106 protein-coding genes and 1 tRNA gene (2 of these 107 running past the window's edge) are annotated in these 112,739 nt (G+C 57.1%); 54 read left to right on the top strand and 53 right to left on the bottom strand.

Going from position 1 to position 112,739, the window contains the following annotated elements; genetic code table 11:
* The 7 genes from glyS to glmM form a co-directional block, all read left to right on the top strand.
* Window positions 1-1,721, top strand: the 3' portion of a protein-coding gene (gene glyS, locus ACR0AJ_RS02505; protein WP_480662184.1) for a glycine--tRNA ligase subunit beta. The gene continues 541 nt to the left of window position 1, outside the view; 1,721 of the gene's 2,262 nt are visible here — the last part of the coding sequence; its start codon lies beyond the left edge, outside the window; its stop codon occupies window positions 1,719-1,721.
* 43 nt (window positions 1,722-1,764) lie between these two features.
* Complete coding sequence (locus ACR0AJ_RS02500) at window positions 1,765-4,326, top strand: putative PEP-binding protein (RefSeq protein ID WP_480740006.1); 2,562 nt, start codon at window positions 1,765-1,767, stop codon at window positions 4,324-4,326.
* Between the two features lie 186 nt (window positions 4,327-4,512).
* Window positions 4,513-5,154 carry a cell wall hydrolase gene (locus ACR0AJ_RS02495; RefSeq protein ID WP_170348333.1) on the top strand — a complete coding sequence of 214 codons (642 nt, stop codon included), beginning with the start codon at window positions 4,513-4,515 and terminating at the stop codon, window positions 5,152-5,154.
* Between the two features lie 73 nt (window positions 5,155-5,227).
* A complete protein-coding gene (locus tag ACR0AJ_RS02490) occupies window positions 5,228-6,601 on the top strand; it encodes a multicopper oxidase family protein (RefSeq protein WP_480740004.1) in 1,374 nt (457 codons plus the stop codon).
* A gap of 102 nt (window positions 6,602-6,703) precedes the next feature.
* Entirely contained in the window at window positions 6,704-7,624 is a 921-nt protein-coding gene (locus tag ACR0AJ_RS02485) for a dihydroneopterin aldolase (RefSeq protein WP_170357874.1), read from the top strand.
* Window positions 7,621-8,619, top strand: a complete 999-nt coding sequence (folP, locus tag ACR0AJ_RS02480; RefSeq protein ID WP_480740002.1) for a dihydropteroate synthase — start codon at window positions 7,621-7,623, stop codon at window positions 8,617-8,619. Before ACR0AJ_RS02485 ends, folP begins: the two co-directional genes overlap by 4 nt.
* Window positions 8,620-8,653: 34 nt before the next feature.
* Complete coding sequence (gene glmM / locus ACR0AJ_RS02475) at window positions 8,654-9,997, top strand: phosphoglucosamine mutase (protein WP_170348337.1); 1,344 nt, start codon at window positions 8,654-8,656, stop codon at window positions 9,995-9,997.
* On the opposite strand, the gene ACR0AJ_RS02470 is transcribed toward glmM, so the two are convergent.
* Together ACR0AJ_RS02470 and ilvC are read right to left on the bottom strand one after the other, a co-directional pair.
* Window positions 9,994-10,896: a DMT family transporter gene (locus ACR0AJ_RS02470; RefSeq protein ID WP_170548284.1), complete on the bottom strand. Its 903-nt coding sequence runs from the start codon at window positions 10,894-10,896 to the stop codon at window positions 9,994-9,996. The genes glmM and ACR0AJ_RS02470 overlap by 4 nt on opposite strands.
* Before the next feature lie 78 nt (window positions 10,897-10,974).
* On the bottom strand, window positions 10,975-11,997 hold the full coding sequence (ilvC, locus tag ACR0AJ_RS02465) for a ketol-acid reductoisomerase (RefSeq protein ID WP_170357880.1): 1,023 nt from the start codon (window positions 11,995-11,997) through the stop codon (window positions 10,975-10,977).
* Window positions 11,998-12,128: 131 nt separating this feature from the next.
* Between ilvC and ACR0AJ_RS02460 the strand changes: the two genes are divergently transcribed.
* Entirely contained in the window at window positions 12,129-12,584 is a 456-nt protein-coding gene (locus tag ACR0AJ_RS02460) for an Lrp/AsnC family transcriptional regulator (protein ID WP_425080834.1), read from the top strand.
* Complete coding sequence (locus ACR0AJ_RS02455) at window positions 12,581-13,039, top strand: Lrp/AsnC family transcriptional regulator (RefSeq protein WP_170374819.1); 459 nt, start codon at window positions 12,581-12,583, stop codon at window positions 13,037-13,039. Before ACR0AJ_RS02460 ends, ACR0AJ_RS02455 begins: the two co-directional genes overlap by 4 nt.
* A 6-nt stretch (window positions 13,040-13,045) precedes the next feature.
* On the opposite strand, the gene ACR0AJ_RS02450 is transcribed toward ACR0AJ_RS02455, so the two are convergent.
* Window positions 13,046-13,747, bottom strand: coding sequence for a GntR family transcriptional regulator (locus tag ACR0AJ_RS02450; protein ID WP_170357886.1), 702 nt, complete (start codon window positions 13,745-13,747; stop codon window positions 13,046-13,048).
* Between the two features lie 233 nt (window positions 13,748-13,980).
* On the opposite strand from ACR0AJ_RS02450, the gene ACR0AJ_RS02445 reads away from it, so the two are divergent.
* Window positions 13,981-15,108, top strand: coding sequence for an aminotransferase class V-fold PLP-dependent enzyme (locus tag ACR0AJ_RS02445; RefSeq protein ID WP_170357888.1), 1,128 nt, complete (start codon window positions 13,981-13,983; stop codon window positions 15,106-15,108).
* Between the two features lie 10 nt (window positions 15,109-15,118).
* Here ACR0AJ_RS02445 and ACR0AJ_RS02440 read toward each other — a convergent pair whose 3' ends face one another.
* The 3 genes from ACR0AJ_RS02440 to ACR0AJ_RS02430 form a co-directional block, all read right to left on the bottom strand.
* Window positions 15,119-16,315: a UbiH/UbiF family hydroxylase gene (locus ACR0AJ_RS02440; protein ID WP_480740000.1), complete on the bottom strand. Its 1,197-nt coding sequence runs from the start codon at window positions 16,313-16,315 to the stop codon at window positions 15,119-15,121.
* A gap of 76 nt (window positions 16,316-16,391) precedes the next feature.
* Window positions 16,392-16,640, bottom strand: coding sequence for a hypothetical protein (locus tag ACR0AJ_RS02435; RefSeq protein ID WP_170348344.1), 249 nt, complete (start codon window positions 16,638-16,640; stop codon window positions 16,392-16,394).
* Between the two features lie 86 nt (window positions 16,641-16,726).
* Complete coding sequence (locus ACR0AJ_RS02430) at window positions 16,727-17,371, bottom strand: pyrimidine 5'-nucleotidase (protein ID WP_170348345.1); 645 nt, start codon at window positions 17,369-17,371, stop codon at window positions 16,727-16,729.
* A gap of 100 nt (window positions 17,372-17,471) precedes the next feature.
* Here ACR0AJ_RS02430 and ACR0AJ_RS02425 point away from each other — a divergent pair, with 100 nt between their 5' ends.
* Complete coding sequence (locus ACR0AJ_RS02425; RefSeq protein WP_170348346.1) at window positions 17,472-18,119, top strand: GntR family transcriptional regulator; 648 nt, start codon at window positions 17,472-17,474, stop codon at window positions 18,117-18,119.
* Here the strand turns inward: ACR0AJ_RS02425 and ACR0AJ_RS02420 are convergent, their stop codons facing one another.
* A complete protein-coding gene (locus tag ACR0AJ_RS02420; protein WP_480739998.1) occupies window positions 18,120-19,997 on the bottom strand; it encodes a glycosyltransferase in 1,878 nt (625 codons plus the stop codon).
* Window positions 19,998-20,081: 84 nt separating this feature from the next.
* Complete coding sequence (gene carA, locus ACR0AJ_RS02415) at window positions 20,082-21,248, bottom strand: glutamine-hydrolyzing carbamoyl-phosphate synthase small subunit (protein WP_170348348.1); 1,167 nt, start codon at window positions 21,246-21,248, stop codon at window positions 20,082-20,084.
* A 183-nt stretch (window positions 21,249-21,431) separates the two neighbouring features.
* Here carA and ACR0AJ_RS02410 point away from each other — a divergent pair, with 183 nt between their 5' ends.
* The gene (locus ACR0AJ_RS02410) at window positions 21,432-21,917 is read left to right on the top strand and encodes a GatB/YqeY domain-containing protein (RefSeq protein ID WP_170348349.1); all 486 of its coding nucleotides are present in this window, start codon (window positions 21,432-21,434) and stop codon (window positions 21,915-21,917) included.
* A gap of 25 nt (window positions 21,918-21,942) precedes the next feature.
* Here the strand turns inward: ACR0AJ_RS02410 and ACR0AJ_RS02405 are convergent, their stop codons facing one another.
* The 4 genes from ACR0AJ_RS02405 to ctaD all read right to left on the bottom strand — a co-directional run bounded on the left by ACR0AJ_RS02405 (window position 21,943) and on the right by ctaD (window position 26,032).
* The gene (locus ACR0AJ_RS02405; protein WP_170348350.1) at window positions 21,943-22,434 is read right to left on the bottom strand and encodes a DUF2244 domain-containing protein; all 492 of its coding nucleotides are present in this window, start codon (window positions 22,432-22,434) and stop codon (window positions 21,943-21,945) included.
* Between the two features lie 44 nt (window positions 22,435-22,478).
* Window positions 22,479-23,078: a 2-hydroxychromene-2-carboxylate isomerase gene (locus ACR0AJ_RS02400; protein ID WP_170348351.1), complete on the bottom strand. Its 600-nt coding sequence runs from the start codon at window positions 23,076-23,078 to the stop codon at window positions 22,479-22,481.
* Window positions 23,079-23,183: 105 nt separating this feature from the next.
* The gene (locus tag ACR0AJ_RS02395) at window positions 23,184-24,212 is read right to left on the bottom strand and encodes a bestrophin family protein (RefSeq protein ID WP_480739996.1); all 1,029 of its coding nucleotides are present in this window, start codon (window positions 24,210-24,212) and stop codon (window positions 23,184-23,186) included.
* 161 nt (window positions 24,213-24,373) lie between these two features.
* Complete coding sequence (gene ctaD / locus ACR0AJ_RS02390; RefSeq protein WP_170348353.1) at window positions 24,374-26,032, bottom strand: cytochrome c oxidase subunit I; 1,659 nt, start codon at window positions 26,030-26,032, stop codon at window positions 24,374-24,376.
* 304 nt (window positions 26,033-26,336) lie between these two features.
* Between ctaD and ACR0AJ_RS02385 the strand changes: the two genes are divergently transcribed.
* Window positions 26,337-26,756, top strand: a complete 420-nt coding sequence (locus tag ACR0AJ_RS02385; RefSeq protein ID WP_170348354.1) for an HIT family protein — start codon at window positions 26,337-26,339, stop codon at window positions 26,754-26,756.
* Here the strand turns inward: ACR0AJ_RS02385 and ACR0AJ_RS02380 are convergent, their stop codons facing one another.
* Entirely contained in the window at window positions 26,757-27,182 is a 426-nt protein-coding gene (locus tag ACR0AJ_RS02380; RefSeq protein WP_170348355.1) for a MerR family transcriptional regulator, read from the bottom strand.
* An 81-nt stretch (window positions 27,183-27,263) separates the two neighbouring features.
* Between ACR0AJ_RS02380 and ACR0AJ_RS02375 the strand changes: the two genes are divergently transcribed.
* On the top strand, window positions 27,264-28,208 hold the full coding sequence (locus ACR0AJ_RS02375) for a cation diffusion facilitator family transporter (protein ID WP_480739995.1): 945 nt from the start codon (window positions 27,264-27,266) through the stop codon (window positions 28,206-28,208).
* A gap of 289 nt (window positions 28,209-28,497) precedes the next feature.
* On the opposite strand, the gene lipB is transcribed toward ACR0AJ_RS02375, so the two are convergent.
* Entirely contained in the window at window positions 28,498-29,154 is a 657-nt protein-coding gene (gene lipB / locus ACR0AJ_RS02370) for a lipoyl(octanoyl) transferase LipB (protein ID WP_170348357.1), read from the bottom strand.
* A 39-nt stretch (window positions 29,155-29,193) separates the two neighbouring features.
* A complete protein-coding gene (locus tag ACR0AJ_RS02365) occupies window positions 29,194-29,853 on the bottom strand; it encodes a DsbA family oxidoreductase (protein ID WP_170348358.1) in 660 nt (219 codons plus the stop codon).
* A 142-nt stretch (window positions 29,854-29,995) separates the two neighbouring features.
* On the opposite strand from ACR0AJ_RS02365, the gene ACR0AJ_RS02360 reads away from it, so the two are divergent.
* Window positions 29,996-30,082: transfer RNA gene (locus ACR0AJ_RS02360), tRNA-Leu, on the top strand.
* Window positions 30,083-30,917: 835 nt separating this feature from the next.
* Here the strand turns inward: ACR0AJ_RS02360 and ACR0AJ_RS02355 are convergent.
* Complete coding sequence (locus ACR0AJ_RS02355) at window positions 30,918-32,351, bottom strand: sensor histidine kinase (protein WP_170348359.1); 1,434 nt, start codon at window positions 32,349-32,351, stop codon at window positions 30,918-30,920.
* 385 nt (window positions 32,352-32,736) lie between these two features.
* Here ACR0AJ_RS02355 and ACR0AJ_RS02350 point away from each other — a divergent pair, with 385 nt between their 5' ends.
* The gene (locus ACR0AJ_RS02350; RefSeq protein WP_480739993.1) at window positions 32,737-33,987 is read left to right on the top strand and encodes a cytochrome P450; all 1,251 of its coding nucleotides are present in this window, start codon (window positions 32,737-32,739) and stop codon (window positions 33,985-33,987) included.
* Between the two features lie 63 nt (window positions 33,988-34,050).
* Here ACR0AJ_RS02350 and ACR0AJ_RS02345 read toward each other — a convergent pair whose 3' ends face one another.
* Both ACR0AJ_RS02345 and ACR0AJ_RS02340 read right to left on the bottom strand, forming a co-directional pair.
* Window positions 34,051-35,187, bottom strand: coding sequence for a response regulator (locus ACR0AJ_RS02345; RefSeq protein ID WP_480739991.1), 1,137 nt, complete (start codon window positions 35,185-35,187; stop codon window positions 34,051-34,053).
* 403 nt (window positions 35,188-35,590) lie between these two features.
* Window positions 35,591-36,331, bottom strand: a complete 741-nt coding sequence (locus ACR0AJ_RS02340) for an acyl-homoserine-lactone synthase (protein WP_480646341.1) — start codon at window positions 36,329-36,331, stop codon at window positions 35,591-35,593.
* Between the two features lie 558 nt (window positions 36,332-36,889).
* Here ACR0AJ_RS02340 and ACR0AJ_RS02335 point away from each other — a divergent pair.
* The 6 genes from ACR0AJ_RS02335 (at window position 36,890) to ACR0AJ_RS02310 (ending at window position 44,771) form a co-directional block, all read left to right on the top strand.
* On the top strand, window positions 36,890-37,831 hold the full coding sequence (locus ACR0AJ_RS02335; protein WP_480739989.1) for a response regulator: 942 nt from the start codon (window positions 36,890-36,892) through the stop codon (window positions 37,829-37,831).
* 891 nt (window positions 37,832-38,722) lie between these two features.
* Entirely contained in the window at window positions 38,723-39,706 is a 984-nt protein-coding gene (locus tag ACR0AJ_RS02330) for a glycosyltransferase family 2 protein (RefSeq protein ID WP_170348363.1), read from the top strand.
* A 5-nt stretch (window positions 39,707-39,711) separates the two neighbouring features.
* On the top strand, window positions 39,712-40,653 hold the full coding sequence (locus ACR0AJ_RS02325) for a hypothetical protein (RefSeq protein ID WP_170348364.1): 942 nt from the start codon (window positions 39,712-39,714) through the stop codon (window positions 40,651-40,653).
* Window positions 40,650-42,647 carry a hypothetical protein gene (locus ACR0AJ_RS02320; RefSeq protein ID WP_480646345.1) on the top strand — a complete coding sequence of 666 codons (1,998 nt, stop codon included), beginning with the start codon at window positions 40,650-40,652 and terminating at the stop codon, window positions 42,645-42,647. Before ACR0AJ_RS02325 ends, ACR0AJ_RS02320 begins: the two co-directional genes overlap by 4 nt.
* A gap of 110 nt (window positions 42,648-42,757) precedes the next feature.
* On the top strand, window positions 42,758-43,756 hold the full coding sequence (locus ACR0AJ_RS02315; protein WP_170348366.1) for a glycosyltransferase family 2 protein: 999 nt from the start codon (window positions 42,758-42,760) through the stop codon (window positions 43,754-43,756).
* A 31-nt stretch (window positions 43,757-43,787) separates the two neighbouring features.
* On the top strand, window positions 43,788-44,771 hold the full coding sequence (locus ACR0AJ_RS02310) for a hypothetical protein (RefSeq protein WP_170348367.1): 984 nt from the start codon (window positions 43,788-43,790) through the stop codon (window positions 44,769-44,771).
* Between the two features lie 3 nt (window positions 44,772-44,774).
* Here the strand turns inward: ACR0AJ_RS02310 and ACR0AJ_RS02305 are convergent, their stop codons facing one another.
* Complete coding sequence (locus tag ACR0AJ_RS02305) at window positions 44,775-45,080, bottom strand: DUF6476 family protein (RefSeq protein WP_170348368.1); 306 nt, start codon at window positions 45,078-45,080, stop codon at window positions 44,775-44,777.
* Between ACR0AJ_RS02305 and ACR0AJ_RS02300 the strand changes: the two genes are divergently transcribed.
* Together ACR0AJ_RS02300 and rpoH are read left to right on the top strand one after the other, a co-directional pair.
* Window positions 45,079-46,113, top strand: a complete 1,035-nt coding sequence (locus ACR0AJ_RS02300) for an RluA family pseudouridine synthase (RefSeq protein WP_170348369.1) — start codon at window positions 45,079-45,081, stop codon at window positions 46,111-46,113. The two genes, ACR0AJ_RS02305 and ACR0AJ_RS02300, sit on opposite strands and share 2 nt — an antisense overlap.
* A gap of 146 nt (window positions 46,114-46,259) precedes the next feature.
* Window positions 46,260-47,156, top strand: a complete 897-nt coding sequence (gene rpoH, locus ACR0AJ_RS02295) for an RNA polymerase sigma factor RpoH (RefSeq protein ID WP_170348370.1) — start codon at window positions 46,260-46,262, stop codon at window positions 47,154-47,156.
* Window positions 47,157-47,204: 48 nt separating this feature from the next.
* Here rpoH and ACR0AJ_RS02290 read toward each other — a convergent pair whose 3' ends face one another.
* Complete coding sequence (locus ACR0AJ_RS02290; protein WP_170348371.1) at window positions 47,205-48,284, bottom strand: fasciclin domain-containing protein; 1,080 nt, start codon at window positions 48,282-48,284, stop codon at window positions 47,205-47,207.
* A gap of 207 nt (window positions 48,285-48,491) precedes the next feature.
* Window positions 48,492-49,670 carry a dipeptidase gene (locus ACR0AJ_RS02285; RefSeq protein WP_480739986.1) on the bottom strand — a complete coding sequence of 393 codons (1,179 nt, stop codon included), beginning with the start codon at window positions 49,668-49,670 and terminating at the stop codon, window positions 48,492-48,494.
* A gap of 152 nt (window positions 49,671-49,822) precedes the next feature.
* On the opposite strand from ACR0AJ_RS02285, the gene ACR0AJ_RS02280 reads away from it, so the two are divergent.
* The 3 genes from ACR0AJ_RS02280 to ACR0AJ_RS02270 are packed head-to-tail and all read left to right on the top strand — an operon-like array spanning window position 49,823 to window position 52,013.
* Complete coding sequence (locus ACR0AJ_RS02280) at window positions 49,823-50,797, top strand: Gfo/Idh/MocA family protein (RefSeq protein WP_480739985.1); 975 nt, start codon at window positions 49,823-49,825, stop codon at window positions 50,795-50,797.
* Between the two features lie 57 nt (window positions 50,798-50,854).
* The gene (locus ACR0AJ_RS02275) at window positions 50,855-51,124 is read left to right on the top strand and encodes a DksA/TraR family C4-type zinc finger protein (protein WP_170348374.1); all 270 of its coding nucleotides are present in this window, start codon (window positions 50,855-50,857) and stop codon (window positions 51,122-51,124) included.
* A 13-nt stretch (window positions 51,125-51,137) separates the two neighbouring features.
* Entirely contained in the window at window positions 51,138-52,013 is an 876-nt protein-coding gene (locus ACR0AJ_RS02270) for a DMT family transporter (protein WP_170348375.1), read from the top strand.
* On the opposite strand, the gene ACR0AJ_RS02265 is transcribed toward ACR0AJ_RS02270, so the two are convergent.
* The 3 genes from ACR0AJ_RS02265 to ACR0AJ_RS02255 all read right to left on the bottom strand — a co-directional run bounded on the left by ACR0AJ_RS02265 (window position 52,014) and on the right by ACR0AJ_RS02255 (window position 55,184).
* Complete coding sequence (locus tag ACR0AJ_RS02265) at window positions 52,014-53,834, bottom strand: M3 family oligoendopeptidase (protein ID WP_480739983.1); 1,821 nt, start codon at window positions 53,832-53,834, stop codon at window positions 52,014-52,016.
* 82 nt (window positions 53,835-53,916) lie between these two features.
* The gene (locus tag ACR0AJ_RS02260) at window positions 53,917-54,894 is read right to left on the bottom strand and encodes an alpha/beta fold hydrolase (RefSeq protein ID WP_480739982.1); all 978 of its coding nucleotides are present in this window, start codon (window positions 54,892-54,894) and stop codon (window positions 53,917-53,919) included.
* Window positions 54,894-55,184 (bottom strand): SCP2 sterol-binding domain-containing protein, encoded by a 291-nt coding sequence (locus ACR0AJ_RS02255; protein WP_058280950.1) that lies wholly within the window; start codon window positions 55,182-55,184, stop codon window positions 54,894-54,896. Before ACR0AJ_RS02255 ends, ACR0AJ_RS02260 begins: the two co-directional genes overlap by 1 nt.
* A 30-nt stretch (window positions 55,185-55,214) precedes the next feature.
* On the opposite strand from ACR0AJ_RS02255, the gene ACR0AJ_RS02250 reads away from it, so the two are divergent.
* The 6 genes from ACR0AJ_RS02250 (at window position 55,215) to ACR0AJ_RS02225 (ending at window position 61,112) form a co-directional block, all read left to right on the top strand.
* Window positions 55,215-55,823: a tetratricopeptide repeat protein gene (locus tag ACR0AJ_RS02250; protein WP_170357947.1), complete on the top strand. Its 609-nt coding sequence runs from the start codon at window positions 55,215-55,217 to the stop codon at window positions 55,821-55,823.
* Window positions 55,824-55,845: 22 nt separating this feature from the next.
* Entirely contained in the window at window positions 55,846-58,653 is a 2,808-nt protein-coding gene (locus ACR0AJ_RS02245) for a helicase-related protein (protein ID WP_480739981.1), read from the top strand.
* Window positions 58,654-58,659: 6 nt separating this feature from the next.
* Window positions 58,660-59,025 carry an RNA-binding S4 domain-containing protein gene (locus tag ACR0AJ_RS02240; RefSeq protein ID WP_170348380.1) on the top strand — a complete coding sequence of 122 codons (366 nt, stop codon included), beginning with the start codon at window positions 58,660-58,662 and terminating at the stop codon, window positions 59,023-59,025.
* 66 nt (window positions 59,026-59,091) lie between these two features.
* Window positions 59,092-59,430, top strand: coding sequence for a ferredoxin FdxA (fdxA, locus tag ACR0AJ_RS02235; RefSeq protein ID WP_170348381.1), 339 nt, complete (start codon window positions 59,092-59,094; stop codon window positions 59,428-59,430).
* 281 nt (window positions 59,431-59,711) lie between these two features.
* Window positions 59,712-60,227 carry a CarD family transcriptional regulator gene (locus ACR0AJ_RS02230; protein ID WP_170348382.1) on the top strand — a complete coding sequence of 172 codons (516 nt, stop codon included), beginning with the start codon at window positions 59,712-59,714 and terminating at the stop codon, window positions 60,225-60,227.
* Window positions 60,228-60,341: 114 nt separating this feature from the next.
* Window positions 60,342-61,112, top strand: a complete 771-nt coding sequence (locus ACR0AJ_RS02225; protein WP_170409453.1) for a potassium channel family protein — start codon at window positions 60,342-60,344, stop codon at window positions 61,110-61,112.
* On the opposite strand, the gene cobS is transcribed toward ACR0AJ_RS02225, so the two are convergent.
* A complete protein-coding gene (cobS, locus tag ACR0AJ_RS02220) occupies window positions 61,109-61,873 on the bottom strand; it encodes an adenosylcobinamide-GDP ribazoletransferase (RefSeq protein WP_480739979.1) in 765 nt (254 codons plus the stop codon). The genes ACR0AJ_RS02225 and cobS overlap by 4 nt on opposite strands.
* Before the next feature lie 79 nt (window positions 61,874-61,952).
* On the opposite strand from cobS, the gene cobT reads away from it, so the two are divergent.
* Entirely contained in the window at window positions 61,953-62,966 is a 1,014-nt protein-coding gene (gene cobT / locus ACR0AJ_RS02215; RefSeq protein ID WP_480739978.1) for a nicotinate-nucleotide--dimethylbenzimidazole phosphoribosyltransferase, read from the top strand.
* 28 nt (window positions 62,967-62,994) lie between these two features.
* Here cobT and ACR0AJ_RS02210 read toward each other — a convergent pair whose 3' ends face one another.
* Window positions 62,995-64,875 (bottom strand): monovalent cation:proton antiporter-2 (CPA2) family protein, encoded by a 1,881-nt coding sequence (locus ACR0AJ_RS02210; RefSeq protein ID WP_480739977.1) that lies wholly within the window; start codon window positions 64,873-64,875, stop codon window positions 62,995-62,997.
* A 19-nt stretch (window positions 64,876-64,894) separates the two neighbouring features.
* Window positions 64,895-65,350: an Lrp/AsnC family transcriptional regulator gene (locus ACR0AJ_RS02205; RefSeq protein ID WP_058281113.1), complete on the bottom strand. Its 456-nt coding sequence runs from the start codon at window positions 65,348-65,350 to the stop codon at window positions 64,895-64,897.
* Window positions 65,351-65,495: 145 nt separating this feature from the next.
* On the opposite strand from ACR0AJ_RS02205, the gene hppD reads away from it, so the two are divergent.
* Window positions 65,496-66,593 carry a 4-hydroxyphenylpyruvate dioxygenase gene (gene hppD / locus ACR0AJ_RS02200; RefSeq protein WP_170348387.1) on the top strand — a complete coding sequence of 366 codons (1,098 nt, stop codon included), beginning with the start codon at window positions 65,496-65,498 and terminating at the stop codon, window positions 66,591-66,593.
* 40 nt (window positions 66,594-66,633) lie between these two features.
* On the opposite strand, the gene ACR0AJ_RS02195 is transcribed toward hppD, so the two are convergent.
* A complete protein-coding gene (locus ACR0AJ_RS02195; RefSeq protein ID WP_480739976.1) occupies window positions 66,634-68,481 on the bottom strand; it encodes a hypothetical protein in 1,848 nt (615 codons plus the stop codon).
* 209 nt (window positions 68,482-68,690) lie between these two features.
* Between ACR0AJ_RS02195 and ACR0AJ_RS02190 the strand changes: the two genes are divergently transcribed.
* The gene (locus tag ACR0AJ_RS02190) at window positions 68,691-69,386 is read left to right on the top strand and encodes an SIMPL domain-containing protein (protein ID WP_480739974.1); all 696 of its coding nucleotides are present in this window, start codon (window positions 68,691-68,693) and stop codon (window positions 69,384-69,386) included.
* Here the strand turns inward: ACR0AJ_RS02190 and ACR0AJ_RS02185 are convergent.
* From ACR0AJ_RS02185 to ACR0AJ_RS02175, 3 genes are all read right to left on the bottom strand, one after another.
* Window positions 69,342-70,100, bottom strand: a complete 759-nt coding sequence (locus tag ACR0AJ_RS02185) for a GNAT family N-acetyltransferase (protein ID WP_170348390.1) — start codon at window positions 70,098-70,100, stop codon at window positions 69,342-69,344. The genes ACR0AJ_RS02190 and ACR0AJ_RS02185 overlap by 45 nt on opposite strands.
* A 3-nt stretch (window positions 70,101-70,103) precedes the next feature.
* Window positions 70,104-71,396 (bottom strand): O-acetylhomoserine aminocarboxypropyltransferase/cysteine synthase family protein, encoded by a 1,293-nt coding sequence (locus tag ACR0AJ_RS02180; protein ID WP_170357970.1) that lies wholly within the window; start codon window positions 71,394-71,396, stop codon window positions 70,104-70,106.
* A 72-nt stretch (window positions 71,397-71,468) separates the two neighbouring features.
* The gene (locus tag ACR0AJ_RS02175; protein ID WP_480739972.1) at window positions 71,469-72,464 is read right to left on the bottom strand and encodes a hypothetical protein; all 996 of its coding nucleotides are present in this window, start codon (window positions 72,462-72,464) and stop codon (window positions 71,469-71,471) included.
* Window positions 72,465-72,776: 312 nt separating this feature from the next.
* Here ACR0AJ_RS02175 and ACR0AJ_RS02170 point away from each other — a divergent pair, with 312 nt between their 5' ends.
* From ACR0AJ_RS02170 to preA, 3 genes are read left to right on the top strand one after another with little or no spacing between them, the layout of a single operon-like run.
* Window positions 72,777-74,111: an NAD(P)-dependent oxidoreductase gene (locus tag ACR0AJ_RS02170; protein ID WP_170348393.1), complete on the top strand. Its 1,335-nt coding sequence runs from the start codon at window positions 72,777-72,779 to the stop codon at window positions 74,109-74,111.
* Window positions 74,112-74,157: 46 nt separating this feature from the next.
* Window positions 74,158-74,994 carry a methyltransferase domain-containing protein gene (locus ACR0AJ_RS02165; RefSeq protein WP_480687533.1) on the top strand — a complete coding sequence of 279 codons (837 nt, stop codon included), beginning with the start codon at window positions 74,158-74,160 and terminating at the stop codon, window positions 74,992-74,994.
* A gap of 18 nt (window positions 74,995-75,012) precedes the next feature.
* On the top strand, window positions 75,013-76,317 hold the full coding sequence (gene preA / locus ACR0AJ_RS02160) for an NAD-dependent dihydropyrimidine dehydrogenase subunit PreA (protein WP_480646372.1): 1,305 nt from the start codon (window positions 75,013-75,015) through the stop codon (window positions 76,315-76,317).
* A gap of 213 nt (window positions 76,318-76,530) precedes the next feature.
* Here the strand turns inward: preA and ACR0AJ_RS02155 are convergent, their stop codons facing one another.
* Together ACR0AJ_RS02155 and ACR0AJ_RS02150 are read right to left on the bottom strand one after the other, a co-directional pair.
* On the bottom strand, window positions 76,531-76,827 hold the full coding sequence (locus tag ACR0AJ_RS02155) for a putative quinol monooxygenase (protein WP_170348396.1): 297 nt from the start codon (window positions 76,825-76,827) through the stop codon (window positions 76,531-76,533).
* Between the two features lie 108 nt (window positions 76,828-76,935).
* Complete coding sequence (locus ACR0AJ_RS02150; protein ID WP_170348397.1) at window positions 76,936-77,544, bottom strand: TetR family transcriptional regulator C-terminal domain-containing protein; 609 nt, start codon at window positions 77,542-77,544, stop codon at window positions 76,936-76,938.
* Window positions 77,545-77,715: 171 nt separating this feature from the next.
* On the opposite strand from ACR0AJ_RS02150, the gene ACR0AJ_RS02145 reads away from it, so the two are divergent.
* From ACR0AJ_RS02145 to ACR0AJ_RS02105, 9 genes are all read left to right on the top strand, one after another.
* Complete coding sequence (locus tag ACR0AJ_RS02145; RefSeq protein WP_170374898.1) at window positions 77,716-78,966, top strand: Zn-dependent hydrolase; 1,251 nt, start codon at window positions 77,716-77,718, stop codon at window positions 78,964-78,966.
* A 91-nt stretch (window positions 78,967-79,057) separates the two neighbouring features.
* Window positions 79,058-80,512 carry a dihydropyrimidinase gene (gene hydA, locus ACR0AJ_RS02140; protein WP_170357995.1) on the top strand — a complete coding sequence of 485 codons (1,455 nt, stop codon included), beginning with the start codon at window positions 79,058-79,060 and terminating at the stop codon, window positions 80,510-80,512.
* Between the two features lie 56 nt (window positions 80,513-80,568).
* Entirely contained in the window at window positions 80,569-81,363 is a 795-nt protein-coding gene (locus ACR0AJ_RS02135; protein WP_480739970.1) for an ABC transporter ATP-binding protein, read from the top strand.
* 7 nt (window positions 81,364-81,370) lie between these two features.
* Complete coding sequence (locus ACR0AJ_RS02130; RefSeq protein WP_170376093.1) at window positions 81,371-82,288, top strand: ABC transporter permease; 918 nt, start codon at window positions 81,371-81,373, stop codon at window positions 82,286-82,288.
* Entirely contained in the window at window positions 82,285-83,130 is an 846-nt protein-coding gene (locus tag ACR0AJ_RS02125; protein ID WP_170409473.1) for an ABC transporter permease, read from the top strand. The genes ACR0AJ_RS02130 and ACR0AJ_RS02125 overlap by 4 nt, the downstream gene beginning before the upstream one ends.
* 56 nt (window positions 83,131-83,186) lie before the next feature.
* Complete coding sequence (locus ACR0AJ_RS02120; RefSeq protein WP_170374904.1) at window positions 83,187-84,176, top strand: ABC transporter substrate-binding protein; 990 nt, start codon at window positions 83,187-83,189, stop codon at window positions 84,174-84,176.
* Window positions 84,177-84,330: 154 nt separating this feature from the next.
* Window positions 84,331-85,044, top strand: coding sequence for an ABC transporter permease (locus tag ACR0AJ_RS02115; protein ID WP_170374906.1), 714 nt, complete (start codon window positions 84,331-84,333; stop codon window positions 85,042-85,044).
* The gene (locus ACR0AJ_RS02110; RefSeq protein ID WP_480739968.1) at window positions 85,037-85,771 is read left to right on the top strand and encodes an ATP-binding cassette domain-containing protein; all 735 of its coding nucleotides are present in this window, start codon (window positions 85,037-85,039) and stop codon (window positions 85,769-85,771) included. Before ACR0AJ_RS02115 ends, ACR0AJ_RS02110 begins: the two co-directional genes overlap by 8 nt.
* Before the next feature lie 18 nt (window positions 85,772-85,789).
* A complete protein-coding gene (locus ACR0AJ_RS02105; protein WP_480739966.1) occupies window positions 85,790-86,605 on the top strand; it encodes an ABC transporter substrate-binding protein in 816 nt (271 codons plus the stop codon).
* Window positions 86,606-86,611: 6 nt separating this feature from the next.
* Here ACR0AJ_RS02105 and ACR0AJ_RS02100 read toward each other — a convergent pair whose 3' ends face one another.
* From ACR0AJ_RS02100 to ACR0AJ_RS02050, 11 genes are all read right to left on the bottom strand, one after another.
* The gene (locus ACR0AJ_RS02100) at window positions 86,612-87,484 is read right to left on the bottom strand and encodes a substrate-binding domain-containing protein (RefSeq protein WP_480646382.1); all 873 of its coding nucleotides are present in this window, start codon (window positions 87,482-87,484) and stop codon (window positions 86,612-86,614) included.
* Window positions 87,485-87,610 carry a hypothetical protein gene (locus tag ACR0AJ_RS02095; protein WP_480646384.1) on the bottom strand — a complete coding sequence of 42 codons (126 nt, stop codon included), beginning with the start codon at window positions 87,608-87,610 and terminating at the stop codon, window positions 87,485-87,487.
* Window positions 87,607-88,884 carry a c-type cytochrome gene (locus ACR0AJ_RS02090; protein WP_480739965.1) on the bottom strand — a complete coding sequence of 426 codons (1,278 nt, stop codon included), beginning with the start codon at window positions 88,882-88,884 and terminating at the stop codon, window positions 87,607-87,609. Before ACR0AJ_RS02090 ends, ACR0AJ_RS02095 begins: the two co-directional genes overlap by 4 nt.
* Complete coding sequence (locus ACR0AJ_RS02085) at window positions 88,885-90,084, bottom strand: formate dehydrogenase subunit gamma (protein WP_170348408.1); 1,200 nt, start codon at window positions 90,082-90,084, stop codon at window positions 88,885-88,887.
* Window positions 90,085-90,111: 27 nt separating this feature from the next.
* The gene (locus ACR0AJ_RS02080; RefSeq protein WP_170348409.1) at window positions 90,112-90,462 is read right to left on the bottom strand and encodes a putative quinol monooxygenase; all 351 of its coding nucleotides are present in this window, start codon (window positions 90,460-90,462) and stop codon (window positions 90,112-90,114) included.
* A gap of 110 nt (window positions 90,463-90,572) precedes the next feature.
* Entirely contained in the window at window positions 90,573-91,166 is a 594-nt protein-coding gene (fdh3B, locus tag ACR0AJ_RS02075) for a formate dehydrogenase FDH3 subunit beta (RefSeq protein ID WP_037307340.1), read from the bottom strand.
* Between the two features lie 12 nt (window positions 91,167-91,178).
* Window positions 91,179-94,073 carry a formate dehydrogenase subunit alpha gene (locus ACR0AJ_RS02070; RefSeq protein ID WP_170348410.1) on the bottom strand — a complete coding sequence of 965 codons (2,895 nt, stop codon included), beginning with the start codon at window positions 94,071-94,073 and terminating at the stop codon, window positions 91,179-91,181.
* A gap of 132 nt (window positions 94,074-94,205) precedes the next feature.
* Window positions 94,206-94,394: a twin-arginine translocation signal domain-containing protein gene (locus ACR0AJ_RS02065; RefSeq protein WP_170348411.1), complete on the bottom strand. Its 189-nt coding sequence runs from the start codon at window positions 94,392-94,394 to the stop codon at window positions 94,206-94,208.
* A 61-nt stretch (window positions 94,395-94,455) separates the two neighbouring features.
* Window positions 94,456-95,067 carry a TorD/DmsD family molecular chaperone gene (locus ACR0AJ_RS02060; protein ID WP_480739962.1) on the bottom strand — a complete coding sequence of 204 codons (612 nt, stop codon included), beginning with the start codon at window positions 95,065-95,067 and terminating at the stop codon, window positions 94,456-94,458.
* Between the two features lie 4 nt (window positions 95,068-95,071).
* Complete coding sequence (locus ACR0AJ_RS02055) at window positions 95,072-95,659, bottom strand: DUF3306 domain-containing protein (RefSeq protein ID WP_480739961.1); 588 nt, start codon at window positions 95,657-95,659, stop codon at window positions 95,072-95,074.
* Window positions 95,656-96,210 (bottom strand): DUF3305 domain-containing protein, encoded by a 555-nt coding sequence (locus ACR0AJ_RS02050; protein ID WP_480739959.1) that lies wholly within the window; start codon window positions 96,208-96,210, stop codon window positions 95,656-95,658. The genes ACR0AJ_RS02055 and ACR0AJ_RS02050 overlap by 4 nt, the downstream gene beginning before the upstream one ends.
* 221 nt (window positions 96,211-96,431) lie before the next feature.
* On the opposite strand from ACR0AJ_RS02050, the gene ACR0AJ_RS02045 reads away from it, so the two are divergent.
* On the top strand, window positions 96,432-98,384 hold the full coding sequence (locus ACR0AJ_RS02045) for a 4Fe-4S binding protein (protein WP_170374918.1): 1,953 nt from the start codon (window positions 96,432-96,434) through the stop codon (window positions 98,382-98,384).
* Here the strand turns inward: ACR0AJ_RS02045 and ACR0AJ_RS02040 are convergent.
* A complete protein-coding gene (locus tag ACR0AJ_RS02040) occupies window positions 98,378-99,106 on the bottom strand; it encodes a c-type cytochrome (protein WP_480739958.1) in 729 nt (242 codons plus the stop codon). The two genes, ACR0AJ_RS02045 and ACR0AJ_RS02040, sit on opposite strands and share 7 nt — an antisense overlap.
* A gap of 108 nt (window positions 99,107-99,214) precedes the next feature.
* On the opposite strand from ACR0AJ_RS02040, the gene ACR0AJ_RS02035 reads away from it, so the two are divergent.
* From ACR0AJ_RS02035 to ACR0AJ_RS02025, 3 genes are read left to right on the top strand one after another with little or no spacing between them, the layout of a single operon-like run.
* The gene (locus tag ACR0AJ_RS02035; protein WP_480739957.1) at window positions 99,215-100,276 is read left to right on the top strand and encodes an Mrp/NBP35 family ATP-binding protein; all 1,062 of its coding nucleotides are present in this window, start codon (window positions 99,215-99,217) and stop codon (window positions 100,274-100,276) included.
* Window positions 100,273-100,968: a biotin/lipoate--protein ligase family protein gene (locus tag ACR0AJ_RS02030; RefSeq protein ID WP_480739956.1), complete on the top strand. Its 696-nt coding sequence runs from the start codon at window positions 100,273-100,275 to the stop codon at window positions 100,966-100,968. Before ACR0AJ_RS02035 ends, ACR0AJ_RS02030 begins: the two co-directional genes overlap by 4 nt.
* Window positions 100,968-101,447: a DUF6505 family protein gene (locus tag ACR0AJ_RS02025; protein ID WP_170359302.1), complete on the top strand. Its 480-nt coding sequence runs from the start codon at window positions 100,968-100,970 to the stop codon at window positions 101,445-101,447. Before ACR0AJ_RS02030 ends, ACR0AJ_RS02025 begins: the two co-directional genes overlap by 1 nt.
* 3 nt (window positions 101,448-101,450) lie before the next feature.
* Here the strand turns inward: ACR0AJ_RS02025 and ACR0AJ_RS02020 are convergent, their stop codons facing one another.
* The 8 genes from ACR0AJ_RS02020 to acs form a co-directional block, all read right to left on the bottom strand.
* Window positions 101,451-101,951, bottom strand: coding sequence for a flavin reductase family protein (locus ACR0AJ_RS02020; protein WP_170548406.1), 501 nt, complete (start codon window positions 101,949-101,951; stop codon window positions 101,451-101,453).
* 89 nt (window positions 101,952-102,040) lie between these two features.
* A complete protein-coding gene (locus ACR0AJ_RS02015) occupies window positions 102,041-103,453 on the bottom strand; it encodes a 3'-5' exonuclease (protein WP_170348420.1) in 1,413 nt (470 codons plus the stop codon).
* Window position 103,454: 1 nt separating this feature from the next.
* On the bottom strand, window positions 103,455-103,973 hold the full coding sequence (locus ACR0AJ_RS02010; RefSeq protein ID WP_170348421.1) for a hypothetical protein: 519 nt from the start codon (window positions 103,971-103,973) through the stop codon (window positions 103,455-103,457).
* A 43-nt stretch (window positions 103,974-104,016) separates the two neighbouring features.
* Window positions 104,017-105,840: a DUF294 nucleotidyltransferase-like domain-containing protein gene (locus ACR0AJ_RS02005; protein ID WP_480739955.1), complete on the bottom strand. Its 1,824-nt coding sequence runs from the start codon at window positions 105,838-105,840 to the stop codon at window positions 104,017-104,019.
* 109 nt (window positions 105,841-105,949) lie between these two features.
* On the bottom strand, window positions 105,950-107,734 hold the full coding sequence (locus tag ACR0AJ_RS02000) for a sodium:solute symporter family protein (protein WP_170358045.1): 1,785 nt from the start codon (window positions 107,732-107,734) through the stop codon (window positions 105,950-105,952).
* Window positions 107,735-107,739: 5 nt separating this feature from the next.
* The gene (locus ACR0AJ_RS01995) at window positions 107,740-108,024 is read right to left on the bottom strand and encodes a DUF4212 domain-containing protein (protein WP_170348424.1); all 285 of its coding nucleotides are present in this window, start codon (window positions 108,022-108,024) and stop codon (window positions 107,740-107,742) included.
* A gap of 184 nt (window positions 108,025-108,208) precedes the next feature.
* On the bottom strand, window positions 108,209-108,892 hold the full coding sequence (locus tag ACR0AJ_RS01990; protein WP_480739953.1) for an adenylate kinase: 684 nt from the start codon (window positions 108,890-108,892) through the stop codon (window positions 108,209-108,211).
* A 7-nt stretch (window positions 108,893-108,899) separates the two neighbouring features.
* Window positions 108,900-110,864 (bottom strand): acetate--CoA ligase, encoded by a 1,965-nt coding sequence (gene acs / locus ACR0AJ_RS01985; RefSeq protein ID WP_170348426.1) that lies wholly within the window; start codon window positions 110,862-110,864, stop codon window positions 108,900-108,902.
* A gap of 418 nt (window positions 110,865-111,282) precedes the next feature.
* On the opposite strand from acs, the gene ACR0AJ_RS01980 reads away from it, so the two are divergent.
* Window positions 111,283-112,299 (top strand): C4-dicarboxylate TRAP transporter substrate-binding protein, encoded by a 1,017-nt coding sequence (locus tag ACR0AJ_RS01980; protein WP_170349382.1) that lies wholly within the window; start codon window positions 111,283-111,285, stop codon window positions 112,297-112,299.
* 63 nt (window positions 112,300-112,362) lie between these two features.
* A protein-coding gene (locus ACR0AJ_RS01975) for a TRAP transporter small permease (protein WP_170358049.1) crosses the window boundary here: on the top strand, window positions 112,363-112,739 show its 5' portion. The gene runs 253 nt beyond the window's last position; 377 of the gene's 630 nt are visible here — the first part of the coding sequence; its start codon is at window positions 112,363-112,365; the stop codon falls past the right edge of the window.

Raw genomic sequence — 112,739 nt, 5'->3', positions numbered from 1 at the left:
CTGCGGGTCACCGCTTTATGGCGCCAGATCGCTTCGCGGTCACGTCGTTCGATGACTATGCTGCCAAACTGAAACGCGCCTTTGTGGTGCTGAACCCCTCTGACCGCGCTGAACATATCTGGAACGACGCCCAGAACATGGCCTTTGCTGCCGGTCTGGAAGTGGTCGATGACAAGGGCCTGCTGGCTGAGGTTGCCGGTCTGGTCGAATGGCCCGTAGTGCTGATGGGGCAGATTGACGAAGAGTTTTTGGAACTGCCTCCTGAGGTGCTACAGACCTCGATGAAAGAGCATCAGAAATTTTTCTCGGTCCGCAATCCAAAGACCGGTCGGATAGAGCGGTTCGTTACCGTCGCCAACCGCGAAACTGCCGACAATGGCGCGACCATTCTGGCCGGGAACCAAAAGGTGCTGTCGGCCCGTCTGGCGGATGCCAAGTTCTTCTGGGAAAACGACTTGCGCGTCGCCAAATCGGACATCGCCCAATGGACCCGCGCGCTGGAGAATGTGACCTTCCACAACAAGTTGGGCACACAGGCCGAGCGGATCGACCGCATCGCGGTATTGGCTCGCGAACTGTCCCCGGTGACGGGCGCGGATGCGGATCAGGCCGAGAAAGCCGCGCGTCTGGCCAAGGCTGATCTGAACTCGGAAATGGTTTATGAATTCCCCGAACTTCAGGGGCTTATGGGGCGGTATTATATTGAAGCCGCAGGCGAAGACGCCACCGTGGCCGCCGTTGCGCAGGAGCATTACTCACCGCTTGGTCCGTCAGATGACGTGCCGACAGCGCCGCTGTCGGTGGCCGTGGCACTGGCCGACAAGCTGGACACGCTGACCGGGTTCTGGGCGATTGATGAGAAGCCGACCGGGTCGAAAGATCCGTTTGCCCTGCGCCGTGCGGCGTTGGGGGTTATTCGGTTGGTCTTGGAGAATGATCTGCGTTTGCCGATTAACGGTGTCGTAGACCGCCAATTGCTGTCATATGAACTTGAGGGTCTTCGGGTATCCGGCGATGAACAAGACCTATTCACACTTGAAAGTACGCTTCAGGAGATCGCTAAGTACGGGGTATTTCAGGCGGCGTTCAAATCAGTGATTGGGCAAATTCCTGAAAGCGCCGATAATCCATTTGAACCGGATGTGAGTGATGGTTCCATCCTTCAAGGAATCTCGAAGAAGATTAGCAACGCGTCGTCGTCCATCCTCTCCTTCTTCCACGACCGCCTCAAAGTCTTCCTGCGCGACGAGGGTATCCGTCACGACATCATCGACGCCTGTATCGCAATGGACGGCAATGATGACCTGAACCTGCTGGTCAAACGCGCCCGTGCGCTGAATGCGGTGATTGCGACCGAGGATGGCGAGAACCTTGTCCAAGGATTCAAACGCGCCAACAACATTCTGACGCAGGCCGAGGAGAAGGATGGCGTCGAATACTCTTATGGCGCGGACGTGAAATTCGCTGAGACGGACAGCGAAAGGGCCTTGTTCGCCGCCTTGGATCAGGCGCGGGGCAAGATCGGGACGGCGCTGAAGTCAGAGGATTTCCCCAAGGCGATGACCATTATGGCGGCGCTGCGCGGTCCGGTCGATGCGTTTTTTGATGAGGTTCAGGTGAATACGGACAACGACATTCTGCGCCGCAACCGTCTGAACCTGCTGAGCCAAATCCGTCAGGTCTGCTCCTCCGTGGCGGACCTCAGCAAGATCGAAGGTTAATCCAGAACACCCTTGCGCCATTGGTGCAAGGGCTTATGCTGCGGTGAAACCAAAAGGTGCTGCAGTGCAGAATAATCCGCATACCACTCTGATAACGACCGAAGCGCCCGTGGCCGCCAATACACACGGCGGGCGAGCGAAATGTCTGCAACGTCTAGTCCGTTTGGACCTTCCGGTGCCGCGAACGGTGGCGCTGTCCTTTGACGCGGTACATCGGATTGCCGAAGGGCAGGTACCGGATATCGCCGCAGTTCTGGAGCAGTTTGAACAGACGGCGTTGCTGTGCGTCCGGCCTAGTTCCGAAGACCCCGATTGGGGTGGCCCCGGTGCGATCTTGAACATCGGTATGAACGACGCGCGCTATGTGGACCTGTCGGATTCGATGGGCGCCGAGGCCGCCGCCGCGCTGTACCTGCGCTTTGTTCAAAGCTACGCAATTCATGTGGCCCGTTTGGACGCGGATGTTTTCGACGATATCAGCGCGGATGGCAGCGAAGGGCTGAGCCAATCCTTGCGCGCTTATGAGGATGAAACGGACGAGGCATTTCCCCAAGACCGGGGCGAGCAGCTGATTGCCGTCCTTCGGTCGATGGCGCGGGCGTGGGATGGAACCTCGGCCCGGTTGCTGCGACAGGCCAAGGGGGCGCCGGCGGATGCCGGGTTGGGCTTGGTCATTCAGGAAATGATCCCCGGCGTGGGGCAGGGTGAGTGCGGCTCGGGTGTGTTGCAACTGATTGATCCTGCAACTGGGTTGCCGCAAATCACCGGTCGTTATCTCAGTCAAAGCCAAGGCCGCGATGCGCTGGGTGCGGATGTGGCAGCGCTGTATCTGGAAAAGGACCCGCGCGGGAAATCACTGGAAGAGGTTGCACCCAAGGCATTTGCCGAACTCAAGGCCCACGCAGCCTTGATGCGCGCCAAGCTGCGCGAGGAAATGCAGGTCGAGTTCGTGATCGAGAATGGCCACGTGCATATTCTGGACGGCGTCCGCGTACAGCGTAGCGCACGGGCGGCGATGCGGATCGCGGTTCGATTGGCCGAAGATGGCATCATTCCGCCGCAAGAAGCGGTGATGCGGGTCGATCCGCATTCCCTGAATGAGATGCTGCACCGGCAGGTTCACCCCGAAGCAGAGCGGGATGTTCTGACCACCGGAATTGCCGCCAGCCCGGGGGCTGCGACCGGCAAAATCGTGTTCACCGCCGCCGAGGCTCAGGCCAGCGCTGCGCGGGGTGAGCCGTGTATTCTGGTGCGCCGCGAAACCTCGCCCGAAGATGTGCGCGGGATGCATGCGGCGGTTGCCGTACTGACCGAAAAGGGCGGTATGACGAGCCACGCCGCCGTGATTGGCCGCGGGTTGGGTTTGCCCTGCATCGTCGGCGCGTCCGAGATGCGGTTTCAGACCAAGAAACGGCTGCTGTCTGCCCCTGATGGGCGGGTGTTCAAGACGGGCGACGTTTTAACGATCGACGGATCCTCGGGGCAGGTTCTGGCCGGACAGCCCGCGATGCTTGAGGCGGCTTTGGACGATTGTTTTCAAACGCTTATGGGCTGGGCGGATGATGAACGCGACATCGCCATCCGCGCCAACGCGGATACACCGGCCGACGCACAGACTGCGCGGAACTTTTTGGCGCAGGGGATCGGCCTGTGTCGGACCGAGCATATGTTCTTTGATCCCGGTCGTCTGATCGTGATGCGCGAGATGATCTTTGCGCAAACTTCATCGGGTCGCGCGGCGGTTCTGGAGCGTCTGCTGCCCATGCAGCGCGAGGATTTCGTTCAGCTGTTCCGTATCATGGAAGGTCAGCCCGTCTGTATCCGCCTGTTCGACCCACCTTTGCACGAATTTTTGCCGACCACGCGCAGTGGACAGCGCGAGCTGGCCGAGGCGCTGGATTTGCCTGTGTCGGATGTCGAACGGCGTGTTGCGGCGATGACTGAATACAACCCGATGCTGGGTCTGCGCGGTGTGCGTTTGGGGGTGACAGTGCCCGAAATCTACGACATGCAGGCCCGCGCTATCTTTGAAGCGACGCTTGAGGCCAGCAAGGACGGCGCCCCCGTCGTGCCCGAGGTGATGATCCCGTTGGTTTCAGCCAAGCGCGAAGTTGAGCTGGTCAAATCCCGCATCGATACGGTCGCGGCCTCGGTTGCAACCGAACAAGGGCAAGAGTTCGAATACCGCCTGGGTGTCATGGTAGAAACGCCTCGGGCTTGTTTGCGAGCGGATGAAATTGCACCTCAGACCGCGTTCTTGAGTTTTGGTACCAACGACCTGACGCAAATGACCTATGGCCTGTCCCGCGACGATGCCGGCCGGTTCATGTCTGACTATGTTCGTCAGGGCGTTTTTGTCGAAGACCCGTTCCATGTGCTTGACCCCGACGGGGTCGGAGAATTGCTGAAACTCGGCGCGGAACGTGGACGTGAGGCCCAGCCGGATGTCACCCTTTCTGTATGCGGTGAGCATGGCGGAAACCCCGAATCAATCGCCATCTGCCGCGATCTGGGGTTTGACTATGTGTCATGCTCTCCGTTCCGGGTGCCTGTCGCTCGGCTGGCTTCCGCTCAGCTGGCGATTTCGTCCAGACTTGGGGGTTGACACAGGCTGATTGCCCTAGGATTAGTGGTTTTCAAGCAACCTTGTGGCAGAATTAATTTTCGCCACGGGCGATTTTCCACTTGCGTTTTCTTCTGATCTGGACGTCTGCGCCGGACTGCGCTAAATGCCTCGTCGCGCCCGCCGGGGGAGGGTACGGCGCGATATGTGCCTGTGCGAGGTTATCTGATGCTACGATACATACTGGCTGCTGCCACGTTGGCGGCAACCATGCTGCCAAGTGTGTCTTTCGCTGAAAAGAAAGCCACCGATACTGCCGAACGCGAACTTGTCACCCGGACCGAAGTGCCCGGGCAAAATTTTCGCGACTATCTGACTCTGTTCAAGCCCCGAAAAGAGCTTGAGCCTGAAAAAATGTCGTATTCGAAGGATTGGCTGGACCAACAGCCCAAGGCCACCGGGGACGAAAATTTTAAATGTCTAGCTGAGGCGCTGTACTTTGAAGCACGTGGTGAAAGCGTGCGCGGACAGTTTGCTGTGGCCGAGGTTATCCTGAATCGCGTGGACAGTGGCCGGTTTCCGGACTCGCTGTGCGGCGTGATCAAGCAGGGAACCGGTAAGAAATACCAGTGCCAGTTCACTTACACCTGTGATGGCCAAAAGGAAGTGATCCGCGAAAAGAAGGCGTATGAGCGCGTAGCTAAAGTTGCGCGTGCGGCCATCGACGGTGTCACCAAAGAACTGACCGAAGGTGCCACACACTATCACACCACGGCGGTTCGTCCGTCTTGGTCGCGCGTGTATAAAGAAACCGCGCGGATCGGAGTTCATATTTTCTACAGGCATAATTATCGAACAGCGAGCAACTGATTGACGCACCCGCGCTGGAACCTTGCTGGCGCGGGGCGTTTTATAACCTATGTTGCGGGCCAGGAGGCCCGCAATGACGTTTACACGCAGACAATTTCTGCAATCAGCAGCCGCACTGGCGGTACTGCCACACTCGGCCCACGCATCAAGCTCTGATCTGATCGCACAGACCGCGATGCAGCAGATCGCCCCGAATGGTTTTCCCCAAACGCCTGTTTGGTCCTATGGCGGTGGTGTACCTGGTGCCGAAATCCGTTTGCCTCAGGGCGCGCGGGTTCAGCGCAGGTTGGTGAACGAGCTGCCTCAGCCAACAACAGTGCACTGGCATGGCATCCGGATCGACAACGCGATGGACGGTGTGCCGGGCCTGACGCAAGATGTGATCGCACCGGGCGAGGGGTTCGATTATGACTTTGTCGTCCCGGACGCGGGAACCTATTGGTATCACGCGCATAACCGCTCGGTCGAGCAGGTGGCGCGCGGCTTATACGGCCCGCTGATCGTTGAAGAGGCTACAGGGCCAGATGTCGACCAAGACCTGACACTGATGCTGGACGATTGGCGACTGGACCCAGACACCGGACATATCGTTGAGGATTTCGACAACGGTCATGATCAAAGCCATGCCGGGCGGTTGGGGAACTTGATCTCGGTCAACGGCCAGTTTGATCCTGTTTTTCCCGCGCGCCGCCACGAGCGTTTGCGCCTGCGGCTGATCAATGCCTCTAACGCGCGAATCTACGATCTGGCTCTGGATGGGGTGGCAGGATGGATCGTTGCGCTGGACGGAATGCCGCTTGAAAGCCCGTTAGAGGTTGAGGAAGGTTTTCCACTCGCCCCGGCTCAACGCGCGGACTTGATTGTGGACGTAACAGCGGAATCTGACACCGTCGCCGGGCTGATCAGTCGCGAGCGGGACGGGGGCTTTGGTCTGGTGCGGTTCCCGGTTTCCGGTACTTCGGCAACGACTGCCCGGTCAGGCGTTGTGCCCTTGCCCGCGAATCCATTGGCGCAGGTGGTATTGGACGGCGCGCCGGTTCATCGGATGACGTTGCAGGGTGGTGCGATGCGGTGGCTGGAATCCGCGCAGCTTGGCGATACGCAGCTTTCTGGCCGCGAATTGGCGCAATTGGGCCGGTTCTGGGCTTTGAACGGGTATGCTGAACGCCCGTTGGACCCTTTTCTGGATGCGCAGCGCGGTAGTACCCACCGGATCGAGTTCGTCAACGAAACCGCTTTTCCGCATGCTATGCACCTACATGGGCACCATTTTCGGCTAATCCTGCCCGACGGCAGCCTTGGCCCATGGCGCGATACGGTGCTGGTGGAGCGCGGACAAACCCGTGAAATCGCCCTTGTGGCCGACAATCCGGGCAACTGGTTGCTGCATTGCCATATGCTGGGGCACGCCGCATCCGGGATGATGAGCTGGTTTCGCGTAACCTGACGCCGCAATCAACGACTAGAATGGCGTTTGTTGCGATGCTATATGCGCGCGCATCCTATAAATTTGGTAGATTAGTTTACCAAGCCCGAAAAGGTTCGCCGAATGAGCTCTGAAATCCGCCTTGCCTTTGCGCACCCGTCTGAACGGTCAGAAGCGACCGCGACGCGCGGCCCGCTGGATCGCATCTCGCTCAGGGATCATACCGTTGAAGTTGAGATCGGTGCCTTTCAGGCCGAACGTGGCACCACACAGCGTATCTGCTTCAACATTGTTGTAGAGGTTCGGCCGCTGACCGATCCGATTGACGATGATGTTGATCGCATTCTGTCATACGACCGAGTGACCGAGGCGATTGCCCATGAACTGGCCGCTGAACGTCTGAACCTGCTTGAGACGTTGGCGGATCGCGTGGCAGAGCGCATTTTGCTTGAGCCTCAGGCTGTAAGAGCTTTTGTTCGCATCGAAAAACTTGATCGTGGACCGGGCGCGCTGGGTGTCGAAATCGTGCGCGGCAAAGACACGCTCCACCACGATGTGGTCGAAGAAGAACGCCCCCATCCGCGGTTGGTATTCCTGTCGAACGAGGCCATTTCATCCGCCAATCTGACAGGTTGGATTGATCAGTTGGAGAACCGTCAGCGCCCGCTGATCCTGTGTGTTGGCGCGTCGGAACTGACGCTGCCACAGACTGGTCACGCGATGACCCAACGCCGGATTGATCTGCTGGCGATCGAGCAAAACGCCTGGGTTCTGGCCGCACGGGATCATCGCTGTGTGGTGGTGTCGACGCGGACGGAATTGGATTGGGCAATGAAGAATGGGCAGATTTGTGTCTGGGCTCCGTCCAAGATTGTGCTGGATGCGGTTGATGGCCCTTCGGCGGCGCCTTCGGACGCTGTAGCCTTGGCAGCCTGGTTTGCGGCCACTTTTGAAGCCAGCGAAATGATGGTGATCGGCGGTGCCTTGCCGAACGCCCCAAAGACGCCTCTGCGCGCTATTCCAGTGGATCAGGCGCAACTGTGACTGCGTATTTTCGACCGCTGGTGCAGCACGGGTCTGTACGACCGGACGGGGCGGTTTCTCTTGCCGGGCAGGAATTGTGGTTCACACATGCAGAACGGCTGTCCCGCACGGATGCGCCGACGATTGTCACGGCGCGGGATATTCCAGCTGATGCACTGAACCGTCTGACGCGCCCACGCGCAGAGATTGCTGGTGTGGCGATGGATCGCCCGCAGATCATGGGAATTCTCAACGCCACGCCCGACAGCTTCTCGGACGGCGGGGTGCACAACTCGGTTGAAACGGCAGTGTCCGCTGCTGAGCAGATGGTGGAGCATGGTGCTAGCATTCTGGATATCGGCGGTGAATCGACCCGACCGGGGGCTACCTATGTGCCCGAGGATGAGGAAATCGCCCGGACGCAACCCCTGATCGAAGCCATTCGCGCCAAGACGAGCGTCCTGATTTCCATCGATACCCGCAAGGCCAGCGTGGCGCGGGCTGCGTGGACGGCGGGCGCGGGGCTGATCAATGACGTATCGGGCTTTACCTTTGATCCGCAGCTCGCGCCGTTCTGCGCCGAGGTTAACGCGCCTGTCTGTGTGATGCATATGCAGGGCGATCCAACTGTGATGCAGGACGATCCGCAATATGATGACGTGTCGCTGGACGTTTATGATTTCCTTGAAGGTCAGGTTGAAAAGCTGGAGCAGATTGGGCTGAGCCGCGATCAGATCTTGGTCGATCCGGGTATCGGGTTCGGTAAAACCCAGGCGCATAATTTGACATTGTTGAAAAATCTTAGCCTTTTCCATGGCTTGGGATGCCCGATTCTGCTGGGCGTCTCGCGCAAGGGCTTTATCGGGCAAATCGGGCAAGAGCCGCGCAAGGATGCCCGTGCGCCGGGATCAATCGCTGTAGCGCTGGCCGGATTGTCGCAAGGCATGCAGATCGTGCGTGTTCATGACGTGGCTCAAACCGCTCAGGCCTTGCGTCTGTGGGCCGCCGTCCGGTAATCCCGTCCTAGACGAGTAACTACGGAGTTAGACAATGCGCAAGCTGTTCGGAACCGATGGGGTGCGGGGCACCGCCAATACTCATCCGATTACGGCCGAAATGGCCCTGCGCATTGGGGCTGCCGTGGGGCGGTATTTCCGTCGCGATCGATCCGGTGCGCACCGGGTGGTGATCGGCAAGGATACGCGCTTGTCCGGGTATATGCTGGAAAACGCGCTGACTGCTGGGTTGACCTCGACAGGGATGAACGTGCTGCTGTTGGGTCCTGTACCGACACCGGCGGTAGGGTTGATGACCCGCTCGATGCGCGCGGATCTGGGGGTGATGATCTCGGCCAGCCACAACCCGGCTGAGGATAACGGTATCAAGTTCTTTGGCCCCGACGGGTACAAGCTGTCCGATCAGGCTGAGCTGGAGATTGAACGTCTGATCGAAGAGGGTGTCAAACCGGCGCAAGCACAGAACATTGGCCGTGCCCGGCGGGTGGATGATGCGCGGTTCCGATATGGTGAGCGGGTAAAATCCTCGCTGTCCCGCGATCTGCGTCTGGACGGGCTGAAAGTAGTGGTCGATTGCGCCAACGGCGCGGCCCACCGCACGGCGCCCGAGGTTTTGTGGGAGCTTGGCGCAGATGTCATTCCGGTCGGAATCGCGCCGAACGGTAAGAATATCAACCTGAATTGCGGCTCGACCAAACCTCAGCTGGCGGCCGAGACGGTTGTCGCGCACGGCGCGGATGTGGGTATCTGTCTGGACGGTGACGCCGACCGCGTGGTGATGGTTGACGAAAACGGGCAGGTGGCTGACGGAGATCAGCTAATGGCGTTGCTGGCGACCTGTTGGGCCAAGGCGGATCGTCTTGAAGGCGGCGCGCTGGTTGCGACGGTCATGTCGAACCTTGGGTTGGAACGGCACCTTGCTGCGCAAGGGCTGCGTCTGGAACGAACGGCCGTTGGTGACCGCTATGTCGTCGAAAGGATGCGCGAAGGCGGGTTCAACTTGGGCGGTGAGCAGTCGGGCCACATCGTCATGAGCGATTATGCCACCACCGGTGACGGCCTGATGGCCGGTCTGCATTTCCTGGCCGAGATGGTGCATTCAGGTCGCAAGGCGTCCGAGCTGTCGGTGCAATTCGAAACCGTTCCACAACTGCTTAAAAACGTGCGTTACGGCGAGGGGCAAACCCCACTGGAAACCAGCGCCGTGAAAGCGGCCATTGCGGATGCCGAGGCGCGCCTGAACGGGCAAGGCCGGCTGCTGATCCGCAAGTCAGGGACGGAACCCCTGATCCGCGTGATGGCAGAATGCGAGGATGATGCCCTGTTGACACAAGTCGTCGACGGTATCGTGGCCGAGGTCGAGGCGGTCGCCGGTTAACGCCCGATCAGCATCTTTCGCAGGCTGAACCACTGACTGATGGCCAGCCCGGTCAAAATCATGGTCAGCGCGATGTAAAAGCGCAGGGGCAGGGCCTCGGACAAGATCCAGGCGCCGAAAACCATCGACCAGATTGGCACCTGATAATTGACCAGCGTCAGAAAGACGGACCCGGCGCTGCGAATGATCGATACGCGCAGCAAGGTGGCAAAGGCGGTCGGCACCAGCCCCAGCGCTACAATGGCTAGACCGGGGCGCGTTCCTTCCCAACGTGGAAGGCCTTCGGTCACCAGCATGATGGGTAACAAAAGAACGGCGCCCACCACCAAGGACAGCGCCGCCAGCACCACAGGATCAATCGGTGGGCAACGCCGTGTGAAGATAGACGCGCAGGAGTAACACAAAGCCGCGCCGATGCAGGCCAGCTGCGCCAACGGCTCAGCCCCTTGTCCGATCTGCGCCAAACCCGGCCCGATCAACACCAAAGCACCGCAAAATCCCAGTGAGACTCCAAGGAACCTGCGGGCGTTCAGCGGCTCGTCTGAAAAGAAATGGGCCAATGGCAGAACCATCAGCGGAATTGCCGCCATCGACAGCCCGGCAAAGGCCGAGGCCACATATTGTTGCCCCCAACTGAGCAACATGAAGGGCAGGGCGGTAGACAGCAGACCGATAATGGCGATGAACCCCCACAAGTTCAGATCGCCCGTCGGCAGCTTGCGACCGGTCAACGCCATCATCCCAAGTAATGTCACGGCACCCAGCGTCGTGCGCGCCGTAGCGACTGTCACTGGCCCGTATCCCTCAAGCGCCATTGCGACGACCATAAACGTGCCGCCCCATATGAGGCCTAAAGCGATCACGCCGCTCCAATCGCGGGACGTGGGTTGGTCAATCATATAGCGCCTTGGGGTCAAAAGCGGTTGTGACGAAAAAGGGCGGCCACTTGGCCGCCCCTTCGATTAGAACAGTCAGGATCAGTTCTTTTCCTGATCTACCAGCTTGCCAGCAGAAATCCACGGCATCATGTCGCGCAGTTTCTTACCAACCTGCTCGATCTGATGTTCGTCATTGTGGCGGCGTGCCGCTTTGATGGTTGGCTGACCAACCGCGTTTTCCAGCATGAAGTCACGCACAAACTTACCGGTTTGGATGTCCGACAGGGTCTCTTTCATCGCCTTCTTGGTCTGCTCATAGGGCAGAATGCGCGGGCCGGTGACGTACTGGCCGTATTCGGCAGTGTTCGAGATCGAGTAATCCATATTGGCGATGCCGCCTTCATAGATCAGGTCAACGATTAGCTTGGTCTCGTGCAGACATTCGAAATAAGCCATTTCAGGCGCATAGCCCGCTTCGACCAGAGTCTCAAAACCGCAGCGGATCAGCTCAACGATACCGCCGCACAGAACGGCCTGCTCGCCGAACAGGTCGGTTTCGCACTCTTCGCGGAAGTTGGTCTCAATGATACCCGAACGGCCGCCACCGATGGCCGAGCAATAGGACAGGCCGATTTCCAGCGCCTTGCCGGTTGCGTCGCTATCCACGGCCACCAGGCAGGGTACGCCGCCGCCTTTGACGTATTCGCCACGCACGGTGTGGCCGGGGCCTTTGGGGGCCATCATGATGACGTCGACACCTTCTTTCGGCTCGATCAGGCCGAAGTGGACGTTCAGGCCGTGGGCAAAGGCAATGGCCGAGCCCGGCTTGATGTTGTCATGCACGTATTTCTTGTAGGTTTCGGCCTGCAGTTCGTCGGGCATGGTGAACATGATGACGTCACACCAGGCCGCCGCTTCGGCGATGCCCATGACGGTCAGGCCTTCGGCTTCTGCTTTCTTGGCGGATGCCGACCCTTCGCGCAGAGCGACAACCAGGTTCTTGGCGCCCGAGTCGCGCAGGTTCAGCGCATGAGCGTGACCTTGCGAGCCATAGCCCAGGATCGCTACTTTTTTGTCTTTGATCAGGTTGATGTCGCAATCGCGATCGTAATAGACGCGCATGTTTTAGGTCCTTTCATATGCGGTTGCTGCGGTTCTAATAGGGTCCAAAGCTATTGGCGAGCGCTTTACAATCGACTATTGAAGCGAAATGCGAAAATTTATGCGCGATATCTGACTTAATCGGAAAAATCATGCTGGATGATATGGACAGGCGCATTCTGCGTCACTTACAGGCCGAACCGACCCTGACCATGGCCGAATTGGCCGAGCGTTGCGGGATCAGTCAGGGAGTGTGCTGGCGCCGGGTTGAAAAGATGCAGGCCTCGGGTGTCATTCTGGGGCAAGAGGTTGTTATTGATTGGACGGCGATGGGATATGCGGTCGAGGTTTCACTGCGCGTGACGCTGGATAAAACCCAGCCGCGCGCGTTTGACGAATTCACTGTTGCCGCGCGGAGTGTTTCGGAAGTTATTGAAATTCAGACGTTTTTGGGGCGTGTGGACGTGAGGCTGTCGGTGATTGCACGCGACATGACGCACTATCAGCAAATCTATCGCGATCGTATTCTTACCCTGCCGCACATAGCCGATATCGAAGCGCTGATGCATATCGCGCGGGTCAAGCGGAACGAGGTGTTGCCGGTATGATCGAACTGGACGAAACCGACCGAACCATCCTGCGTGCGCTGGTACAGGATGCCACGCAAAGTGCCGGGGCGTTGGGGCGCAAGCTGGGGTTGTCCCAACCGGCAACCTGGCGGCGCATCCGCCGGCTGGAATCAGCAGGGGTCATCAAGGGCCGTCGCCTGCGTCTGAATGCCGAGGCGTTGGGGTTCGGCGTGACCGTGTTTCTGGGCGTCAAACTGGCGCGCAAGGGACAAGTCAGCCTTGAAGACTTTGAGCGCGCCGTCAGCGCCATCCCCGAGGTGCAGACGGTCGAACATGTGTTGGGTCTTTACGACTATCGCCTGAGGGTAGTTGCACGTGATCTGTCCGATTTCGAACGGGTGCTGCGACGGCGGATCATGACCTTACCCGGCGCGGGTGAGGTCGAGGCAAACGTATTGCTGAGCGAAGAGCGCTTGCCCGGCCCAATCGGCTAAACCGGGTCAATATTTGGTGCGGATGCAATAGCCGGGGTGATGCGTCATCCGGGCAAAGGTCATCGGAACACCATCTTTCCAAGTAGTGCGTTCCAATTGAATCATCGACGTTCCGGCAGTGGTGCCCATGAATTCTGCCAGCCTTCCGTCGGCGGAAATTGCGCAGAATGCAACCTCAGCCTCGGTAAAGGGGGCAACGTTCAGCAACCACTCGTGGGGACCCCGCGTGTTGAGATCCGCATGCTCAACGTCAGGTACTGTGTCGATGTTGATCCAGCGCTCCTCTAGCTGAAAGGGGCGGTTGTCCGCATAGTGCATGCAGATCACATGCAGCACCCGCGCGTCGGGCGAAACGCTGAGTTGCGAGGCCAGCCAACCGGGGCTGGATACGACATTCCGTTCAACAAGTGCATAGCGATAGATTGAGTTTTGATTCTCAACTGATTGACGGGCCAGAGAAAACTCCAGCTTGGCGTGTTTGCTGGGCTCCTTTTTTACCCGCGTGCCGCTTTTGCGTTTGCGCTCCACGAACCCTTGCTCGGCAAGCTCGCGCAGGGCGCGGTTTACCGTTGCACGCGCGCAATTGAATTCTTCAGCAAGCTGCGTTTCTGTCGGCAGCAGAGATCCTTGTGGCCAAATCCGGCTTTCAATTCGCCGCTTAACTTCGTCACGTACGACCTGAAAACTGATCCGCTTTTGAGCAGTCACGAGAAGCAATACCTTTCTTGTACAAAGTGTATGTATCTGTTCAGAAACACCTCTGGGTGTAAAGGGGTGGTGACCCTATTTGGCGTCAACGAGTTGTTCAATTAGAGCTTTTCGTGGTTAATTTTTTGTTAGGATTTTGACTTCCGTTGCGTCAATTATCAGCACGAGACTGGGGCTGTACCATTCTCGAAAAAGGCCTCAAAATTCTGAAGGACAGTTTGAAAGGACATATCATGCCCGCGCTTTTGGAAAGTATCGACCCGAACGGGCTCGAAGAGTTTTCGGTTGTTTTTACGGATCGGTCGCTGAACCACATGTCAGCCCGGTTTCAGACTGTCATGCGCGATGTTTCGTCCATCTTGTGTGATGTTTACAACGCCGATGGCGTTGCGGTGATCCCTGGTGGCGGTACTTATGGGATGGAAGCTGTGGCGCGCCAATTCGCGCGTAACGCCAACGTTCTGGTCGTGCGCAACGGGTGGTTTTCTTATCGTTGGAGCCAGATAATCGAATCTGCGGATTTGACGGCATCGGCGACCGTACTCAAGGCGCGGCAAACCGGCAACTCCAGCCCATCCCCATTTGCGCCGGCACCGATTGAAGAGGTGGTGTCAACAATTCGCGAGCAACGCCCCGATGTCGTATTTGCACCGCATGTGGAAACATCCGCAGGCCTCATATTGCCGAATGATTACGTGACTGCCATGGCGGAGGCCGCGCATGAGGTTGGCGCATTGATGGTGCTGGATTGCATCGCTTCGGGCTGTGCCTGGATTGATATGAAGGCCACCGGCGTGGATGTCCTGATTTCGGCCCCTCAGAAAGGGTGGAGCGCCTCGCCTTGCGCCGGTCTGGTCATGCTGTCCGAACGAGCCGAAGCGCGGCTGGAGGAGACAACGTCTGACAGTTTCGCTGTAGATCTGAAGAAATGGCGACAGATTATGCAGGCGTATGAGAACGGGGGGCACGCGTATCACGCGACCATGCCAACCGACGCGCTGCAAGCGTTCCGGGATACCATGGTTGAAACCCGTGATTACGGTTTTGAAAAGTTGCGGGACGCTCAGTGGGCCTTGGGCAACGGGGTGCGAGTGATGCTGAAAGACAAAGGGCTGATCTCGGTCGCGGCCGACGGGTTCGGCGCGCCGGGGGTTGTGGTCACTTACACGTCGGACCCCGAAGTTCAGAATGGCAAGAAATTCGCCGCTTTGGGTATGCAGATCGCGGCAGGTGTTCCGCTGCAATGTGATGAGCCCGAAGGGTTCAGCACGTTCCGGTTGGGTCTGTTCGGGTTGGACAAGCTTTATGACGTTGATGGCACAATCGCGCGGCTCAAGCGTGTGCTGGATCAGGTTCTTTGATTGCAGAGCCTCAGCGTACGCCGAGGCCCATCTGCATCAATGTCTTTCGTACGGGCGGTAGGGAATAGAGAGCGCTCAACCCCATCGCCCGTGCATCCCGCAGTGGACGCGCCTCGATCATTGAGGCGCGGTTCAGCAGGTCGATACCTTTGACGCGCATCTCGATTTCGGTGTGGCGGGCCTTGTGATAAGCGTCCAACATCTGAGCATCGCCCAGACCTTCGGGTCGTGCTTGTGCCAGATCCAGCAAGGTACGCAGATCACCCAGCGACATGTTCAACCCCTGCGCGCCGATGGGGGGCACTACATGGGCGGCCTCGGCCATCAAGGCGACCCTTTCGCCCGACAAACGTTCCACCGACTGGCTGATGATGGGCCAGATCGTCCTGCGCGAGGCCAATTTCAGCGGCCCGAACAACCCGCAAGAGCGTTCGGTCATCAGCGCCTCGAACGCCTCGGGGTCGGTGTTCAGCAACTCGACCGCCCGTGGGCCGCGCTCCATCCACACAATCGCCGATGAGGGCTGCCCTTGCCAGTCGGGCAGGGGAACCAGAGTGAACGGCCCGCCGGAACGGTGAATCTCGGTCGAGACATTGTCGTGCGGAATCGGATGTGTGACCGCAAAGGCCAGTGCTTTTTGGCCATACCGGGTGGTGTGGACGTTGATTCCCGCGGCCTCGCGCATCGGGGAATTGCGCCCGTCTGCGGCGATCACCAGCTTGCAGCGTATACGGCTGCCATCGCTCAGCCCCACACGGGCTTCGGCGGTGCGCGTAAACAGGCTGACGGTACCGGTGCCGGGGCGGAAATCGACATTGGGAAGTTCGGCCAGGCGGGTCACCATCTCGCGCCGCAGCAACCAGTTGGGCAGGTTCCAACCAAAGGGTTGGTCCGAAATATCGGCAGCGTTGAAATCGCGCACTACGCGGGGTTCGGGAACGTCGCCTCCTGCATCCACGATTCGCATGATCTGAAGGGGTGCCGCGTATTCGTCCAGCCGTTGCCACAGCCCGCATTGCGCCAACAACCCATGCGCAGGTTGCAAAAAGGCGGTGGTCCGCAGGTCGGATCCGTCCACATCTCGTTCGGTAATCGGTGGTGCGGGGTCGACGCAAACCACGTCGAACCCGGCAGTTCCAAAGACCGCCGCAGCGGTCAGTCCGGCGATTCCTCCGCCAGAAATCAGGATATCACAGCTGTCAGTCATGGCCTTGGTCTCCGAGTCTTGGGCAGAACCTAGTTCGGTTCCAAGGCCGGTGCCAAGTGACATCCTGTCCCGTGTGTCAGCCGCGCGAGATCAGGATGAGCAGGATGAACATCATCGGCACCATCATGACGGCCGGGATGTAAAGCCCAGGCAGGCCGAAGAGCAGCGCCGAACATCCCCACATGCTGAAAATGGCGGCTGCCGTGTAATACCAATCTTCGGCCGTTCCATTGGCGGCATCGCGGGCCAGCCAGCCGAAAACGGGGATTGCAAACAACAGGCGCTGCCAGATGGGCAGGCGCCGAGGCATCTCGATCGCGCTCATGGGGTCTCCGATTCTGTTCGTCGCTGAGGCGCATATAGGATCGATTTCGCACCTGCAGAATGTGCGGATCGTCGCAGTGTGACAGCCTATCGCAGGCGAGCCAGAAAGGCGGTCAAATCGTCGGTGTGATGGTGGATATGGTCCGCCTCGTGCGGCTCGGGCGCGACGTGGACGGTGCGCATTCCCATTGCATGCGGGGCGGCCAGATTGCGCGGGTCATCCTCGAACATGGCGGCCTGCGCAGCATCGATTCCGTCTTGCGCAAAGATCGCCTCAAACGCTGCCTGTTCGGGCTTGGGGCGATAACCGGCGTGTTCGACCCCGTAGATCGCATCGAACAGACCGTTGAGGCCGCGCGCCTCAAGTACACGTTCCGCATAGGGCGCGCTGCCGTTGGTATACACGATCCGACGACCGGGCAGGGATTGGATGTGATCGGCCAGTTCGGCATCGGGGTCCATGTGGCTCATGTCGACCTGATGGACGGCGTGCAGATAGGGATCGGGGTCCAGATCATGCTCGGCCATCAGCCCAGCCAGCGTAGTTCCGTATTGCCGCCAGTAATGTGAGCGCAGCCGATCCGCTTCGGCCCGGTCAACGCCGATAGCCTGCACCACGTAATCCGTCATCAACACCTCGATCTGATCGAACAGGCGCATATGCGGCGGGTAGAGCGTGTTGTCGAGGTCGAACACCCATTGGGTGACGTGAGCAAAAGCTGGTTTGACCATGGGGTTTGTTTAGGCCGCAAAGGCACGGTTTTCAATGCTGCTCTTGATCCAAAGGGCAAGTGACGGATAGACATATCCGAACGAGGAGACAAATCACCATATGCCCCAGTCCAGACAGCCGTCCAAAGACGCCTATAGCCTAATTCTCGAAGCGATCGACGTAGGCGTTTACAAGCCTGGCGACCGTCTGGTCGAAAGCGAGCTTGCCGAACGGTTCGGTGTATCGCGCACACCTATTCGCGAAGCTCTGCAGCGACTTGAAACGCAATCCCTCTTGGAGCGGGACGGGCGGTCACTGATCGTGGCCTCGCTGAACCACAACCAGATGGCCGAGTTGTACGTCGTACGACGCGAGTTGGAAGGGTTAGCGGCCAAGCTAGCCGCAAAGCACGCCACCGAAGAAGAAATCAAAGTGCTGCAGGAAATGGTGACCGAGGATGACGCGCTAGTCGACGACCCTCAGGCTTTGTCTCGGGCGAACCGCCGGTTTCACGAGCAGATACATCTGGCCTCGCACAACCGCTATCTAGTGCAGCAGCTGGATCTTGTGCATCGCACCATGGCGCTGATGGCCACGACGTCGCTGGCGGTGCAAGGGCGCGGTGAGATTGCGCAGAGCGAACATAAGGGAATTGTCGAAGCCATCGCTGCGCGCGACGAAGAGGCCGCGGCACGCGCGCTCAAGGATCACATTTCTGTGGCATTCATGACGCGGCTGAAACAGGACGCGGTTCTGCGCGAGAACTGATCACGCGGGCGGCAGGCTTTCTTCACTGGCCTGCCCATGTTGCGTTTTGTCCCAGAAGAACGGGTTCAGCACCAATTCCCATAAGGCTTTATAGGCCGCCAGAACACCCAATGGGAAATACAGCGGCATGGTCGGCACCCATGGCAACAGAAACCGTCTTTCACGCGCTGAAACGGCGATGGCGCCAACTGCGATATTGATGATCTCGGCGCTTAGAAAAAGGCCGATCAGTGCTGCCAGAATGGCGTCAGAGAGAATGAGGTCTAGTGGGCTGGCCAAGCCAAAGCTTGTCAGCCAGAACAGCCACAGAACCGGTGCCAGCAGGAATTGCCCGACAGTTCCCAGGAAAAAGGCCTGCACGCCTAAAACCCGAAATAGCCCCAGATCTTGAAGCAGCCGCGTGGGGGCCCGCATGTGAACCAGGTAGGTCACCATGAACCCTTTTAGCCACCGTGATCTTTGTCGTACCCAGGGCCAGGCGCGGAAATTGGCCTCTTCATAGGTAGCGGTGTCCACCATTTCGGTGCGATAGCCCGCGCGCGAAAGGCGCACACCAAGATCGGCGTCCTCGGTGACGTTGTGGGCGTCCCAGCCGCCCAACTCCAACAGCTTGTCGCGGCGGAAAAAGAACGTGGTTCCGCCCAAGGGCACAACAAGCCCAAGCCGCGCGACGCCCTGAAGGACGACCCGAAACCAGCTGTTGTATTCAATGGTAAAACAGCGGGACCGCCAATTGGTGCGAGGGTTGTAGTAGTCCAATACGCCCTGCAAGCAGACAACATCTTCGTCCGCCTGCGCGAAATGGCGGACGACACGTTCGATCTGATCAGGCTGCGGCGCGTCCTCGGCATCCCAGACACCCAGAATATCGCCGCGGCAGAAATCCAGCGCATAGTTCATGGCGCGGGGTTTGGTGGTCAGACCGTTCAGCTCGGGCACTTCGACGATTCTGATCCAACTGGGCAGAGCAACCTGGGCAAGAGTGGCGCGTGTTACCTCGTCGGTTTCCTCAAGCACCAGAATAATGTCCAGTAGTGCCTTGGGGTAAGTAAGCCGTTGCAACCGATGAATGAGCGCATCGGCGATTTCACGTTCCTTATAAAGCGGCACCATGATCGACACACAAGGCAACGCTTGTGGCGGGGCTGCTGGGTTTGCCTTGGGCCGGTGTTTTACCGAATGCCAGACAAAGGCCAGCAGCCCGGCAAGACGCAGGCACAAAAACAAGACCAGGCTGATCACGGCGGCGGCGACCAGAACGGTCAGCCCTGTCTTGGGGAAAGCAGCAAACAGCCCCGTAAGCCCTGTTAGGGCAAGGGCGGGTCCTATACGAGATTTCGGGGTCCATGATCGGCAGCTTTGATCCAGCTCCACGCGCGTTTCGGCCGATTGGGCAAGCGAAGAGGCGTAAATGCGCGCGATGGTGTTGTCGATCTGATCGGCACCGGCGAGTACCGGCATGACGGTGTAACCGGCATCCTCAAACCCGCTGCGCACGGCGGGGAACAGATCGGGTCGCGCAGTTGCCACAAGTAGGATTGGACCCAGGCGGCGCCAGGGAATGACGTTATGTTTCAGCCAGAATTCAACTGGTTTAAATTGACACAGTTCCAGGGGCGGGGGCGAACTGTTGATATCGGCAATCTGTAGACCGGTTTGTTCGGACAGCGCGCAGAGAATATCCTGACGGGTGACCCAATCTTCGGCCACCAGAATTTCGCCCAGCGGTGCCTGTTGCCAGGATTGCAGAAACAACGCCTCGTCCAGTTGTGACCGGGTGATCAGACCTCGATCAATCAGACACGCCCCCAATGGCTTACGGTCTTGCGCAGGGATCGGTGCGGCACGCGCGAAATGCTGCAGGTTTAATTCGACCATAATGAAACAACCCTGACGCGGTTACCAGACGTCAGGGTTGCGCAATTTAGGTTAACACCAGGTTAACTATGATCGAACTGGCTATTATGCCTGTGCTTTCTGGGCTGCCATTGCCTCAGCAAAGCGTTCAAACAGATAATAACTGTCCTGTGGGCCGGGCGAGGCCTCGGGGTGGTGCTGTACCGAATAAACCGGACGGTCGGTCATGCGGATACCGCAGTTTGACCCGTCAAACAGCGAGCGGTGCGTTTCCACCACGCCGTCGGGCAAGGATTGTGCATCAACCGCAAAGCCATGGTTCATCGAGGTGATCTCGACCTTGCCAGTGTCCATATCCTTGACCGGGTGGTTGGCGCCGTGGTGGCCGTGGTTCATCTTGACGGTCTGACCGCCAAGCGCCAGCGCCAGCATTTGGTGGCCAAGGCAGATGCCAAAGACCGGCAGTTCGGTGGTGTCCAGAACCTCTTTGATCATCGGCACGGCGTATTCGCCCGTTGCGGCCGGGTCGCCGGGGCCGTTGGAGAGGAACACTCCGTCAGGATTGTGGGCCAGTACCTCGGCCGCTGTCGCGGTGGCGGGCAATACGGTTACATCGCATCCAGCCGACGCCAGGCAACGCAAGATGTTGCGCTTGGCACCGTAATCGATGGCGACAACCTTGTGCACGGGGGCTTCCTGACGGGTGTATCCGTCGGGCCAGGCCCAACGCATCTCATCCCAGCGATAGCTTTGGGCGCAGGTGACCTCTTTGGCCAAATCCATGCCTTCAAGCCCAGCAAAACCCCGCGCAGCGGCAATCAGCGCAGCGATGTCGAAATTGCCCTCGGGGTCATGGGCCAGCGCCACATGCGGCGCGCCTTGCTGCCGGATGGCGCGCGTCAGACGGCGGGTGTCCACACCGCCGATAGCGATGCGGCCACGGCTGGCCAGCCAGGTCTTCAACTCTTCAGTTGCGCGCCAGTTGGACGCATCGGTCGGGTCCCATTTTACCACCATCCCGGCAGCAACCGGATCGCCGGTTTCGTCATCCTCGGGGTTTACACCGACATTGCCGATATGGGGGAAAGTAAAGGTCACGATCTGACCGGCATAAGAGGGATCGGTCATGATCTCCTGATATCCGGTCATGGCAGTGTTAAAGCACAACTCGGCCACGGTTTGGCCGGTGGCACCGAAGCCCATCCCGTAGAACAATGTTCCGTCGGCCAAAGCCAGACATGCGGTGGGCTTGGACGGGGCGTTCTGGGCCATGGGGCGACTCTCCTGCTGGGTAAATCGGCGCATACCTAAGGGGGTTGTGGCGCTGGGTCAAGTCTGTTCAAAATTTGGGCTATTGTGAAAAATCAATTACTTAGCGATATTCACCCCCTGTTGTATCACGCTTTTTGTTTCGATATGGTCAGGGTTCCTTTTCCATGGGGATGGACAGAACATATGGATATGCGATCACGGGTGAACTCAGCCCTGAAGCAAGCAATGAAAGACAAGAATGCCGAGCGTCTGTCGACGCTGCGCTTGATCAATGCCGCAATCAAGGACCGCGATATTGCCTCGCGGGCTGCAGAAAACGAAGAGGCCAAGGGCTGCGGCGATACCGAGGTCCTTGAAATTCTTGGTAAAATGACCAAACAGCGCAAGGAAAGCGCGCGCGCCTATGAAGAAGGCGGACGGCTGGACTTGGCCGAGCGCGAGTTGCGTGAGGTTGAAGTCATCGAGGAGTTTCTGCCCAAGCAATTGGACGATGACGAGGTTTCCAAGGCCATTCAAACGGCAATCACTGCGACAGGTGCGGGTTCGATCCGCGACATGGGCAAAGTGATGGGAGAACTTAAGACCCGGTACACCGGCCAGATGGATTTTGGCAAAGTCGGGCCGATGGTCAAAGATCAGCTTTGCGCGGCAACAGGCGGCGGTTGCTGATCCTTCTTTCAGTCTGAAACGGCTTTTACTGCGCGACCGGTTCGCGCAGTTTTTGTATCAGGTCGTCGTATAGCGCGATGCGTTCTTCCTCGGACAGAAATGACCCTATTTCAACTTCGCGCCCATCTCCGGTCAGCGTCACGTAATTCGGGACAGGTCCACCGCGTTTATGCATTTCGGGGCGGGCCCAATAGCGGTTGCAGGTCCATTCTTGCTGACCGCTGCGCGGGTCATGGTGGACGAGGTGCGCCCGCGTGCCAGTCAGTGTCAGAATCTCGAACACGCTGCGCGCGCGATAGTTGGTCTGGATCGCCAGCCACAGTCCCAGAACGGTTACTAGCAGGAAAGGCAAAAGCCCCCAAAGGATGATCGACCCAAGCACTGCCAACAGCGGGATCAGTCCAAACAGAAACACGGACAGAATCACGATCATCGCCCCGCGTGGAGGCAGTGAATTATGCGGCCAGAGGCGCAATTCCTGTTCAGTTTCAGACGTTTTTGTCCATCGGTAGGGCATGGCTGATATGTAGCGCAATGCTGTGGCGTTTCGAAGGGAAATGATTACGCAACGTGGCCAACACGCACCCAGGATAGCGCGTCGTCCAGTCGGTCATCTCCCCAGAAAACCTCGCCGCGGACGACAAGGCTGGGGGCGCCGAAAACACCCAGCTTGGCGGCCCGTTCGGTTTCCGCTTCAAGTGCGGCCACGGTATCAGGGCTGCGAGCGCGGGACAGTACCAGGCGCGGGTCCTGCTGGCATCTGTGCAGCGCTTCTGAGATCGCGGTTTCGCTGCCGGCTTCGATATTTTCTTCGAACCAAATGCGATACAGGGCCAACGTGAAATTCTTACCCCAGCCATCGCCCATACCCAGCAAGGCAACCTGATTGGCAAGCGCCAGGTCCGAGATCGGGTAGGGTACAGGCAGCTTGGCGTGGATGTGATATTTTGCGGCCCGACGTTCGATATCGCGCCACATATATGCGGACTTCACCGGTTTACCTGCAAAGGGAATATTCTTCTGATCCGCCATGACCGTGCGTACGTTGAAGGGCCGCCAAGTTACGGCAACGTCATGTTCGTCGCACCAATCATCCAGCCGCATGATCGTCAGGAAGCTGTAGGTGCTGCCAATGGAATACCAAAAATCAATTTCGGGCATGTAATCACTCCGATCTCAGAGTTCCTTCACCTATCATACCCTAAAATGGTCGGATTTTCGAATTTTGCCTGAAACACGCGGTTCACCAGCGTGGTGGCACGTTGTTCAAAACAGGGCTTTTTCGACAGGTTGCGCGGGTTGGGGCGCAACACCGCAGCCGGTCATCTGACGCATATCAATCTCGATTGTTCGGCACAGCGCCGAGATTGGCACGTCGGTGACATCCCCTTCGAACGGATCCTCCATCGAGGCACTGACGCGCTCGGTCACAAAGAAGATCCAGCAAACCAGCGCGCCGACAGGGGCAAAGGTCATCCAGTCGAACAGCACTGTTCTTATCATCGAGGCATCGGTGCCCACCATGATGGAACGTTCGTCGTTGAAGGCCAGAGGCAACAGGAAAATGAATATCCAGCTGAACAGGCGGCCGACCTCGGCAACCTGACGCGGGAATGGAGTGTTTTTGATCCGCTCGCACTGGCCTTGCGCCGTCGTAAACCGGGATAAGCGATCCATCAGCGCCACGTGCCAGAAGGGGTCGATCTTTCCCTGTTGCGCCATATCTGACAAACGACGGGCCTGCAGGTTGATAAGACAGGCCGCGCGATTGGTCTTGTCCTCCAACAGCGGCAAATCCGCCTCAAGTTGACTGTTCCGCCAGCTTTCGGGATTTTGATGCAGGTCTTCGTGGCCTGATACGGGCTTGTGGCCGAACATCCATGGCCTGCGTTTGCGACCGGTAATTGCAGGTTGACGCAGCTGATAGGCCAGCATGTTTATCCAGGCGATGTGCCGCTCGATCAGTTCATCGCACAGGTCTTCTTCAATCACTGAGCCATTTGGTTGGACCAGGGTACTGATCGTATTGCCCCAGTCCCGGCTTGTATTGGCGATATCACCCCAAACCCCGCGGGCTTCGGTCCAGCGCCCATAGGTGGAAGTGTTCTTGAAGCCCAGAAAAAACGCCACTGCCAAACCCAACATCGCTACTGGTGGGCTGGGATTCGAAATCAGATCAATCGGCGTCAGTTCATCGACCACCTGAACCAGTAAAATCCAGGCCAGAACGATACCGATAAAACCGACCGAACCTTTGAGCAGTTTTCTGATCGAAATGCCATCATGAAGTATCATGGTTTGCGTGTCTTCCGCCGGGGCGCCCAGAATTCCTGTTTTTGAATACTATTCCCATGGTGCTGGATGTGTCTATGCACGTGCCGGACAGGGTGCAGAGACCGGACACAAAAAAAGCCCCGCTCAAGGCGGGGCTTTAATGGGTTTATCGGACTGCGGGATCAGTGCGCGTGGCCTTTGTCCCAGTCTTCCTGCTTTGGCAGCTGCTCGAACGTATGCTCAGGCGGCGGCGAGGGCAGGGTCCATTCCAGCGTGTCCGCGTATTCGTTCCATGGGTTCGGACGGGTCTCTTTCGCGCCACGCAGCAGGGCATAGATCACGATGCCGAAGAACAGCAGGAACGAAGCGAAGGAAATGAACGCACCGATCGACGATACAAAGTTCCACTGGGCGAAAGCCTCAGGATAGTCGATGTAGCGGCGGGGCATGCCCTGACGGCCCAGGAAGTGCTGTGGGAAGAAGGTCAGGTTGGCGCCGATGAAGAACAGCCAGAAGTGAACCTTGCCCCAGAACTCTGAGTACTGACGACCAGTCATCTTTGAGAAGTAGAAGTAGACACCGGCAAAGATTGCAAAAACAGCACCCAGCGACATCACATAGTGGAAGTGCGCAACGACATAGTAGGTGTCATGATAGGCGCGGTCGATACCTGCCTGCGACAGTACAACGCCGGTCACACCACCAACGGTGAACAGGAACAGGAAGCCGAAGGCAAACAGCATCGGCGTCTTGAACTCGATGGAACCGCCCCACATTGTGGCAATCCACGAGAAGACCTTGACGCCTGTCGGCACCGCGATGACCATTGTGGCCAACATGAAGTACGCCTGCTGACGCAGCGACATGCCAACGGTGTACATGTGGTGCGCCCATACGACGAAGCCCAGAACGCCAATTGCGATAATCGCCCAGACCATTGGCAGGTAACCGAAGATCGGCTTGCGTGCGAAGGTCGCAATCACGTGGCTGATGATGCCGAAGCCGGGCAGGATCACGATGTACACTTCCGGGTGGCCAAAGAACCACAGGATGTGCTGATACAGGATCGGGTCACCGCCACCTGCCGGGTCAAAGAAGGTGAAGCCAAAGTTGCGGTCCATCAGCAACATGGTGATCGCGCCGGCCAGAACCGGCAGCGACAGAAGAATCAGCCACGAAGTGACGAAGATCGACCAACTGAATAGCGGCACCTTAAACAGCGTCATGCCAGGGGCACGCATGTTCAGGAAGGTGGTGATCATGTTGATCGCGCCGAGGATCGAGGAGGCGCCCGATACGTGTACGGCGAAGATCGCAAGGTCCATGGACATGCCGCCCTCGGTCGTGGACAGCGGCGGGTATAGAACCCATCCGACACCCGAACCAAGCTGGTCGTTCCCACCGGGGCTCAGCAACGAAGCCACGCCCAGCGAGGTACCGGCGACGTACAGCCAGAAGGACAGGTTGTTCATCCGCGGGAACGCCATATCCGGCGCACCGATCTGCAACGGCATGAAATAGTTGCCAAATCCGCCGAAAAGAGCCGGGATGACAACGAAGAACATCATCAGAACACCATGGTAGGTGATCATCACGTTCCACAGGTGTCCGTTCGGGGTACACGGGTCGGCCATGAAGCCTTCCAGGCACATGAACTGCACACCGGGGTGCATCAGCTCGAGCCGCATGTAAACGGTCATCAGAACCGAGATCAGACCGGCAAGTGCCGAGACGATCAGGTACAGAATCCCAATGTCCTTGTGGTTGGTCGACATGAACCAGCGGGTAAAGAATCCGCGATTATCTTCATGCTCGTGACCATGAATGGCTGCGTCTGCCATTTAGGTGCCTCCTGTTGCAACTGCACCGCGCAGCCAGACCTCTCTGGCGCGCGGGATTCCTGCTGGTTTTAGAGGGCGAAGGGGGCACCTTCAATGGCCGAGTTTGATCTGGATCAAGAATAATTGTCGCGGGTGGGAGGAAATCCCGCGAATTCTTGGTCTCAGTCAGGCCCTATCTGGCGATGGCTGTCAAAATTTCAAGGGTCCGCTTCTGCCCATTCGTGCGGCGTGGCAGAGTTCCGCCTTGACCCCCTGTTGTGTGGGTCGCAGAACTATCCCCAATTCCCGAAACCGGAGACAAGATATGGCCGCTTACGATCCCGACAACATCTTTGCCAAGATCCTGCGCGGGGAAATTCCCGCGACCCGCGTGTACGAGGATGACGAAACGCTGGCCTTTATGGATATCATGCCGCGGTCCGACGGGCATCTGTTGGTGATCCCCAAAACACCCTGCCGGAACCTGCTGGACGCATCTCCTGCGCAACTGGCCGCCGTGACGGCAACCGTGCAGAAGCTGGCGAACGCTGTGGTCAAGGCGTTTGACGCGGACGGGGTCACCGTTCAGCAATTTAACGAGGCCGCAGGCGGACAAGAGGTGTTTCACCTGCATGTTCACATCCTGCCGCGTCAGGAAGGTGTTGCCATGCGGCCTCCGGGCAAGATGGGTGACTTCGACCTGATCGCCCAGCATGCGGACAAGATCAAAGCAGCGCTGGTCTGATCACCCCTTGCCGTCGTGCGGCCCAAGGCACGCGCTGTGGTCGCCGAACGTGTGGAGCACGGCGCAAACATGGTCGTGCCCACCGTCACAAGCCGAGGCGATACGGGTCAGTTCCGCCTCAAGCCTGACCAATTGAGCGATACGCTCGCGTACATCTGCCAATTGACGTTCGGCGATTTCATGTGCCCGGTTCAAATCATCGCCATGCGCGCCTTCCAAGGATAACAGTGCCTCAATATCGCTCAAAGGCAGGCCAAGGTCTCGCCCGTGGCGAATGAACTGCAACCGATTTAATACGGCAGTGTCATACCGGCGCTGATTTCCAGCCGTTCTTTCCGGCTTTGGCAGCAACCCTTTGTCTTCGTAGAACCGGATTGTGGGCACTTTGACGCCGGTTCGCCGGGAAAGCTCTCCGATCGAGTACATTTTTCGGCTTTCCTCTCTTGAACCTCTAGTGACTAGAGGAATTACATGTGCTGTGCAGCCAAAACAAGGAACACCGGCACCATGGCACATCATCACGGCCAGGAGGGACATAACCATCACCATATCGACCCGGACGCAGGCGATAAGCGCGTCGCAGGGGCGATAGGAGTGAACATGCTGCTGACCCTGGCGCAAGTCATCGGCGGCATCCTTTCCGGGTCTCTGGCACTGATTGCAGACGCATTGCACAATTTTTCGGACGCTATCGCGCTGATCATCGCTTTTTTCGCGCGTAAGATTGCCCGTCGACCCGCCGATCCGCGTATGAGCTTTGGGTATGGTCGCGCCGAGGTGGTCGCGGCGCTGGTCAATTACACCACACTGATCGTGTTGTCGGTGTATCTGTTGTACGAAGGTGTCATGCGGTTTTTCCAGCCCGAGCCTGTCAACGGCTGGATGGTTGTCTGGATCGCCGCGCTTGCTTTGGTCGTCGACCTTATCACCGCTGCGCTGACCTATTCGATGTCGAAGGACAGCATGAACATCCGTGCGGCCTTTATCCACAATGTCGCTGACGCCCTTGGATCGGTTGCCGTCATTGTCGCAGGTGCGGCCGTCATACTGTTTGGCTGGACCTGGGTAGACCCTGCGGTGACGATCCTGATCTCGGTCTACATCCTGTGGCACGTGAAATCTGAGATTGGAGAAACGATCCGGGTGCTGATGCTGGGCGCGCCGCCCAATCTGTCGCCCGAGGATGTGGCCACCGCGATCGAAGCCACTGAAGGAGTGGCCGGTGTCCACCATATCCACCTTTGGAGCATGCAGGAGCAGGAACCAGCCCTGACCGCGCATCTTGAGATCGACGCCCAAAGCTGGACAGACGCGGAAACCATAAGATTGTTGGTGAAAGAAACCCTGAGGTCGCGGTTCGCAATCGGGCATGTCACATTGGAGTTTGAGCGCGCGGACAAAACGCATGCAGCATTGCCCCGGTTTGGACATGACAATTTGCAAGGGTCCTGAAAAGGAATTGCCGTTCCGATTTTGGGGTCGGAACGGCAGACTCGTAAACAAACACTTTTTCCGACACCCAGGTCTTCAGGGATCACCGGTTTAACACACCACTCACTCTAGAACGGTAAAGTTAGACTACCCGTTAACGCGCAATTTGTATCGTTCTGAGTGAGCTTTCCGCCAAATAAACTCAAAATTAACGGGCTAAATGGCAGATTGCATACGGGTTCGGAAACAAAGGGAATTCTTAGGGGGAATTGTCAATTCGCCTTGCCGCGTTTAGCGATTCGAATTCAGGTTATGCGATGGTCGTTTCGAAACTATCCGCAAAGGTTTTTTGCAAGGCAGCGTCCACGTCGGCCATCGTTACAGGCAAGCCTAGATCGACCAGAGACGTCACACCATGCTCGCTGATTCCACAGGGGACGATGCCGGAAAAATGCTCAAGATCAGGTTCAACATTGATTGAGATACCGTGAAAGCTGACCCATTTGCGCAGGCGCAATCCAATGGCTGCGATCTTGTCTTCGGCTGGCTGGCCGGTCACCGTAAGCGGCTTGTCATCACGTTGCACCCACACGCCGACACGGCCGTCGCGAATTTCGCCTTTAACGTTGAACTCGGCCAAGGCTGCGATCACCCAAGTCTCAAGCTTTTTGACAAAGCCCCGCACGTCCTTACCGCGTTTGTTCAGGTCCAGCATGACATAAGCCACGCGCTGACCGGGGCCGTGATAAGTATACTCTCCACCACGCTTGGCTTCGTAGACCGGAAAGCGATCTGGATCCGTCAGATCCTCGGACCGGGCCGAGGTGCCTGCCGTATAGAGCGGCGGGTGTTCCAGCAGCCAGACACACTCGTCCGCCTCGCCCGCAGCGATGGCCGCGACGCGCGCCTCCATAAAGGCGACGGCTTCGGTGTAATCGGTTAACCCGTCGGTGATCTTCCATTCCATGGCGGTTCCATATCGCGCAGGTGCGGCAAGGGGAAGGGGTCAGGCGGCCTCGGCCAGGCACCTTTGCAGAATCTGGGCATAGGTGTCTGTGCCCTGCGCCCCGGTCACCAGATATTTGCCGCCGAACACCATTGACGGGACACCGGAAATACCCCGGCTGGTCCAGAACTCTTGCTTCTTACGTACTGCGGCGACATGCGCACCGGATTCCAGCGCAGATCGCGCCGCGTCAACGGGCAGACCGGCCTCTGCAACTGCTTCAAGCAACACATCAATCTTCGACACATCCTTCTGGTCGGTGAAATACGCCTTGAACAGGGCAAGTTTAAGCGGATGCTGGCGGCCCTGAGCTTCGGCCCAGTCCAACAGTTGGTGGGCCGCAAAGGTGTTCACCATTCGGCTGTCTTCATTGAAATTGAACGCAAACCCCAGCTCGACCCCCAACTGCGTCAGCCGATCCCGATTCAGTTGGCTTTGTTCCGCGGTCGAGCCGTATTTCTCCATGATATGCTCGCGCAGGTTCTGGCCTTCTGGCGGCATGGTCGGGTTCAGTTCGAACGGATGCCATCTAAGGCGCGCCAGAACATTTTCCTGCTTCAGAGCCAGATCAAGCTGTTGAAATCCGACGATACACCAGGGGCAGACGACGTCTGAAATGATGTCGATCTGAAGGACGGGGCGGGGATCTGCGGCAGTCATGTTCAGACTCCTGAGCGGAAGATGAAGGATACGTTGACAATACAGATATGAATACAGACGGGGAATTCAAACTGGCGTGTTTTTGTCTCTTCACATCCTGATCATCTGCGTCTATACGCCCCACTACTAAGTCACTGGCAGTGCGGTCGTGGCGGAATTGGTAGACGCGCAGCGTTGAGGTCGCTGTGGGGTAACTCCCGTGGAAGTTCGAGTCTTCTCGACCGCACCAAATAATTCATCTCGTTGTGTAATTTCAATTTATCATGTTGGCGTGAACGATCTTGGTCCACCTAAAGGCTTGTGATTTGGTCATCGGCGCAACGTAGTCGCTTTCGCTGCTTCTGCACGCGTGCGCTGATGCCTCCGATCGTCGAGTAGAGTGCCGACAACCGATCAAGTACATAAATGGCTTCCACCAACTACTGTTTATCGAGGATGAATCTCCACTGCTGGTTAAAAGGCTGTATGAGGGCGTCAACGTAATTAGCTGCCGCACATGTGAAGGCTGATCAGCCGCGAGTATTGAGATAAACGTGCAACACGGGCCTAATAACTGCGACGACCATACAATCTGAGTTGGGCGTCAAAACTTGAGTGAATTAGTTCAAATAGAGTGCGCCCAATCGATGAAGCAGCTGAATATGTTGACAGTCCGGCGGTCATTGGCTTTTTTGTTTCCGGTTTACATCAATTAGAACAACTAAAACGAACAAAACACGAGAATTTCTCGGTGCTCGGACAGCTCATCCCTTATGATGTTCGTAGTAATATCGCGGCCTGCAAGTAGTAGGCCTATTTGCCGAAAGTTGTGAATCTACTGCATCTTCGGAAGTGTATTTGGTAACGAGTGTGCTGTTTCGATCGTATGATCGAGACAGCATTTTCTTTTTGGAGTTGCTTTGGCAATATGCAGGCTCCCTCATTTTACCACTGACGATCTCGAGTGTGCCACGAGGTCTTGTGATCATAGGGATAACTTCACCACTGAAAATCCGCTACTGAATCACGGGATTGCTTCAAAGATGCAAAGTGATGTGCCATCGAAATTGCTTGGCAGGAATTCGTTATCGTTGCTCCGGTTGCGCGGCGCAGGTTAGTGAGGTGTGCTCGGCTCCGGCGGAACCTACCTCGTGCCCGCTTATCGCGGGAAACATAACAAAGAACTCTGTGCCTTCACCAAGTTTGCTTCTGTAGTCTATTGTACCGCCAAAATGCTCAACAATTTCCTTTGAAATGTGCATCCCGAGTCCGGTACCGCCTGCGTGACGTTCATCGGAGGAGTCTATCTGGGAAAAGCGATCGAATACTTTGTCATGGAACCCCTCAGGTATCCCGATGCCATGGTCTTTGACGAAGAGGCGAATATTCCCGCCGACTTTCTCGCATCCGACGGTTATCTCGCCTCCATCAAGGGAGAATTTAGCTGCGTTGGAGATAATGTTGGCCAACACCTGAAGAAGGCGGGAGGGATCACCTTTAACGTACAGATCATTGTTTCCCCTTAAGTCTTCTACAATTTCTACGTTGTGAGCACTGGTGTATCCCATGTTACATGCAATCGCTTCCTGAATCAGCGCATGTACATCAACAGTTCCTTCGCGGTAGTTCATCTCGCCCGCTTCCATTTTTTGAATGTCCAGCACATCATTGATTAGGGATGCGAGCCGTTCGCAGTTTTTACCTGCTAAATGAATGAGGCTTTGCATTGATTCTGGAGCTTCACCCAATGCGCCTGTGTTGATTAGGTCAAGTGATCCCTTGATCGAAGTGAGAGGCGTACGCAGTTCATGGCTAACTGTCGATATGAACTGAGTTTTCGCAATGTAGGCCGCTTTTGTTCTTTCGTGCTCTGCTTTGAGCTTTTCGAGTTGTTCCAAGTTCCTGCGGTAGAGCTTCAGAAACACCATCGAACAGTCAATCAGAAAGTACATTACAAAGATAACGGTGAAGAAGTGCAGCCAGAGTTCAGATGAAAGCTCGGGGCGTTCGGTCCAGATATCTTTTACGACAATCAACATGAACGATACGCCGTACATGGTCAGACGGACAATCATTGCCCACAGAAACTGATGGTTGTTCATTGCAGCAAACAACGCCGCAGCAAACAAGAAGAACATTGGAGTAAAGTGACCGCCGGCGGGTTGTGCGAAAGCAACTGAAACAGCATACAGGCAGATTGCAGTTGAGCTGAGGATCGTGTTCAACAGAATCCAAGCAACCATCATACTAATTGCTTTGTGCTGATCTGGCTTTAAGCGCGGTACGCGTTTGGCCAGCAATAGATCTTGCGCTTCGCATATGAGGATTGTCCCATAGAACAGCATGGCGTTTACGGGATCGAAGAAGAACGCAGTCAAAATGGTCGTGGCCAGATAAATAGCCTGCCGCTGCCACAGAAGCGCAAAGCTCATGGCAGTATAATCTATTATGTTTTGCAGAAGCCGGTTTTCCGTTTCACCAGAATCCCGGTCCGGCAGATTGGCGTCGATGGCTGTCATCTAGATGTCTTCGTTTTTCGCGCTTGGACAGTACCATTAGCGGCATAATGAGGACTTAGTTGGTCTGAATTGGGTTCACAGTTTGGCGCTAATCCTTTGAAGGCCACCGAGATTGTTGGCGTTTCACGCAAGATTCTGATGTGAGAGGTTGAAAAATTTTTGTTGCGCAAATGCAGTGTGGGGCGCCCAGAATTGACGATCTCGTTGCTAAGTGCAATTTTTTTTATCTTAATGTGCCATAAAGAAGGAGAAAATCTAAAAGGGTTGGGGTTTGACTGCAGTTCAATTTACGAAGTTGGGGCAGGGCGCTGTCGCTCCTGTTTCGGCTAGGCTTGCAAAAAAGCCGGTGACACTGCTTCAGTTTGCAAGGTCCGCGGGTCGAAACATGTTTGAAGTCATCCCGGCCGAAACTCTGCGTGAAACTTATGTTCGTGGGCCTTTAAACATACACTATATCTGCGATCCTGAAATAATAACCGAGTTACTTGTCGGGCAGGGCCGTTCGTTTCCCAAAGCCAAGTTCACTAAAGACATTATTGGATCGGCTGTAGGCAACGGGTTGATACTCTCTGAAGGGGAAAAATGGCGTCAGCAGCGGCGTAGGTATTCTCCACTATTCGCCGCCAGGAACCTCCCGGTTCTGGCTCGGCATTTTGCAGAGACTGGTGTCGAGATTGCAGATTCACTGGCGGAACACGAAGGCCCCGTAGATGTTGCACAAATTGCGCCTGCATCAACGTTGACGAATATTTCCAGGGTGATTTTTTCGGGTAACAAGAAAGTCAGTTCAGAGCAAATACGCGTGGGGCTGATCAAGTATTTTGAGTACATTTCTGATTTGTCTCTTTTCGATTTAATGGGTTTGCCAAAGTGGGTGCCGCGCAAGAATTGGCTACGCAGCCTGGCCCCGGTGACTAATATGCGGAACCTTGCCAGACAGGTTATTGATCAGCGTCGCTCCGAATGCCGCAGCGAGCCACAGGATTTCCTCGATTTCATGATTGAGGCGTTGAAAACAGATTTCGAGGATGAAGCGACAACCGTTGACAACCTTTTAACCTTTGTCGTCGCTGGTCATGAAACTTCCGCCAACGCTCTGGCCTGGGGGTATTATCTGCTGGCGTTGCACCAAGATATGCAAGCTAAGGTTAGACAAGAAATTCGGTCGGTTCGCCCCATAGGTCCAATGGAGTTTTCTGACCTGGAGGCAATGCCACTCCTGCGCGCCCATGTAAAAGAGACGCTGCGGCTTTACCCTTCAGCCTCGTTCTTTGCTAGAGACGCAACTGCCGACCTTGAAATCAAAGGGGTAAAGATTGCAAATGGTGACGCGCTGTTCTTCCCAGTTTACTCTTTGCACAGAAACGAAAAACTTTGGGATGCTCCTGACCACTATCGACCGGAACGGTTCTTGGGATCTACACTACCTCGAGGTCAGTACATTCCATTTGGAGATGGTCCCAGAATCTGCATTGGTGCTCAGTACGCTGAAACTGAAATCATGGTACTTATGGCTTCGGTGCTCCGTCGAATAAATTTTTCGATTACAGAGTCTGAATTACCGGAACCAGTTTTGACATTCACCATGCGTACCAGTGGCCCACTCATCCTCAATGCCGAACGGGTTCGCGAATAAAGTTGATATCTAAACTCCAGTGCCTGACCTTTGATCGACGTCAGGCCTGGCGATAGAATTAGCTTACTGCCGGCGAGTGAGGTAAGTGTTATCGCCGTACAGCTCACGCAAGACTACATCAAACAATCTATCGTTGACCATTTCTTTGCGATGCGGTGTGGGCTCTGAAAATGTGGAAGAGGTTGTAACCAGGCCCTTTCTGAGATTGGCCTCACGATGATTCACTTTTTTGATAGCCATGTCCAAAGAGGCGAATGCTCCAACCTTCGTAAAAGAACGAAGCGATACCGGTGTACCTTTCACCACTTTAAGATGGACAGATGCGCAGCGGTTGCTGAGAATAGTCCCTAGTTCTTGGTTTAGGAAAGCTTCGGTCGGAATATTCTGGGTGCGTTCCCGCCCATGTGTAACAACGAGAAATGCGCCACTCCCGCGATAGGAATAAATTCCTCCAGCAGCCTGTGTTGTTCTTTCAATGCAGAATCCAATGTCGGAAACAGATCGCCGAAAATCACCAAAATTCTTCAGATCAAAGTGATACTCGGCGTCACGAAATTTGATTGCGGTGACCCAGGTGTCAAATCGACGCCTCCGTGAAAGCTGCTCGACATAGTTATCGAATTCGACATACCCCAAGCATTGTTCCTGCTCGTCGATAGACAAAGGATCCTTGAAATTGAATTTCTGGTTGAAATCCAATTCACTGCGAAGGTTTTCTATCGACGCCGATGAGGATTGGGTTTTCCTTCTTTCCATCATCAGAAGGTGAGCAGCGTTCATACGGCTGCGCAATTCAAAGAAGTCGAAGGGTTTAGTTACATAATCAAACGCGCCTTCTAAAAATGCCTTCTCGATGTTGTGCCTGTCATCCAGTGCAGTCAGCATTATGACAGGTGTTTCCAGATTTTCCGGCAGGTTTCGGATTTGCGAAAGCAATTCTATCCCTGAGGTTCCAGGCATCTGAATGTCAACAAGCAGACAGTCGAACGGGGATTCTGCTGCTTCTATCATCCCAAGCGCTTCATCAGCTGAACTGGCAGCAGCCACATTGCAGTTTTCGAGTTCAGGAAGTGCTGACTGGAGCAATTTCAAAATGTCAGGATCATCATCAACCGCCAGTACAGTAAGTGCGGTCTTTCTTTGCGCTCGATGCTCTAAATTTCTTTGGAACCGATCACTGCCAAATGTGGAATGTCTCATAACTGGTGAACCGTTGATATCCTCATAACGGGATAAACTTATGAGGAGAGTGGGCCGAAACAGCGGCAAAAATGGAGAAAGTCTTCTTAGAAAGGGGCTTTTTCTTGACCTTTATTTGGCGCCAACGGCCTCAATAACGAATTGCCAGTCATTGTTGTGAACTAGCGTCGCTTTCTCTTAACGTTATTTTTTCGGCAATCTGTTGGCGCTAAAGGGCAGTCTACGATCGCAAAACTACGGAATTGAACAACGGTTGGAAGTCTAAGCATCGTCTCTGGAAACCCCACGAAAATGCAATACAGCCGAGTTCTCCCAATAGTCTTAAAATCAACCTTAGTTGCAATGAAATATGCGTCGGGCGTCCAAGAGTAAATAAGACAATCTAGTGGATGAGGTGTTCCATTTACTTGTGGATGTTGAATAAAACCGACTGACTGATGGTGCCATCGATGGAAAACTTTGCGCCGACAGGCGAGGCATTGATGCCCAGTCGCCGTGACCACCGTGCCCAGACTGAAGGGACGATGCCCAGGATGCTGGTCGCACCACCTTCCATCGCGACAGTAGTCATCTGGTGAAACAACTCCTGTTGAACCGAAAGCCTGCGCGACGATGCAACATCCTTTGCCACGAAGAAACGGGATGCTTCCCAAACAGAGCGCTTTACCGGGGCGTCAATAAATAGAACGTCAGTTGGTATTCCTTTAAGGATACCTCTTTGCGCGTCGCGCAGCATATAACTGTATACCCCGCACTCTGCAGTCGTGGGCAGAAGTCGCACACCTCCTAAGACCTCACCGAATTCATGCAACACAACCCATCGACAGGCTGGCGTGTCGTATTGGTCAAATTCCATCCCGTCAGCTTCGCCAACTTGCCACTTTAACTGGTCAATGAAAATTGATTTTCTGGTTTCAAGGTATTTTGTCAGAAGGGTGCCATGCTCGGAAATATTGCGAAAATTAAGTGTAGTCGCGCGAATATGGCCAATGTTGCCACGTGGCATTGGCGGACTGCTATTGGCAGCAAATATTTCTAGTCGCGCCAAAGTATTTGGTGCGCCTGAAGTGCCGTTAGCAGGTGTCAGTTCCGGAAGCTCCTCCGGGACCGGGTATGTCTGCTTATACCTGAGTGGTCGGTCCATATTTTACTCATATTTCTGACACACTTATGGCAAGATTCAACTCAGCAAGTCCACAACCCTATGCGGTAGTTGCCCGAATAGATGGATAGGTGTGTCTAAATCTCCTCCCTTCCTTTGGCTACCTTCGCTAATTGACCCAAAACTTTAGAAAGTTCTTGGCTTCTATTTTCTCCCGCAGGTTCCACTTTTTTCCCCATGTCTGGCAACATTTTGAAAAAATACAGCTTCTCTTATGTATTCCTTTCAAATTCTCGCCCGGATCAGGCGCGGTTTCGCTATCCGATAGTATTTCGAGGCAGTCGTGACGGCTGATAGGAGCAAAGTTAAAATGGCATCAAGAATTGGAGGGATTTGCTTTTCAGTATGCGCTCTCGCACGGGAAGAATTGCGCAAGTTAAAAAAAATGCACAGACATAAGGAAGCCCACCTTGTGTCACCGTTTTGCCGTCTTCGTAAGAGAGGATGAGAAAACCCTGAGTGTATCATGCGCGAGCCAACCGTTGCCTGAAGTCTGCAATGCCCAACGTTTGGTGAGGTGTAAAAGGTTGGTGAAAAGTTATGCGTATTCTTGCTGTAGACGACGATCCTAGCATCCTGGAGTTGCTAGATAGAGTTCTAGACGCGTTCGGTTATAAAGACGTCGTCACCGCCAGAAGTGGGCGAGAGGCCATTGAAATACTGTCACGACCTAACGAAGCGTTCGACTGCTTGCTACTGGATGTGCAGATGCCGCAAATGAACGGCATAACTCTTTGCGAAGAAGTGCGAAAATTACCAGATTACACTTACACGCCTATTATCATGGTGACCGCCATGGTGCAAAAAGAGTACATCGACGAAGCATTCGGAGTTGGGGCGACGGACTACGTTACAAAGCCTTTTGAGTTCTCTGATCTGAAGCAGAGGTTGTCTGACGCCTATAGAATGGCAGCGGAACGCAGAGCCGCAATCGAAGTGCTGGAAGCTGAAGCGGATTTTGAGTTGTGTTTTGGCAATAGTCCGGACGTTCGCTTAAGTGATCCGCAATGTTTCGGAGATTTGCCCGGTTTCATTGGGTTAGCTGAATTTGAGAACTACGTAATTCAGCTTTCAACGATGCACTCCATGGCTGCAAAGCTTGTGGCGGTGAAATGTATAGGCGCCGAACAAATCTATGAGACGAGCACGGTCAGTGAATTCCGTAGTGCCATGACTTTAGCTGGTACAGCGGTTCTGTCAGCTAGTCAGGAAGGGCGTAAAGTGGCGACCTATTGGGGAAATGGCGTGTTCTTGGTGATCTACGACAATCAAGTTAATTTGAGCGTGGACCAGTTGGGAGCTCCGCTTCCGGAGGCATTGAAAGAAATTTCCGGTGACAACACTTCAGGTCGGCCAATTGGCTTCCAAGTTAGCGAAGAAGTTATGCTTAAAGCCAAAACCAAGATGGAGGCGTTGTTCTTGATAGACAAGGCCGTCGAAATGGCTGAAATGTCGGAAGGTCGAGCGGCGAATATCGGTTGAAAAACTGCATATATGGATGGTGATTGAGACTAGGCTGTTGGTGTAAAAAATACATTAGAACGCCCTGAGTTTTTCATTTTGCTGGTTTAAATCGATCCGCGCGCTCATTCATCAGACGTTCAACCTTTGTGCTTTTGGTCTACTTTGTCCGTTCTCAGTGCCTACCCGGCGGCAACAACTCGGAGAAAGAACCCGTAAGCTTCTTCTCGAAATTTGATCTGATGCGAGATCTGGCGTATTCGCCTCTCTCTAATTTCCTGAAGGTTTCTTTCGCGACCACGGTCAAAGCGTGATCGGTCTAAGCAGCTTCCCGGCGTATCCGTTCTTGTTCTTTGATGGGGTCTTTGCCTTTACGGGCTAAGGGTCGCCATTTCTCTACTTCTTGGCGTGAATCTTTAGAGCTATGGCTGACAGAGCACCCAACCCCATCCCTCTGCGAAACCTGTGGACATGAACCCGAAGCACTACTTGCCAGCATCACCGTCGTTTTTGGCAGCCAGAGGTTCTCGCGATCCAAGCACTAGCCGGTTTGAGTGTTCTTCACTTGCAATGATGACAGCTTGTTGAGTGCTGGAATTTGGTCCACCCTATGGTCCACCTTTTAGTGTGAGACACAGTGAACCACTCTGAAGCGAAATGAAGCCACATTTTTATATTTTTCAGTAATCTAGACGACTTTTTGAAGCAAACAGAAACGGTCAGAAGTATGCGTGTTCAAGTCTTCAATGCATCTCGACCGCACCATTCTCTTCTTAATTCATGGCGATCAGCCCTTTGGATCGGGGTAGAGTTGCACCAGTTTGTGCCGGATTGCTGATTACTCCAATTCCTGTCTCGCCCGCGCCTTCTGGGTTGTGTATGACGAAGGTCAACGCAAGTCGGGAAGTATTAATGTCTCAGGCCATTACCGTATTCACCACTATGAAGAACGAAGGCCCCTATATGCTGGAATGGGTCGCGTTTCATAAAACATTGGGGGTCGATCACTTTGTGATCTTCACCAACGATTGCGACGATGGCACCGACGATATTGCCCGCCGACTGCAGGAGTTGGGGTTGGCCACCCATGTCTCGAACGAGGTGAAAGAGGGGGGCAATCCACAGCATCAGATGCTGCGTCGGGCGCGGCGTCAGCCCAAGGTCAAGGAAGCGGATTGGCTGTTATGTCTGGATGTGGATGAGTTCTGGAACATCCGCCACGGCGACAACAGCTTTGACGCGTTGATCACCGAGGTCGAAAACCGTGCAGGGCAGCAGGTGGATGCGATTTCATTCGCTTGGAAACTGTTTGGCAGTTCCGGCAATATCAGTTTTGAAGACAGGCCCGTAACCGAAACCTTCGCGATGGGAGATCAGGAGTATCCATACCATTCGGGCCGGGCGTTTGGACTTAAAACCCTGTTTCGCAACAATGGCAAATTCACCCGGTTTGGCCCGCATCGCCCAAAGGGCATGGAAGAAGGCAAGGAAAGTGAGATTGCCTGGTCTGACGCCGGGGGCAAGCTGTTTCCGGCCGAAAAGGTGGGCTGGCGCGCTTGGCGTGGGTTCGATCATTCACTTGGGCGCCTGCACCATTACTCGGTTCGATCGCTGGACGGATTTCTGATCAAGCGAGACCGGGGGAGGACTAACCATATCAAAGTGGATCAGGGGCAATCCTACTGGCAGGACATGAATGCCAACAAAGAAGCTGACCAATCCATTCAGCCCATCGCACGACGCGCGGCGCCATTGTTGGCAGAACTGAAGGCGGACGAAACGTTGGACGCGCTGCACGCAAATGCCTGTGACTGGCACCGTGCCAAGGTCGCCGAGATAAAAATGCGGCCTGACTGGGTGGATTTTCGGGTTTGGCTGGCGGATAATCTTATCTGAAGATCATGGCAGACGACCTTTCGAAAGAGCAGTTGAAACCCGATCACCCCGACCGCAAGACGGGGTATGAACGTATTCTGACCGACCCTGCACCGCCGTGGTTTGTCGAACTCTATCCTGGTGGAGATGGGGCCGGTTTCCTGCAAAAGCTGGAACGCCATTCGGTGCTGTTTCATCAACGCTCTGCCTCGCAACTGGTTGTCAGTTTTGACAATATCGCCAATGCGAACGACCTGTCCTTTGCGCGTGAACCCTGGGGTTGGAAGTTCTTTCGTGATGAGGGCTGGTCGCATATGGGGATATTCGCGCGCACCAAGGCCTGGTATCGAGATCCAGAGATCATCACGTATTTCCAGAACCGCGCAGCCGAAGGGTTTTTCGATCAGTTCGACCAGGTCGTCTTTGCCGGGGCCTCGATGGGCGGCTTCGGGGCGCTGACCTTTTCTGAATTGGTCCCGGGCGCAAATGTGATCGCATTTAACCCTCAGACGTCACTGGATGAACGATTGGTCCCGTGGGAAACGCGGTATCGTTTCGGGCGGGTGCAGGATTGGGATCTGCCATATGGTGACGCCGCGCAGACGGTGAAGCAGGCGGGTAAGGCCTATGTCTTCTATGACCCGTTTTTCGACCTTGACCGGCAGCAGGTCACTCGGCTGAAGGGTGAAAATGTCATGCTGCTTAAGACATGGTTTTCGAACCATTTTGCAGCCCCTATGTTGCGCAAGCTGGGTATCCTCAAGCCCGTCATGCAGAAGGCTATGGACGGATCGCTTGAGGCAGGTGATTTCTATCAGATGATGCGCGCACGGCGCCGGTTGCCGATGGTGATGCGCGCGATTGAGGCGCAGGCAGGCGAACGTCATCCAAAGTTGGTGGGTCAGGCGCGCCATAAATTCCGCATACTGCGTCGCGCCGCATTGGTTGAGGCAGAGAAGTCCCAATGACGCCTGCGAAAGGAGTGTTCATCGGCCAGCGCAAAGACCGCATGGGCGCGCGCCTGCTGATGATGCTGACCTGCATTCGTCTGGCCGAGGATTTTGACACCACTTACAAGGTCAATTGGTTTCCGAAAGGATCGGATGCACCCGAGCTGGATCATCCGCAGGAACTGTTTGCTCAGGATTGGATGGATGCACAATTCCTCAGTGCAAAGGCGTTTGAAAAACTCAGCGACAAGGCTTTGCCAATCTGGACCTTTCAGGGGGACAAAACCCCTGACCGCCTGATCGCGCATCTCAATTCGGGCCGGTCGGTTGTGGTTGAGGAAGGGTTCGAAGTGCTGGCCTTTCCCTGGGAGGATATCGAAGCGATCCGCCCTCGGTATCGGGATTTCATCCATCAGATCGGCTTTAAGGACGAAATCCGCGCCATCATGGACCGGGCGGATGAAAAGCTGTCGGGACAGGGGGTGACGGCTTATCACATCCGGCGGGGCGACATTCTGAACGGTTCGCCGTGGAAACACACAACCTGGCCCGCCAAGATCGAACTCGAAGAGCTTTACGAGGCACATCTGGAGAAAGCCGACGGGCAAACGGCCATCATGTTTTCGGATCAGGCTGAATTGATCACCCGGTTTCAAAAGCGGTTTCCGCAACTGCTGCAAATGTCGGACATCGCGGATGTCTCGGGCATGACCCGCGCGCAGCGCGACTTTCTCGAGCTTTATGCGATGTCGCGGGCCGATCAGGTGATTGCGCCTGTTATTTCGGCCTTTTCGATGGCCGCTGCAAGAATCTCTGGGCAACAACGCGTGGTGTTTCGCGATGTGCTTAGCGAGGCTGAGATCGAGGCTGCCAACGAAGCAGCATTGATCAGGCTCCATCAGCAGTCTGATGAGTTTCTGAGCGCATCCGAGGCTGCGCATATCTATGCCAAAGCTCTCTTCCACTTGAACCGACTGAATGCAGAAGACCGAACGCAAGAGTCCCTCGAGCTTGCCGCGAAGATATTGGATGCAGGTGCGGACAATGCATTTCTGCCACTGCTGCAGGCGCTCAACCTGTTTTATCTGGGCAGATGGGCAGAGGCCAAGGAAATGGCCGATTTTGCTTTGGAGAATCAAAATGTCTGGCCCGAAGACTACGCCGTACTAAGCGCGCTAAAGTCCGCTGCACTGGGAGAAATGCGAAAGCGCTGGCAGGCCGGTCAGGCCTTCAGCCAAGCCTTTTGGGCCAAACCGATTAGGCCGGACGTTCTGGTTTTCGGGTCGCGGGTTGTGTACCGGGATCAGATTGCCCTTCGGCTGTTTCCACCGACGGACTGGTCTTTGCAAAAGGTGATCCGCAGACCCTGGTTCAACTTCAATTCCCACGTCGCGCAACGCAACGTACTGGTGCGTTTGCCGTGCAATTTCGATTTCCTTCTATTGGACTGGTCGGATTTGGCGCTGGATCAAAAAGCGCGCAGGTTGTTTGACAGCCAGCACCGCTTAAAGCAGTTGCATGACGGGCTGGTGCGTATGACTGATATCCCGGACTGTGATCCCCGAGTGCAGAGTTTCGCAACGGTGTTGAATATGCATTTGGGAGAACTCCATGCGGCGCAGGCGGTTGATATAATGCGAAATATTACCGCGAACGTTCCTGATAATCCTCTCTACCACAAGCGTTTGGCTGAACTTTACGAAGCCGAAGGTGATCGCGCCTCAGCTCGTTTGACGATGGCAGAGGCTTTGGCCTGTGATCCAGGAAACCCGTTTCTGATTTTTGCGATGGGCCGGTTTCTAGAGCGAAACGGCGCGGAAGAGCAGGGGCGGAACCAGATTATTCAGGCGGCTGAAATTGATCACGACACCGCTTCCGTTCAGGGTGAGGCCGGCCGAATTCTGTTGCAACGCGGTGAAAAGGAAAGAGCCCGGGCGTATCTGCAAAAAGCCAGAGATCTGTGCCCGACCTACAAACGCTTTACCAATCAATTGAAACGGGCAGGCGGGTAGATGGCTGGATTTCACTTGGTTGCGAGCGCAATAGAACGTAATTTACCCAAAATTTCCAAATGCTACCTCCGAGAGTGTCGGGGCAACAATAAATGAACAGGCAGTCAGTCATGACCGATCAGGACCCCCGATTTATCAGCGTAACCCCAATGAAAAACGAAGGCCCCTTTGTGCTGGAATGGGTGGCCCATAACCGGGCAATTGGCGTCGACCAAATAGTGGTGATGACCAACGACTGCACGGATGGTACGGATGCTTTGCTGAACCGGTTGGATGAAAGGGGCATCCTCACTCATGTCGACAACAACTCGCGCCGTCAGACCAGCCCCCAAAAGCGCGCCTACAAAAAATTCTTGGCGATGGAGGTGGCGCGGCCGCAAGACTGGGTGGTTGTGATTGACGCTGATGAACACATCAACGTCAAAACCGGTGACAACACGTTGCGCGCTCTGACCGATGCCATCCCGGACGCCAAGATGATTTCGATGACATGGCGCCTGTTCGGAAATGCTGGTGTCGTTCGATATGAGGATCGATTCCTGTCGGACCAGTTTCGACGAGCGGCGCAAGAGCAGAAATACCGTCCACCGCAAGCCTGGGGTTTCAAAACGATGTTTCAGCGCGAACTTTGGAGTGCGCTGGGGGTTCATCGACCCAAACGCCCGACAGTTGAGACCATGGAAGATTGTCACTGGTACAACGGATCGGGGCAATTGATGCCGGACCGGTATTTTAGTGCCAGTTGGCGCTCGGCACGGGATTCCATTGGGTATGATCTGGTGCAGATCAATCACTATGCGCTGAAGTCCTGTGAAAGCTACCTGGTCAAGAAAATGCGCGGGCGGGCCCACCATCTGGGGGAAAGCCTTGGCATGGACTATTGGAACATGATGAACCAAAACGCCGAGGAAGATGGCTCGATCGATGTCATCCTGGATCGCAAGCGCGAACATTTTTACGAGTTGCTGTCAGATACTGAAACGGCCCGGCTGCATCATTTGTCCTGCGATCTGCACAGGCAGAAGATCATGGACCTGCGGGCGCAACCAGAGATGCAGGACCTCATGCAGCAGATGACGGCGGATTTTGCGGCCAGTCACAGGGAATGAGCGGAATTCTCTTTGAAACAGGAGGCCTGTGATGCTTTGGCTGCATATAGGTATGCCCAAGACCGGCACGACTGCGTTGCAGGCATATGTGCGTCAGAACAAGGCCCCACTGGCTGATGTCGGCTTGCATTATCTTGAGGCGGGCCGTCGTCGGTTGGAAGGAAGCGGACGTCTGGCGATCAGCCACAACATCATCGCCTTTCGCATCAATCAGACCAATGAGTCGATGGACCCGTTCCGCGCGTTGATGGCAACCGAGTATGAGGCGCACAGCGATCAGACCTGCCTAGTGTCTTCAGAGATGTTCTATTCCTGTGATTTGAACAAGTTGGCACAGGTATTCGCGGAAATCCCCTCTCGCGACTTAAGGATCACCTACTATTGCCGCCGCTACTCGGATTTCTTTGAAGCCGACTACAAGCAGCGCGCTAAGAATGGCCGTATGGGCACCAGCGCGTCGGAATATGTCCGGGACAGGCTGGCGAAAATCAAGAATGACCCTGGGACCTTCACCTTTTCGGCGAAACTGGACCAAATCCGGCAGGCTTTTCCGGGCGTTACGATTGTCCCGATGATGTATGATCGCGCGCAGATGGTCCAAGGCCATATCGTGGATGATTTCATGTTGCGCATAGGCGTGCCTTTGCCGGAAGGCACGGCGGCTAAACGGCCCGCTAACCAATCTCAGTCGCGTGTGGCCAGCGAAGCTTTTGGCATTGTCTCACGTTCCATGGGGCGCAAGGAAAGTCGCCAGCTGCGTCGGCGCGTGGTCAGTGATCCGGTCATGATCCGGCGCTATGATGTGCTGGAGCCGGACGAGCGGGCCTGGCTGGATGAGTATTTGACCAAGCTAGACGTCACATTCCAGCAAGAGTTCTTTCCCGACCGGCCAAGGCTGTTTGAGCCGGTTGAACTAAACGAAGAAGACCAGAAATTCCGACGCGACACGCCCGAGGAATACGACGCCCTGCGCCGCGCGTCCGAGATCGTCTTTCGCATGGCGCTAGAGGATTGAACCCTATCGTTCGATGGTGATTTCCTGACGCTGGCGACCGGTTGTTTTGTCAAAGATCAAAATACGGTTGTCATCGGTCACCACCGCATACCAGTTGCTGCCGATTGTCACTGCCTGTGCTTTGGCGCCGTCTGGAAGCTCGATCTGATCGGGCAGGGTGGGGGTTCTGTCCGATAGTCGGATGACAATCAGCGCGAATGTCACTAGAACCCCGCCAATCATCACCGCGGTCAACAACATGACCATTCTCCGCAGCAGGCGAAGCTGCGGTGTTTCCTGCGGTTCTTGGGGTTCGGAAGGGACAGTCATGGGCACCCGCCAGATTGAATTTCAGATTGCGGCCGATCCGCCGCCTCGTCTTGATAAGGCGCTTTCGCGAGATGTGCCAGCCGATGAAAACCTCTCGCGCACGCGGTTGGCCCGGCTGATTGATCAGGGCGCTGTTCTGATCGACGGCATCGAGGCGCGCGACCCAAAAGCCAAAGTGGCCGAGGGCGCATCCGTGGCGATTACCGTGAATGAGGCAGAGGACAGCCATATTGGTCCCGAAGATATCCCGTTGGAGATTGTCTTTGAGGACGCAGACCTGATCGTTATCAACAAACCGGCGGGCATGGTTGTGCATCCTGCGCCGGGGTCTCCGAGCGGTACATTGGTCAATGCGTTGCTGCATCACTGCGGTGACGACCTGTCCGGGGTAGGCGGGTTCAAGCGTCCCGGAATCGTACATCGCATCGACAAGGAAACCAGCGGCCTGCTGGTGGTGGCGAAATCCGATGCGGCCCATCACGGTCTGGCTGCACAGTTCGAGGCGCACACGGTCGAGCGCTACTATCGCGCGATTTGCTACGGCGTGCCGGATGCGAATGACCCTCGTTTGCGCGGTGTCAAAGGCGTCAGCTTCGAGCCCGGAAACATCATGCGCCTGACCACGCAACTGGCACGGCACAAGACCGACCGGCAAAGGCAGGCGGTGCTGTTTCATGGCGGGCGTCATGCGGTGACGCGGGCACGTCTGGTTGAGGTTTTTGGATCACCAGCAGGGTTGGCTTTGATCGAATGCTGGTTGGAGACCGGGCGCACGCACCAGATCCGCGTGCACATGGCCCATGCCGGGCACGGTTTGGTGGGCGATCCGGTTTACGGCGGCAAGCGAAAACTGGCCGCCAAGGCGTTCAGCGCGACCACAGCCGAGGCCGTGAGAGCCTTTCCGCGGCAGGCACTCCACGCCGCTGTGTTGGGTTTTGAACACCCGGTAACTGGTGAAAACCTGCGGTTTGAGGCCGAATTGCCCGAAGATATGCAGAAACTGATTGAACAGCTTCGCGCACCGCTGACATAATGCGCAAAGTTACGTGATTAAGACTTTCTTTGGTTTCCTTTATCTATCGTTAATTCCAAACTGTTAACGGTACCTCTTGAACGGATTGGGACGACCTCCCATATCCCATGTTAACGAGTTAAACATTTGTCGGAGGGACATGAATCATGGCAAATTACGCAAATCTCCCCGCGCCGACGCCAGAAGGCGGCCTGAACCGCTATATGCAGGAAATTCGCAAGTTTCCGCTGCTGGAGCCGGAAGAAGAGTACATGCTGGCGAAGCGTTGGGTCGAAGAGCAAGATACTGAAGCGGCTCATAAAATGGTCACATCGCATCTGCGCTTGGCGGCCAAGATTGCCATGGGCTATCGCGGTTATGGTTTGCCGCAGGCCGAGGTGATTTCCGAGGCCAACGTGGGCCTGATGCAGGCTGTCAAAAAGTTCGATCCGGAAAAAGGTTTCCGGTTGGCGACTTATGCCATGTGGTGGATTCGCGCCTCGATCCAAGAGTACGTCCTGCGGTCGTGGTCCATGGTGAAACTGGGCACGACCAGCGCGCAGAAAAAGCTGTTCTTCAACCTGCGCAAAGCCAAGGCACGCATTGGTGCGCTGGAAGAAGGCGACCTGCGTCCCGAGAACGTCAAGCAGATCGCAAATGATCTGGGCGTGACCGAAGAAGAAGTCATCAGCATGAACCGCCGTATGTCCGGTGGTGACGCTTCGTTGAACGCGACTGTTGGTTCCGAAGGCGAAGGCACCATGCAGTGGCAGGATTGGCTTGAGGATGAGGATGCCGATCAGGCTGGCGATTACGAAGCCCGCGACGAGCTGGACGCCCGGCGCGAGCTTCTGGCGGCTGCTCTGGAAGTCCTGAATGATCGGGAAAAGGACATCCTGACTCAGCGCCGCTTGATGGATCAGCCCGTCACGCTGGAGGACCTGAGTACGCAGTACAATGTCAGCCGCGAGCGTATTCGTCAGATCGAGGTTCGTGCGTTTGAGAAGCTCCAAAAGAAAATGCGCGAATTGGCGCGTGAAAAAGGGATGCTGGGCAACGTCTGAGACGGACCCAAGCAAAGAAAGCCCGCCGTAGATGGCGGGCTTTTTTGTTTAAGCAAAGATAAAATCGCTTTCCGACAGTTGACCGTTTCCAACACCAAGTAGATCGATGCTGTCGCCATCTCCCAACTCGATTGTGGTGCGGAAGAACCCGCTTTCGATGTGGTCTTCGATATCCTCGAAGCTGTCGATACCGTCGTAGCCGCTGAGGTCGATCTTGTCCTTGCCGATCTCGAAGTCGAGGATGGTATCTTCTCCGTCGCCTTCTTCGAAGAAAAAGGTGTCACGCCCACGGCCGCCGACCAAAAAGTCATCGTCAGCGCCGCCATCGATCAGGTCTTTGCCGCGACCGCCAAAGATTTTGTCGTTCCCATCATCGCCGCGCAGAATGTCCATGCCACGACCGCCGAAAATGGTGTCATTGCCATCACCACCTAGAACAATATCCTTACCGCGACCGGCGCCGATGACGTCATTTCCGCCACCACCATGCACAAAATCCTTGCCACGACCGGTGAAGTGGAATTCGTCCGAGTCATCTCCCAGAATGAAATCTGTATTCTTCTGGCCCAGGATACCGGTCACGGAAACTGGCAGTAGTACCCCATCCAAAACGTGGATGATCCCGTTCGAGGCGGGAACGTCGAAACCGACAAGACCTGGATCGTCGATTCCCGGGTCCGCATCGCCCAAGCTGGGTGGCATGCTGGAAAGGTTCAGTTCCACTTCACCACCCTGCAGCGTTTCGATGGCCGCACCGTCACCCAAACTGACGACCTCTTGTTTCGTGAATGACTCATCGACGACGTGATAGGTTAGGATTTCGGTCAGCAGAGGTATCGGATCGCCACCGCCTAAGAGGGTCAGGGCTTTCACGATGTAATTCAGCGCTCCGGCTTCGTCCGAGCCTTCAAAGCCCAAAGCCTGAGCCAATCCGATGAATGCCGCATCTTTCGGCGCAAAAACGGTCAGATCGGCGTTGGGGTCGGCCAACGCTCCGTCCAGACCTGCTGCAAGAACAGCCTCGCGAAGGATGTCGAAATCATGAGCGTTATGGTCGAAGGTTCCCGGGTCCCCGCTTAGTTCCAGGACTTTTCCGGTAATCGAAGGTAGTTCTGTATTAGCTGGCATATCGGTTTATCTCCCACCCGGTTGCGCGCCTTTGGTCGGGAGTAATACTGATAGGTCAGGTATCTCTCCCCGGCGGTAAAGTTGTTACGGAGTGAGTTGGAAAACGGATCACGAAATTCGGATTTATCAATTGAGAGCCTGGATAAGATCCGGTTTGGCGGCGCCGAATCTCATTTAAATTTCAACAATTTGAATCACAAGGTGCAACTAGTTCAATTGTTGCTGGAAAACTCTCACCATATTCTCACCCATCACTTTCCGAACCTGAGCTTCGGTCAATCCCTGATCCAACAATGCCGAGGTCAGGGCCGCCAATTCCGATGTGTCAAATGCGGTTTCTACTGAGCCATCATAGTCTGACCCCAACGAGACATGGTCTTCGCCAACGGTCTGGATGGCTGCCTTTATCATCTTGGCGATGCCGGTCGGGGTGATGTCCCCGCAGGTTACGTCCGCCCAATAGCCCATGCCGATTACACCGCCGGTGGCGGCAATCTGTTGCATCAGATCGTCGGGATAATTGCGTTTGACCGGGCAGAATCCGTGCAAGCCGCTGTGGCTGACGATCAGGGGAACATCAGTCATATCGATCACGTCACGCGCGACCTGAGGGCTGGAATGGGCCAAATCGATCACTACGGGCCGTAGCGTCAGGTCTGCCACAAGCTGACGGCCGAACTCTGTCAGGCCAGCGTTGCCCACCCCATGCAATGATCCGCCCAGTTCGTTGTCAAAAAAGTGGTGCAGTCCAAACACTCGGTGGCCGGCGTCGAACAGAGCGTCCAGATTGTTCAGATCGCCCTCTAGCGCATGCGCGCCTTCAATGCCCAGGATGCCTCCGACAACGGGTTGGCCTGCCGCACGGGCAGCCAGCACGGCGTCCAGGTCAGCCCTTGTCTTGACGACTTTCAGCTGCCCGTCCGAGGCCGCTTCGAACTGATGTAGCTTTTCCGCCTGATAGACGGCGCGTTCCTTCAGGCTGTCCCACGTGCGCAATGGCCACAACTGTCCGATGGCCAAAAGGGTAATGTTATCAAAAGACTCAGCCGAGTTCGCGTCATAGTTCTGACCGGCAGGGGATTTGGTGACGGCAGTAAAGACCTGTAGCGCGACGTTCCCCTCGATCAGTCGTGGGATATCTACCTGCCCACGTGTACCGCGTTCGGTCAGATCACGGCTCCACAACAGGGGGTCCGCGTGTAAGTCGCCGACGATCAGGGTTTCGTGCAATGCGGCGGCATCGTCGGACACCGCATAGGGGGCATGGGCGATCACGTTGTTCCGATCAGCTTCAATGTAAGACGGAAGAAATCCGAAAAACACGACGGCACCGACCACAACTGCAAGCAACAGCAGACCGCCAATCCACTTGAAGACCCGTTTCATTCTCACTCCCTTTCAACCATTGGGGGCAGACTACGAAGGTTCCATGCAGATAAAAGCCTGACTTAACGTCGGATGGTTGCTAGAAGGTCAGGAAATGGGGCTGTTAGCGATAACGATTGGACCGCCCCTGATTACGCATGTCGGAGGAAATTATGCATATACCAGTTCAATGGGGCGTTCTGGGTGCTGCCAAGTTCGCGCGGCAATTCATGGCACCGGCGATTCATGCGGCCCACGGCGCGCGTCTGGCCGGGCTGGCTACGTCAGACGCTGCCAAGGCTGAACCGTTTCGGGCCTTTTGTTCTGACTTGGTGGTTTATGACAGTTATGACACGTTGCTTGCGGACCCTCAGATTGAGGCTGTTTATATTCCCTTGCCCAACCACCTGCATGTGGAATGGAGTCTCAAAGCATTGGATGCGGGCAAGCATGTCCTGTGCGAAAAGCCGATGGCCATGACCGGGGCCGAGTTCGACACTCTGATCCAAAAACGGGATATGACCGGGCTGCTGGCGGCCGAGGCTTTCATGATCGTCCATCATCCGCAGTGGCAATTGGTGCGAAAGTTGATTTCCGATGGGGCCATCGGCAAATTGGTGCATGTGACCGGTGCCTTCAGTTTCGACAATCGCGCGGATACCGGAAACATCCGCAATCGTGCCGAGACCGGCGGTGGCGGGCTGCGCGACATAGGTGTTTATGTGATCGGCGGCGCGCGGTTTGCGACAGGGCAGGAACCGGTGCGGGTGGAGTCTGCCATCCGATGGCAGGAAGGGATCGACACTTTCACGGAAATTCGCGCACAATTTCCGGATTTTACCTATTCCACCTATGTCTCGATCCGCATGCATCCGCATCAAGAGATGGTGTTTCACGGCGAAGGTGGGGTTATTCGCCTGACTGCTCCGTTCAACGCACGCGTCTTTGGTGAGGCGCGCGTGGAATTGCACCGTCCGGGGCTTGAGGTTCAGGTCACGCGCTTTCCCGGGGATGACCATTACAAGCTGCAGGTCGAGGCGTTTTGCCGATCCGTGCGCGAAGGTGTCAAATACCCATGTCCGCTTGAATTCTCACGCGGGACGCAGGAGATGATTGATCGCGTGCTGGAAGGGGCGGTTTCCCTCTGACTTGCCACGTCGCGTCCGGCTCGGCTAATCTGGCGTGCACCTGATCAGGAGGACGCCATGGCAGGCGGTTGGGCGCGTGACGGCGCAGTGAGTGAACAGATCGAAGCATCCATTTCGGATGAGCTTGCCCGGATGCAAGCGCAAAAGCAGCCAGTGGGCGAAAGCCTGACCCATTGCGCCGAATGCGAGGAACCGATCCCCGAGAAACGGCGTTTGGCCTTGCCGGGCGTCAAATTGTGTCTGGATTGCCAGCAGGAACGGGATGGGGCTTTCAAAGCGCGTTCTGGGATCAATCGGCGTGGCTCTAAAGACAGTCAGTTGAAGTAAGCGGATCCGAGGGATGCCCGACACCAAGCTTTTTCAAAATGGTCTGGTGCTTGGGTTTCTGGCCGCCTTCCTTTGGGGCACACACAGCGTCATCGTGCGCTATCTGACCAGCGATCTGGGCGGGCTGCAAATTGCGGTGACGCGCCTGTTCATTGCCGCAATGGCCATCTATTGCATGCTGCGCGTGATGCGGGTTGCCGTGTCGATCCGTCTGAGCGACTGGAACTTTCGGCTGGCGGTTCTGTCGACGGTCGTCAACTACATCCTGTTCCATATCGGCTTGGAATATACCGGTGCGGCCAATGCGATGGTGCTTGAAAATACGGCGCCATTCTTCGTGCTGGTGTTTTTGTACTTCTTTGCCGACACCCCCGTCACACGCACCGATGTTCTGGCCACAGCGTTGGCAATTCTGGGCGTTTTTCTAACAGTTTATCAGGATTTCCAAGGGGGCGGAGACCCCTTGTTCGGCGATCTGCTTGAAATCGGTGCGGGCCTCAGCTGGGCGGTATTTCTGATCTCAAGCAGCCGCGCGATGCGCAATTCGGAATCAACCGCAGAGCGTCTGAATTTCCTCTTCGGGATATTCCTATGCTCTGGCGTTTTGTTGCTGCCGCTGGCCGTGTTTTCGTTGCAAGTTCCGACGGCCAATGACGTGGTCTTCCTGCTCCTGCTGGGGGTGCTTCCGACCGCGCTGGCCTATTACTTGTGGTACGAGGCCGCCGCGCGGGTGTCGACGCTGACAGCGACCTTGATGTTCGCCGCCTCGGTCGTGTTCACGTTCATCAACTCGGCGCTGTTTCTCGGGGCCGCAATCACGCCGATTGCAGCCCTTGGGGCGGTGTTGATCGTAGCCGCCGTGTTCCTGACGACCAAAAGTCAGAAGTGATCAGCTATCCATCGCTTCCAATTCGTCGATGAAGCCCGAAATCATCGACAAGCCCTTGTCCCAGAATTTCGGATCGCTGGCGTCCAGTCCGAACGGGGCAAGCAGTTCTTTGTGGTGTTTGGACCCACCAGCGCGCAGCATTTCGAAATACTTGTCTTCGAACTCTTCGGACCCGCTTTCGTAAACGGAATAGAGCGCGTTCACCAACCCATCCCCAAACGCATAGGCGTAGACATAGAAGGGTGAGTGGACGAAATGCGGGATATAGGCCCAGAAGGTTTCGTACCCGTCCATGAATTCGAATGCGGGGCCAAGGCTTTCAGCCTGAACACTCATCCACAGGGCGTTGATGTCATCCGGGGTTAGTTCGCCTTCACGCCGTGCCGCGTGCAGTTTGCATTCAAAATCATAAAAGGCGATCTGACGGACAACCGTGTTGATCATATCCTCTACCTTACCGGCCAACAGCACCTTGCGCTGCTCGGGCGTTTCGGCCTGATCCAGCATTTTGCGGAAAGTCAGCATCTCGCCGAATACGCTGGCGGTTTCGGCCAGGGTCAGCGGGGTGGATGACAGCATCTCACCCTGATCTGCGGCCAGAACCTGATGCACGCCATGGCCCAGTTCATGCGCAAGGGTCATCACGTCGCGCGGCTTGCCCAGATAGTTGAGCATGACATAGGGGTGCACCTCGGTGACGGTTGGATGCGCAAATGCGCCCGGTGCCTTGCCCGGTTTTACAGCCGCGTCGATCCAGCCTTTCGAAAAGAACGGTGCTGCGATTTCGCCCATGCGCGGGTCGAACGCGTTGTAGGCGTCCATCACGGTTTTCTCGGCTTCGTCCCAGCCCACGATGCGGGTGTCTTCCATCGGAAGCGGCGCATTGCGATCCCAGACCTGCATGATGTCCAGACCAAGCCACTTACGCTTCAGTTCGTAGTAGCGGTGGCTGAGCTTGGGGTATGCAGCCACAACAGCCTCGCGCAGGGCCTCGACCACCTCGGGTTCGACATCGTTTGAAAGGTGGCGACCGGTTTGTGCCGTGGGCATATTGCGCCAACGGTCGACGATTTCCTTTTCCTTGGCCTGCGTGTTGTGTACGCGGGCGAAGGTTTTGACGTTGTCCTGAAACACAGCCGCCAGTTCGCGTGCCGCCGCCTCACGCTTGGAGCGGTCCTGTTCAGTCAACAGGTTCAGGGTGCCTTCGATGTTCAGTTCTTCACCATCAACGGTGAAGGTCAGTCCGGCGATGGTTTCGTCGAACAGACGTTCCCAAGCGTCACCTACAACGCCCAGATCGTGCAGGAATTTTTCTAGCTCATCAGACAGCTGATAGGGCTTCATCGCGCGAATGCGGCGGAACACGGGCTCGTAACGGGCCAGATCGGCGTTTGCATCAAAACTTGTTTTCAGCGCGTCATCGTCGATGCGGTTGATCTCAAGCGTGAAGAACACCAGCGGCGTGGTGTAAATGGTGATTTTCTCCTGCATATCCGACAGGAATTTGGCGCGCTCAGCATCTGTGGTCAGTTGGTAATAGCGTAGACCGGCAAAGGACATGATGCGGCCCGCGATGGCGTTGATCTTTTCGTTGCGCTGCACGCAGTTCAGCAGGCTTTCGGCATCCAGATCAGCCAGCTTGCCTTCGTAGTCGGCGGCAAAGGCCGCGCATTCGCCCTCAAGCCAATCCAGATCGCGGTCCAGTTCTGGCGCTTCTTCCGAGCTGTAGAGGTCGGTCAGATCCCATTCCGGCAGGTTGCCAAGATCGCCGGCGCCTCCGGCTGCGTTTGCGTCACGGACGGGAAAGGGAAGGTCGCGCATGGATCACCTCGGAATATCTGCTTTGGCAAACATCTAGGCGCGGGCGGCCCGGATCACAAGCCGCCTTTGCGTGAGGTTTTGTTTAGCTGGAAAGAGCAGCCGAGGTCGGTGTGTCCGAGTGGGCGGCCAAAAAATGTCCCGTCAGTTGATCAAAGACGGGCCCGCGCACGTCAGGCGCCTCCATCAGTACCTCATGTTCGCCATCGGGAATTTCAACCAGTGTGCCGCTGGGCCAGTTGGCCATCCGCGCCCGGATCGCTTTGCGGTCAACGATTTGCTCGTGACTGCCAAGGAAGGTCAGGGCAGGTGTGGAGGGCGCGGTTTGTTCCATCAGCCAGGCGCATTCGTCCAGCGCCTCGCGCAGCCAAATAGTGGAAGGCGCGCCAAGGGCCAGTTCCGGGTGCGCCTCAAGCTGGTCTTTCATCATTTGATACATCGCTGCATCGCGCGTCAGCATGTTGCCTTCAAAGGGTTGTGAGGCGACGTAACTTTCCAGCGACGTGGTCGGAGGCGTTTTCTCACCCAGCCCAATTCGTGGCCCCCAATAGGCCGTCAACCGGCTGAGCGGTTTCATGATCGGAGTGAAAAAGATCCCCCACATCGGGCCGGTAAAGGCGCAGGCTGCAAAAACGTCTCGCTCCAGCACCGCGCGCAGACCAATTGCGCCGCCCATTGAATGGCCGATCACGTACCAGGGTTTGGGCAAATCAAGTTGGGCGGCAAGTTCCAAGGCGGCATGCACGTCTTGTTGATAGTCGGTGAACTGATCGACATGGCCGACCCGGGGATCGTCCAGCAAACGGTCTGCCAACCCCTGACCGCGCCAGTCAACGGCTAGAAAGGCAAACCCTCGGTCGAAAAATTCAACCGCCGTGTTGCCGTATTTTTCGATGTATTCCGTCCGGCCGGGGAACATCATCACCGTGCCGTTTGTTGCACCTTCGGGGTACCAGTGACCCACACGGATACGCGTATCGTCCGCAGTCGTCACCCAATGGGCCGCACCACCGGCAGGTCCGCCGGCCACGTCTTCAAAGAAAGGGGCCGGCGAGAACTTCATCAGGCCAGCACCGAGGCGAGTTTCATGGCAATACCCATGTCTCCATCCACGCTCAGCTTGCCTGACATGAACGCACCGGTGGGGTTCAGGTCGCCGCTGAGGATTTGTTCGAACGTATCCGCATCTGCGCTCAGGGTGACATCTGCGTCGTCATCGCTGACACGTGCGCCGTCCGCGTCCAGTACGATAGCGCCCAGATCGGCGATGGCAAATTTGGCCGATGCGTCGAAATCGCCGCCGGACAGCTTTTCGTTCAGCGCGGCTGCGGCTTTTTCAAGAATGTCGCTCATGGTCTTCCTCTTATTGTTTCTGCGCCGTGAATGGACATCCCCGGTCGCAACGCTACACTGAACATTGTTATGGGCATTGCAATCAACAATCTCAAACGTACCGTCACGGCACTTTTTGTCACGGTCATGTTTTCCACCAGTTCGGTGGCACAACAGGCGGATTCGCGGGACGAGGACGCCTTGCTACAGCAATTGGCGCTTTCCACGCCGGAACAGGCGATTGGTATCGACCGTCAACTCAAAGCTCTGTGGTCGCAATCGGGCTCGGCCTCGGCGGATTTGCTGCTGGAACGCGGGCGCGAGGCGCTGGATGACGGGGATGTGTTGACCGCGGTTGAACACCTTACGGCCCTGACCGACCATGCGCCCGGCTTTGCCGAAGGGTGGCACCTGCGTGCTTCGGCGTTTTTTGGAATGGATCGCTTTGGCATGGCCGCTGCTGATCTGGAACACGCGCTGACTCTGAACCCAAACAATTACGAGGCCATTTTCGGGCTTGGCCTGATTTTTGAGATCATCGAACAGCCCGACAAAGCACTGGATGCGTATGAGCGCGCGCTGGCTATACATCCTCATCATGAAGAAGTAACCAATGCGGTGAATCGATTGAAGCCTCAGGTCGAGGGCTCGGCCCTCTAAAGAACCGGGGCAGGGGGCAAAGGTGAGCGGGTCATCCCGAATTGTGGCCGTACTTGGCCCGACCAACACAGGTAAAACCCATTACGCGATCGAGCGGATGCTGGGCTATCGGACCGGAGTAATTGGTCTGCCGCTGCGTCTGCTGGCGCGAGAGGTTTATGACAAGATCGTCGCCATTCGCGGCCCTTCTGTCGTGGCGCTGGTCACGGGCGAGGAACGGATCGTGCCGCCCCGCGCCCAATATTGGGTCTGCACGGTCGAGGCGATGCCCGAAGGTATGGGCACAGATTTCGTGGCCATCGACGAAATCCAGCTATGTGCCGATCCCGAACGCGGTCATGTCTTTACTGACCGCCTGCTGCGCGCACGCGGTACGAACGAGACGCTGTTTCTGGGTTCGGACACCATGCGCGGTTCCATCGCGGCTTTGGTCCCTGAGGCACAGTTTGTCCGGCGCGAGCGGATGTCGCAGCTGGTCTATGCAGGATCCAAAAAAATCAGCCGCATGCCATCGCGCAGCGCAATTGTCGGGTTCTCGGTTGATAGTGTCTATGCGATTGCCGAGCTTTTGCGTCGCCAAAAGGGTGGTGCGGCCGTGGTCATGGGCGCCCTCAGCCCGCGTACACGGAACGCGCAGGTCGATCTGTATCAGAATGGCGAGGTCGACTATCTGGTCGCCACCGACGCCATCGGGATGGGGCTGAACCTGGATGTGAACCATGTGGCGTTCTCGTCCCTGAGCAAATTTGACGGACGCAGAATGCGCCCTCTAGCCCCGAACGAACTGGCGCAGATCGCAGGTCGGGCCGGGCGCGGCATGTCGGACGGCACTTTTGGCGTGACCGGTGAGGCCCCACCGCTGGAAGACGGCGTGGCGCAGGCGATCATGGACAGCCGCTTTACGCCGATGAAAAAGCTGAACTGGCGGAATGCTGCTTTGCGATTTGGCTCGATTGACGCACTGATCGACTCGCTTGAGGTCAGCCCGAATGACGAACACCTGGTCAAGGCGCGGCCTGCAGACGATCTGAATGTGCTGAAATCGCTCTCGCAAGTGACCGAGGTTGCCGCCCGCGCCAGTGATGGTCAATCGATCCGTTTGTTGTGGGATGTGTGCCGAATCCCCGATTTTCGCGGCATCAGCCACGCGGAACACGCCAGCCTGCTCGAAGTGATCTATGGCCACTTGCATGAACGCGGTTCGATCCCAGATGATTTCATGGCGCGGCAAATCCGCCGGATCGATAGAACCGACGGAGATATCGATGCTTTGTCTAAAAGGTTGGCATATATTCGCACCTGGACATATGTTGCGCAGCGAAACGGTTGGGTGCATGACGAATCACATTGGCGTGACGAAACACGCACTGTAGAAGACAGGCTGTCAGACGCATTGCATGATCGTTTGACTCAAAGATTTGTGGACCGGCGCACGTCAGTGTTGCTGCGCCGGCTCAAACAGAAGGAGGCCCTTTTGGCCGAAGTAAATGACAAGGGTGAAGTGACTGTCGAAGGCGAATTCGTCGGTCGTCTGGAAGGGTTCCGGTTTATCCCGGACAAAAGCGCGCAAGGAACCGAGGCGAAAGCTTTGAAAACGGCCTCCCTGCAAGCACTCGCGCCGCAATTCCATCTGCGTGCCGATCGCTTCTACAATGCGCCCGATACCGAAATTGATTTTACCGATCAGGGCGGCCTGATGTGGGGCGAATATGCCGTTGGCAAACTGGTTGCCGGGGCTGAACCGCTCAAGCCGATGGTCGAAGTGTTTGTGGATGAGGCCGCAGGCCCAGAGGTTGAGCAGAAAGTGCAGCGCCGTCTGCAGCATTTCATCGACCGCAAAGTGGCCGCGTTGTTCGAGCCGTTGCTGAACCTGTCGCGGGACGAGGAACTGTCCGGAGTGGCCAAGGGCTTCGCCTTCCGCATGGTAGAGGCACTGGGCGTGCTGCCGCGTGCAGGCGTCGCGCAAGAGGTCAAGGATCTGGATCAGGACGCCCGCGGCGCGCTACGCAAGCACGGCATCCGGTTCGGTCAGTTCACCATCTTCATGCCGCTGCTGCTGAAACCTGCGCCGACGCGTCTGCGTCTGGTTTTGTGGGCTCTGGCCAATGGGCTGCAGGAATTCCCCGAAGCACCGCCTCCGGGTCTTGTCACCGTACCGGTCGCGAAGGATGCACCCGAAGGGTACGACACTATGTGTGGCTACCGCGATGCGGGCGAGCGCTCGATCCGGATCGATATGCTGGAACGTCTGGCCGACATGTTGCGCGCCGAAGACAGCCGTGGCGGGTTTGAAGCCAAGCCCGACATGCTGTCGATCACCGGTATGACGCTGGAACAGTTCGCTGACCTTATGCAAGGGCTTGGCTATAAGGCTGAACGCGGCGAGCGTGAAAAGGTCAAACCAACCCCAGTCGAACAACCGGCGGTAGAAGCGACCGAGCAACCCGCTGTTGAAGAAACCCCAGCACCAGAAGCGGCAACCGAAGAGGTCGTCACCCCCGCCGAGGCGCCAGCCGAGGCCACCGACAGCACCGAGGCGGCAGCCGAGGCTCCGGCAACGGATGAACCCGAGGTCGAGGTGTTCTATACGTTCACTTGGGGTCGTCAGCGTCAGGCCAACCGTGGCCCGCGTCGTGAACAGCGGCAGGGGCAGGGCAAAGGCAAGCCGCGCGGTAAACCGCAGGATGGTCGCGGTAAACCGCAGGGCAAGAAGGGTGGCAAGCCGCAAGGGGCCAAGACCTTCTCCTCCCGACCGCCCAAGAAAGAAAAGGCGATCGACCCCGATAACCCGTTTGCAGCTGCGCTAATGGGTTTGAAAGACGGTAACTAAACGCCGATGGCTGAGGCCAAGCTGCGGATCGACAAATGGCTTTGGCAGGCGCGGTTCTTCAAGACCCGCAGCCTAGCCGCCAAACAGGTCAGCGGCGGCCATGTTCGGTTGAACGGAAACCGGGTTCTGAAACCGGCTCAAGCTGTAGGACCCGGTGATGTTCTGACCTTTCCGCAGGGGCGAATTGTCCGCGTCGTTCGAGTGGAAAAGCTGGGTGAACGCCGTGGCCCTGCACCCGAAGCGCAAACACTGTACTTCGATATGACCGAAAAGAAGGACGCGCCGCCCGGAAACCCCGGATTCGAAGGAAAAGGTCGTCCAACCAAGAAAGATCGGCGCGCGCTTGATCTTTCTCGTACCACTAGGGGCTGATCCGCCCTTGAAGACAGTATAATACTGGATTAGCTAAACGCCCAAACCGCAAACGGGATTCCCACTATGACCTATGTTGTCACCGAAAACTGCATTGGCTGCAAATACACCGACTGCGTCGAAGTATGCCCGGTGGATTGTTTCTACGAAGGTGAGAACACTTTGGTCATTCATCCCGATGAATGCATCGACTGCGGCGTGTGTGAGCCCGAGTGCCCCGCTGACGCCATTCGCCCTGACACTGAGCCGGGGATGGACCAGTGGGTGGAATTCAACCGGAAATACTCGGAACAATGGCCGGTGATCGTGACCAAGAAAGACCCGCTGCCCGAGGCCGAAGAGCGCGACGGCGAAGAGGGTAAAATGGAGAAGTATTTCTCGGAAGCGCCCGGCGAAGGCGGCTAAGCGATTCGCTCTCTGAACTTGTCGGTTCAGGTGTAGAACAAGTTGCAACGCTTTGAAACTTATAAGGTTTCACGGCCATTTTTGGGCGTGCCCTTTCAGATGTCGTAATTTTGTGATATAATCGAAAGCTGAATGATGAATGAGATGGGGATGTACTCCGTAAGTATGTGTGCTTTGGAGTTCTGATTTTTTGACAAACAAGCCACCTGACGGGGCCGAAATGGCACCGGCTAGGCTGTTTTGTTGTCCGCATCTTACTCTATAACCAAGGATGAACCTGTATGTCTAAGTCGAAAAAGCTTGAGTTCCGCCCGAATGACTATGTTGTCTACCCTGCGCATGGCGTGGGTCAGATTATCTCGATCGAAGAGCAGGAAGTCGCGGGATATTCGCTTGAGCTGTTCGTTATTTCCTTTGAAAAAGACAAAATGACCCTGCGGGTGCCGACCAACAAAGTCACCGAGTCCGGCTTGCGGTCACTCAGTTCGCCCGATGTCATCAGCCAGGCGATGAAGACGCTCAAGGGCAAGGCCAAGGTGAAACGCGCCATGTGGTCGCGCCGGGCGCAGGAATATGAACAAAAAATCAACTCGGGCGATCTGATTTCGATTGCCGAAGTGGTGCGCGACTTGCACCGCACAGACGATCAGCGCGAGCAGAGCTATTCCGAGCGTCAGCTGTACGAAGCCGCGCTAGAGCGTCTGACCCGCGAAGTGGCCGCTGTGTCCGGCGCCGGTGAGGTTTCGGCCGCCAAGCAAGTTGATGAGGTGCTGACCTCGCGCGCTGCTGCCGCCTGATATCTGGCAATTCTGAAATTGGGGCCGCTCCTGAAAAGGGGGCGGCCTTTTTTGTGTCTTGTCTTGGTGAAATCCGCTTTTGCCGCTAATTTTCCAGTAGTCAGAGGCGGATACATGACCAGGATAAAGCAAACCGTTAAGTTTCTGTACATCGCGCATGACCCGATTTCGGTCTGGTTCCGCTATGGCTTGATCCTGTTTGACGCCGCGTCGATCGTGTTCTTCGTGTCCACGGCGAATGTGCCGCATGGGCCGGGGATCACGCTTGCCAGTCTGTGCGTCGGGTTTCTCATCTTGCTGGATTTTTTGGCCCGGTTATGGATTTCGAAAGACCGCTGGAAACTTCTGTGCAAGATTTACACACTGGCCGATATCGTCGTGATCGCCTCGCTGCTGCTTGAGCCGTTCTTGCCCGGAAACTTGGCCTTCGTGCGAATATTGCGCGCGTTGCGCCTGATCCATTCCTATCACTTGCTGCGGGATTTGCGGCGTGACAGTCAGTTTTTCCGAACGCATGAGGATGCCGTCATCGCGGCGATCAATCTGCTTGTATTCGTATTCGCGACCTCAACGGCGGTTCTGGTGTTCTTCATTCCTGATAGCAGCCCGCATGCCTATATTGATGCGCTTTATTTCACCATGGCGACGCTGACGACGACAGGGTTCGGCGACATCACCTTGGCGACACCGGCAGGCAAGTTGTTCTCAGTTTTCATAATGGTTGTGGGTGTGGCGCTGTTCGTGCGTCTGGCGCAGGCCGTTTTCATGCCGCAGAAAGTGCGCCACAAGTGCCCCAGCTGTGGCCTTTATCGGCATGATCCTGACGCGGTACATTGCAAGCACTGCGGCGAAACGCTGCGTATCGAAACCGGTGGTACGACCTAAAGCGCGGCTACGACCGCGGTCATGAATGTCAGTTCTGCCAATTGCTGCGAAGCCCCTAGGATATCACCGGTCTGACCACCGATTTTGGCCTTTGCGACCCCGGCGAGCACCGCAACAACCAGCGCAGCGACGAGAGTTGGCGGAATGGCCGCAGCGCCCATCAAAAGTACCGCGCCTAGCAAAGCCAATCCAATACCCGATGCAACCGTCACACCTCGCGGCCCTCCGACCGAGTGGCTCAGACCACTATTGCGCGCATTTGGCAGAGCATTCATCAGAACCGGCATAACCGCGCGGGACAAGAAGCAGGCCGCAAGGATTGCGGCATAGTCGCTTGCCGTTAACAGTGTTGCAATCAAAGCGACGCGTATCAACTGCGTGAAGATCAGAGCCAGAACACCATAGGCGCCAATATGGCTGTCCTTCATGATTTCTAATCGGCGCTCCGGGGTGAACCCTCCCCAAAGTCCGTCTACGGTATCGGCCAAGCCATCTTCGTGCATCGCACCGGTGGTCATGATCAGAACCGCAACCAGGAAAACAGCGCTGACCATAGCGGGTAAATTCAAAGCCATCGTGGACCAACCAACCGCGCAAGCCAGCAGCCCTATAGTCAAACCGACCACGGGAAACGCCCAGGCGGCGCTGGCCTGCCGTGCAAAGGTGTTTTCCGGCAGCCGCGGCAGCGGTAGGCGGGTCAGCAAGACCAGCGCCAGTGGTATATCCCACACGGAAAACAGCTTGGTGTCGTTTTTATGCACTCCCGCGCCTTTCAGGGTCTTGTTGGATCGGACGCTTCGGTTAAACACACAGGACCACTCTGATGCAACGAGGCTTTGGATGCTGCCCGAACTTAATGACCTGAAAACACTCCGCGATGCCCTGAGTCAGGCGCCGGGTTCGAATGATGCCGCATTGCAGGGCGCGGCTGACCGGAACGGACAGCTGACCAAACCGCCCGGCGCGCTGGGGCGGCTTGAGGAATTGGCGATCTGGTATGCCGGTTGGCGTGGCGATGCCCGCCCGCAAATCTTGGCACCGCAGGTTATCGTGTTTGCAGGAAATCACGGGGTGACGGCGCAGGGTGTGTCGGCTTTTCCACCAGATGTGACCGTGCAGATGGTCATGAACTTTGAACATGGCGGTGCGGCAATCAACCAATTGGCCAAGGCCGCAGGGGCAACCATGGATGTGCATGCGTTGGAATTGGACCGGCCAACGGCGGATTTCACCGCAGGTCCGGCGATGTCCGAGGAAGACCTGTTGTACGCCTTGCGCACCGGTTGGACAGCTGTTGACCCCAAGTCCGACCTGCTAGTCGTCGGAGAGATGGGGATCGGCAACACAACCCCGGCTGCTGCAATCGCGTGCGCTCTGTTCGGGGGAGAAGCCTCGGACTGGACTGGGCGTGGCACCGGTGTGGATGACGCCGGGTTGGCGAACAAAACCCGCGTGGTGGCCGAGGGCGTGGCCTTGCACGGTGCATCGGGTGACGGGCTGGAGATCCTACGCCGTCTGGGCGGGCGTGAGATTGCGGCCATGGCTGGAGCGATCGCAGCAGCCCGTGTTCTGTGTATTCCGGTCATTTTGGATGGCTTCATCTGCTCGGCTGCGGCGGCCTGTCTGGCCGATGTGTCTGCCGGGGCTTTGGATCACGCCGTAGCTGGCCATCAAAGTGCCGAGGGCGCACACGGTTCGGTATTAGAGAAGCTGGGCAAACAGCCACTGTTGAACCTTGGGCTGCGCCTGGGCGAAGGGTCGGGCGGTGCGCTGGCGATCAATATCCTCAAAAGCGCGGTTGCCTGTCATTCAGGCATGGCAACCTTTGCTGAAGCCGGCGTGTCCGGCGGCTGACCCGGACGGCCTGATCCGCCAAAAAGGATCAGGCCGATTTCTGAGCGTGTTTCTCAGCCAGTTCCAGCAGTTCGGTTTCCAGGTCTTTCTCGAATTGCTGGGCGCGCTCGATGTATTTCTTGTTTTCCGCCGTCGGCATGCCGGGAATCCAAAGCTCGGCCAGATCCCGGATCGAGGCTCGGTCGTGGTGATAAAAGGTCTGCTCGGCTTGTGCGGCCTCATATTCGCTGAGGCCGATATTCTCGAGCACATAGCGACCGGCGCGCAGTGAGCTGTCAAACATCTCGCGTACGATATCATTCGCGCCCGCCTGGTACAGTTCATACACATGGGTGCGGTCATGCGCGCGCGCGATGATGTGCAGATCCGGGCGTTGGCGACGTGCAAAGCTGACCAGACGGGTCACAGTCTTGCGGTCGTCCATTGCAGCAACCAGAACGGCGGCTTTATCAAGCCCCGCTGCACGCAACAACTCGGGCCGTGTCGGATCGCCCAAGAAGCCTTTGACGCCAAAGCGGCGCATAAGTTGAATGGTCTCGATATCATGATCCAGAACGATGGTCTTGAACCCACTGGCCCGCACCAACCGGTTCACGATCTGACCAAAACGTCCAATGCCCGCGATGATCACTGGGCCTTTCTCGTCGATCTCGTCGGGTTCGACTTGCGGGGCGTTATCCCTGATCCGACGGGACATAAGGTCGTAGATGATGAACAACAGCGGGGTGATCAGCATGGTCAGGGCGATGATCATTAACAGTTTCTGCGACAAATCAGGTGGGATGACGTTCTGCTGCGTGGAAAAGGCCAGCAGGACAAATCCGAACTCACCCGCCTGCGCCAGACCCAGCGTGAACAGCCAGTGATCGCGCCCGCGCAGCTTGAAGGCGCGCCCGACCAAATACAGGATGGCCCCCTTTGTCAGAATGACCAGCAGCGCCAGTCCGATCAGCTCAAGCGGGTCGTTGAAGAAATAGGCGACGTCAATTCCGGCACCAACGGTGATGAAGAACAGGCCTAGGAACAAACCCTTAAAGGGCTCAAGGTCGCTTTCCATTTCGTGCCGAAATTCCGAACTGGCCAGAACAACGCCTGCCAGGAAAGCGCCCAGGGCGGGGGATAGACCAACAAGGGTCATCAGGAAGGATATCCCAACGACTATCATCAGGGCCAGCGCAGTATACATCTCGCGCAGGCGGGTGGCGTGGATGAAACGGAACAGGGGGCGCGTCAGGTAGACGCCGGCAAGGATCACAAACGCGATGGCACCAAGGGTGACCAGCGTGACGGCCCAACCGGGCAGGCCCTCGACCAGAGATAAGCTGTGATGCGCCGTGTCGTGCAAGTCCTTCGCGCCGCGGTCAATCGATCCGTCGCTTTCGATATGTGGCATGGCTGGCAGCGCCAACAGCGGCAGCAAGGCCAGAATGGGGATCACTGCGATATCCTGCGTCAGCAGCACGGAAAACGTGGCGCGGCCTCCGTTCGTCTGCATCAACCCTTTTTCGGACAGGGTCTGTAGCACAATCGCCGTCGAGGATAGCGACAGGGTCAGACCAACGGCCAACGCCACGGACCATGGGTGGTTCGCGTAAATAGCAACAGCAGCAATGGCGGCAGTTGACAGACCGACCTGCAGGCCGCCTAGCCCCAAAAGCCTGTCGCGCATGTCCCAAAGCGCGCGCGGCTCAAGTTCCAGTCCGATCAGGAACAGCATCATAACTACGCCGAACTCGGCCACATGCTGCAGGCTTTCTGTTTCCGCACCAACCAGCCCGAATATGGGTCCGATGACGATCCCGGCGGCCAGATATCCCAACACCGACCCCAATCCCAGACGCGCCGATAACGGCACTGCGATCACGGCAGCTGCCAGATAGATCGAAGCCTGATAGAGGAAGTCGTCCATGTCGGTCCTTTCGGTCGGGTCAGGTGGGTAACGGGGCGTCGCGTTTGAGCTGGTCCATCACGATTTGGCTTTGAACCCGCGCCACGGCAGGATGCGGCAGGATCACCTGGTGAAGCAAGCGGTTGAGCGCGGCTAGATCGTCGCAATAGACATGCAGCAGGTAATCTGCCTCACCTGTCATCGTCCAGGCGCTGGTGATCTCAGGCCGCGTGTCCACCATGCGTGCAAAGCTTTGCGATTGTTCGGGACCGTGGGTGCCCAGATGTACTTGAACGAATCCCTGAACATGCAGCCCAAGTTTCAGCGGGTCCAGTCGCGCCGCGTATCCGGTGATGTATCCTTCGGCCTCCAGCCGTTGCCGCCGCCGCCCGGCCTGACTGGGCGACAGGTTCAGCATCTCACCCAGTTGATGTGCAGTCAGATGGGCATCCACCTGCAAAGCGGATAACAGGCGCATATCGGTGGAATCCAACATATGCGGAAAATCTCCAAAATTTCGCGCAAATATGCGGAATTTGCGCACTCTTGCCTAGTTTACACGAAAACTATGCGCAGAAACAGCGCCAGTTAAGGCATATTTTGGAATCAGCAAAGAAATTCCTGTTTTAAGGAGACGCGCCATGGGTCCTTTCCCCCACAACGCCCCGAAATCTGTGATCAGCAAAGAAAACCCGGTCGGTACGGACGGGTTTGAATTTGTAGAGTTCGCCCACCCCGAACCGCAGGAGTTGCGCGACCTGTTTGCCAGAATGGGTTATGAAAAAGTCGGCCACCACAAGGATAAGCCCACGGTCGAGCTGTGGCAGCAGGGTGACGTGACCTATATCCTCAACGCTGACTCTGAAAGTTTTGCGGCCCGCTTTGCTGCAGAACATGGCCCCTGTGCTTCGGCGATGGGCTGGCGCGTTGTGGACGCGCAAAAAGCTTATGAACACGCTGTGGCCAAAGGTGCAGAACCCTATGATGCGGCGGACAAGGTCATGAATGTTCCGGCGATCAAGGGGATCGGTGGCTCGCTGATCTATTTCATCGATCAGTACCACGACACTTCGCCATATAACCAAGAGTTCACCTGGACCACACAGTCCAAGCCGCGTGGCGACGGTTTCTATTACCTCGATCATCTGACGCACAACGTCTATCGCGGGAATATGGATAAGTGGTTCGAATTCTACGAAACTCTGTTCAACTTCCGCGAAATCCGATTTTTTGACATTCAGGGCAAATTTACCGGCCTATTCAGCCGCGCCCTGACGTCGCCTTGTGGACGCATTCGCATTCCGATCAACGAAGATCGGGGCGAAACCGGGCAGATCGTGTCCTATCTCAACAAGTATAAAGGTGAGGGGATCCAGCATATCGCAGTGGGCAGCGAAGATATCTATGCCTCGACCGACGCGATTGCCGAGAAGGGTTTGAAATTCATGCCTGGCCCGAACAAATCCTATTACGAGATGTCCAAGGAACGGGTTGCCGACCACGACGAGCCGTTGGACCGTATGATGAAGCACGGCATTCTGATTGACGGCGAAGGTGTTCTGGATGGCGGCGAGACCAGAATCTTGCTGCAAATCTTCTCAAAAACCGTGATCGGCCCGATCTTTTTCGAGTTCATTCAGCGAAAGGGCGACGATGGGTTTGGCGAGGGAAACTTTCAGGCCCTATTCGAATCTATCGAACGCGAACAGATCGAAAGCGGCGAAATTTCAGCGGCTTGAGTTCGTGTGTTGAAGCATAATGCGGGCGTTCGCGTCCGCGTTAGCTGCGCGGCATCTTCAGCGTCAGGTTCCTGCCTTTTTTCTGATAGCGCAATTCGCTGTCACCAATTGCGATGACCTTGCCGCCGTCCACCCTGTCACCGACCTTCAGCTTCTTATAACGACCGCTAGGCAGCCGAACCAGCGCGCGGCGGTTGGCGGGTGTTCCATAAACCCCGATCAGGTTCAGTTTGCGCAGGTTCAGCGCGTTGTCGATTGTCGCCTGACGCGCGACCGAGGCCGCGGACGGAATCTTGGGGGCAACGGCTTTGGGTTGGAATGACCCGGCCTCGACCTGACCGATGGCCGCCGTTGACCCCAGATTGGCGGTTTGCGTCCCGGTAGGTGGTGCAAGACCTGCTGGGCGGGATTTTGGTCGCGGCACGCGCACCACCGCCAGTGCAGTGGGGGTATAGTCAATCTGCGGCTGTTGTTGCAGTGAGGCAGGGCGCAGTTTGGGGCGCCGCCCCGCCAGTTCTTCACGCGTTCGTCCGCCCAACTGCTGACGTTCGAACTGTTCGATCAGATCGCTGGGGCGGGGCTTTGGGCGCAGCCCGGCCAACCTGTCAGGAGTTTCCTCAAGGATGGGTTCCTCTTCGAACCGGACAGGTGGCTCGGGTGGTGTCTTCGAAGGGCGCCCGAGATAGACGACAATACCGTCCGGGTTCAGCGTCCCCTCGGCGCTGGGTGTGACCAGGCCGCGATCATCAAGCTCGAACTGGGCGCCGGCGGTGCTGGGCAGTACAATCTGTTCAAAGGGTTCATCTGTGTCAAAGCTTTGTGCCGCGGGCAGGGCAACGGCGTCAGTCGACAGGTTGGAGTTGTCGACCGAAGCCAGATACGGCTCATCCTGGGGGGGGAAAGCCGGGGGTAACAGGGGATCGGGCGCGATGATCTCAAGGCCGGGTTGGGCTGACGTTGCTTGGATCACAGGGTCGCGGGCAACCTCTTCCACGATTGTCGGGGCGATGTTTAAGGCCTCGAGAATAGCTGTGTCCGTGGGCGAAAGATCGGGTTGAATATTCTCGTTTTGGGCAGGTGCGTCCTGTTCAGAAAGGGTGGCGTCCGTATCAAGCTCAGCCGTTTCGGCAGGTGGCACTCCGGGCGTGGTCGGGTTCTCGGTTTCGACACTGGCCTGAGGGGGGGGTGCGGGCAGGGCGTCTTCTACCTGTGCCGTTTCCGGTTCGGCTGTTTGTGTCTCGTTTGATCCGATCAGCGCCCATGCGCCCAACACTGCCGCTATCCCCAGCGCTGCCGTGGCTGGTACAACGTACTTTTTTGTAAATACCTCAGTGGGTATTTTGGTGGGGGCGGAGGCCGCCGGCGCAGATCGGAATACATCCGGGGCTGCTTCTGCGGCGATGGGATGTACATTTGGTTCTGCTGCGTCCGATTGAACCTCATCTTTGGCCTCGGTCGCAAAGGGTACAGTTTCTGAAGCCCCAAACAATGGTTCAGAAGGGAAAGAACTGGCGTCGGTATCTGTAGTGAAATGAACCGGTATGAAACCGTGTTCGGTTGCAAAGTCGCGTGCCTCATCCAGTGTTTGTTGCGTCACGGCGGCGACATAGGTGGTGGGGCCGACGGTCGTGGTGTCAAAAACTAAGTCTTCGACTGTATATGGCGTAGCCTCGGCCAGCTTTTCCTTTGCGTCTTCTCCAAAGGGTTGATTGTCAGTGTCCACCGACAAAAAACGCACCTGCTCGGTCGGGATTATGACCTTGCACCGTAGGTTGTTTTCCAAAGCAAATGCTTTTTCCCGCAGGGCGTGAAGTTGCGCATTCAGGTCCGGCGCGTCCAATGCAACCTTACCAATGCAAAACCAATCGTCATCGGATTGGTGGTGCACAGATATTCCGGTTGCAGAAAAAGACAGCGCAAAGGCGGGTTTCATATTCCCGAGGAACCATAATTGTCAGCATCGATGCAAACGACTTTTCGTCCGCAGGCTGACATTAAAGCAGGATCTCGCCGAGGGAAAGAAAAAGCCAGTGCTTCCCCTTGTCTGATAAACCCTGGCAGCCCCATCTTGGTACAGAAGATATTGGAGGGAAGACCTTGAAGAAAATCGCTTTTCTGGCCGCAGTGCTGGCCGTGACAGCCGCAGGTATGGCCCATGCGGAAGAACGTCGCATCTTGGTAGATGCAACCGGCACCGTTCAGGCTGCACCGGATATGGCAACCATCACATTGGGTGTCACCAACGAGGATCCGCAGGCGTCAAATGCGATGCAGGCGACATCTGATGCGGTGGCGCAGATTCTGAAACGGCTTGAGGATATGGGCGTCGAATCCCGCGACGTTCAAACCCGCGATCTGTCGTTGTCGCCGGTTTGGTCCGGGCGCAACAATCAAAGTGGTGTACGGCCCGAGATTTCCGGCTTTGTGGCATCGAACAATGTGCAGGTCCGCGTCCGTGACCTGACACAGTTGGGCACGATCATGGATGGGGTCATTCAGGACGGTGCGAATGATTTCGGTGGGCTCAGCTTTGGTGTGCAGGACCCCGCACCGCTGCAGGCGCAGGCACGAGCCAAAGCTGTTGCCGAAGCAACTGCAAAGGCGGAACAACTGGCACAGGCGGCCAATGTAACTCTGGGTCAGGTTCAGCAGATCAGCGAGCGGGTCGGAGGAATCAACCCCGCACCGCAGATGCGTGCGATGGCTATGGCCGAAGGGGGCGGTGTGCCTGTCGCGGGGGGTGAGATTTCAGTCTCGGTCAACGTGTCGATGGAATTCGGGATGGCCGAGTGATCCTTTGCCTTGACTGCGGGCCTGCAGCGGTTGTCGCTGTTGGCCCGTCTGGTCAAAATTGTCAGGTGATAGCCAAGCCTCAAACGCGGCCTTGATCCGCGGCCATTCACTGTCGAGGATCGAATACCAGGCCGTATCCCGGTTCCGACCTTTGTAGTGGGTGGCCTGCCGAAAGATGCCTTCGAATGTAAAACCCAATCGTTCAGCTGAACGGCAGGAAGCGGCGTTCAGGGCGTCGCATTTCCACTCATAGCGGCGATAGCCCAACTCGTCGAAGACGCGGCGCATCATCAGATACATGGTCTCGGTCGATTTCGGGCTGCGCTGCAGCAGGGGTGAAAAGTGAATGTGGCCGACCTCGATCACACCTGCCGCGGGTTCGATCCGCAAAAATGAAGCCATGCCAATTGGCGTTTCGTCTTCGTCTAAGACCGTGTGGAACATCGGATCGGCATCCATGCATGTGGCGCGGGTCCAATCCTCGAAATCCTGCTCCCTGTCGAAGGGACCGTAGGGCAGATAGGTCCAGTTGTGCCCATCCGCGTCGTTGGCAAACGCCCGGTAAAGTCCGGGCGCATGCCGGTTCACGTCCAGCGGCACGACGGAACAATACTGACCTTCCATCGGTGTATAGGGCGGCGTGGGACGCGGGAATTCGCCCGAAACCGGCAGACCGATGGGTTGACCCAGTTCGTTGGTATCGTGGCCGCTCATGACTCAGGCCGTTGCCTTGGCCAGCGCCTGATCCAGATCGGCGATCAGGTCGTCTGCGTCTTCGATGCCGATGGAAACGCGGACTACGCCGGGACCTGCACCTGCGGCCTCTTGCTGTTCAGGCGTCAACTGACGGTGGGTGGTCGAGGCTGAGTGAATGATCAGCGACCGCGCATCGCCAAGGTTGGCGACATGGCTGAAAATCTCAAGCGCGTTCACCAGTTTGACACAGGCGTCATAACCACCCTTGACCGCAAAGGTGAACAATGCGCCGGCACCCTTTTTATAGTGTGCTTTCACCCGGTCATGATAGGGCGAGGAGGGCAGACCCGCATAGGTCACATAGTCCACGCGGTCGTCTGCTTCGAGCCAGGCAGCGATCTTTTGGGCGTTTTCCACGTGGCGTTCCATCCGAAGGGATAGGGTTTCAACCCCCATCAGCGTGTAATGCGCGGCTTGCGGGTTCATGGTCATGCCCAGATCGCGCAGGCCAATGGCGATACCGTGAAAGGTAAAAGCCAGCGGGCCAAAGGTCTCGTGGAACTTCAGTCCGTGATAGGCTTGTTCCGGTTCGCTGAGCGAAGGGAACTTGTCATTCGCCGACCAATCGAACTTGCCCGAATCCACGATACAGCCGCCGGTGACCGTGCCATTGCCGGTCAGGTACTTGGTCGTCGAATGCACAACCAGCGTCGCGCCCTGTTCGATGGGGCGGCATAGGTACGGTGTGGCCGAGGTGTTGTCGACGATCAGGGGGATACCTGCTGCGTCAGCGATATCCGCCATGGCCTGAATGTCGGTCACATACCCACCCGGATTGGCAATTGATTCACAGAATATCGCCCGGGTGTTTTCGTCGATGGCATTTTTTACGGCGTCCAGATCATCGGTGTCGACAAACTTGGCCGACCAGCCAAAGCGTTTGATCGTCTGGCTGAATTGCGTGACCGTGCCGCCATAAAGGCGCGTCGAGGACACCACGTTGCAGCCCGGTCCCATAAGCGGAAACAGCGCCATGATCTGTGCTGCATGACCAGAAGAACAGCAGACCGCGCCCACTCCGCCTTCCAGTGTGGCGATACGTTCTTGCAATACGGCCACAGTAGGGTTGGTCAGGCGGGAATAGATGAAGCCAACTTCTTGCAAGTTGAAAAGCGCCGCCGCGTGATCGGCATCGCGAAACACATAAGCTGTTGTTTGATAAATCGGAGTCTGACGCGCGCCCGTTGCCGGATCGGGCCGTGCGCCCGCGTGAATCTGAAGTGTGTCAAAACCGTAGGTAGGGCCGTCAGACATCGCTAAAATCTCCTGTTGGAATGTATGTTGCTGAATCTCTAGGCGATTGAGCGCGCGCGCACAACAATCCTGTCAGCGCATCCACAGGCCCTTGTTCTTGATTGTATTGCGAATGACCTGTTCGCGCTGGGGCAGGTTATCACGGTCGAACAGGTCCCGGATCTTGTGGCCCTTACGCTGCAAAACCAGCTTTTTGATCGGGTCATATCCCTTGAGAACCTTCTTGACCCGGTTGGGGGCCACGACGGTTTCAAGCACCTCAATCACATGGTCGCTTTCGCGGGCATAGAGCAGGGGGAACAGACGATAGTGGCAGCTGACCGATCCATCCAGCAGGCCCGGGGGCAGGGTATCCCGCCCGCCACCGAAGGAATGGACAACCAACGGCAGCGCGGCCTGATCCAGCCATGGGTCAAGGTTCTGCCCGGCCAGTTCGGGGATATTCCCATCCCGGATCGTGCGGGCAAAGTCCAGAAAACGCGTGCCGAACTTGCGCGGGCAGGAATAATAGAAATAGCCCGCGTTGAAGTACAAATACCGCCGCCAGTAATTCTGGGGCTGGCTGGTATCCAATGAGCTTTCGAAGTCCAGTTCGAACCGGTGATAGAGGGCGCTCCAGATACCATCGAAACTAGGGCCATACAGGGTGGGTTTGGGCCACGTCCCTTCGACCTTTTGCGAGGCGCCAGGTCGGTCAAAATCAAACGGTACCGAAGCCAGATCACCGGTGATCAGCGTATCGCTGTCAAAGAACACGAAAGGCTCGCCTTCTGGCAGCGCCAGCAATGCCTCGATCTTGTTGCCGTGGGGATAGCTGTTGCCGAAGACATGGTTGTCGAATGGCAGGATTTCCGCATCCAGTTGCCGCAACGCTTTCAGAACGTCCTCGTTCCGGATGCTTGGGTCTTGCGGCCAGCGCTGGCCGGGCTGTGGTACCGCCACAAACAGCCGACCCTCGAAATTCGGTGAGCTATGGCGCAGAGAGGCGGCAAACAGCAGTGCCTCATACTGTAGCCGGTTGTTTTGCCCGATGATGACGATGTTGAACTTCGGGTGGGTGGCCTGCATCGAATGACTTTCAGGTATCTGGCCGTTGACCGGCGCTGCTCGGGTTGAGTTTGACCTACATTACGCAGCTGGCTCCGTCAAAACCAGATGCCGGAAAAACCGGAATACGTGGCTGCAGTCTGCCCTGCGCAATCGGTCTTTGGGCACAACAGGAGTATCGAATGCCAATAAAACAGGCAATTTCCTCAGTAAAACGGGCGGAATTTTCCGGTTTTTTGATTTTTTGATGAATTTCTAAATTTTACCAATTGATAAAAAATCAGATTGTGGCAAGCTGAGAACATAACGAACATATCTACAGGGAGTAGAGCGATGGCACAGGGCCAGATTGCCCCCGGCATTGTCTCCGGGCGGCTTTCCAGCGATGAGCTGACATCGAATTTCACGGACTTGCACCCGCCATTGGCCACGCATGAGGCCGCAGTGGCCGCAGATCGGTGCTATTTCTGTTATGACGCGCCATGTGTGACGGCCTGTCCGACGGATATCGATATTCCGTTGTTCATGCGTCAGATTCAGGCAGGGCAACCTGAGGCGGCGGGTGAAACCATTCTGGCACAGAACATTCTGGGCGGCATGTGCGCCCGTGTCTGTCCGACCGAGACATTGTGCGAAGAGGCCTGCGTACGTGAAACGGCCGAAGGGGCCCCGGTCGAGATTGGCCGCCTTCAGCGGTATGCGACGGACAGCGTGATGGTTTCCGGGGATCACCCGTTTGAACGCGCCGCGTCAACTGGCAAGACTGTTGCTGTGATCGGGGCAGGGCCTGCTGGTCTGGCCTGCGCGCACCGCCTGGCGATGTTTGGGCATGACGTGGTGATCCACGAGGGCAAACCCAAGCCGGGCGGTCTGAACGAATATGGCATCGCTGCCTATAAGTCGACCAATGACTTTGCACAGGCCGAGGTGGACTGGCTGCTAAAGATCGGCGGTATCACGATCGAGACCGGCTCGGTTCTGGGTGAGGGTATCTCGCTGGACGGTCTGGTCGAAAATTACGACGCTGTCTTTTTGTCCATCGGTTTGGCCGGCGTGAACGCCCTGCGCGCACAAGGGGCTGATCTGGATGGCGTGCGCTTTGCCGTCGATTTCATCTCGGATGTGCGCCAGGCTTCTGATCTGGCGCATTTGCCGGTTGGTCGCAACGTCGTGGTGATCGGTGGCGGAATGACGGCCGTTGACGCCGCAGTGAAATCAAAACTGCTGGGGGCCGAGCATGTCACCATCGCTTATCGGCGTGGCCGCGATGCGATGGGGGCCAGCCGATATGAACAGGACCTCGCCTCATCCCACGGCGTCAAGATCATGACCAACGTGCAACCCGTTGCCGTTCATGGAAACGGGGCAGCGGCAGAGATCGAGCTGGAGTACACATCCAGCCATGACGGTCAGCTGTCGGGGACCGGAGAAATCATCCGCGTGCCCGCCGATCAGGTCCTCAAGGCGATTGGCCAGACGCTGGATGGCGCACCGGATGGATTGACGCTGGACGGCAACAAGATCGCCGTGACGGGCGCTGGGCGTACCTCGATGGATGGCGTCTGGGCCGGGGGCGATTGCGCAGCTGGTGGCGAAGACCTGACCGTAACCGCCGTGGCCGAGGGCCGCGATGCGGCGATGGACATCCACTCAACGCTTGTTTCGTGATAGGATGGGGCATTCACCCCATCCCATTCGCTGCTGAGGTATTCTCATGTCCCAGATCGAAAAAGCTGTTGCGCAACACTACACAACCGGTGCCCTCACGGAGCGTATGCGTGAGGCACTAAAGGCGAGTGGCATTGACCCAAACGCGGCCACAGTTGCAGACCTCAAAGCTGGTGATGAGTTCCACACAGGCGGGGTTCTGGCAACGGACAACCTGTTTGCCCAGCTTTCGCCGACCCATGCGACCCGTGTGCTGGATGTCGGGAGCGGCATCGGCGGGACGTCGCGCTACATCGTGGATCGCTATGACTCGACAGTGACCGGGGTCGACCTGACGCCTGAATTTGTCGAAACGGCCACTGCTTTGAGTGAACTTGTCGGGCATTCCGACAAAACAAGTTTTCTGGTGGGTAGCGCACTGGATTTGCCCGTGCCGGATGCGGGTTTTGATCTTGCCGTTATGATGCACGTTGGGATGAACATCGAAGACAAGGCGGGTCTTTTTGCAGAAGTGTCGCGCGCTCTGGCCTGGGATGGTTCCTTTGCCCTGTTTGATGTGATGGGAGGGGACGTGGACGAGCCGCTGGCCTTTCCTCTGCCCTGGTCAACTGTTGCCGAGACCTCTTTTGTAGATTCACCAGAGGTTTACAAGAACGCGGCGGCCTCGGCGGGTCTTGAGCTGGTAGCCGAGACAGACCGGACCGAGTTCGCGCTTGCTTTTTTCGAAGAAGTTTTCGCGCGCATCGCCGAGAGCGGCCCGCCCCCATTGGGCATCCACCTTATGATGGGCGAGACGGCGCCCGAAAAGTTTCAAAACTACGTCATGAACCTCAAGGCCGGGCGCATTCGCCCGACCGAAATGATATTCAAGAAATCCGGCTGAGCCGGGAAGGGAGAAGCTATGGCCGATCTGACAACAAACTTTCTGGGTATTTCCAGCCCCAACCCATACTGGTTGGCCTCGGCGCCACCGACGGATAAGGAATATAACGTCCGCCGTGCTTTTGAGGCCGGATGGGGCGGAGTTGTGTGGAAAACGCTCGGGGCCGAGGGACCTCCGGTCGTAAACGTCAACGGGCCGCGCTACGGCGCGATTTATGGCGCTGATCGTCGGCTTTTGGGCCTGAACAACATCGAACTGATCACCGATCGCCCGCTTGAGGTGAACCTTGAAGAAATGGCGCGGGTCAAGGCAGATTACCCGGACCGTGCTCTGATCGCTTCGATCATGGTGCCGTGCGAAGAAGAGGCATGGAAAGCCATTTTGCCGCGTGTGGCAGAAACAGGCGCAGACGGGATCGAGTTGAACTTCGGTTGCCCGCATGGGATGAGCGAGCGCGGTATGGGCTCGGCCGTGGGGCAGGTGCCGGAATACATCGAAATGGTGACCCGCTGGTGTAAGCAGTACTACGACCGCCCGGTTATCGTAAAGTTGACGCCGAACATCACCGATATCCGCAAGCCAGCTGAGGCGGCTAGAAATGGCGGCGCGGACGCGGTGTCGTTGATCAACACGATCAACTCGATCACCAGCGTCAATCTGGACACATTCAGCCCCGAGCCGTCGATTGATGGAAAGGGCAGCCACGGCGGGTATTGTGGCCCGGCGGTAAAGCCGATTGCCCTGTCGATGGTGTCCGAAATTGCCCGTGCCCAAGCCACGCAAGGCCTGCCGATATCCGGTATCGGTGGCGTGACCACGTGGCGCGATGCGGCTGAATTCATGGCGTTGGGATGTGGGACCGTGCAGGTGTGTACCGCCGCAATGACCTATGGGTTCAAGATTATCGACGAACTGACTGCCGGACTGTCCAAGTGGATGGATGAAAAGGGCTATACAGACGTATCGCAAGTCGTAGGTCTTGCTGTGCCGAATGTGACCGACTGGCAGTATCTGAATCTGAACTACGTTGCCAAGGCCAAGATCGACCAAGATCAGTGCATCAAATGCGGTCGCTGCTATGCCGCGTGTGAAGACACCAGCCATCAGGCGATTTCAATGTCCGAAGATCGGGTTTTTGAGGTCATGGATGACGAATGCGTCGCCTGTAATCTGTGCGTGGATGTCTGCCCGGTGGACGGGTGTATCTCAATGGAGCCGATGACAGCCGGTGAGGTCGATCCGCGTACCGGAGATGAAGTGCAGCCTGGCTATGCCAACTGGACGACGCATCCCAATAATCCAATGGCGAAAGCGGCCGAGTAGATTGGTTAACTGAAACAAAGACAAGGGGCTGGTATAGGCCAGCCCTTTTCAAATGGCTCAGAAAATTTGAGCGATCCTGCAGGTCTGGTCAATGTTCGCTCTCGATAGGCTATCGGGAATCAAAAAACGACCGAAGCCCTTCTGAAACGCGCCCGCTCGTAAAGCCAAAGCTATCCATTGGGAATCGCGAACTAGATGGAAAATCGCCGTAAGCTAACTGTCGACAAGCTCATAATGTCTGATTGAGCGCGACTCGACCAGTTCAGCTTCCATAGGATCAATATGAGGGCTGGAAATATCGTCACCTACAAAAGCCTTCAGAGACTCAAGGTCTTCCCAAACCATAACAAAACTAAACTCTCTGGGTGTATCGGCACGCGGCGCCCCGGGTATGACCTGAACTATCCCTTTCGTTCCCTTCATGAGCGGGATCGCCGTCTCGTGAAAGAACTTCCCGAACTCTTCTTCTTTGCCGGGGCGTGTAACGACCTGAAATATGCGAATGATCATGCAGTCACCTTCCTTTCGGTGTTGCTGCCGCATGAAAGTCACCTCAATTGACCCAGTATATCATGGCAAGATGGAATGGTCTGCCAAGGGTTCCGTGAGACTGTTTTTCTAGGGTGCCAGAAGTTTGCGATAAAGCGTATCAATAAACGGTTCAGCACCTGCGAACGGATCCTCGTTGCCCAGAATGGCACGGACCTGCACATCGAAATCGGCGTAGTGCTGCGTCAAGGCCCAGATTGAAAAGATCAGATGATAGGGATGCAGGCGCGCAATTTTGCCCTCATCCATCCATTGCGTCAGGATCGTGGTTTTATCGTCCACCAGCGCCTTAAGGTCATTCGACAAAGCCTCGTGAATGCGCGGTGCGCCCTGAACAAGCTCGTTCGCGAACAGGCGGCTTTCACGCGGCAACTCACGGCTCATCTGCAATTTGCGGCGGATGTAGGACAGGATTTCCTCCATCGGGTCTCCGTCGGCATCCAACTCGTGTAAGGGGGCCAACCATGTGTCCAACAGCCCCGAAAGCAGGGCAGTATGGATCGCCTCTTTCGACGGGAAATAATACAGTAAATTCGGCTTGCTTAGCCCAGCTTCGGCAGCAATCTGATCAACAGTTGCGCCGCGAAATCCGTGGGCGGAAAACACGTTCAGCGCGGCCTCGAGAATCGCAGCGCGGTTCTTTCTCTGTATTCGGGTCGGGGCGCGATCCTTGGGCATGTTTCCAGCGTGTCTCTTTTTTTGCCATGCGGGGGCCAATTATGCCGAAAATTCCGGCGGCACCATGCAATTTCTTGACTGATCTCGAACCCGTGATAGCGTGAGTTTGACCAGATGGTCAAATCAAGACACCAAAAGCGATCCAAATCGCAAGCAACAGGGAAGACACCAATGGCAGCTCCGGCGCAAAACCTCAGGATCAATGGCGACAGACTTTGGGATAGCCTGATGGAGATGGCAAAGATTGGCCCCGGTGTTGCTGGGGGCAACAACCGCCAGACCCTGACGGATGAGGATGCTGAAGGGCGCGCCTTGTTCCAGAAATGGTGCAAGGACGCGGGCTGTACAATGGGCCTGGATCAAATGGGCAATATGTTTGCTCGCCGAGAGGGGACTGACCCCGAGGCTCTGCCGGTTTATGTAGGTTCACATCTGGATACGCAGCCGACCGGCGGGAAATATGACGGCGTGCTGGGCGTGCTGGGCGGGTTAGAGATCATACGGACGCTGAATGATCTGGACATCAAAACCAAACACCCCATCGTGGCGACCAACTGGACCAACGAAGAGGGCACACGTTACGCGCCGGCTATGTTGTCTTCGGGCGTTTTTGCTGGAATGCACACGCAGGATTGGGCCTATGACCGCGAGGATGCCGAGGGCAAAAAGTTTGGTGATGAACTGAATCGCATCGGCTGGCGGGGCGACGAAGAGGTCGGCGCACGCAAGATGCACGCTTTCTTTGAGCTGCATATCGAACAAGGGCCGATCCTTGAGGCCGAAGGTAAGGATATTGGCGTTGTCACACATGGGCAGGGCCTAAGCTGGACGCAAATCACCGTGACGGGCAAGGACTCCCATACTGGGTCGACCCCGATGCCAATGCGCAAGAATGCTGGCCTTGCGATGGCACGCATCCTTGAGAAAGTGGATGAAATCGCCTGGTCGCATGCGCCCCATGCGGTCGGTGCAGCAGGGCATATCGATGTCTATCCGAACTCTCGCAACGTGATCCCCGGCAAGGCTGTTTTCACGGTCGATTTCCGCTCACCCGAATTGGACGTGATCACCGACATGGTTAACCGCCTGCGTGTTGCCGCCGAAGATATCGTCGAAGAGATGGGCCTGCAGATCGAATTCGAGAAAGTTGGCGGCTTTGACCCTGTGACGTTCGACGAGGGGTGCGTAAAGGCGGTTCGCGATGCGGCTGAGAGGTTGGGGTATTCGCACACCGACATCATCTCGGGTGCAGGACATGATGCGTGCTGGATCAACCGAGTGGCACCAACCGCGATGGTAATGTGCCCGTGCGTTGATGGGCTGAGCCACAACGAGGCCGAAGAGATCAGTAAAGACTGGGCGGCCGCCGGGGCAGATGTTCTGTTTCATGCGGTCGTCGAAACCGCAGAGATTGTGGAGTAAGGGACGCTGCCCCTGTCGCCCGAAAAGCGACTCACCCGAGGTATTTTGGCCAGATGAAGCAAGCGGCGCAGACCGCGTCAGGGAGATTAAAATGAGCACTGTTATCAAAAACGGAACCGTCGTGACCGCCGATCTTTCCTATAAGGCGGATGTGCTGGTCGAAGGCGGTGTGATCACCGAGATCGGAATGGATCTTAAGGGCGACAAAGTGCTTGATGCGACGGGGTGTTACGTGATGCCCGGTGGGATTGACCCGCACACGCATCTTGAGATGCCGTTCATGGGAACCTATTCCAGCGATGATTTCGAAAGCGGGACGCGAGCGGCGCTGGCCGGGGGCACCACGATGGTGGTCGATTTCGCGCTGCCAAACCCCGGTGAGGGTCTGCTTGATGCCTTGAAGCGCTGGGATAACAAGTCGACCCGTGCAAACTGCGATTACTCCTTCCATATGGCGGTGACCTGGTGGGGTGAACAGGTGTTTGACGACATCAAAACGGTGATCGAGACGCGCGGCATCAATACGTTCAAGCACTTCATGGCCTACAAGGGCGCACTGATGGTGAATGACGATGAGTTGTTTGCCTCGTTCAAGCGATTGGCTGAGTTGGGTGGAATCGCGATGGTGCATGCTGAAAACGGCGATGTCGTGGCTGAGTTAAGCGCCAAGCTGCTGGCCGAAGGAAATACAGGCCCCGAAGCGCATGCGTATTCGCGACCGCCACAGGTTGAAGGCGAGGCGACCAACCGGGCCATTATGATTGCCGATATGGCGGGCGTGCCGCTTTACGTGGTGCATACTTCCTGTGAAGAGGCGCATGAAGCCATTCGCCGGGCCAAGATGAATGGAAAACGGGTGTGGGGTGAGCCTCTGATCCAGCACCTGACGTTGGATGAAAGCGAGTATTTCCATCAGGATTGGGACCACGCGGCGCGGCGCGTCATGAGCCCCCCGTTCCGGAACAAACAGCATCAGGACAGTCTGTGGAACGGATTGCATTCCGGGACATTGAGCGTTGTGGCCACTGACCATTGCGCCTTTACCACCGACCAAAAGCGTTTTGGCGTCGGTGACTTTACCAAGATACCGAATGGGACCGGTGGGCTGGAGGATCGGATGCCGATGCTGTGGACCCATGGTGTGAATACGGGGCGTTTGACGATGAATGAGTTTGTGGCCGTGACTTCAACAAACATCGCCAAAATATTGAATTGCTATCCTAAAAAGGGTGCGATCCTTGTGGGGGCGGATGCCGATATCGTTGTATGGGACCCTGAGAAAGCCAAAACGATCAGCGCTGATACCCAGCAATCCTCGATCGATTACAACGTGTTCGAGGGTAAAGAGGTCAAAGGTCTGCCGCGCTTTACGCTGACCCGTGGACAGGTGGCCGTGCATGACGGTGAAATCCGCACGCAGGAAGGGCATGGAGAGTTTGTAGCGCGCGAGCCCAATGGTCACGTGAACAAGGCGCTGAGTACGTGGAAAGAGCTGACTGCGCCGCGCCCGGTTGAGCGGACGGGCATTCCGGCGACGGGTGTCTGATTGCGCAGGGATTGTCACCAAGGCACCCTAAAGCCAAACCTTTTCAAGGCAATGGAATGAATACTGAAAGCACTACCCAGCCCGTAATCGAGGCAAGGCAGTTGGACCTTACCTTCCAAACAAACGACGGGCCAATCCATGCGCTCAAGGATGTGAACCTGACAGTCGACAAAGGCGATTTCGTCAGTTTCATCGGCCCCTCGGGTTGTGGTAAAACCACCTTTCTGCGCTGTATCGCGGCGCTGGAAACACCGACAGGGGGAACGTTAACCGTCAACGGAATGACGCCGGATGAGGCGCGGCGGAACCGGGCCTATGGCTATGTGTTTCAGGCGGCGGGGCTATATCCTTGGCGGACCATTGCCAAGAACATTAAACTACCCTTGGAAATCATGGGTTATTCCGCCAGCGAGCAGGAAGAGAGGGTTAAAAAAGTTCTGGAACTTGTTGATCTGGAAGGGTTTGGCGGGAAATTCCCCTGGCAGCTTTCTGGCGGCATGCAGCAACGCGCCAGCATTGCGCGGGCCCTGGCTTTTGACGCCGATATCCTTTTGATGGATGAGCCCTTTGGCGCACTGGATGAGATCGTGCGCGATCACCTGAACGAACAGCTTCTGGCACTTTGGGCGCGCACTGAAAAGACCATCGGTTTCGTGACGCACTCGATCCCCGAGGCGGTGTATCTCAGCACAAAGATCGTGGTGATGAGCCCGCGACCGGGGCGGATCACTGATGTGATCGACAGCCCTCTGCCAAAGGAACGGCCGCTGGATATCCGCGACACGTCGGAATTCATCGAAGTAGCCCATCGTGTGCGCGAGGGGCTGCGGGCGGGGCATACGGATGACTAGTGCAGGGATCAAAGCTGTCTGGGCCGTCTTGACTGTTGTAGGCGTCATTATCCTGTTCTGGTATGCCGCCAGCGTGCCGATGAACATCAAAGGTGTTCTGACTGAATTCGAACGAGCCGGGGAACAGGTCGATCCGCCCAAAGCTGTTGACCGCCGCGACATGAGCGAGTTCGAGTTGGTCATCGACAACCCCTATGCCATTGATGAGACTTGGGAACAGGACCGACCGCGTTTGCCCGCACCGCATCAGGTGGCCGAAGAGCTGTGGGACACCACGGTCGAGAAGAAAATCACCTCGAAAAGATCATTGATCTATCATTCCTGGGTGACACTCAGCGCCACTATTCTGGGTTTTGCGATTGGCACCGGGTTGGGCATTCTGCTGGCAGTGGGAATTGTACACAGCCGAGTGATGGACCTGTCGGTCATGCCCTGGGCCATTGTTAGCCAAACCATTCCAATCATCGCGCTGGCCCCGATGATCATTGTGGTGCTGTATTCGATAGGTATTCAGGGGATCATCCCCAAGGCGATCATCTCGGCCTACCTTAGCTTTTTCCCCGTCGTGGTCGGTATGGTGAAGGGGCTGCGCAGCCCCGATGCGATGCAATTGGACCTGTTGCGCACGTATAACGCCAGTCGGTCTCAGGGGTTCTGGAAGCTGCGCTTACCAGCGTCGATGCCGTATCTGTTTACTTCGCTGAAAATCGGAATCGCGGCCTCACTGGTCGGGGCTATCGTCGGAGAGCTGCCGACAGGGGCCGTGGCTGGTTTGGGTGCGCGACTGCTGGCCGGCAGCTATTACGGTCAGACCGTACAAATCTGGTCGGCGTTGTTTGCGGCGGCCATCCTGGCGGCCTGTCTGGTCGGGCTGTTGGGTCTGATCGAGCGGACGGTCCTGAAACGGATGGGGATGGCGCAATGATATCTGTTCTTGGTGCAATTGGCGTCTGGCTGTTTGGCTGGTGGTTGAACAGCCGCCTGGCCAGTGGCCCCTATGCCGATACAAAGACGGTGCGGTTTTTGGCGCCGCTGATCTTTGGACTGACCGTGATTGCAATTTGGGAACTGCTGGTGCGCGGGCTTGATGTGCCGTTGGTCATTTTGCCTGCACCGTCAGTGATCGCTGTGCGCTTTGCTGACAGCCTTCCAATCCTGTGGGCGGATTTCGTGCAAACCATCATCAAAGGCGCGCTGAGCGGTTACATTATCGGTTGCGGATCGGCCTTCCTGATGGCGATCGCCGTGGATCGCTGGGATTTCCTGCGCCTCGGATTGTTGCCGGTCGGGAACTTTGTGGCGGCCCTGCCTATTGTCGGGACGGCCCCCATTCTGGTGATGTGGTTCGGGTTCGACTGGCATTCCAAGGCGGCGGTGGTCGTGGTGATGGTGTTCTTTCCGATGCTGGTGAACACCGTAGCAGGTCTGCGCGAAGCGACCACCATGCAACGCGACCTGATGGAGACCTATGCCGCGACCTATTGGCAGAGCTTTCTGAAACTGCGCTTGCCCGCGGCGATGCCGTTTGTTTTCAATGGGCTAAAGATTTCTACCACTCTGGCGCTGATCGGCGCTATCGTGGCCGAGTTCTTTGGCTCTCCAACTCTGGGCATGGGCTTTCGGATATCGACCAGTGTCGGGCAACTGTCACTGGATATGGTCTGGGCCGAGATTGTCGTGGCTGCTTTGGCCGGGACGGCGTTTTATGGGCTGGTCGCCATGATCGAAAAGGGGGTGACATTCTGGCACCCGTCGCAACGCGGATAAATGGAAATTAACAGACCCCCAAAATGGGGCGCCAACAACAACTAGGAGATATGAAGATGAACAAGCTACTCAGCGGGGTGATCGCTGCCTTTAGCCTGACTGCCGGCGCAGCGCTGGCCGCAGATGAGGTGACTTTGCAACTCAAGTGGGTCACTCAGGCGCAGTTCGCGGGTTATTATGTGGCCAAAGACAAAGGGTTCTACGAGGAAGAGGGACTGGACGTCACCATTTTGCCTGGCGGCCCGGATATCGCACCGACTCAGGTCATTGCCGGCGGTGGTGCGGATGTGACCGTCGAATGGATGCCCGCCGCACTGGCCGCACGCGAAAAGGGTCTGCCCCTCGTGAATATCGCGCAGCCGTTCAAAAGCTCAGGCATGATGTTGACCTGCTGGAAAGATGCCGGGATTTCCTCGCCCGAGGATCTAAAGAACCGCACGCTGGGTGTTTGGTTTTTTGGTAATGAATTCCCGTTCATGAGCTGGATGAGCCAGTTGGGTATCGACACCGGTGGCAAAAGTGAAAACGGCGTCGAGGTTCTGAAACAGGGCTTCAACGTTGATCCTTTGCTGCAGCGTCAGGCCGATTGCATTAGCACCATGACCTATAATGAATATTGGCAGGTCATCGATGCTGGCGTCAGCCCGGATGAGCTGGTCACTTTTAAGTACGAAGACCAGGGCGTGGCGACGCTGGAGGACGGTTTGTATGTGCTTGAGGAAAACTTGGGTGACGCGGCCTTTGTTGAAAAAATGGAGCGTTTTGTTCGTGCTTCGATGAAAGGCTGGAAATACGCTGAAGAACACCCTGATGAGGCAGCCGACATCGTGCTTGAGAATGACGCGACCGGTGCCCAGACCGAAGAGCATCAGAAGCGCATGATGGGCGAGATTGCCAAACTGACCGCGGGTTCGAATGGCGCGTTGGATCCGGCCGATTTTGAACGTACCGTGGGTACCTTGCTGGCAGGTGGGTCTGACCCAGTGATCACCAAGCAGCCCGACGGGGCCTGGACACATCAGATCACAGATGCGGCGCTGAACTGATCCCAGTTCAATTGCCTGAACACGCGCGGCTCCAATTGGGGCCGCGTTTTCGTTTGGGGATGTCGGAATCGTGTCTGTACTTGGTGAGTAAATGGTCTAGTATCTTTATGAAATTAGGCGCATTTTGTACGAAATGTTCGATATGTGGTAGAAAATGCAGGGATTTGCATCAGAATTCAACTCGGCAATGACTCTGATCCTCAATGGGGATGCAGAGTTGTGGGCGATTGTGTTGCTGTCCCTGGAAGTTTCCATCTTTGCCGTGCTGATTTCTGCGTTGATTGGCATGCCCGTTGGTGCGGCTTTGGCGGTCGCTCGGTTTCCGGGACGTCGAATTCTGATCGTGCTGATGAATGCTTTGATGGGGTTCCCACCGGTCGTTGTCGGGCTGCTGGTCTATCTGATGCTGTCGCGTTCAGGGCCGTTGGGTGTGCTTGAGTTACTGTATACACCGACCGCGATGATCATTGCGCAGGTGGTTCTAGTTACCCCCATCATCGCAGCGTTGACCCGGCAAGTGGTCGAATTGCTGGCCGAGGAGTATTCGGAACAGCTCCGCTCACTGGGGGTGTCCCGGCTGGCATCGGTTCCGGTGCTGTTGTGGGATGCGCGATTGGCGCTGGTGACCGCACTGCTAGCTGGGTTTGGTCGGGCCATTGCCGAGGTCGGTGCGGTGATCATAGTTGGCGGCAACATCAATCACGTGACGCGTGTTATGACGACGACCATTGCTTTGGAGACCTCTAAGGGCAATCTGGCGCTGGCGTTGGCACTGGGGGCGATCCTGATCGGTATCGCGGTGGCGGTGAACGCCATGGTCAGCACGCTCAGCCTGCGAGCCGAGCAGGAGGGGTTGCGCCATGCGTGATTTGACTTTGCAGTTGGCCAGTTGTTTGTCGGTTGATGGGATGCGGATCACCCGTAAAGGCAAGGCCTTGTTGGATGTGCCGCAGCTTATCCTTGATGGTCCGGGGCCAACCTTGATCCTTGGGCCGAATGGATCGGGCAAAAGCCTGCTGCTGCGCTGTCTGCATGGGCTAATTGTGCCGGATCGCGGGCAGGTCCGGCAGGATGGTGTCGAGCTGAATGCTGACCACAAGGCGCGGCAGGCGATGGTGTTTCAGCAGCCCGTGCTGTTGCGCCGGACCGTTGCTTCCAACCTGGATTTTGTGCTGAAGCGCCAGGGTATACCCCGTAGCACGCGCAAGTCCCGGATCGAGGAATTGCTGACCGAAGGCGGCCTGGATGGCAAAGCCCGCCAATCCGCCCGGTCCCTGTCAGGGGGAGAAGCACAGCGGCTGGCCATTCTACGCGCCCTCGCGCTGGACCCAGAGACGTTGTTTCTGGATGAACCCACCAGCGCGCTTGATCCCAATGCCACGCAGATGATCGAAAGGATGATCCTGCGCGCCTCAACCCGGGGTGTCCGCATCGTTATGGTGACGCATGACATCGGGCAGGCCCGGCGGTTAGCCGCCGATATCGTGATGATGCAGGGCGGTCACGTGGTTGAACATGGGGCGGCCAAACAGGTACTGGATGCCCCCAAAAGCGACGCCGCACGCCGATATCTGGTTGGCGGGCTAGTCACTTAAACAATAACGGAGATCTAAATGATCCGAACTTTTTTTCGAGCAGCTCTTTTCGCCGTTGGTTTGACCACTGCGTCCGCCAACGCCGAGGAACCCTTTATCGTGGTGCAATCGACGACGTCCACTCAGAATTCGGGTTTGCTGGATTACATCCTGCCGGGGTTCGAGGCCGAGACGGGTATTGACGTACGTGTTGTTGCCGTGGGCACCGGTCAGGCGATCCGCAATGCCATCAACGGGGATGGGGACGTGTTGCTGGTGCATTCCAGACCAGCCGAGGAACAATTCGTTGACGACGGTTGGGGGGTCGAGCGGTTTGACGTGATGTACAACGATTTTGTTCTGGTCGGGCCAAAATCCGATCCGGCCAAGGTGCGGGGTGGCATGGATATCGTTGAGGCGCTGGTTGCGGTGTCCGAAGCCGAAGCGCCTTTTGCCTCGCGCGGAGATGACAGCGGAACGCACAAGGCCGAGATGCGCCTCTGGGATTGGGCGGGTGCCGATCCGACCGCCGCATCGGGGACGTGGTACCGCGAGACCGGCTCGGGCATGGGGGCGACTTTGAACGTGGCCAGCGGGATGGGGGCCTATGTGCTGACGGATCGCGCCACGTGGCAATCCTTTGGCAACAGGGGGGATCTAGAGGTTCTGGTCGAGGGTGACCCGCGTCTATTCAATCAGTACGGTATCATCCTTGTGAACCCGGATAAGCATCCGCAGGTCCGGGCCGCAGCGGGTCAACGATTCATTGACTGGCTGATCGGCCCCGACGGGCAGGCGGCCATTGCGTCTTACAAGCTGGATGGTGAGCAGTTGTTCTTTCCCAACGCCGAGTGATCGGGGTCAGCCGCTTGCGCCGTTGTGGTGGATCGTGCCCAACTCGGACAAGTCATAACCACCGAATTCGGCAGCACGGTTGGCGAAACTTTCAGACTGAAAAAAGCTGAGAAGTTTCAGCATCGGGTCATCGAAATAAGCGCGGCGCCAGATGGCCAGATCCAGCCGTTCGGAATGGGTGGGCGCGAAGCCCAGATTGTATAGGCTGGCCAGGGCACCCAACCCAAACCCGGCTTCGGCCTTGCTGTCATGCAGGGCAATGGCCAGTTCTTCTTCGGTCCGGGCGCAGGCGGGTAGGGCGTCCAGATCGTCGCGTGTCAGATCGTGGGCTTCTAGCTGTGCGTCGAACAGCCGTTGGCTGGCGGCGCTGTCCTGCCGCAGGATCACCCGCCGTCCTTTCAGATCGGAAAAGTCAGTGATACCGGTGACGCCCGGTGCCAATAGCAATCCGCGTTGCCGCTGCGCGACTTCAAACAAAACCACCGGGGCTTCACCCAGATTTGCGCGCAGGGATTGCGTATTGAACCCCTGATCCTCATGAATATGCAGCGCCGCAGCCTGCGCACTGCGGTTCTTCAGGCGGATCAGCCCGTCAAAGGAACCGTCGTAATACGTGGCCAGACCCGAGCCGCTTTCGCGCAAAGCCCAATCAAGCAGCGGATCATGGCTGCCAGCAATGATCGGGGGCAGGGCCGGTTCCGCCACTTGCGGACCCGACCGGGATGCGTTCAGCCAGGCGATGACCTCGGCCCGAGGAAACAGCAACTTGCCCATGGCGCGCACGCAGGGGACCGCACCGGATGAGGCCAGATTATAGGCCTTGCGCTCGCCAATGCGCAGCAGGTCGGCCAGCTCTTTGGTGGTCAGGTATTCGGACATTCAGTCGAGACGCACAGCCGAACCGGTTCCCGCATCGGCAGCGCTGAACCCGACCTGTTGCAGCACATAAGGCGCGGCGACGGTGATGACGACCATTGCGGCCACAGCGGCAAGAAAGGCTTTCATTGGTCTCCTCCGGTCTTATTCTCCGGTGCCGTTGCGCGGCGCAAAAAGGCAATCAGGTCATCGCGATCCTGGGCCTGAGTGATCCGCTGCATCGGCATCTTCGATCCCGGTATGTAGTGGTCTGGCCCCTCGTCGAAAAGGGCATTTATCGTTTCGTCATTCCAAACGATATCAGAGTCTTGCAGCGTATCCGAGTAGAAATATCCCGCCAGCGTACCGGCCTTGCGTCCGAAGACTCCATACAAAGTTGGCCCGGCACGCCTTTGCCCGTCGGGTGTCAGGCTGTGGCAGATCGAACATTTGCGTGAAAACTGCCGTTCCCCGTTGCTCATTTCTTCGGGGTTCTTCAGGAAACTGGGCTCGGTGGCTGCCATCTGTGCGCGATCGCCGAGGGATGAAACCGGCCAGCTATACATAGCTTCGTCAATGCCGCCCGCATGGATGTTCTGACCGTCCGTAGAAAAGGCCAGCGCCCAAACCGGCCCGCGCAGAGTGGCGCGGAAATCCTGCGCGATGTGCCATTCAGCCGTATCGATCACCATGATGTAGCCCTCACCATCACCCACGGCCAAAAGGCTACGATCCGGGCTGAGTGCCAGCGCCAGTATAGGACGGCGATCCAGGGTAAAGTCGCGTTCTTCGCCGGTGGTCAGGTCCAAAATGCGGGTCACACCGTCGACTGCACCATAGGCAATCCAGTTGTCGGCGGCGTTCAGAACCAATTCATTGATCCCGAACCCGTGTTCCACCAGTCGCCGGATTTCCTGTCCACTGGCTACATCCCAAACTCGCAGTGTTCCATCTATGCCAGCCGAGTACAGCGTTGCACCATCTGGTGAAAAAGTTACGGCGTTCACACCGCTGCCCGCCGTAAGCGTTTGTGCGGCTGATCCATCTTCGGGCCAGAGTCCAATGGTGCCGTCCCAACTGGCAGTGGCGACATGCGTTTTCGAGGCCGCGACCCCCACGATCTTGCCCTTGTGCTGGCCAACAACCTCTCCGCCCGGCCAGCGGCGCAGGGTGAAATCATCGCCTGCCGAATAGATCGCGCGCCCGTTAAACGCGACCGAGTTGACCGCAGCCTCGTGCCCTTCCAGCCATTCGGGCGTACGGTTCGACCACAAGCCAACCGAGTTGTCGAAACTTGCCGTGGCGATCCGTCCGTCCGGTGCTGTGGCGATCCCCATGATCGGCCCGCCGTGACCCTTGAGCGTAAAAAACTCGGCCATGGCGGGCAGGGGGACCAGCGCCAGGGCCAGGACCAGCCCACGCATCTATTCTGCGGGTGAGGCCGCTGCCTTACCGGCCTCTTTTTCTTGTACCTCTTCCAACCACAGCGAGTGATGCTCGCGTGCCCATTGCTCTTCGACTTCGCCGGTACCCATTGCGTCAAAGGCACCTTCCATGCCCACTGAACCCAAATAGATATGGGCGATAATGATGGCGATGAACACATAGGCGATCATCACGTGCCAAACCTGCGCGTATTGCATCTCCTCCTGCGGTGACATCTGAGTTGGCAAATTCAGGCCAAACATCTGTGGAATACCGGTGGAATTGGCGACCGAGAAGGTCTTGGCAAACATCGGCAGTTCGAACGGGAACAGCAGCGACAGCCCGGACAGGCTGATCGAAACGCCCAGCAGGATACAGGCCCAGAAGATGACCTTTTGTCCTGCGTTAAACTTCCTGGCAGGCGGATGGCTGCCTTTGGTGAAAAGGCCCCCACCGGCGGCCAGCCATTTCAGGTCCACCCGGTTGGGGATGTTGTGGGCGATCCAGTTCACGGTGACGATGACCAGACCCAGCATAAAGGCCCATGCGAGATTGTTGTGTAACCACTTGCAGCCTTGCGCGATGGTGGCAAACCCTTCTTTCCCGAAAAGCGGGATCAGGAAATCACGGCCATAAAGGGTCAGCAGGCCGGTCAGGCCAAGTACAAGGAAAGACCCGGCGAACAGCCAGTGCCCGAACCGCTCAAAGCTGTTAAAGCGGGTTACGGTGCGGCCGGTTTTTTCCCCGTCGATGCGGATTTTTCCGCGGATCAGGAAAAACAACACGATGATGGCCGCCATTCCGCCCAGGATATACGTTCCGTATTCGCGCAAGGGGCCTGTGCGGAAGTTCAGCCACCACATGCCACCGTCCTGGATTAGAACGCCAGCCGCAGGCCCCTTGGATGAAACTGTTGTATCGGCTGAGCCATACCGGATCGCGCGATAGACATCACTGTCTGAGGCAACGCCGCGTGTTCCCAACTGGCCCAGCAGACCTTCGGCATTGCCTTGACCGGTGTTGTCCGAGCGATAGCGATTGTCGACCTTTTCACCGCGCTGACGGGCCAGAATGTCTTCCAGTGTCGTGGCGCCGCCAGTGGTGCTGCGTTCGGAATCAGTCGGGACATCCGCACTTTCTTGAGCCAAGGCGACACTGGTGAGGAATAGGGGGATCAGCAGCATTAAGATCAGGCGCATCTGTCGAATCTCCTGTGTCGTTCGTGTCTATCGGTCAAAGCCGCTGACTTGTTTGTGAAAGACCGCTCCAACCGGCGTAAGCGCCGCGTGCAGGTCTTCTTTAGCGGGGCCGTAAACGTCCAGCTGAGTTGGCGTCAGAATTGCCAGAAAACGATCTGCGAAATTTGCCCCGAAGTTTTGCATGTGGATCATCGCATCATCAGAACTGGCGTATCGTTCAAATATGTGAACTGCCGATCCGCTGCGGTGCCATTCATAGGACTTCGCACCGCTTTCATTCAGTGTTGCATCCACCATTTCAGCCATTAGCGCATCGAATATGTCATCCTGATCTGCTTGCAGGTCAAGTTTCAGCAGCCAATAAACATCTTCGGTCATGAATTACTCCGTTCAGGTTGGTCGAGCCAACTTATGCCCGGCCAAGTGGTTTGGCCGGGCTGGGACGGTCCCGTAGTTGACACTACGGGACCGCCAATTTCAAAACGGGACTAACCGTCTTTCTGGTCGTAGGCCGTGCCCCAACCCCAGGCGCCCGAGCCAAACCCGCGCGCCACGACGCGTTCGCGGTAGATGGCCGAAACCACGTCGCCATCACCGGCGAGCAGGGCCTTGGTGGAACACATCTCGGCGCAGATGGGCAGTTTGCCCTCGGCGATCCGATTGCGACCGTATTTGGCGAACTCTGCGGTCGAGTGCGTTTCCTCGGGACCACCGGCGCAGAAGGTACATTTGTCCATCTTGCCGCGCGATCCAAAGTTTCCGGCCTGCGGATACTGCGGCGCGCCGAAGGGGCACGCATAGAAGCAATAGCCGCAACCGATGCACAGGTCCTTGGAGTGCAGGACGACGCCTTCTTCGTTCTGATAGAAGCAGTCGACCGGGCACACCGCCATGCAAGGCGCATCCGAGCAATGCATGCAGGCCACCGAGATTGAGCGTTCGCCCGGGTTGCCGTCATTGATCGTCACCACCCTGCGGCGGTTGATGCCCCATGGGACCTCGTGCTCGTTCTTGCACGCGGTGACGCAGGCGTTGCACTCGATGCAGCGTTCAGCGTCGCAGAGAAACTTTGCTCTAGCCATAAATCGTCCTCCTTACGCTGCCGAGATTTTGCAGAGAGTACATTTCGTCTCCTGCATCTGGGTCACTGAATCGTAGCCATAGGTCTGGGCGGTGTTGGAGCTTTCACCCAGCACGTAGGGATCAGCGCCAGCGGGGTATTTGTCCCGCAAGTCCTGTCCCTGGAAATGGCCGCCGAAATGGAATGGCATGAAGGCCACGCCGGCACCGACCCTGTTGGTCAGCATCGCCATCACCTTGACTTTGCCGCCCTCGGGACCTTCGACCCAGACCTGAGACCCATCACGAATACCAAGGTTGTTGGCATCGCGCGGGTTGATCTCGACGAACATGTCCTGTTGCAGTTCGGCCAGCCACGGGTTCGATCGGCTTTCCTCGCCGCCACCCTCATATTCGACCAGACGACCAGACGTCAGGATTAGCGGGTAATCCTTTGAAAAATCGTTCTTCTGGATCGAAGCGTAAAGGGTAGGCAGGCGATAGGCCTGACGGTCTTCGTAGGTCGGATAATCCTCCACCAGATCGCGCCGGTTGGTATACAGCGGCTCGCGATGCAGTGGGATCGGATCCGGGAAGGTCCAGACGACCGCACGGGCTTTGGCGTTCCCGAAGGGCGCACAACCATGCTCGATCGCGACCCGTTGGATGCCGCCGCTAAGGTCGGTTTTCCAGTTGGTCTTCGGACCCGCAACGGCGTCGATTGCTGCGCGTTCCTCATCCGTCAGATCGCCATCCCAGCCAAGATCCATCAGCATCTGCATCGTGAATTCGGGATATCCATCCTGAATTTCCGACCCAACGCTATAGACCCCTTCGGCCAGCAGGTTGTCGCCATCGCGTTCCACCCCGAAACGGGCGCGGAAGGTCAGGCCACCCTCGGCCACCGGTTTGGACATGTCATAGAGGTTTGGAGTCCCCGTATGACCCATCTCGGCCGTGCCCCAGCAGGGCCATGGCAGACCATAGTATTCGCCGTCGTTTGGTCCGCCAACAGCCTGCAGCGTCGTTCTGTCGAACGTGTGCTGGTTGGCCATATGGCTTTTCAGACGTTCCGGCGACTGACCGGTATAGCCGATGGTCCAGAGGCCCGAGTTGAACTCACGCGTGATGCTTTCAACATTCGGGGTTTCGGCGTCTTCCATTTCGATATTGCGGAAGAACCGGTCCGCCCAGCCGAACTTGTTGGCAAACTTGGCCATAATGACCTCATCCGGCAAGCTTTCGAACAGCGGATCAACCACCTTGTCGCGCCACTGCAGCGAGCGGTTCGAGGCCGTGACCGAGCCACGGGTTTCGAACTGCGTACAGGCAGGCAAAAGGTAAACGCCATCGGTGCGGTCATGCAGAACGGCCGAGACGGTGGGGTACGGGTCGATCACGACCAGCATGTCCAGCTTCTCCATCGCCGTCTTCATTTCCGGCCCACGCGTTTGTGAGTTCGGCGCGTGACCCCACAAGACCATGGCGCGGACGTTGTTGTCCTGATCCATATTTGCCGGGTCTTCCAGAACACCATCGATCCAGCGAGAGACAGGGATGCCGCGCTCGTTCTGAAGCGGTTTATCCTTGCCTTCCTTGTCCTTGATCGTGGCGAACTGACCTGCCAGCCATTCGGGTTCTTCACCCCAGACACGTGCCCAGTGGCCCCATGCACCTGCGGACAGGCCGTAATAGCCGGGCAGGGTATGAGACAGAACACCAAGGTCCGTCGCGCCCTGCACATTGTCATGACCGCGGAAGATGTTGGTGCCACCACCCGAGGTGCCCATGTTGCCAAGCGCAAGCTGCAGCACGCAGTAGGCGCGGGTGTTGTTGTTGCCGTTGGTGTGCTGGGTGCCACCCATACACCAAACGACTGTGCCGGGCCGGTTGTTGGCCATGGTGCGGGCAACGCGCTTGAGCTGCGAACCGGGCGTACCGGTGACGCGCTCGACCTCTTCCGGGTTCCACTTGGCAACCTCTTCCTGGATTTGGTCCATGCCCCAGACACGGGTGCGGATGAACTCTTTGTCCTCCCAGCCGTTGTCGAAGATGTGCCACAGGATGCCCCAGATTAGCGCAACGTCTGTGCCGGGGCGGAAGCGGACATATTCATCTGCATGGGCCGCGGTGCGCGTAAACCGCGGGTCGCAGACAATCAGCGGTGCGTTGTTCTGCTCTTTCGCGCGCAATATATGCAGCAGCGAGACAGGGTGCGCTTCAGCCGGGTTACCGCCGATTATGAAGATCGCCTTACTGTTGTGCATGTCGTTATACGAATTGGTCATGGCGCCGTAGCCCCATGTATTCGCAACACCCGCAACAGTGGTCGAGTGGCAGATACGCGCCTGATGGTCCACGTTGTTCGTGCCCCAGTAGGCGGCGAACTTGCGGAACAGATAGGCCTGTTCGTTATTGTGCTTCGCGGAACCCAGCCAATAAACACTGTCTGGCCCCGACTCTTCGCGGATGCTCATCATGCCGTCGCCGATCTCGTTGATCGCCTCTTCCCAGCTGATGCGTTTCCACTCGCCACCTTCCTTTTTCATCGGGTATTTCAGGCGGCGCTCGCCATGGGCGTGCTCGCGAACCGAGGCCCCCTTGGCGCAGTGCGCACCCAGGTTGAACGGACTGTCCCAACCGGGTTCCTGCCCGATCCAGACGCCGTCCTGCACTTCGGCGACGACTGTACAGCCGACCGAACAATGGGTGCATACGGATTTGATGTTTTCAACGGCCTGATTGGCCGCTGTTTGGGCGCTGGCTGGCGTTACGGTTCCGCCCGTGGCGCTGATCGCGGCAAGGCCGCCGATCGTCAGGCCCGATCCACGCAGGAATGCGCGGCGATCGACGGTTTTCTCGCCGACCTGGGACAGGATACTTGTCCGCTGGGGGCGTCTCGCAACCCCGTTGGTCTTTTTCCTTAGCATTGTTTTCCTCCCTTGCGCGCCGTGTAAGCCACGGCTGGCTTGGTACTGCTGATGCCGACGTCAGGGCCAATCGCAACCGTCAGTCGGTTGGTGACATCGTCCGGTCGGTAAACCGGGCGCAGTCGAGGCGGCTTAGAAGCGCGCGCTGTCCAGGTAAGCGCGGGTGTGCGCTGTGTCCTGCATGCGGGTTTCGTCCGTGGGCAGCTCGGCTGCTTCGGCTTTTCCGCTTAGTGTGGCTGCGGCAACAGCAGCGGGCGCTGCGGTTCCGGCCAGTTTGAGGAAGTCGCGGCGCGAGGCGCCTTCTTCCTTGGTCTTGCTCATGGGCTTCTCCTTTCCCATTTGCGATTTAGCGCCAATTCGGGCGCTGGCGAGTTGCGGTGGTTCACACCGCCGTCATTCGGAAGGCCTCGCGTTCGATTTCCATAAACACCCGACCGGCTGTGCCGACCGAGGCATAGAGAACCGACGCTTCGGCTGCTTCCAAATCAGAATAGAAATGTGTGGCCCAGGGGCCGATATGTTTGTTCCAGAACGCCTTTTGATCCTCGACCGTGGCGGGTGCGCCAAAACGGCCAACGATCATGCCTGCCATCATTTCCATCAGCGAGGCAATGTTGTCTTCAGGCTCGAATACGTTCTGCGCTCTGGTGATCCCGCGAACGGCCATGTCATTGCGCAACTGCGCCAGAGGTTTCTCGTTCAAAAAACCGGTCAGGTAATAGCTGCCATAAGGCAGCAGCTCACCCCGGCCCAGTCCGATGAACAGCGCATTGAATTCCCGTTCCGCGGCGGCGGGTTTGGTGACTTTGGCCACCCGCGCCATGGCTTGAATGGCTCGACCCAGGTCTGTGCCATCCCCGGTCAGACCCGCGACCTGATCTAGCAGCATTTGATCTGGTGGGCCTGACAGAAGCAGACCCAGAAAATTGTAGAAATCCGCGCGCAGGCGATCTTCGGCCGAGACTTCCAGATTTTGCGCATTGCCTGCGGTCATTTCGTCATCCTTCGAATTCAAATTTCATGCGGCGCGGGGCAACCTGCGGCGCTGTCTCGTCCACCTCATCGGTAAATGCCACGGCCACCTGGGCAGGGGCTGGGGTTGGAACCACTTCCGGTTCCTCTTCGGCTGCCAGGGTTTCACCTTCATCCTCCAAGGGTTCGATTTCAGGGGCATCCTCTTCGGCCTCTGCAGCCAATGCTTCGATGTGGCTCAGCATTCCTTTGCCAACTTGATAGGCGGTCTGGATGTTCTCGATCACACAGGCCGCGTCGGTATAGTCCTCGCCATAGTCGACAAGCCCGTCCACATTCGCCAGTACCGGATTCAGCCGCCACAGCCGCCGCAAAGCACGGCGGCGCAACCGGTCAGGGACGGCCTTTGCCATAAACCCCGAGACATCATCCCCAGCCTGCAACTGATCGGGGTCGGGCAAGTTGAACTGTGCCAAAATCTCGGCGTCGCTCTTTTCTTCCAACTCGGCTTGTTGCGTGGCGATGACCTGTTCTTCACTCGCGATGACCTCGGCCTCGGCTTCGGCCTGAACGGCAGCTTTGCGGCGGGACCAGAAATCGCGAGCTTGGGTCATTGCAACAGCCTACGCGGTGCGCGGTATACGTCCGAGGTCTGCCGGATACGCGCATCCCCCTTGCCGTCCTCTACAAGGTCCGTCCGTTTCTTGTCGCGGCGGCGTTTAACGAAAACCTCATCACGGTGGTGTTCCAGCGCGAAATCCCGAACCCAGGCAACCAGCCCTTCAGTCATCGGGATTTTTTCGACAATCTCTTCGCCGGTATCTGCATAATCCTGCCCTTCGAACGGGGACGCCGTGACCAGCACCGCATCCATCGGGCGTTCGCCATCCAGCGCATCGCGAAGAACAAGGTAGATCGAAGGTTGTCCGTCGGACAGGTTGACCATGTATGCCTCAGTTTCATCAGCCCAAAGCGTCAGGGGAAGGGTGGCAGCGTGGTACTCCACGGCTTCACCCTCGCGTCGCATCTCAAGCCAATCCGCTGGCCCGGCACCGGGCAGCACAGCAACGGCGCGCCAGTTCCATTTCGCCCAGCGGGTAACACCGGGTGTTTTGCGCACGACGACGCCGATTGGCATTTCAATCTGGCTTGCGGCCTTGGCCACTTAGTCCTCCCCGGAAGGCTCTCCCCTGCCTTCCCCTGGGTCTACTATGGTACACAAAGCAACCATGTGCCAAGTCTGAATTGCTGGGCTAATGATCTGATCACCGATTGTTTACGAACCCGAGAGGCATTGAAGACCCGGCCATACCGAAAGATTTGCCATGGGGCATTGCCACTTTTCCAAGACACCCTAAGCTGAAACCAAGATGGGGAGGGGATGCCATGGGCACAAAACTAATACTATGCGATTGCGCCGGAACGCAGGATCTGGAGGCCGAGAAAATCGCATCCGCTTGTGGGATCGCTTGCTCAAAGGTTCATACGGCCCTGTGTACGGCTGAGTTGGAGACTGCTGTATCCCTGATGCAGGACGGGGATACGGTGATTGCCTGCGGGCAGGAGCAAGATGTGTTCCGGGACCTTGCAGACGAATTGAAAATAGACATGCCGGGGTTTGTCGACTTGCGTGACCGCGCCGGTTGGTCAGAGCAGAGCAGCGATGCGACCCCCAAGATGGCCGCTTTGGCGGCTGAGGCGTTGCTGCCTCAGCCCATCACGCCCAGCGTTGACGTCTTTAGCGAAGGCACCTGTTTCATTGTCGGGGCAGGTGAGGTGAGTTTTGATCTGGCGGCCCGGCTGTCGGACACTTTGGCGGTGACGGTGCTGGTGACCGATGACGCGTCGCCGGTTTCGCGGTCTTTTGACGTAGTGCGCGGCCAGCTTCGGTCGCTGAACGGCGCACTGGGCGGGTTCACATTGCGGCTGGACGCCTTGCAACAGCTAAAGCCGGGCGGCCGTGGGGTGTTTACCTGGACCGAGGCTCGTGATGGGGCGCACTCGGCCTGCGATATCATCATCGACCTGACCGGCGGCACTGCGTTCGTGCAGGCCCCGGCCAAGCGCGAAGGCTATTTGCGCGCAGATCCCAAGGACCCGCTTGCCGTGGAACGGTTGGCCTATGAGGCGGTGCAACTGGTTGGCACGTTTGAAAAGCCGCTTTACGTGCGGCTCGAGGAAACGCTGTGTGCCCATTCCCGTGCCGAGCAGGTCGCCTGTACCAACTGTCTGGATATTTGTCCGACGGGTGCGATCGTGCCGGCGAAGGAACATGTGTCCATTGACCCAATGGTCTGCGCCGGATGCGGGGAATGTGCGGCGGTGTGCCCATCGACCGCTATCACATACGAGGACCCGCCAGTTTCTGCCCTGTTGTCACGCATGCACATTCTGGCGCGGACCTATCGGCGGGCCGGGGGGACGTCGCCCCGTTTGTTGGTCCACGATGCCCACGGGGCTGAGATGATCCGGCTGGCCGCCCGGTTCGGGCGCGGCTTACCCGCAGATGTCATCCCGCTTGAGTTAAACGTGATTTCGGGGTTCGGCCACGCCGAAATGCTGGCCGCATTGGCGCATGGGTTCGCACGTGTCGATATCCTTGTGGCCCCAACCACCGAACGCGACGCGCTGGATCGCGAATTGGTTCTGGCGCAGGCAATTGCAGGACCGGATGGTTTGTCCTTGATTGATCAGGCCGACCCCGATGCGATGGCAGACCTGCTATATGCGCAGGATGTTCCGTCACCGCTGTCCGATCCGGTGCTGCCGCTGGGCAACCGCAGACAAATCGCGCGCTTGTCCGCACAGGCGTTGAATCCGCAGGCGGATACACCTTTATCATTACCCGAAAATGCTCCGTACGGGGCGGTGGCGGTGAATACGGACGCCTGTACATTGTGCCTCAGCTGCGTGTCGCTATGCCCGTCAGGTGCGTTGGCTGACAACCCGGACAAACCGCAGCTGAACTTTCAGCAGGACGCCTGTTTGCAATGTGGCTTGTGCAAGGGCGTTTGCCCCGAGGATGCGATTACCCTTGTCCCGCAACTGGACCTGAGCGACGCAGCCTTGTCTCAGCAGGTGCTGAATGAGGAAGAACCCTTTGCCTGCGTTGAATGCGGTGCGTTGTTCGGCGTGAAATCTACGGTCGAACGGATCATGGAAAAGCTGTCTGGCACGCATCCGATGTTTGCCACCTCGGACAAGGCACGGATGATCCAGATGTGCGACAATTGCCGGGTGAACGCGCAGTTTCAACAATCAGACAATCCGTTCCAGTCCAACCCAAGACCCAAGGTTGTCACGACCGAGGATTATTTCTCAAAGCGAAAGGATCACTGAAGCTGTAGCGGCGCGCCTAAATCAGCAGCCTGGATGGCTGAGACAAACGCCAGAATGGCCTCCAGCTCTTCCAGCGTCATCTCGACCGGGTAAATGGGCGAGGGGCGTTCTGGGTCAAACGGCGGTGTTAGCCCGTCAATTTGTGTGAAGGCGGGATGGGGGTTGAGGGCAAAGAACGCCTCAAACCGTTCAGACCAGTCCGGCATGGCGCGCAATACCGCGAATGATGGGGTTGAGCCCAGACCGTTCATCCGGTTCTGCGGCCCAATCACATGACACCGGCCGCAATGGGTCATCGACAGTTCCGCGCCCCGGGCAGCGTCGCCTTCGATCACGGTTTCCTGCTGGGTTGCCGTTACTTCGAAACTCGCAGAGAAGGGTGCCCCTTGGTCAGGGACAAAGCTTTCGACCGTATTCTTGCCGATATCGGACAGCAGCCAGTCGCGGAACCGTTCGTGCCGGGCGTTGTCTTCGATCCGTAGATGGTACACCACACCGCCGCGTGCAAAGACTGGATCGCCCGGCGGGGATGTTTGCAGCACCAAAATGCCCCCGTCATCCGCAATAACGCGTATCCCGGTCTTGAGAGAGAAGCGAGGAAGGATATGTTGCAGCAGACCTGAGTCTGTTACTTCCGTCGGGGCGGCAAGGCCAATGGCCTCCTGCGACCAAGAGGGACTGGCAGAGAGCGACAGGCTCAGGCACAAAAGGACAACGCGCATGGCCCAACCTAACGGTCTGGTCCCGATTGCGTCAAATGAACTGAATGAGACGGAGACACATGCAATGAAACGCAACCTCATCGTGGGTGGAATTAAAGGGGTAATGGCATGAGTGTTCGTGATGCGGTTCTGGCAAACCTGAAAAAGATCACTGACCCTGTATCGGGGCAGGATATCGTCAGCGCCGGAGTGGTGCGCGCGCTGAATGTCGAAGGTGACACCGTTCGGTTCGTACTTGAGATTGATCCGAAACAGGCCGAGCGAATGGAGCCCGTTCGTGCCGCCGCCGAGCAGGCCGCAAAGTTGGCAGACGGTGTGGCCAATGTGTCTGCTCTGCTGACCGCGCATTCGGAAAAGGCTCCGCCAGATCTGAAACCGAAACCCAAGCCATCGCAAACCGGCCCGCAGGCCGTACCGGGGGTGGATCGAATAATCGCCATTGCCTCGGGTAAGGGCGGAGTAGGCAAATCCACCGTGTCTGCCAACCTTGCCTGTGCGCTGGCGGCCGAGGGTCGTCGTGTCGGTCTATTGGACGCTGATGTTTATGGCCCGTCGCAGCCCCGGATGCTGGGTGTCTCGGGCCGTCCGGCCAGCCCCGATGGCAAGACGATCCTGCCGCTGCGCAATCACGGCGTCACCATGATGTCGATGGGTCTGATGACCAATGAAGGGCAAGCGGTTGTCTGGCGCGGCCCAATGCTGATGGGCGCGCTGCAACAGATGATGAGCCAGGTTCAGTGGGGCGCTTTGGACGTGCTGATCGTGGACTTGCCGCCAGGCACCGGTGACGTGCAACTGACGCTGAGCCAAAAGTTCAAGGTGGACGGTGCCATTGTTGTATCTACCCCGCAGGACGTGGCCTTGATCGATGCCCGCAAAGGGATCGACATGTTCAACCAGCTCAAGACTCCTATCGTCGGCATGATCGAAAACATGTCGACCCATATCTGCTCCAACTGCGGGCATGAGGAACACGTGTTTGGCCACGGCGGTGTGAAATCTGAGGCCGAAGCGCTGGGTGTTCCGCTGCTGGGTGAAATCCCCCTGCATCTGGATATCCGGGTCGCTGCGGACGGGGGCGCGCCCATCGTGATCAGCAAACCCGACAGCCCGCAGGCTGAGGCATTCCGCAAAGTCGCCCGCGATATGATCGCCAAGGGTAACGCATGAACCAACCGGTCTTTCCGCCATTGCTGACGGGCCATCCTGTGCAGGGCGGGGAAGACCCGTTCGACCGCGCCCAAGCCATGGCCGCGCTGGGCTGCGACGCGGGGACGGTGGTTTACAACATTCAGGCCGACCGCTTGCGCGTTGCCATCGTTTTTGCGCCCGAGGTGCCTTTGCAGGACGCTATGGCGATGCTGCCTTTGTGCGCCGTGGGGTTTCAGAACGCTCTGGGCGCGCTGGCTCCGCCCGAGGTTGCCGTGCATTTGGGCTGGGATGGACTGATTTGCGTGAACGGGGCGAAGTGTGGAATGTTCCGCACCGCCGCCTCAGGCCGCGATCCCGGGCAAGAACCCGATTGGCTGGTGGTCAATTGGGAACTGGCGTTGCTGCAAACCGGGGATGATCCGGGGAAAACGCCGGATGTCACCGCACTGCATGACGAAGGGTGCGCCGATGTCTCAGCAGCACAACTGGTTGAAAGCTGGTCGCGGCATATGCTGACCTGGCTCAATCGCTGGCAAGAGGACGGCAACGCCCCTTTGCACGGCGAATGGATGGGGCTGCTGCGCGGCGTCGGAGAGCCCTACGGAGAGACGGGCGTGTTTCTGGGCACCGATGAGCGGTTCGGTATGCTGATCCGTGACGGCGATGAAACACGTTTACGCCCGCTGACCGAACTGTTGGAGAACCGATGATGAAACTGGCCCGTGCGATCCATTTCGATGAAAGCGATATGAACGTGTTCCATTCACCGGCGCGGACGGGGGAATGGTGCATATCAGGCGGGTTTGAATTCTCGAACTGGGGTGAGGCCGATCTGGAAGGTAAGGCGCGGCAGGCGTTTTCAAACGGTTGGTTGGGCGTCGAAACCTTTGGGCGCGTGACATTTGTTGCCGTGACCCAGATCGAACAGGCCGAGTTGGACCAGATCGTGCAAACTCTGGCCGAGCATTTTGTGCAATTCTACGGTGCGCCTTCAGTCGAAGCGGCCTTGGGTGTGGCACAGGCCGAAATCGTCCATATGAGTGAGCTTTGCGAAGAACACGCCCCGAACACGCTGTTGACGGTAGCGCGTGAGTTGTCCGACACGGGTGTGCACGAAGCGTTCCGAATAATAACCCCACAGGAAACACAGCTTGAGGCGCTGGCCGTTCACGGCTCGCTTGATGAATGAAGCTTACAGCAGGTCCGCGAAGCCGCCGAACTGACCGCGTTTGAAGATCAGCCCTTTGCCCGTGCGATACATCACCTGTTCAACCTCACCAACCAGGATCAGGTGATCCCCGGCCTCGTGCTTGGCATGTAATTGGCAATCGAACCGGGCCAGACACTGGTTCAGTTGCGGTCTGCCTTTGTGATCCGTATCCCATTCCACGTGCGAGAAATCCAACCCATCACGCGCGAACTGCAGTGCCTGATCCTGCTGTTCCTGTGCCATCACGTGAATGGAATAGTGTTGGCAGGCATTAAAGGAATTGAACCGAAACGAGTCTTTTGCCAGGCACCACAGCACCAACGGTGGGTCCAGCGAGACCGATGAGAACGAGTTGACGGTTATCGCACGCGGTCCGTTTTCGGTGTTCGTCGTGATGACGGTGACACCTGTGCCGAAACACCCCAGCGCTTCGCGAAAAGCGGTACTTTGGTCAGGAGTTGGGGTGAAGGTCTTTTCAGTCATTGTCCGCTCGTGCAGTGGCCGCGCATCAGGTGCCACGGTCTGCCGGAATTGTCCATGAAAAGCTGAATCTTGAGCGAATATTTTGACGTTCAGTTCAAATCTTCCAGCAGGCGGCCATGCTGACGGGTTGCCTCGATGACTGCGCCAAAGGTTGTCATGCCACGGGCTTGCAGCATCGGCAGCATCTTGACCAGTGCTTGCGCTGTGGCGACAGCGTCGCCAAGGGCGGTGTGGCGCAGGTCGTGCGGAATGGCAATCTCTAACCTGTCACACAACGCATCCAGGGTGTGCTTGTCGCTGGCGCCGAACAGAACGGCAGATAGCAAAACAGTGTCGAGGATGGGGTGATCCCAGTCGACATCCATGCGTTTTGCATGGCGCCGCAGAAAGGCCATGTCGAAAGGCGCGTTATGGGCCACGATCACCGCATCCCGCGCGAATTGGTGGAACGTGCGCCCCGCCGCAGCAATATCCGGTGCGCCCTGAACCATGTGGTCGCTGATATGATGAACTTTGGTCGAAGCCGGCGGGATCGGCATGCCAGGATCAACCAACATATCAAACCGCTCGCCCTGAACGATGCGTCCATTCACAACCCTGACCGCGCCGATCTGTACGATTTCGTCCTTGTGCGGCAGTAGTCCCGTGGTTTCGGTGTCAAACACCACAAAACACAGATCGCGAAGAGCGAGAGATTCGAACTCGCCCGCGACCGCGCTGTTCAGCAAGTCAAAGTCGTATACCAGTGGGCGCGCAGCCTCGGGTGCGATATTAGCGGCGCTTTCGTCGAATATCAGCAGATAGCCGGGCGCGTCGCCCAGCGGCTTCATGCGGGCGGAATAGGTTTGCGCGCCGTCGATGCTGGTCAGGGTGCAATCGACCTCAAGCCCGGATTTTGACAGTTTCTCGTAGGCTTGTTGCAGTGGCACGGGCTGTAGGTATTCGTAAAGCGAGGCGTTCAAGCGGGGATGGGCGATTTGGGCCAGCACTCCGGCGGCCTGCCCATCGTACAGCACGATTTTGTGGGTGGGGCTGGCCAGCACCATCGCCACCGGAATCTCGGTCAGCAGGGCCGTCAGTCTTTGTTTTTCAGCAGACAGATGCGCAGTCTCAGCAGCCACGGCCTGAGCCACATCCATGGTCTTGCCTGACAGCTGATCCGCCAGCCCGGCGGCCGCTGGGGCAAGGTCGCCCAGATAACGCGCGGCCTGCATGTCCATATCCGTGCTGACGCCCGCATGTGCGCGGGCGCGCAGCTGGGCCGATAGACGTTCGATGGGCTTTGCCACGTTGTCGTCAAACAGCAGCCAGACGGCAATGATCAAGGCGATGAAGCCGAAACCCATAAGGATTTCAGCCAGGATAAAAGCACTTGCTAACGCAGGATCAGCGACACGCAGATAGCTTACCCAAAGTGCCACAGAGCTAACGGCCAGCGCGCCCACTGCCATCAAGCAGAAGAACAGAAAAATTCGGACGCGCAGGCTAAGCCGGGTCAGCATGTTACACTCCGCAGGTGGCCTCGACGATGGGGTCCTCGGCGTTGACGGTCAGCCAGTCGGCATTGAGCAATTGGCCGTCGTCACCGAACTCGGCTCCATCGGCCAGGCTGGCACGGCTGTTGGTGGCGCAGTCGACGGCCACCGGCAGTTTCGAGATCGGGGACCAGCGACCAAAGAAATACATGTCCACAAGGCGTTGATCCGGCACCTGCTCGTTGGTGCGGACCGAGGCGGTGTCGATCGCGGCAAAGCGATTGACGAACGGCACGGCATAGGTCCACGGGCGATAAAAGGCCCGGCTTTCGACCTCTTGCACGATTTCCATTTCTTCCGGCAGCGTTTCAGTGGTTCGGTCGTACCAGGAATACTCGCTGGCGATGGTCATGCCGATCATACCCAACCCAGCCGCGACCGGAGCGGCCCAGCGGGGCAGGCGGCCACCCGTCAGTTTGTTCACTCCCATCACCACACCTGCAAAGGCGATCCCTGCAAAGATGGTGCCGATCAGTTCCAGAAACATGTTCTTCTCCTGGTTTAACGCTTTTGCGCCCGTTTGGGTCTGCCTAGTTCAGCATACCTTTGCCATGGCCCACCGCCGACTGCATTGTTTTTACGACGACAAAGGCGTCTCGCAGATGACTTCGCTCAAAGTCAGACAAAGTCGATGGTGGAAGATAGTTGTCGGGGTTTTTGCCGGATTTGACCAGCCTCACCTGATGTTCCAGCCGTGTTTCAGCGATCAAGTCATAGGCGTCCAGAATATCCCGCGCGCCCGAAGGGCTAAGAACCTGGGCCGCTTCGGCGGCTTTCAAGCGGGCGCGGGTGTTGGCCTCGGGCAACTGACCCTGAAGGCTGTAGATGCGGGCCAGATCAACCACCGGCACAACGCCGTTATGTTTCAGATCAAGCGTATTGCGATGTTCGCCCGAACGGATGGTGGCAAAACCTCGTAACAGGCCGAGCGGGGGCGTGTGCTTTAATGAATTGGAAATCATGTGCGCCACGAAGATCGAATTCGCGTTGGCTGCAGCCAGTGTGTCGGCTTGCAGATCCTCGAACAGTTCGAACGCGCCGCCGATGGGGCGCAGGTCGAACATGACCGAGGCCAGCATTTGCGCCTCGGGGTTCGGTTTGGCGATCCAGCCGTTGAAATAATCCCGCCATACCCGCACCGGCTGACACCAGCGGGGGTTAGTCGCCATCATGTCGCCCGGGCAATAGAAATACCCGCAAGTGTCCAACCCGTCCGAAACAAATTTTGCCAGATCGCTGAAATAGGCCATTTCGCCGTCAGACACGTTGTCGTCCAGCATCAGGCAATTGTCCTGATCCGATACGCCGGTCTGCTCTTGCCGCCCTTGCGAACCACAGGCTAGCCACAAATAAGGCACGGGCGGCGGGCCCAATTTCTTTTCTGCCAGCGCCAGCAGACGGCGGGTCACAGTATCGGCGATGTCGGTGATCAGACGGGTAACGATCTCATGCCGGTTACCGCTGGCCACCAGCTGCACCAGAAGTTGAGGAATTTCAGCCGTGACCAGTGCCATTTCACCCGCAGAGTTGGCATGAGCGATCCGCCGAACCAGTTCGGCCGAGTTTACGGCCTGATAGTGGGTCAGATCGGTCTGCGTGACGATACCGACCAGCTTGCCGCCTTCACAGATCGGGATATGGCCGATCCCGCGCTCCATCATCACATGCAACACGTCCGATCCGATATCGGAGGGTGAAAGAGTGACGGGATCAGGTGTCATGATCGCTGAAACGGGCGTTGTTTCGGGCATGTTGTCCGCCACGTATTTTCCGGCTACGTCCCGCAGCGTTGCGATGCCCAGCAGCGTGTCGTCGTGGGTCACGCACAGAGACGAGATATGGCGATCGCGCATCACCCGCGCGGCTTTTTGAACTTGCATGTCCGGAGGACAGGTGGCCGGGTTGTGGGCCATCAAAACGTCAATCGCGCTGGTCGCCAAGCTTTGCGGACCGGCACGTTCCCCGCGCGTACGGTTGAAGAAGTTGGCGACAACATCATGGCCGTCGATCAGCCCGCGCACCACGTTGGGGGGCAGAACCATCAGAACGGACGGCGTATGCGTATGTGCATGGGTTGCAGCTTTGCCGTCCTTCAGAAGACCACGTTCCCCAAAGGAATTGCGCAGTCCCAGATGCGAAACGACAGCGCCGTTTTCATCCGTGATCTCAACCTGTCCTTCATAGATCACAAATATGCCGGGTAGAGTGTTGCCCAGCTCATACACGGGAAACCCTTCATCGACCTCCCACACCTCGATCTGGTTGGCCAGATCGTCCAGCGTGTCAGGCGGCAAGGCGTCATAGGGGTGTACGGATTTCAGAAACCGGGTGATCTGGTCATGGGACAGGGGCATCAGACAATCCTGGGCTTCCATTTGAAAAATCCCGCCCGGTGGAATGCCGGGCGGGAACAGTAGGTCGAAAGACGCGGCACACGGGTGTTATCCATATGCCGCATCATGCTCATTTATTCTGAGCTGCGCCAGCGCCACGGGGAATGCGAACGCTTTCGACCAATTCCACGATCTCCTGCGGGGTCTCTTTGGTCATACCAGCGACCACGTAGGCGACACCGAAGTTGATCATCGCACCGATTGCACCGAACGAGGTCGACTTGATTGGACCCAGCAGCGGATCAGCATCGGTGAACGAGTTGGTGCCCGGAATGAACAGCCAGCCCTTGTGCAGGAAGATGTAGACCAGGGTCACGGTCAGACCAGCCAGCATACCAGCAACCGCGCCGGTGTTGTTGATGCGGGTCGAGAAGATCCCCATCATCAGCGCCGGGAAGATCGAGGCTGCCGCCAGACCGAAGGCCAAGGCCACAGTTTGCGCTGCAAAGCCCGGTGGGTTCAGACCCAGATAGGTTGCAACAACGATGGCCACGGCCATTGCGATCCGCGCCGCCATAAGCTCTCCTTTTTCCGAGATCTGCGGGTTGATCGCGCCTTTGACAAGGTCGTGGGACACAGCCGACGAGATCGCCAGCAACAGACCCGCAGCGGTCGACAGAGCAGCTGCAAGACCACCGGCAGCGACCAGACCGATCACCCAACCTGGCAGGTTGGCGATCTCGGGGTTGGCCAAAACCAGGATGTCGCGGTTGAACTTGGTCAACTCGTTACCAACCCAGCCTTTTTCTTCGGCAAGCACCTGCATGTCTGCATTTTGATCGTTGTAGTACTGGATTTTGCCGTCGCCGTTCTTGTCTTCCCAATCCAGCAGCCCGGTTTTCTGCCATGTCTGCATCCAGTCATAACGCGGATCCGTGTCGATTTCCTCGACCGAAACGGCACCACCTTCGATGCCACCATTGGGCCACATCATGTCGGTGATGTTCAGGCGGGCCATTGCGCCAACCGCAGGGGCGGTCAGATACAGCAGCGCGATGAAGACCAGCGTCCAGCCAGCCGACCAACGGGCGTCAGCCACGCGAGGCACGGTGAAGAAGCGCATGATCACGTGCGGCAGACCAGCAGTACCGATCATCAGCGACAGCGTGAACAACACCATGTTCAACGTGTTCGAATGGTGCGCTGTGTAGTCGGCAAAGCCCAGCTCGGTCACGATTGCGTCCAGCTTGGTCAGCAGAGGCTCACCACTGGCGGTATCACTGAAAAGACCCAGCGCCGGAATCGGCGTGCCGGTCAGCTGCAGCGAGATAAAGATTGCCGGGATGGTATAGGCTGTGATCAGCACGCAGTACTGAGCGACCTGAGTATAGGTCACACCCTTCATCCCGCCGAACACCGCGTAAGCAAACACGACACAGGCACCGATCAGCAGACCGGATGTGTTGGACACCTCGAGGAAGCGGCCAAAGGCCACGCCAACGCCGGTCATCTGACCGATTACGTAAGTCACAGAGGCCACGATCAGACAGATCACCGCAACGATACGTGCGGTCTGGCTGTAGAAGCGGTCGCCGATGAATTCCGATACTGTGTACTTGCCGAATTTACGCAAGTAAGGCGCAAGCAACAGTGCCAGCAGCACGTAGCCACCGGTCCACCCCATCAGGAAAGTTGAGTTGTCATAGCCGGTAAAGGCAATCAGACCCGCCATCGAGATGAACGAAGCCGCCGACATCCAGTCGGCCGCTGTTGCCATACCGTTGGTGACCGGGTGAACGCCGCGACCGGCGGCGTAAAATTCCGATGTGGAACCCGCCCGGGCCCAGATCGCGATGCCGATGTACAGCGCAAAGGACGCGCCGACAAACAGCAGGTTGATAGTAAACTGGTCCATGGGGTTTACTCCTCATCCACGCCGTATTCGGCGTCCAGCTTGTTCATGCGCCAGGCGTAGTTGAAGATCAGCACCAGAAAGACCAGGATTGATCCCTGCTGAGCGAACCAAAAGCCCAGATCGGTGCCGCCAACGGCGATACCGGACAGCAGCGGACGCAGCAAAATGCCGAATCCAAAAGACACCAGCGCCCAGATCACGAGGCTGATGTAGATGAGACGCAGGTTGGCCTGCCAATAGCCCTTGTCGGCCTCGGCAGCCTGCGCGGAGTTTGTTGATTGATCCGCCATTGCGGGTTCCTCCTTCGCTTCCTCGTTGGGCGGCCCGTGCCCAACTCCTCCAGTGACGTGGGCCGCTTCTCGATTGTGCCTGGCACCAGCATGATGTCAGGCAAGACTCCTCTGGTCCGCCAAGGCGGGTCCATTGAAGTATTCTCTTGTTGGATCAAAGCCTTGGGGGGCTTTTCTCCTCCCCTTAACTCATCGCGCCACCCACGATATCCTTGAGGTCGCTCGCGATGTCTTCGATCTTGCCCATTGCGTTGGTGCGTTGCAGAACGCCGTGGGTTTCATAATAGGTGATCAGCGGCGCGGTTTGGGCGTGATAGGCAGCAAGGCGCGAGGCAACAGTTTCGGCGTTGTCGTCGGCGCGGCGTTTGAACTCGGTATGGCCGCATTTGTCGCATTTGCCCTCGACCGCGGGGACCTTGAACGTGTCATGAAACCCTTCACCACAGCCTGCGCAGGTATAACGGCCCGAGATGCGGGTGACCATTTCGGCGTCCTCGACCTCAAGGCTGATTGCGGCGCTGATCTTCTGGCCGTTCTCCGACAGCAAACCGTCCAGCGCCTCGGCCTGCACGGTCGTGCGCGGGAAGCCGTCCAGAATGACGCCTTTGGCGCAGTCCTGTTCATCCAGCCGATCGCGCAAGATAGCGATGACGATCTCGTCGCTGACCAGATCGCCAGCTTCCATAACGGCCTTTGCAGCAAGTCCGGCCTCGGTCTCGGCGGCAACGGCGGCGCGCAACAGGTCGCCGGTGCTGAGTTGTATAAGCCCGAACGTGTCTTCGAGCATCCGCGCCTGCGTGCCCTTCCCGGCGCCCGGAGGGCCGAGAAGGATCAGAACGGCGGGGGTGGTGGTCGTGGCAGCGTCCATCACATCCTCACTTACTTGCGCGGTTTTCGATCAGATCTTCGACCACCGACGGATCGGCCAAGGTCGAAGTATCACCCAGCGAGCCAAAGTCGTTTTCGGCGATTTTGCGCAGGATACGGCGCATGATTTTGCCGGAACGGGTCTTGGGCAGGCCGGGGGCCCATTGGATCACATCGGGGCTGGCAATCGGGCCAATTTCTGTGCGAACCCAAGTGCGCAGCTCTTTCAGAAGCTCATCCGAAGGCTCGCGATCGTTCATCAGAGTGACATAGCAATAAATGCCTTGCCCTTTGATATCATGGGGATAACCGACAACAGCAGCTTCGGCCACGGCGGCGTGCGCCACCAGCGCGCTTTCTACCTCGGCCGTACCCATACGGTGGCCCGAGACGTTGATCACGTCATCGACGCGGCCAGTGATCCAGTAGTCGCCATCCTCATCCCGGCGGCAACCGTCGCCCGTGAAGTAATAGCCTTTGTAGTCGGCAAAATAGGTTTTCTCGAACCGCTCGTGATCGCCCCAGACGGTGCGCATCTGTCCGGGCCAGCTGTCTTTGATGCACAGCACACCCTCGACCCCGTTTCCCGTGATTTCGACACCCGATTGCGGGTCAAGAACGACAGGCTGAATTCCAAAGAACGGCTTCATCGCCGAGCCGGGCTTCATCGCATGTGCGCCGGGCAGGGGGGTCATCAGGTGACCGCCGGTTTCGGTCTGCCACCATGTGTCGACGATGGGGCAATTGCCCTGGCCGACAACCTCGTTATACCAGTTCCACGCTTCGGGGTTGATCGGTTCACCCACGGTGCCCAGCACTTTCAGATCGCTCAGATCGTGCTTTTCGACCCATTCGGTACCCTGACCCATCAATGCGCGGATCGCCGTGGGGGCGGTATAGAACTGGTTTACCTTGTGCTTGGCGCAGACTTCCCAAAAACGGCCAGCGTCGGGGTAGGTCGGCACGCCTTCGAACATCAGGGTCGTCGCACCATTGGCCAGCGGGCCATAGACGATATAGCTGTGGCCGGTGACCCAGCCTACGTCTGCGGTACACCAATAGATGTCGCCATCGTGGTAATCGAAGGTGATCTGATGCGTCATGGCTGCGTAGACCAGATAGCCACCAGTGGTATGCACCACGCCTTTGGGCTGACCGGTTGATCCGGAAGTATACAGGATGAACAAAGGGTCTTCGGCGTTCATCTCGGCGGGCGCGCAATAGTCATCCGCTTCAAGCGCCATTTCGTTGTAATCGAAATCGCGGCCGTCAACCCATGTGGTCTGGCCGCCGGTGCGCTTGACCACCAGACATTTCACGGTGTCTTTACAGTGCAGCAGAGCGGCATCCGCATTGGACTTAAGAGGGGTCTTGCGACCGCCGCGCGGGGCCTCATCCGCCGTGATAACCACCTTGGCATCGCAGCCGTTGATCCGCGCTGCCAGCGCGTCGGGCGAAAAGCCCGCGAATACGATGGAATGGATCGCGCCAATACGCGCACAGGCCAGCATCGCATAGGCTGCCTCGGGGATCATCGGCAGATAGATCACCACCCGGTCACCTTTGCGAACGCCCAGAGATTCCAGAATATTGGCCATTCGGCAGGTGCGGCGGTGCAGCTCGGCATAGGTTATGTGCTGGGCGTCGTCGTTCGGGTCATCCGGCTCCCAGATGATCGCGGTCTGGTCGCCGCGTGTTTTCAGATGGCGATCCAGACAGTTGGCTGCCACATTCAGTGTGCCGTCGGCATACCAGTTTATTCCAACCGAGCCGAAATCATAGCTGACATCTTTGACTTGTGTATACGGTTTGATCCAATCTACTCGCTTGCCTTGCTCATCCCAGAACGCCACAGGATTTTCGATCGAGGCGTTGTACATCTGGGTGTATGCGTCGGCATCGACATGGGCGCGGGCAACGGTTTCTGCGGATGGCGGATAGACCTTGGCATCTGCTTGAGCAGCGGTTGTCATTCTGAGGCTCCTCCCTCTGGACTTTATTTCACTGGGCCAAATCTTGCCCGCGGAACGGGCGATGTCGACCCGTTTCCTCCCCACGTCAAATAATAAGCGAAACTGAAAACAATTAAATAAATTACCGATATCTTTAGATTTGTTTGTAAAGAAATTTTGTTAGTGTGCAAATAATAGTAAATAAAACCACTATGAATTTCAAAAAAATAAATAAAACCAAAATAGTAAGTGTCATGAAATTTTTGATTGGTGGATGCAGATGATCAACCGTAATTTTTGAATCTTGGATACACCTATTGGTTGTTAGCGCTGTCTTCTGGTGCTTGGTGAATTTGTCCGGGGTTGGCACACATCAATGTTGGCGCTAGCTTTGATCGCAAGCGCTTGGAGAAGAAGCGCAACAAAGGGAGAATTCATGATGAAAAAGATGTTGAGCGGCGCGGCCGTCGCCGCCTTGGGTGTTGCATTCGTCTCAGAGGCTGCTGCAACCGAATGGAATGCCTCGGTTTGGGGCAAGCGGCGCGCCTTTACTGAACATGTCGAAAAGTTGGCCGAACTGGTTGGCGAAAAGACGGGTGGCGAGTTCACCATCAACGTCAGCTACGGTGGCCTGTCAAAGCCCAAGGAAAATCTGGACGGCATTGAAATCGGTGCTTTTGAAATGGCTCAATTCTGCGCCGGGTATCACCGCGACAAGAACCGAGCGATCACCGTGCTTGAGCTGCCGTTTTTGGGCGTGAACAATCTTGACGAAGAAGTGGCTGTCAGCCACGCGGTCTACGATCACCCGGCCGTTAAGGATGAGATGGCGCAGTGGAACGCGCGCATCATCATGACCTCACCAATGCCGCAGTACAACCTGGTCGGCACCGGTGATCCGCGCGACGAATTGGCGGATTTTGACGGGATGCGTGTACGTGCCACTGGTGGCCTGGGGCAGGCGTTCGAGGCTGTGGGCGGTGTGCCAACCTCTGTCCCGGCAACAGAAGCGTTCAACGCGATGGAATCGGGTGTGGTCGACACGGTTGCCTTTGCCCAACACGCTCACCTGTCTTTCGGCACCATCAATGAAGCCGACTGGTGGACCGCGAACCTGAACCCCGGCACGGTCAACTGCCCGGTGGTGGTGAATATCGAAGCCTATGAAGCGCTGCCTGCGGAGCACAAGGAGGCGCTGAACAGTTCGATCGACGAGGCGATTGATCATTACCTTGCGAACTACGGCGGGCTGCTTGAGCAGTGGGATAGCGTTTTGTCTGAGAAGGGCGTTGAAAAAGTTGAGATCGACGATGCCGTTCTTGAAGAATTCCGTGCTAAGGCAGCCGATCCGATCCGTGAACAGTGGATTGCGGATATGTCAGCACAGGGTCTGCCAGCGCAGGACCTCTATGATCTGGTTCAAGCTACGCTGAAGCAACAGCGCGGCGGAAACTGAGTTCCTTTTCCGGGTGCCTGACCGGGCACCCGGACACTCATCAAAAAACAGGGGATCACCGGAATGGCAGGACAAGCCACGGTGCTTGAGGACGGCAGTCGGCTCAGTTGGCTGGATCGTCAGCTCTTGAGGTTAGAGCAGTTTTTGGCATTGATCAGCGGGCTTGCCGTCTTTGGCTTGATGGTGCTGGCGGTGGTTTCGGTCAGTGGCCGCAACGCGATTAACGCTCCTTTGCCCGGTTATGTGGACTGGATCGAACAGGCCATGCCGCTGATTGCCTTCCTTGGAATCTCATACGTACAGCGCGAAGGCGGTCATATTCGTATGGATATCGTAATCGCGCGTCTGCACGGGCGGGCGCTGTGGCTGTTCGAACTGATCTCGGTAGTTTTGATCCTTGTGCTTATGCTGGCACTGGTCTGGGGCAGTTGGTCCCATTT

Source organism: Ruegeria sp. CJ9 (assembly GCF_056536625.1).
Note: the sequence above shows the minus strand (reverse complement) of the source record. Positions and strands in the feature narration are given on the sequence as shown.

Excerpts from the sequence above, each read along its gene's own strand:
- ACR0AJ_RS02495 (WP_170348333.1), top strand. The coding sequence starts at position 4,513 with ATGCTACGATACATACTGGCTGCTGCCACGTTGGCGGCAACCATGCTG.
- ACR0AJ_RS02490 (WP_480740004.1), top strand. The coding sequence starts at position 5,228 with ATGACGTTTACACGCAGACAATTTCTGCAATCAGCAGCCGCACTGGCG.
- ACR0AJ_RS02485 (WP_170357874.1), top strand. The coding sequence starts at position 6,704 with ATGAGCTCTGAAATCCGCCTTGCCTTTGCGCACCCGTCTGAACGGTCA.
- glmM (WP_170348337.1), top strand. The coding sequence starts at position 8,654 with ATGCGCAAGCTGTTCGGAACCGATGGGGTGCGGGGCACCGCCAATACT.
- ACR0AJ_RS02470 (WP_170548284.1), bottom strand. The coding sequence starts at position 10,896 with ATGATTGACCAACCCACGTCCCGCGATTGGAGCGGCGTGATCGCTTTA.
- ilvC (WP_170357880.1), bottom strand. The coding sequence starts at position 11,997 with ATGCGCGTCTATTACGATCGCGATTGCGACATCAACCTGATCAAAGAC.
- ACR0AJ_RS02460 (WP_425080834.1), top strand. The coding sequence starts at position 12,129 with ATGCTGGATGATATGGACAGGCGCATTCTGCGTCACTTACAGGCCGAA.
- ACR0AJ_RS02455 (WP_170374819.1), top strand. The coding sequence starts at position 12,581 with ATGATCGAACTGGACGAAACCGACCGAACCATCCTGCGTGCGCTGGTA.
- ACR0AJ_RS02445 (WP_170357888.1), top strand. The coding sequence starts at position 13,981 with ATGCCCGCGCTTTTGGAAAGTATCGACCCGAACGGGCTCGAAGAGTTT.
- ACR0AJ_RS02440 (WP_480740000.1), bottom strand. The coding sequence starts at position 16,315 with ATGACTGACAGCTGTGATATCCTGATTTCTGGCGGAGGAATCGCCGGA.
- ACR0AJ_RS02435 (WP_170348344.1), bottom strand. The coding sequence starts at position 16,640 with ATGAGCGCGATCGAGATGCCTCGGCGCCTGCCCATCTGGCAGCGCCTG.
- ACR0AJ_RS02430 (WP_170348345.1), bottom strand. The coding sequence starts at position 17,371 with ATGGTCAAACCAGCTTTTGCTCACGTCACCCAATGGGTGTTCGACCTC.
- ACR0AJ_RS02425 (WP_170348346.1), top strand. The coding sequence starts at position 17,472 with ATGCCCCAGTCCAGACAGCCGTCCAAAGACGCCTATAGCCTAATTCTC.
- ACR0AJ_RS02420 (WP_480739998.1), bottom strand. The coding sequence starts at position 19,997 with ATGGTCGAATTAAACCTGCAGCATTTCGCGCGTGCCGCACCGATCCCT.
- carA (WP_170348348.1), bottom strand. The coding sequence starts at position 21,248 with ATGGCCCAGAACGCCCCGTCCAAGCCCACCGCATGTCTGGCTTTGGCC.
- ACR0AJ_RS02410 (WP_170348349.1), top strand. The coding sequence starts at position 21,432 with ATGGATATGCGATCACGGGTGAACTCAGCCCTGAAGCAAGCAATGAAA.
- ACR0AJ_RS02405 (WP_170348350.1), bottom strand. The coding sequence starts at position 22,434 with ATGCCCTACCGATGGACAAAAACGTCTGAAACTGAACAGGAATTGCGC.
- ACR0AJ_RS02400 (WP_170348351.1), bottom strand. The coding sequence starts at position 23,078 with ATGCCCGAAATTGATTTTTGGTATTCCATTGGCAGCACCTACAGCTTC.
- ACR0AJ_RS02395 (WP_480739996.1), bottom strand. The coding sequence starts at position 24,212 with ATGATACTTCATGATGGCATTTCGATCAGAAAACTGCTCAAAGGTTCG.
- ctaD (WP_170348353.1), bottom strand. The coding sequence starts at position 26,032 with ATGGCAGACGCAGCCATTCATGGTCACGAGCATGAAGATAATCGCGGA.
- ACR0AJ_RS02385 (WP_170348354.1), top strand. The coding sequence starts at position 26,337 with ATGGCCGCTTACGATCCCGACAACATCTTTGCCAAGATCCTGCGCGGG.
- ACR0AJ_RS02380 (WP_170348355.1), bottom strand. The coding sequence starts at position 27,182 with ATGTACTCGATCGGAGAGCTTTCCCGGCGAACCGGCGTCAAAGTGCCC.
- ACR0AJ_RS02375 (WP_480739995.1), top strand. The coding sequence starts at position 27,264 with ATGGCACATCATCACGGCCAGGAGGGACATAACCATCACCATATCGAC.
- lipB (WP_170348357.1), bottom strand. The coding sequence starts at position 29,154 with ATGGAATGGAAGATCACCGACGGGTTAACCGATTACACCGAAGCCGTC.
- ACR0AJ_RS02365 (WP_170348358.1), bottom strand. The coding sequence starts at position 29,853 with ATGACTGCCGCAGATCCCCGCCCCGTCCTTCAGATCGACATCATTTCA.
- ACR0AJ_RS02355 (WP_170348359.1), bottom strand. The coding sequence starts at position 32,351 with ATGACAGCCATCGACGCCAATCTGCCGGACCGGGATTCTGGTGAAACG.
- ACR0AJ_RS02350 (WP_480739993.1), top strand. The coding sequence starts at position 32,737 with ATGTTTGAAGTCATCCCGGCCGAAACTCTGCGTGAAACTTATGTTCGT.
- ACR0AJ_RS02345 (WP_480739991.1), bottom strand. The coding sequence starts at position 35,187 with ATGAGACATTCCACATTTGGCAGTGATCGGTTCCAAAGAAATTTAGAG.
- ACR0AJ_RS02340 (WP_480646341.1), bottom strand. The coding sequence starts at position 36,331 with ATGGACCGACCACTCAGGTATAAGCAGACATACCCGGTCCCGGAGGAG.
- ACR0AJ_RS02335 (WP_480739989.1), top strand. The coding sequence starts at position 36,890 with ATGCGTATTCTTGCTGTAGACGACGATCCTAGCATCCTGGAGTTGCTA.
- ACR0AJ_RS02330 (WP_170348363.1), top strand. The coding sequence starts at position 38,723 with ATGTCTCAGGCCATTACCGTATTCACCACTATGAAGAACGAAGGCCCC.
- ACR0AJ_RS02325 (WP_170348364.1), top strand. The coding sequence starts at position 39,712 with ATGGCAGACGACCTTTCGAAAGAGCAGTTGAAACCCGATCACCCCGAC.
- ACR0AJ_RS02320 (WP_480646345.1), top strand. The coding sequence starts at position 40,650 with ATGACGCCTGCGAAAGGAGTGTTCATCGGCCAGCGCAAAGACCGCATG.
- ACR0AJ_RS02315 (WP_170348366.1), top strand. The coding sequence starts at position 42,758 with ATGACCGATCAGGACCCCCGATTTATCAGCGTAACCCCAATGAAAAAC.
- ACR0AJ_RS02310 (WP_170348367.1), top strand. The coding sequence starts at position 43,788 with ATGCTTTGGCTGCATATAGGTATGCCCAAGACCGGCACGACTGCGTTG.
- ACR0AJ_RS02300 (WP_170348369.1), top strand. The coding sequence starts at position 45,079 with ATGGGCACCCGCCAGATTGAATTTCAGATTGCGGCCGATCCGCCGCCT.
- ACR0AJ_RS02305 (WP_170348368.1), bottom strand. The coding sequence starts at position 45,080 with ATGACTGTCCCTTCCGAACCCCAAGAACCGCAGGAAACACCGCAGCTT.
- rpoH (WP_170348370.1), top strand. The coding sequence starts at position 46,260 with ATGGCAAATTACGCAAATCTCCCCGCGCCGACGCCAGAAGGCGGCCTG.
- ACR0AJ_RS02290 (WP_170348371.1), bottom strand. The coding sequence starts at position 48,284 with ATGCCAGCTAATACAGAACTACCTTCGATTACCGGAAAAGTCCTGGAA.
- ACR0AJ_RS02285 (WP_480739986.1), bottom strand. The coding sequence starts at position 49,670 with ATGAAACGGGTCTTCAAGTGGATTGGCGGTCTGCTGTTGCTTGCAGTT.
- ACR0AJ_RS02280 (WP_480739985.1), top strand. The coding sequence starts at position 49,823 with ATGCATATACCAGTTCAATGGGGCGTTCTGGGTGCTGCCAAGTTCGCG.
- ACR0AJ_RS02275 (WP_170348374.1), top strand. The coding sequence starts at position 50,855 with ATGGCAGGCGGTTGGGCGCGTGACGGCGCAGTGAGTGAACAGATCGAA.
- ACR0AJ_RS02270 (WP_170348375.1), top strand. The coding sequence starts at position 51,138 with ATGCCCGACACCAAGCTTTTTCAAAATGGTCTGGTGCTTGGGTTTCTG.
- ACR0AJ_RS02265 (WP_480739983.1), bottom strand. The coding sequence starts at position 53,834 with ATGCGCGACCTTCCCTTTCCCGTCCGTGACGCAAACGCAGCCGGAGGC.
- ACR0AJ_RS02260 (WP_480739982.1), bottom strand. The coding sequence starts at position 54,894 with ATGAAGTTCTCGCCGGCCCCTTTCTTTGAAGACGTGGCCGGCGGACCT.
- ACR0AJ_RS02255 (WP_058280950.1), bottom strand. The coding sequence starts at position 55,184 with ATGAGCGACATTCTTGAAAAAGCCGCAGCCGCGCTGAACGAAAAGCTG.
- ACR0AJ_RS02250 (WP_170357947.1), top strand. The coding sequence starts at position 55,215 with ATGGACATCCCCGGTCGCAACGCTACACTGAACATTGTTATGGGCATT.
- ACR0AJ_RS02240 (WP_170348380.1), top strand. The coding sequence starts at position 58,660 with ATGGCTGAGGCCAAGCTGCGGATCGACAAATGGCTTTGGCAGGCGCGG.
- fdxA (WP_170348381.1), top strand. The coding sequence starts at position 59,092 with ATGACCTATGTTGTCACCGAAAACTGCATTGGCTGCAAATACACCGAC.
- ACR0AJ_RS02230 (WP_170348382.1), top strand. The coding sequence starts at position 59,712 with ATGTCTAAGTCGAAAAAGCTTGAGTTCCGCCCGAATGACTATGTTGTC.
- ACR0AJ_RS02225 (WP_170409453.1), top strand. The coding sequence starts at position 60,342 with ATGACCAGGATAAAGCAAACCGTTAAGTTTCTGTACATCGCGCATGAC.
- cobT (WP_480739978.1), top strand. The coding sequence starts at position 61,953 with ATGCTGCCCGAACTTAATGACCTGAAAACACTCCGCGATGCCCTGAGT.
- ACR0AJ_RS02210 (WP_480739977.1), bottom strand. The coding sequence starts at position 64,875 with ATGGACGACTTCCTCTATCAGGCTTCGATCTATCTGGCAGCTGCCGTG.
- ACR0AJ_RS02205 (WP_058281113.1), bottom strand. The coding sequence starts at position 65,350 with ATGTTGGATTCCACCGATATGCGCCTGTTATCCGCTTTGCAGGTGGAT.
- hppD (WP_170348387.1), top strand. The coding sequence starts at position 65,496 with ATGGGTCCTTTCCCCCACAACGCCCCGAAATCTGTGATCAGCAAAGAA.
- ACR0AJ_RS02185 (WP_170348390.1), bottom strand. The coding sequence starts at position 70,100 with ATGAGCGGCCACGATACCAACGAACTGGGTCAACCCATCGGTCTGCCG.
- ACR0AJ_RS02180 (WP_170357970.1), bottom strand. The coding sequence starts at position 71,396 with ATGTCTGACGGCCCTACCTACGGTTTTGACACACTTCAGATTCACGCG.
- ACR0AJ_RS02175 (WP_480739972.1), bottom strand. The coding sequence starts at position 72,464 with ATGCAGGCCACCCACCCGAAGTTCAACATCGTCATCATCGGGCAAAAC.
- ACR0AJ_RS02170 (WP_170348393.1), top strand. The coding sequence starts at position 72,777 with ATGGCACAGGGCCAGATTGCCCCCGGCATTGTCTCCGGGCGGCTTTCC.
- ACR0AJ_RS02165 (WP_480687533.1), top strand. The coding sequence starts at position 74,158 with ATGTCCCAGATCGAAAAAGCTGTTGCGCAACACTACACAACCGGTGCC.
- preA (WP_480646372.1), top strand. The coding sequence starts at position 75,013 with ATGGCCGATCTGACAACAAACTTTCTGGGTATTTCCAGCCCCAACCCA.
- ACR0AJ_RS02155 (WP_170348396.1), bottom strand. The coding sequence starts at position 76,827 with ATGATCATTCGCATATTTCAGGTCGTTACACGCCCCGGCAAAGAAGAA.
- ACR0AJ_RS02150 (WP_170348397.1), bottom strand. The coding sequence starts at position 77,544 with ATGCCCAAGGATCGCGCCCCGACCCGAATACAGAGAAAGAACCGCGCT.
- ACR0AJ_RS02145 (WP_170374898.1), top strand. The coding sequence starts at position 77,716 with ATGGCAGCTCCGGCGCAAAACCTCAGGATCAATGGCGACAGACTTTGG.
- hydA (WP_170357995.1), top strand. The coding sequence starts at position 79,058 with ATGAGCACTGTTATCAAAAACGGAACCGTCGTGACCGCCGATCTTTCC.
- ACR0AJ_RS02135 (WP_480739970.1), top strand. The coding sequence starts at position 80,569 with ATGAATACTGAAAGCACTACCCAGCCCGTAATCGAGGCAAGGCAGTTG.
- ACR0AJ_RS02125 (WP_170409473.1), top strand. The coding sequence starts at position 82,285 with ATGATATCTGTTCTTGGTGCAATTGGCGTCTGGCTGTTTGGCTGGTGG.
- ACR0AJ_RS02120 (WP_170374904.1), top strand. The coding sequence starts at position 83,187 with ATGAACAAGCTACTCAGCGGGGTGATCGCTGCCTTTAGCCTGACTGCC.
- ACR0AJ_RS02115 (WP_170374906.1), top strand. The coding sequence starts at position 84,331 with ATGCAGGGATTTGCATCAGAATTCAACTCGGCAATGACTCTGATCCTC.
- ACR0AJ_RS02110 (WP_480739968.1), top strand. The coding sequence starts at position 85,037 with ATGCGTGATTTGACTTTGCAGTTGGCCAGTTGTTTGTCGGTTGATGGG.
- ACR0AJ_RS02105 (WP_480739966.1), top strand. The coding sequence starts at position 85,790 with ATGATCCGAACTTTTTTTCGAGCAGCTCTTTTCGCCGTTGGTTTGACC.
- ACR0AJ_RS02100 (WP_480646382.1), bottom strand. The coding sequence starts at position 87,484 with ATGTCCGAATACCTGACCACCAAAGAGCTGGCCGACCTGCTGCGCATT.
- ACR0AJ_RS02095 (WP_480646384.1), bottom strand. The coding sequence starts at position 87,610 with ATGAAAGCCTTTCTTGCCGCTGTGGCCGCAATGGTCGTCATCACCGTC.
- ACR0AJ_RS02090 (WP_480739965.1), bottom strand. The coding sequence starts at position 88,884 with ATGCGTGGGCTGGTCCTGGCCCTGGCGCTGGTCCCCCTGCCCGCCATG.
- ACR0AJ_RS02085 (WP_170348408.1), bottom strand. The coding sequence starts at position 90,084 with ATGCGCCTGATCTTAATGCTGCTGATCCCCCTATTCCTCACCAGTGTC.
- ACR0AJ_RS02080 (WP_170348409.1), bottom strand. The coding sequence starts at position 90,462 with ATGACCGAAGATGTTTATTGGCTGCTGAAACTTGACCTGCAAGCAGAT.
- fdh3B (WP_037307340.1), bottom strand. The coding sequence starts at position 91,166 with ATGGCTAGAGCAAAGTTTCTCTGCGACGCTGAACGCTGCATCGAGTGC.
- ACR0AJ_RS02070 (WP_170348410.1), bottom strand. The coding sequence starts at position 94,073 with ATGCTAAGGAAAAAGACCAACGGGGTTGCGAGACGCCCCCAGCGGACA.
- ACR0AJ_RS02065 (WP_170348411.1), bottom strand. The coding sequence starts at position 94,394 with ATGAGCAAGACCAAGGAAGAAGGCGCCTCGCGCCGCGACTTCCTCAAA.
- ACR0AJ_RS02060 (WP_480739962.1), bottom strand. The coding sequence starts at position 95,067 with ATGACCGCAGGCAATGCGCAAAATCTGGAAGTCTCGGCCGAAGATCGC.
- ACR0AJ_RS02055 (WP_480739961.1), bottom strand. The coding sequence starts at position 95,659 with ATGACCCAAGCTCGCGATTTCTGGTCCCGCCGCAAAGCTGCCGTTCAG.
- ACR0AJ_RS02045 (WP_170374918.1), top strand. The coding sequence starts at position 96,432 with ATGGGCACAAAACTAATACTATGCGATTGCGCCGGAACGCAGGATCTG.
- ACR0AJ_RS02040 (WP_480739958.1), bottom strand. The coding sequence starts at position 99,106 with ATGCGCGTTGTCCTTTTGTGCCTGAGCCTGTCGCTCTCTGCCAGTCCC.
- ACR0AJ_RS02035 (WP_480739957.1), top strand. The coding sequence starts at position 99,215 with ATGAGTGTTCGTGATGCGGTTCTGGCAAACCTGAAAAAGATCACTGAC.
- ACR0AJ_RS02030 (WP_480739956.1), top strand. The coding sequence starts at position 100,273 with ATGAACCAACCGGTCTTTCCGCCATTGCTGACGGGCCATCCTGTGCAG.
- ACR0AJ_RS02025 (WP_170359302.1), top strand. The coding sequence starts at position 100,968 with ATGAAACTGGCCCGTGCGATCCATTTCGATGAAAGCGATATGAACGTG.
- ACR0AJ_RS02020 (WP_170548406.1), bottom strand. The coding sequence starts at position 101,951 with ATGACTGAAAAGACCTTCACCCCAACTCCTGACCAAAGTACCGCTTTT.
- ACR0AJ_RS02015 (WP_170348420.1), bottom strand. The coding sequence starts at position 103,453 with ATGCTGACCCGGCTTAGCCTGCGCGTCCGAATTTTTCTGTTCTTCTGC.
- ACR0AJ_RS02010 (WP_170348421.1), bottom strand. The coding sequence starts at position 103,973 with ATGTTTCTGGAACTGATCGGCACCATCTTTGCAGGGATCGCCTTTGCA.
- ACR0AJ_RS02005 (WP_480739955.1), bottom strand. The coding sequence starts at position 105,840 with ATGCCCCTGTCCCATGACCAGATCACCCGGTTTCTGAAATCCGTACAC.
- ACR0AJ_RS02000 (WP_170358045.1), bottom strand. The coding sequence starts at position 107,734 with ATGGACCAGTTTACTATCAACCTGCTGTTTGTCGGCGCGTCCTTTGCG.
- ACR0AJ_RS01995 (WP_170348424.1), bottom strand. The coding sequence starts at position 108,024 with ATGGCGGATCAATCAACAAACTCCGCGCAGGCTGCCGAGGCCGACAAG.
- ACR0AJ_RS01990 (WP_480739953.1), bottom strand. The coding sequence starts at position 108,892 with ATGGACGCTGCCACGACCACCACCCCCGCCGTTCTGATCCTTCTCGGC.
- acs (WP_170348426.1), bottom strand. The coding sequence starts at position 110,864 with ATGACAACCGCTGCTCAAGCAGATGCCAAGGTCTATCCGCCATCCGCA.
- ACR0AJ_RS01980 (WP_170349382.1), top strand. The coding sequence starts at position 111,283 with ATGAAAAAGATGTTGAGCGGCGCGGCCGTCGCCGCCTTGGGTGTTGCA.